This window comes from Oceanobacter sp. 5_MG-2023, assembly GCF_030548165.1.
GTDB lineage: Bacteria > Pseudomonadota > Gammaproteobacteria > Pseudomonadales > Oceanobacteraceae > Oceanobacter.
The window spans coordinates 1-115,343 of sequence record NZ_JAUORS010000005.1 but is presented as its reverse complement, the minus strand read 5'-3'; the positions used below and the strand labels follow the sequence as shown (position 1 = coordinate 115,343).

At 53.8% G+C, this 115,343-nt stretch carries 95 protein-coding genes (1 of these 95 running past the window's edge); 59 read left to right on the top strand and 36 right to left on the bottom strand.

Features of this window, described 5'->3' with window-relative positions:
• From eno to rpoS, 10 genes are all read left to right on the top strand, one after another.
• Nucleotides 1-1,139, top strand: the 3' portion of a protein-coding gene (gene eno, locus Q4551_RS05190; RefSeq protein ID WP_303432209.1) for a phosphopyruvate hydratase. It extends 154 nt beyond the left edge of the window; only the last 1,139 of its 1,293 coding nucleotides appear in the window; its start codon lies beyond the left edge, outside the window; the stop codon is at nucleotides 1,137-1,139.
• A gap of 69 nt (nucleotides 1,140-1,208) precedes the next feature.
• Complete coding sequence (locus Q4551_RS05185) at nucleotides 1,209-1,502, top strand: septum formation initiator family protein (protein ID WP_303432208.1); 294 nt, start codon at nucleotides 1,209-1,211, stop codon at nucleotides 1,500-1,502.
• Nucleotides 1,499-2,230, top strand: coding sequence for a 2-C-methyl-D-erythritol 4-phosphate cytidylyltransferase (gene ispD / locus Q4551_RS05180; RefSeq protein ID WP_303432207.1), 732 nt, complete (start codon nucleotides 1,499-1,501; stop codon nucleotides 2,228-2,230). The genes Q4551_RS05185 and ispD overlap by 4 nt, the downstream gene beginning before the upstream one ends.
• Nucleotides 2,227-2,706 carry a 2-C-methyl-D-erythritol 2,4-cyclodiphosphate synthase gene (gene ispF, locus Q4551_RS05175; RefSeq protein WP_303432206.1) on the top strand — a complete coding sequence of 160 codons (480 nt, stop codon included), beginning with the start codon at nucleotides 2,227-2,229 and terminating at the stop codon, nucleotides 2,704-2,706. Before ispD ends, ispF begins: the two co-directional genes overlap by 4 nt.
• A gap of 103 nt (nucleotides 2,707-2,809) precedes the next feature.
• Entirely contained in the window at nucleotides 2,810-3,910 is a 1,101-nt protein-coding gene (gene truD, locus Q4551_RS05170; protein WP_303432205.1) for a tRNA pseudouridine(13) synthase TruD, read from the top strand.
• Nucleotides 3,907-4,647, top strand: coding sequence for a 5'/3'-nucleotidase SurE (surE, locus tag Q4551_RS05165; RefSeq protein ID WP_303432203.1), 741 nt, complete (start codon nucleotides 3,907-3,909; stop codon nucleotides 4,645-4,647). Before truD ends, surE begins: the two co-directional genes overlap by 4 nt.
• 13 nt (nucleotides 4,648-4,660) lie before the next feature.
• A complete protein-coding gene (locus Q4551_RS05160; protein WP_303432202.1) occupies nucleotides 4,661-5,326 on the top strand; it encodes a protein-L-isoaspartate(D-aspartate) O-methyltransferase in 666 nt (221 codons plus the stop codon).
• A gap of 27 nt (nucleotides 5,327-5,353) precedes the next feature.
• Entirely contained in the window at nucleotides 5,354-6,259 is a 906-nt protein-coding gene (locus tag Q4551_RS05155) for a DUF368 domain-containing protein (RefSeq protein ID WP_303432200.1), read from the top strand.
• A 142-nt stretch (nucleotides 6,260-6,401) separates the two neighbouring features.
• Nucleotides 6,402-7,316, top strand: coding sequence for a peptidoglycan DD-metalloendopeptidase family protein (locus tag Q4551_RS05150; protein WP_303432199.1), 915 nt, complete (start codon nucleotides 6,402-6,404; stop codon nucleotides 7,314-7,316).
• Between the two features lie 89 nt (nucleotides 7,317-7,405).
• Entirely contained in the window at nucleotides 7,406-8,329 is a 924-nt protein-coding gene (gene rpoS / locus Q4551_RS05145; protein ID WP_303432197.1) for an RNA polymerase sigma factor RpoS, read from the top strand.
• A gap of 144 nt (nucleotides 8,330-8,473) precedes the next feature.
• On the opposite strand, the gene fdxA is transcribed toward rpoS, so the two are convergent.
• The 4 genes from fdxA to Q4551_RS05125 all read right to left on the bottom strand — a co-directional run bounded on the left by fdxA (nucleotide 8,474) and on the right by Q4551_RS05125 (nucleotide 13,100).
• Entirely contained in the window at nucleotides 8,474-8,797 is a 324-nt protein-coding gene (fdxA, locus tag Q4551_RS05140) for a ferredoxin FdxA (RefSeq protein WP_303432195.1), read from the bottom strand.
• Between the two features lie 204 nt (nucleotides 8,798-9,001).
• Complete coding sequence (mutS, locus tag Q4551_RS05135; RefSeq protein WP_303432194.1) at nucleotides 9,002-11,596, bottom strand: DNA mismatch repair protein MutS; 2,595 nt, start codon at nucleotides 11,594-11,596, stop codon at nucleotides 9,002-9,004.
• A gap of 279 nt (nucleotides 11,597-11,875) precedes the next feature.
• Nucleotides 11,876-12,316: an alternative ribosome rescue aminoacyl-tRNA hydrolase ArfB gene (gene arfB, locus Q4551_RS05130; RefSeq protein ID WP_303432192.1), complete on the bottom strand. Its 441-nt coding sequence runs from the start codon at nucleotides 12,314-12,316 to the stop codon at nucleotides 11,876-11,878.
• A 76-nt stretch (nucleotides 12,317-12,392) separates the two neighbouring features.
• The gene (locus Q4551_RS05125) at nucleotides 12,393-13,100 is read right to left on the bottom strand and encodes a hemolysin III family protein (protein WP_303432190.1); all 708 of its coding nucleotides are present in this window, start codon (nucleotides 13,098-13,100) and stop codon (nucleotides 12,393-12,395) included.
• A 67-nt stretch (nucleotides 13,101-13,167) separates the two neighbouring features.
• On the opposite strand from Q4551_RS05125, the gene Q4551_RS05120 reads away from it, so the two are divergent.
• The 4 genes from Q4551_RS05120 to gspD all read left to right on the top strand — a co-directional run bounded on the left by Q4551_RS05120 (nucleotide 13,168) and on the right by gspD (nucleotide 17,188).
• The gene (locus Q4551_RS05120; RefSeq protein ID WP_303432189.1) at nucleotides 13,168-13,506 is read left to right on the top strand and encodes a GIY-YIG nuclease family protein; all 339 of its coding nucleotides are present in this window, start codon (nucleotides 13,168-13,170) and stop codon (nucleotides 13,504-13,506) included.
• A 141-nt stretch (nucleotides 13,507-13,647) separates the two neighbouring features.
• Nucleotides 13,648-14,409, top strand: coding sequence for a type II secretion system protein N (gspN, locus tag Q4551_RS05115; protein ID WP_303432186.1), 762 nt, complete (start codon nucleotides 13,648-13,650; stop codon nucleotides 14,407-14,409).
• Between the two features lie 27 nt (nucleotides 14,410-14,436).
• Entirely contained in the window at nucleotides 14,437-15,300 is an 864-nt protein-coding gene (locus Q4551_RS05110; protein WP_303432185.1) for a type II secretion system protein N, read from the top strand.
• A gap of 4 nt (nucleotides 15,301-15,304) precedes the next feature.
• A complete protein-coding gene (gene gspD, locus Q4551_RS05105) occupies nucleotides 15,305-17,188 on the top strand; it encodes a type II secretion system secretin GspD (protein ID WP_303432184.1) in 1,884 nt (627 codons plus the stop codon).
• Between the two features lie 117 nt (nucleotides 17,189-17,305).
• On the opposite strand, the gene Q4551_RS05100 is transcribed toward gspD, so the two are convergent.
• Together Q4551_RS05100 and sodB are read right to left on the bottom strand one after the other, a co-directional pair.
• Complete coding sequence (locus Q4551_RS05100) at nucleotides 17,306-17,914, bottom strand: nucleoside triphosphate pyrophosphatase (RefSeq protein WP_303432182.1); 609 nt, start codon at nucleotides 17,912-17,914, stop codon at nucleotides 17,306-17,308.
• 138 nt (nucleotides 17,915-18,052) lie between these two features.
• A complete protein-coding gene (gene sodB / locus Q4551_RS05095) occupies nucleotides 18,053-18,637 on the bottom strand; it encodes a superoxide dismutase [Fe] (protein WP_303432180.1) in 585 nt (194 codons plus the stop codon).
• Between the two features lie 404 nt (nucleotides 18,638-19,041).
• Between sodB and Q4551_RS05090 the strand changes: the two genes are divergently transcribed.
• The 4 genes from Q4551_RS05090 to Q4551_RS05075 all read left to right on the top strand — a co-directional run bounded on the left by Q4551_RS05090 (nucleotide 19,042) and on the right by Q4551_RS05075 (nucleotide 25,460).
• A complete protein-coding gene (locus tag Q4551_RS05090; RefSeq protein ID WP_303432178.1) occupies nucleotides 19,042-19,797 on the top strand; it encodes a hypothetical protein in 756 nt (251 codons plus the stop codon).
• Between the two features lie 163 nt (nucleotides 19,798-19,960).
• Nucleotides 19,961-21,472 carry a fumarate hydratase gene (locus tag Q4551_RS05085; protein WP_303432177.1) on the top strand — a complete coding sequence of 504 codons (1,512 nt, stop codon included), beginning with the start codon at nucleotides 19,961-19,963 and terminating at the stop codon, nucleotides 21,470-21,472.
• Nucleotides 21,473-21,837: 365 nt separating this feature from the next.
• Nucleotides 21,838-23,700: an alkaline phosphatase PhoX gene (locus Q4551_RS05080; protein WP_303432175.1), complete on the top strand. Its 1,863-nt coding sequence runs from the start codon at nucleotides 21,838-21,840 to the stop codon at nucleotides 23,698-23,700.
• 170 nt (nucleotides 23,701-23,870) lie between these two features.
• Nucleotides 23,871-25,460 (top strand): hypothetical protein, encoded by a 1,590-nt coding sequence (locus tag Q4551_RS05075; RefSeq protein ID WP_303432173.1) that lies wholly within the window; start codon nucleotides 23,871-23,873, stop codon nucleotides 25,458-25,460.
• A 22-nt stretch (nucleotides 25,461-25,482) separates the two neighbouring features.
• Here the strand turns inward: Q4551_RS05075 and ppnN are convergent, their stop codons facing one another.
• Nucleotides 25,483-26,865 (bottom strand): nucleotide 5'-monophosphate nucleosidase PpnN, encoded by a 1,383-nt coding sequence (ppnN, locus tag Q4551_RS05070; RefSeq protein ID WP_303432172.1) that lies wholly within the window; start codon nucleotides 26,863-26,865, stop codon nucleotides 25,483-25,485.
• Between the two features lie 436 nt (nucleotides 26,866-27,301).
• On the opposite strand from ppnN, the gene Q4551_RS05065 reads away from it, so the two are divergent.
• Genes Q4551_RS05065 through Q4551_RS05055 form a run of 3 tightly spaced genes read left to right on the top strand, consistent with a single transcriptional unit; the run spans nucleotide 27,302 to nucleotide 33,346 of the window.
• Nucleotides 27,302-30,025: a hypothetical protein gene (locus Q4551_RS05065; protein ID WP_303432171.1), complete on the top strand. Its 2,724-nt coding sequence runs from the start codon at nucleotides 27,302-27,304 to the stop codon at nucleotides 30,023-30,025.
• 51 nt (nucleotides 30,026-30,076) lie between these two features.
• Nucleotides 30,077-31,951: a DUF1302 domain-containing protein gene (locus Q4551_RS05060; protein WP_303432168.1), complete on the top strand. Its 1,875-nt coding sequence runs from the start codon at nucleotides 30,077-30,079 to the stop codon at nucleotides 31,949-31,951.
• Between the two features lie 33 nt (nucleotides 31,952-31,984).
• A complete protein-coding gene (locus Q4551_RS05055; protein ID WP_303432165.1) occupies nucleotides 31,985-33,346 on the top strand; it encodes a DUF1329 domain-containing protein in 1,362 nt (453 codons plus the stop codon).
• Between the two features lie 134 nt (nucleotides 33,347-33,480).
• Here Q4551_RS05055 and Q4551_RS05050 read toward each other — a convergent pair whose 3' ends face one another.
• From Q4551_RS05050 to Q4551_RS05040, 3 genes are all read right to left on the bottom strand, one after another.
• Nucleotides 33,481-33,978 (bottom strand): outer membrane beta-barrel protein, encoded by a 498-nt coding sequence (locus Q4551_RS05050; RefSeq protein ID WP_303432164.1) that lies wholly within the window; start codon nucleotides 33,976-33,978, stop codon nucleotides 33,481-33,483.
• Between the two features lie 116 nt (nucleotides 33,979-34,094).
• Nucleotides 34,095-35,078, bottom strand: coding sequence for a serine/threonine protein kinase (locus tag Q4551_RS05045; RefSeq protein ID WP_303432161.1), 984 nt, complete (start codon nucleotides 35,076-35,078; stop codon nucleotides 34,095-34,097).
• Between the two features lie 30 nt (nucleotides 35,079-35,108).
• Nucleotides 35,109-35,927 carry a ComF family protein gene (locus tag Q4551_RS05040; RefSeq protein ID WP_303432160.1) on the bottom strand — a complete coding sequence of 273 codons (819 nt, stop codon included), beginning with the start codon at nucleotides 35,925-35,927 and terminating at the stop codon, nucleotides 35,109-35,111.
• Nucleotides 35,928-36,379: 452 nt separating this feature from the next.
• Here Q4551_RS05040 and Q4551_RS05035 point away from each other — a divergent pair, with 452 nt between their 5' ends.
• Nucleotides 36,380-38,188, top strand: coding sequence for an acyl-CoA dehydrogenase C-terminal domain-containing protein (locus tag Q4551_RS05035; RefSeq protein ID WP_303432158.1), 1,809 nt, complete (start codon nucleotides 36,380-36,382; stop codon nucleotides 38,186-38,188).
• A gap of 247 nt (nucleotides 38,189-38,435) precedes the next feature.
• Here Q4551_RS05035 and Q4551_RS05030 read toward each other — a convergent pair whose 3' ends face one another.
• The gene (locus Q4551_RS05030) at nucleotides 38,436-38,798 is read right to left on the bottom strand and encodes an HPF/RaiA family ribosome-associated protein (protein WP_303432156.1); all 363 of its coding nucleotides are present in this window, start codon (nucleotides 38,796-38,798) and stop codon (nucleotides 38,436-38,438) included.
• Between the two features lie 457 nt (nucleotides 38,799-39,255).
• Between Q4551_RS05030 and Q4551_RS05025 the strand changes: the two genes are divergently transcribed.
• From Q4551_RS05025 to trpC, 5 genes are all read left to right on the top strand, one after another.
• Nucleotides 39,256-39,933 (top strand): HAD family phosphatase, encoded by a 678-nt coding sequence (locus Q4551_RS05025; RefSeq protein ID WP_303432155.1) that lies wholly within the window; start codon nucleotides 39,256-39,258, stop codon nucleotides 39,931-39,933.
• 214 nt (nucleotides 39,934-40,147) lie between these two features.
• A complete protein-coding gene (gene trpE / locus Q4551_RS05020; protein ID WP_303432153.1) occupies nucleotides 40,148-41,632 on the top strand; it encodes an anthranilate synthase component I in 1,485 nt (494 codons plus the stop codon).
• 72 nt (nucleotides 41,633-41,704) lie between these two features.
• Nucleotides 41,705-42,292 carry an aminodeoxychorismate/anthranilate synthase component II gene (locus Q4551_RS05015; RefSeq protein WP_303432152.1) on the top strand — a complete coding sequence of 196 codons (588 nt, stop codon included), beginning with the start codon at nucleotides 41,705-41,707 and terminating at the stop codon, nucleotides 42,290-42,292.
• 13 nt (nucleotides 42,293-42,305) lie between these two features.
• Nucleotides 42,306-43,352 carry an anthranilate phosphoribosyltransferase gene (gene trpD, locus Q4551_RS05010; protein WP_303432150.1) on the top strand — a complete coding sequence of 349 codons (1,047 nt, stop codon included), beginning with the start codon at nucleotides 42,306-42,308 and terminating at the stop codon, nucleotides 43,350-43,352.
• Nucleotides 43,353-43,381: 29 nt separating this feature from the next.
• Nucleotides 43,382-44,188, top strand: a complete 807-nt coding sequence (gene trpC, locus Q4551_RS05005; protein WP_303432149.1) for an indole-3-glycerol phosphate synthase TrpC — start codon at nucleotides 43,382-43,384, stop codon at nucleotides 44,186-44,188.
• A 119-nt stretch (nucleotides 44,189-44,307) separates the two neighbouring features.
• On the opposite strand, the gene crp is transcribed toward trpC, so the two are convergent.
• Complete coding sequence (gene crp, locus Q4551_RS05000) at nucleotides 44,308-44,946, bottom strand: cAMP-activated global transcriptional regulator CRP (protein ID WP_303432147.1); 639 nt, start codon at nucleotides 44,944-44,946, stop codon at nucleotides 44,308-44,310.
• Nucleotides 44,947-45,335: 389 nt separating this feature from the next.
• Between crp and Q4551_RS04995 the strand changes: the two genes are divergently transcribed.
• Nucleotides 45,336-45,755, top strand: coding sequence for an OsmC family protein (locus tag Q4551_RS04995; RefSeq protein ID WP_303432145.1), 420 nt, complete (start codon nucleotides 45,336-45,338; stop codon nucleotides 45,753-45,755).
• A gap of 78 nt (nucleotides 45,756-45,833) precedes the next feature.
• Entirely contained in the window at nucleotides 45,834-46,628 is a 795-nt protein-coding gene (speD, locus tag Q4551_RS04990; RefSeq protein WP_303432143.1) for an adenosylmethionine decarboxylase, read from the top strand.
• 113 nt (nucleotides 46,629-46,741) lie between these two features.
• On the opposite strand, the gene Q4551_RS04985 is transcribed toward speD, so the two are convergent.
• From Q4551_RS04985 to Q4551_RS04975, 3 genes are read right to left on the bottom strand one after another with little or no spacing between them, the layout of a single operon-like run.
• Nucleotides 46,742-48,748, bottom strand: a complete 2,007-nt coding sequence (locus tag Q4551_RS04985) for a TonB-dependent siderophore receptor (RefSeq protein WP_303432141.1) — start codon at nucleotides 48,746-48,748, stop codon at nucleotides 46,742-46,744.
• 35 nt (nucleotides 48,749-48,783) lie between these two features.
• Complete coding sequence (locus tag Q4551_RS04980) at nucleotides 48,784-49,800, bottom strand: class I SAM-dependent methyltransferase (RefSeq protein ID WP_303432140.1); 1,017 nt, start codon at nucleotides 49,798-49,800, stop codon at nucleotides 48,784-48,786.
• Entirely contained in the window at nucleotides 49,797-50,720 is a 924-nt protein-coding gene (locus tag Q4551_RS04975) for a MerR family transcriptional regulator (RefSeq protein ID WP_303432138.1), read from the bottom strand. The genes Q4551_RS04980 and Q4551_RS04975 overlap by 4 nt, the downstream gene beginning before the upstream one ends.
• Nucleotides 50,721-50,943: 223 nt before the next feature.
• Here Q4551_RS04975 and Q4551_RS04970 point away from each other — a divergent pair, with 223 nt between their 5' ends.
• Nucleotides 50,944-51,408, top strand: a complete 465-nt coding sequence (locus Q4551_RS04970) for a PAS domain-containing protein (protein WP_303432137.1) — start codon at nucleotides 50,944-50,946, stop codon at nucleotides 51,406-51,408.
• Between the two features lie 86 nt (nucleotides 51,409-51,494).
• Here the strand turns inward: Q4551_RS04970 and ppa are convergent, their stop codons facing one another.
• Nucleotides 51,495-52,028 carry an inorganic diphosphatase gene (gene ppa / locus Q4551_RS04965; protein ID WP_303432135.1) on the bottom strand — a complete coding sequence of 178 codons (534 nt, stop codon included), beginning with the start codon at nucleotides 52,026-52,028 and terminating at the stop codon, nucleotides 51,495-51,497.
• A 155-nt stretch (nucleotides 52,029-52,183) separates the two neighbouring features.
• Here ppa and Q4551_RS04960 point away from each other — a divergent pair, with 155 nt between their 5' ends.
• The 3 genes from Q4551_RS04960 to Q4551_RS04950 are packed head-to-tail and all read left to right on the top strand — an operon-like array spanning nucleotide 52,184 to nucleotide 57,249.
• Complete coding sequence (locus Q4551_RS04960; RefSeq protein ID WP_303432134.1) at nucleotides 52,184-54,424, top strand: TonB-dependent siderophore receptor; 2,241 nt, start codon at nucleotides 52,184-52,186, stop codon at nucleotides 54,422-54,424.
• Between the two features lie 18 nt (nucleotides 54,425-54,442).
• Nucleotides 54,443-55,345 (top strand): hypothetical protein, encoded by a 903-nt coding sequence (locus Q4551_RS04955; RefSeq protein WP_303432132.1) that lies wholly within the window; start codon nucleotides 54,443-54,445, stop codon nucleotides 55,343-55,345.
• A complete protein-coding gene (locus Q4551_RS04950) occupies nucleotides 55,342-57,249 on the top strand; it encodes a response regulator (protein WP_303432131.1) in 1,908 nt (635 codons plus the stop codon). The genes Q4551_RS04955 and Q4551_RS04950 overlap by 4 nt, the downstream gene beginning before the upstream one ends.
• 29 nt (nucleotides 57,250-57,278) lie before the next feature.
• Here Q4551_RS04950 and Q4551_RS04945 read toward each other — a convergent pair whose 3' ends face one another.
• A complete protein-coding gene (locus Q4551_RS04945; protein ID WP_303432129.1) occupies nucleotides 57,279-58,247 on the bottom strand; it encodes a class 1 fructose-bisphosphatase in 969 nt (322 codons plus the stop codon).
• 201 nt (nucleotides 58,248-58,448) lie between these two features.
• On the opposite strand from Q4551_RS04945, the gene mpl reads away from it, so the two are divergent.
• The 3 genes from mpl to Q4551_RS04930 are packed head-to-tail and all read left to right on the top strand — an operon-like array spanning nucleotide 58,449 to nucleotide 60,824.
• Complete coding sequence (mpl, locus tag Q4551_RS04940; RefSeq protein ID WP_303432127.1) at nucleotides 58,449-59,819, top strand: UDP-N-acetylmuramate:L-alanyl-gamma-D-glutamyl-meso-diaminopimelate ligase; 1,371 nt, start codon at nucleotides 58,449-58,451, stop codon at nucleotides 59,817-59,819.
• Nucleotides 59,816-60,451: a flavin prenyltransferase UbiX gene (locus Q4551_RS04935; protein ID WP_303432126.1), complete on the top strand. Its 636-nt coding sequence runs from the start codon at nucleotides 59,816-59,818 to the stop codon at nucleotides 60,449-60,451. The genes mpl and Q4551_RS04935 overlap by 4 nt, the downstream gene beginning before the upstream one ends.
• Nucleotides 60,444-60,824, top strand: a complete 381-nt coding sequence (locus Q4551_RS04930; protein ID WP_303432125.1) for a hypothetical protein — start codon at nucleotides 60,444-60,446, stop codon at nucleotides 60,822-60,824. Before Q4551_RS04935 ends, Q4551_RS04930 begins: the two co-directional genes overlap by 8 nt.
• 197 nt (nucleotides 60,825-61,021) lie before the next feature.
• On the opposite strand, the gene Q4551_RS04925 is transcribed toward Q4551_RS04930, so the two are convergent.
• Entirely contained in the window at nucleotides 61,022-61,762 is a 741-nt protein-coding gene (locus tag Q4551_RS04925) for a glutathione peroxidase (protein ID WP_303432123.1), read from the bottom strand.
• Nucleotides 61,763-61,971: 209 nt separating this feature from the next.
• Here Q4551_RS04925 and Q4551_RS04920 point away from each other — a divergent pair, with 209 nt between their 5' ends.
• Both Q4551_RS04920 and Q4551_RS04915 read left to right on the top strand, forming a co-directional pair.
• Nucleotides 61,972-62,349: a hypothetical protein gene (locus Q4551_RS04920; protein ID WP_303432121.1), complete on the top strand. Its 378-nt coding sequence runs from the start codon at nucleotides 61,972-61,974 to the stop codon at nucleotides 62,347-62,349.
• 27 nt (nucleotides 62,350-62,376) lie between these two features.
• Nucleotides 62,377-63,201 (top strand): sugar nucleotide-binding protein, encoded by an 825-nt coding sequence (locus tag Q4551_RS04915; protein ID WP_303432120.1) that lies wholly within the window; start codon nucleotides 62,377-62,379, stop codon nucleotides 63,199-63,201.
• 89 nt (nucleotides 63,202-63,290) lie between these two features.
• Here the strand turns inward: Q4551_RS04915 and Q4551_RS04910 are convergent, their stop codons facing one another.
• The 4 genes from Q4551_RS04910 to leuS all read right to left on the bottom strand — a co-directional run bounded on the left by Q4551_RS04910 (nucleotide 63,291) and on the right by leuS (nucleotide 68,240).
• The gene (locus Q4551_RS04910) at nucleotides 63,291-63,884 is read right to left on the bottom strand and encodes a hypothetical protein (RefSeq protein ID WP_303432118.1); all 594 of its coding nucleotides are present in this window, start codon (nucleotides 63,882-63,884) and stop codon (nucleotides 63,291-63,293) included.
• 242 nt (nucleotides 63,885-64,126) lie between these two features.
• Complete coding sequence (holA, locus tag Q4551_RS04905; protein ID WP_303432116.1) at nucleotides 64,127-65,149, bottom strand: DNA polymerase III subunit delta; 1,023 nt, start codon at nucleotides 65,147-65,149, stop codon at nucleotides 64,127-64,129.
• Entirely contained in the window at nucleotides 65,146-65,646 is a 501-nt protein-coding gene (gene lptE / locus Q4551_RS04900; RefSeq protein ID WP_303432114.1) for an LPS assembly lipoprotein LptE, read from the bottom strand. The genes holA and lptE overlap by 4 nt, the downstream gene beginning before the upstream one ends.
• Nucleotides 65,647-65,660: 14 nt before the next feature.
• Nucleotides 65,661-68,240 (bottom strand): leucine--tRNA ligase, encoded by a 2,580-nt coding sequence (leuS, locus tag Q4551_RS04895; RefSeq protein ID WP_303432294.1) that lies wholly within the window; start codon nucleotides 68,238-68,240, stop codon nucleotides 65,661-65,663.
• Nucleotides 68,241-68,523: 283 nt separating this feature from the next.
• Here leuS and Q4551_RS04890 point away from each other — a divergent pair, with 283 nt between their 5' ends.
• The 4 genes from Q4551_RS04890 (at nucleotide 68,524) to Q4551_RS04875 (ending at nucleotide 76,220) form a co-directional block, all read left to right on the top strand.
• Nucleotides 68,524-69,165: a c-type cytochrome gene (locus Q4551_RS04890; protein ID WP_303432113.1), complete on the top strand. Its 642-nt coding sequence runs from the start codon at nucleotides 68,524-68,526 to the stop codon at nucleotides 69,163-69,165.
• A 42-nt stretch (nucleotides 69,166-69,207) separates the two neighbouring features.
• Nucleotides 69,208-72,993: a hydantoinase B/oxoprolinase family protein gene (locus tag Q4551_RS04885; RefSeq protein WP_303432110.1), complete on the top strand. Its 3,786-nt coding sequence runs from the start codon at nucleotides 69,208-69,210 to the stop codon at nucleotides 72,991-72,993.
• A 90-nt stretch (nucleotides 72,994-73,083) separates the two neighbouring features.
• Complete coding sequence (gene grxD / locus Q4551_RS04880; protein ID WP_303432107.1) at nucleotides 73,084-73,404, top strand: Grx4 family monothiol glutaredoxin; 321 nt, start codon at nucleotides 73,084-73,086, stop codon at nucleotides 73,402-73,404.
• 221 nt (nucleotides 73,405-73,625) lie between these two features.
• Nucleotides 73,626-76,220 (top strand): LuxR C-terminal-related transcriptional regulator, encoded by a 2,595-nt coding sequence (locus Q4551_RS04875; protein ID WP_303432105.1) that lies wholly within the window; start codon nucleotides 73,626-73,628, stop codon nucleotides 76,218-76,220.
• An 86-nt stretch (nucleotides 76,221-76,306) separates the two neighbouring features.
• Here the strand turns inward: Q4551_RS04875 and Q4551_RS04870 are convergent, their stop codons facing one another.
• The 6 genes from Q4551_RS04870 to Q4551_RS04845 all read right to left on the bottom strand — a co-directional run bounded on the left by Q4551_RS04870 (nucleotide 76,307) and on the right by Q4551_RS04845 (nucleotide 83,676).
• The gene (locus tag Q4551_RS04870; RefSeq protein ID WP_303432103.1) at nucleotides 76,307-77,275 is read right to left on the bottom strand and encodes a LysR family transcriptional regulator; all 969 of its coding nucleotides are present in this window, start codon (nucleotides 77,273-77,275) and stop codon (nucleotides 76,307-76,309) included.
• A gap of 172 nt (nucleotides 77,276-77,447) precedes the next feature.
• The gene (locus Q4551_RS04865) at nucleotides 77,448-79,523 is read right to left on the bottom strand and encodes a TonB-dependent siderophore receptor (RefSeq protein WP_303432100.1); all 2,076 of its coding nucleotides are present in this window, start codon (nucleotides 79,521-79,523) and stop codon (nucleotides 77,448-77,450) included.
• 146 nt (nucleotides 79,524-79,669) lie between these two features.
• Nucleotides 79,670-81,133 (bottom strand): deoxyribodipyrimidine photo-lyase, encoded by a 1,464-nt coding sequence (gene phrB, locus Q4551_RS04860; protein ID WP_303432098.1) that lies wholly within the window; start codon nucleotides 81,131-81,133, stop codon nucleotides 79,670-79,672.
• The gene (locus tag Q4551_RS04855; protein ID WP_303432096.1) at nucleotides 81,126-82,022 is read right to left on the bottom strand and encodes a MerR family transcriptional regulator; all 897 of its coding nucleotides are present in this window, start codon (nucleotides 82,020-82,022) and stop codon (nucleotides 81,126-81,128) included. The genes phrB and Q4551_RS04855 overlap by 8 nt, the downstream gene beginning before the upstream one ends.
• Nucleotides 82,019-82,996, bottom strand: coding sequence for a DUF523 and DUF1722 domain-containing protein (locus Q4551_RS04850; RefSeq protein WP_303432094.1), 978 nt, complete (start codon nucleotides 82,994-82,996; stop codon nucleotides 82,019-82,021). Before Q4551_RS04850 ends, Q4551_RS04855 begins: the two co-directional genes overlap by 4 nt.
• Nucleotides 82,997-83,286: 290 nt before the next feature.
• Complete coding sequence (locus Q4551_RS04845) at nucleotides 83,287-83,676, bottom strand: sirohydrochlorin chelatase (protein WP_303432092.1); 390 nt, start codon at nucleotides 83,674-83,676, stop codon at nucleotides 83,287-83,289.
• Nucleotides 83,677-84,271: 595 nt separating this feature from the next.
• On the opposite strand from Q4551_RS04845, the gene Q4551_RS04840 reads away from it, so the two are divergent.
• The 16 genes from Q4551_RS04840 to Q4551_RS04765 all read left to right on the top strand — a co-directional run bounded on the left by Q4551_RS04840 (nucleotide 84,272) and on the right by Q4551_RS04765 (nucleotide 106,981).
• The gene (locus Q4551_RS04840) at nucleotides 84,272-85,201 is read left to right on the top strand and encodes a TIGR01777 family oxidoreductase (RefSeq protein ID WP_303432090.1); all 930 of its coding nucleotides are present in this window, start codon (nucleotides 84,272-84,274) and stop codon (nucleotides 85,199-85,201) included.
• A 141-nt stretch (nucleotides 85,202-85,342) separates the two neighbouring features.
• Nucleotides 85,343-85,672, top strand: a complete 330-nt coding sequence (locus tag Q4551_RS04835) for a hypothetical protein (RefSeq protein WP_303432088.1) — start codon at nucleotides 85,343-85,345, stop codon at nucleotides 85,670-85,672.
• Nucleotides 85,673-85,837: 165 nt separating this feature from the next.
• Nucleotides 85,838-87,316, top strand: a complete 1,479-nt coding sequence (locus Q4551_RS04830) for an FMN-binding glutamate synthase family protein (protein WP_303432292.1) — start codon at nucleotides 85,838-85,840, stop codon at nucleotides 87,314-87,316.
• Nucleotides 87,317-87,848: 532 nt separating this feature from the next.
• On the top strand, nucleotides 87,849-89,216 hold the full coding sequence (locus Q4551_RS04825) for a V-type ATP synthase subunit B (protein ID WP_303432086.1): 1,368 nt from the start codon (nucleotides 87,849-87,851) through the stop codon (nucleotides 89,214-89,216).
• Nucleotide 89,217: 1 nt separating this feature from the next.
• The gene (locus Q4551_RS04820; RefSeq protein WP_303432084.1) at nucleotides 89,218-89,823 is read left to right on the top strand and encodes a V-type ATP synthase subunit D; all 606 of its coding nucleotides are present in this window, start codon (nucleotides 89,218-89,220) and stop codon (nucleotides 89,821-89,823) included.
• The gene (locus Q4551_RS04815) at nucleotides 89,820-91,676 is read left to right on the top strand and encodes a V-type ATP synthase subunit I (RefSeq protein ID WP_303432082.1); all 1,857 of its coding nucleotides are present in this window, start codon (nucleotides 89,820-89,822) and stop codon (nucleotides 91,674-91,676) included. Before Q4551_RS04820 ends, Q4551_RS04815 begins: the two co-directional genes overlap by 4 nt.
• Nucleotides 91,669-92,127, top strand: coding sequence for an ATP synthase subunit C (locus Q4551_RS04810; protein WP_303432081.1), 459 nt, complete (start codon nucleotides 91,669-91,671; stop codon nucleotides 92,125-92,127). The genes Q4551_RS04815 and Q4551_RS04810 overlap by 8 nt, the downstream gene beginning before the upstream one ends.
• Nucleotides 92,128-92,184: 57 nt before the next feature.
• Nucleotides 92,185-92,874: an HrpE/YscL family type III secretion apparatus protein gene (locus Q4551_RS04805; protein WP_303432080.1), complete on the top strand. Its 690-nt coding sequence runs from the start codon at nucleotides 92,185-92,187 to the stop codon at nucleotides 92,872-92,874.
• Between the two features lie 28 nt (nucleotides 92,875-92,902).
• A complete protein-coding gene (locus Q4551_RS04800) occupies nucleotides 92,903-93,685 on the top strand; it encodes a hypothetical protein (protein ID WP_303432079.1) in 783 nt (260 codons plus the stop codon).
• Nucleotides 93,682-95,577 (top strand): V-type ATP synthase subunit A, encoded by a 1,896-nt coding sequence (locus Q4551_RS04795; protein ID WP_303432078.1) that lies wholly within the window; start codon nucleotides 93,682-93,684, stop codon nucleotides 95,575-95,577. The genes Q4551_RS04800 and Q4551_RS04795 overlap by 4 nt, the downstream gene beginning before the upstream one ends.
• A 944-nt stretch (nucleotides 95,578-96,521) precedes the next feature.
• Entirely contained in the window at nucleotides 96,522-97,982 is a 1,461-nt protein-coding gene (locus Q4551_RS04790) for a circularly permuted type 2 ATP-grasp protein (protein ID WP_303432076.1), read from the top strand.
• A complete protein-coding gene (locus Q4551_RS04785) occupies nucleotides 97,982-98,917 on the top strand; it encodes an alpha-E domain-containing protein (RefSeq protein ID WP_303432075.1) in 936 nt (311 codons plus the stop codon). The genes Q4551_RS04790 and Q4551_RS04785 overlap by 1 nt, the downstream gene beginning before the upstream one ends.
• A gap of 102 nt (nucleotides 98,918-99,019) precedes the next feature.
• Nucleotides 99,020-102,397 (top strand): DUF2126 domain-containing protein, encoded by a 3,378-nt coding sequence (locus Q4551_RS04780; protein ID WP_303432074.1) that lies wholly within the window; start codon nucleotides 99,020-99,022, stop codon nucleotides 102,395-102,397.
• Nucleotides 102,398-102,542: 145 nt separating this feature from the next.
• Nucleotides 102,543-105,080 (top strand): circularly permuted type 2 ATP-grasp protein, encoded by a 2,538-nt coding sequence (locus tag Q4551_RS04775; protein ID WP_303432073.1) that lies wholly within the window; start codon nucleotides 102,543-102,545, stop codon nucleotides 105,078-105,080.
• Nucleotides 105,080-105,961, top strand: coding sequence for a transglutaminase family protein (locus Q4551_RS04770; RefSeq protein WP_303432072.1), 882 nt, complete (start codon nucleotides 105,080-105,082; stop codon nucleotides 105,959-105,961). Before Q4551_RS04775 ends, Q4551_RS04770 begins: the two co-directional genes overlap by 1 nt.
• A gap of 42 nt (nucleotides 105,962-106,003) precedes the next feature.
• Nucleotides 106,004-106,981, top strand: a complete 978-nt coding sequence (locus Q4551_RS04765; RefSeq protein WP_303432071.1) for a magnesium transporter CorA family protein — start codon at nucleotides 106,004-106,006, stop codon at nucleotides 106,979-106,981.
• A 125-nt stretch (nucleotides 106,982-107,106) separates the two neighbouring features.
• On the opposite strand, the gene metG is transcribed toward Q4551_RS04765, so the two are convergent.
• Together metG and menA are read right to left on the bottom strand one after the other, a co-directional pair.
• The gene (gene metG, locus Q4551_RS04760; protein WP_303432070.1) at nucleotides 107,107-109,224 is read right to left on the bottom strand and encodes a methionine--tRNA ligase; all 2,118 of its coding nucleotides are present in this window, start codon (nucleotides 109,222-109,224) and stop codon (nucleotides 107,107-107,109) included.
• Between the two features lie 109 nt (nucleotides 109,225-109,333).
• Nucleotides 109,334-110,209, bottom strand: a complete 876-nt coding sequence (gene menA / locus Q4551_RS04755) for a 1,4-dihydroxy-2-naphthoate octaprenyltransferase (RefSeq protein WP_303432069.1) — start codon at nucleotides 110,207-110,209, stop codon at nucleotides 109,334-109,336.
• A 174-nt stretch (nucleotides 110,210-110,383) separates the two neighbouring features.
• Between menA and Q4551_RS04750 the strand changes: the two genes are divergently transcribed.
• A complete protein-coding gene (locus tag Q4551_RS04750; protein WP_303432068.1) occupies nucleotides 110,384-111,265 on the top strand; it encodes a bile acid:sodium symporter family protein in 882 nt (293 codons plus the stop codon).
• Nucleotides 111,266-111,322: 57 nt separating this feature from the next.
• On the opposite strand, the gene Q4551_RS04745 is transcribed toward Q4551_RS04750, so the two are convergent.
• The 6 genes from Q4551_RS04745 to Q4551_RS04720 form a co-directional block, all read right to left on the bottom strand.
• Nucleotides 111,323-112,615 carry an HlyC/CorC family transporter gene (locus tag Q4551_RS04745; RefSeq protein ID WP_303432067.1) on the bottom strand — a complete coding sequence of 431 codons (1,293 nt, stop codon included), beginning with the start codon at nucleotides 112,613-112,615 and terminating at the stop codon, nucleotides 111,323-111,325.
• A 147-nt stretch (nucleotides 112,616-112,762) separates the two neighbouring features.
• Nucleotides 112,763-113,143, bottom strand: a complete 381-nt coding sequence (locus Q4551_RS04740) for a hypothetical protein (RefSeq protein ID WP_303432065.1) — start codon at nucleotides 113,141-113,143, stop codon at nucleotides 112,763-112,765.
• Nucleotides 113,144-113,196: 53 nt separating this feature from the next.
• Nucleotides 113,197-113,793, bottom strand: a complete 597-nt coding sequence (locus Q4551_RS04735; RefSeq protein ID WP_303432063.1) for a glutathione S-transferase family protein — start codon at nucleotides 113,791-113,793, stop codon at nucleotides 113,197-113,199.
• A 53-nt stretch (nucleotides 113,794-113,846) separates the two neighbouring features.
• Nucleotides 113,847-114,308, bottom strand: coding sequence for an EVE domain-containing protein (locus tag Q4551_RS04730; protein WP_303432062.1), 462 nt, complete (start codon nucleotides 114,306-114,308; stop codon nucleotides 113,847-113,849).
• Between the two features lie 225 nt (nucleotides 114,309-114,533).
• Complete coding sequence (locus tag Q4551_RS04725; protein WP_303432061.1) at nucleotides 114,534-114,968, bottom strand: CZB domain-containing protein; 435 nt, start codon at nucleotides 114,966-114,968, stop codon at nucleotides 114,534-114,536.
• A gap of 81 nt (nucleotides 114,969-115,049) precedes the next feature.
• Nucleotides 115,050-115,265 (bottom strand): hypothetical protein, encoded by a 216-nt coding sequence (locus tag Q4551_RS04720; protein ID WP_303432060.1) that lies wholly within the window; start codon nucleotides 115,263-115,265, stop codon nucleotides 115,050-115,052.
• Nucleotides 115,266-115,343: the final 78 nt, after the last annotated feature.

Below are 115,343 nucleotides of genomic sequence, written 5' to 3'. Positions count from 1 at the left end.
GTGATGGTGATAAAAGCCGTTACCTGGGCAAAGGCGTACTGACGGCCGTTGCTAACGTCAATGACATTATCAAGCCCGCTCTGATTGGCATGGACGCAACCGGGCAACGTGCCCTGGATGAAAAAATGCTCGAGCTGGACGGTACCGACAACAAAGCCAAATTGGGTGCTAACGCCATTCTGGCCGTGTCTCTGGCAGCTGCCAAAGCGGCGGCTGTGTCCAAGGGTGTTGAACTGTACGAACACATTGCTGATCTGAACGGTACCGCTGGCCAGTACTCCATGCCAGTACCCATGATGAACATCATCAATGGTGGTGAGCACGCCGACAACAACGTCGATATTCAGGAATTCATGGTTCAGCCTGTTGGCGCTGCAAGCTTTGCTGAAGCGTTACGTGCCGGTGCTGAAATCTTCCACAGCCTGAAAAAAGTGCTGGGCAACAAAGGCCTGAGCACTTCTGTTGGTGACGAAGGTGGTTTTGCTCCGGATCTGGCCTCCAACGCCGATGCCTTGGCCGCCATTCAGGAAGCGGTTGCCGGAGCCGGTTACGAACTGGGTAAAGACATCACTCTGGCACTCGACTGTGCTTCTTCTGAGTTCTACAAAGATGGCAAGTACGATCTGAAAGGCGAAGGTAAAGTCTTCACTGCAGAGGCGTTCTCGGATTACCTGTACGACCTGTGCGAACAGTATCCGATTGTCTCTATTGAAGACGGCCAGGATGAGTCCGACTGGGATGGCTGGAAATACCAGACTGAAAAACTTGGTGCCAAGGTGCAACTGGTTGGCGACGACCTGTTTGTTACCAATACCAAGATTCTGCAAGAAGGTATTGACAAGCACATTGCCAACTCCATCCTGATCAAGTTCAACCAGATCGGTTCTCTGACCGAAACACTGGAAGCCATTAAAATGGCCAAGGACGCCGGTTACACTGCAGTGATCTCGCATCGCTCTGGTGAAACGGAAGATACCACCATTGCCGATCTGGCCGTGGGTACCTGTGCTGGCCAGATCAAGACCGGTTCGCTGTGTCGCTCTGACCGTGTATCCAAGTACAACCGCCTGTTGCGAATCGAAGAGCAGCTGGGTGCCAAGGCCCCTTATAATGGCCTGAAAGAGATCAAGGGTCAGTAATCGACACCTGATCAAATAACAAAGCCGGGCGATTGCCCGGTTTTTGTTCGCCTGACTTCCGGAAATACCATGAGCACTACGACCCAGCGAGTCATGTTATTCACCGGTACCCTGTTGGTACTGGTGCTCCAGTACCGCATTTGGTGGGATGACAGTGGTATATTGGCCAGCCGGACGCTGGCTCATCTGATTGACCGTATCGCCGAAGATATCGATGTACTGGAAGGCCGTAACGATCAGTTAACACTGGAAGTCGACGATTTACGCCATGGCAGTGCCATTCTCGAAGAAAAGGCCCGTGAAGATCTTGGTCTGGTACAAGATGGCGAAACCCTGATCCTGTTTGTTGAGCCACAACCATGACGATCTGGCCATTAGTTGTTGCCGCAGGGGTTGGCCGCCGTATGCAGGCCGATCGCCCGAAACAATATTTACGTCTGAATCAGCGCCTGCTGATGGACTATACCCTTGATACCTTGCTGACCTATCCGGGCATAACACGCCTGGTGCTGGTGCTGTCTGAATACGATCCTTACTGGTCTGATAGTGAATTTGCTGATGATGCGCGGATTCTGCGTGCCTGTGGTGGAGCGGAGCGGTGTGACTCGGTATTAAACGGCTTGCGCGCCTTGCAGACACTGGCAGCAGAAGATGACTGGGTGATGGTGCATGACGTGGCCCGTCCATGCCTGCAGCACAGTGATCTGGACGCCTTGCTGGAAGCGTTATGTTTTCCCGGTGCCATTCTGGCCAGCCCGACCCGCGATACCATGAAGCGTGGCCGGATCAACGCCCAGGGGCAGGCCGATATTGTCGCCACGGTGGAGCGGGAACAGCTCTGGCATGCGCTGACACCACAGGTGTTTCCGCTGGGGTTATTGATCCAGGCACTGGAGTACTGCCGGGCTGAAGGTCTGGCGGTGACCGATGAAGCCTCTGCCGTTGAACACTTGGGGTATGCGCCCAGGCTGGTCGAAGGCCGGGCAGATAACATCAAGGTCACTCGTCCTGCCGATCTGGCATTGGTGGCTTTTTATTTACAGCAGACCTCAGAGTCTGACCAGGCAATCAATAAACGAGGTGCGTTGTGAGAATTGGCCACGGTTTTGATGTTCATGCGTTTGAGGACGGTGACTGTATTACCCTGGGAGGCGTTACGATTCCTTATCATCAGGGCCTCAAGGCGCACTCGGATGGGGATGTAGCCTTACATGCGTTAGCCGATGCACTGCTGGGCGCTGCTGCCCTGGGGGATATTGGCCAGCATTTTCCGGATACCGATGCACAGTGGGCCGGTGCCGACAGCCGTTTGCTGTTGCAACACGTGGTGAGTCTGTTGGCTGACCGAGGTTATGGGATTGGCAATGTGGATATTACGATTATTGCCCAGGCCCCGAAAATGGCGCCTCATATTGCCCGGATGCGTCAATTGATTGCCGCAGACCTGAATGTGCGGCTGGATGATGTCAACGTCAAAGCCACAACCACCGAGAAGCTGGGGTATGTGGGCCGCAAGGAAGGCATTGCGGTGCATGCTGTGGCACTGATTCTTGCGCTGCCCGGATAATCTCCGGCTATGGCTGTTGGCAAGTATATAATCGACCGTCTTTTTTAACTTCTTTGGTTTGGCCCCGGTGGCTACCAGAACTGATAACTGAGTAACTGATTCTTTGACTGATTCCATCGATAGCACTGCTGCTCCTGCTTCTGCTTCATCAGCAGAACCTGACGTCACCACGGCGAACCATCACTGGCCCATTGGTTGGCCTGCATCCTTACCGGACACCGCTGCCCACGGCATACTCAAGCAGGTGCCGGAGGACTTTATCGTTGATGAGCTGCCGCTGGCCTTGCCTCAGGGAGAAGGTGAACATATCTGGCTGTGGGTCGAAAAGCGTGGAGCCAATACCGCATGGGTGGCGTCGGAGCTGGCGCGTTACGCAGGTGTACGCGATATGGATGTCGGTTTTGCCGGCCTCAAGGACCGTTATGCGATCACCCGCCAGTGGTTCAGTGTGTATTTTCCCAAGGGAGAGACGCCGGACTTTCTGGCCCTGCAGCACGATGAATTCCGTGTGATGCAGCAGCAGCGCCACTCGAAAAAAATACGCCGGGGTGATTTGCTGGGCAACCGTTTTGAATTATTGCTCCGTGAGGTCGAAGGCTCCCAGGCAGCGATTGACGCCAACCTGACCGCTATTCGTGACCGGGGCTACCCCAACTATTTTGGTGCCCAGCGTTTTGGTCATGGCGGTGCGAATGTGCCTCAGGGGGTGGCCATGTTGCGCCGTGAAATCCGGGTACGGAATGCCAATAAAAAAGGCCTTTATCTATCGGCTGTTCGATCCTGGATGTTTAATCAGGTGGTGGCAGCACGAATCGTTGCCGGTGACTGGACAACGCCCATGTTGGGCGAACCCCTGACTCCAGCCGGTGAGACGACCGCACCTATGTGGGGGCGGGGCCGTTCGCTGGCCACGGAGGAGGCGCTGGCGTTTGAAGCAAAAGTCCTGGCCCCCTATAGCGACGTACTGGATGCTCTGGAACACAGCGGCTTGAGCCAGGAGCGGCGAGCGCTGGTGGTGAAACCGGAGCGCATGAGTTGGCAATGGCAGCAATGTGATGACGAGACATTGCAATTGCGAGTCTGTTTTTCGCTGGGAGCCGGGTATTATGCGACGTCACTATTACAAGAAGTACTGACAGTCCGTGAGCCGGACCGCATGGCGGCGGCTGTTATCGACACCACAGCAGCAGGAGAAATCCCATGAGCCGGTTGATGCTTTCCAACGACGATGGTGCCCATGCACCGGGGTTGCGGACTCTGGCGGAATATCTGCAACAGGCCGGCCATGAGTTATCGGTGATTGCCCCGGATCGTGATCGCAGCGGTGCCAGTAATTCCCTGACACTGGATGGCCCGTTACACCCGGTATTACTTGAAAACGGCTTTTATTGCGTTAACGGTACACCGACGGATTGTGTGCATCTGGGCACCAACGCCCTGTTTCGCGATCAGTGTGAACGGGTGGTTTCAGGCATCAATGCCGGGGCCAACCTGGGTGATGACGTATTGTATTCCGGCACCGTGGCAGCGGCGATGGAAGGTCGTTTTCTGGATAAGACACCGATTGCGATTTCCCTGGTGGGCAAACAGCATTTTGATACTGCTGCCCGTGTTCTGGTGGCATTGTTCCCCCAACTGGAACAGCTGCAGCTGCCTCCGCACTCGGTGATCAATATCAATGTGCCGGATCGACCATACGCTGAACTGAAAGGTCATCGGATAACCCGGTTGGGTCATCGCTACCGTTCGGATAATCCGGTGTTGGCGACCAATCCGCGGGGTAAAGAGTGTTACTGGATTTCTGCTGCTGGTGCTGTCGCGGATGCCGGGCCGGAAACCGATTTTTTTGCAATAGAAGCGGGGTATGTTTCGATTACCCCGATTCAAATGGACATGACTCGGCATGCGGTGCTGGAGCATATGCAATCAGTGCTTGGTTAATGGAGATAGGTGGTTGGATACGCAACAACTGAGTGGAATAGGAATGACATCCCAGCGCACCCGGAATCGGCTGGTGCAGCGCTTACGGGAAGCGGGTGTAAGTAATGAGCAGGTGCTCAGCGTGATAGCGTCAACGCCACGGCATGTATTTATCGATGAAGCCCTGGCACATCGGGCCTATGAAGACACTGCCTTGCCTATTGGTTATGGTCAGACCATCAGTCAGCCCTATACCGTGGCCCGGATGACGGAAATCCTGCTGGGTAATCAGCAACGTCTTGGGCGGGTACTGGAAGTTGGAACCGGCTGTGGTTATCAGGCGGCGGTCTTGTCACCGCTGGTGGATCGTCTCTTCAGTGTTGAGCGCATAGAACCACTGTTTTCTCGTGCCAGAAACCGTCTTTCTGAACTGGAATACCGTAATATCCATTGCTCATTATCGGATGGAAGTTGGGGACTGCCAGAAAAAGGCCCGTTTGACGGTATTATCGTTGCCGCGGCCCCGGAACAGGTGCCCAGTGCGCTACAGGAACAACTGGTCGATGGCGGCCGGATGGTGATTCCAGTAGGGGGTGAGCAGCAAAAACTGACTCTGATTACCCGTGATGGTGACACCTTTGTCACTGAGATTCTGGAAGATGTGCTGTTTGTCCCTTTTCTGTCCGGGATTCAGCGTTAGTTTTCCCTTTGTTAACAAGGATTTTACATGCACCACTTCTGGCTGTTTCTGAAAGGTATCGCGATGGGATCGGCCGATGTGGTTCCTGGCGTCTCTGGCGGTACGATCGCATTTGTCACCGGTATTTATGATCAGTTGCTGGGTTCTATCCGCAAGGTCGATGCCGAGGCGGTGAGGTTGTTGTTCAAGCAAGGCCCGAAAGCCGCCTGGCTGCATATCAATGGCACCTTTCTGGTTATTCTGGGAGCCGGGGTGCTGACTGCACTTCTGAGCCTGGCCAAAGGCATTCATTATTTGCTGGTGCATTACCCGGTCTGGCTGTGGGCTTTCTTTTTTGGTTTGATTATCGCGTCGGTGGTGCATGTTGGCCGTGAGATTCGTCAATGGAATGCGCCCACTCTGTTATTACTGGCGGCAGGAGCCGTGGTGGCAGGCTGGATCAGCATGGCCGCTCCAACCTCGATTGAAGCCACACCGCTGGTGGTTTTTCTGGCGGGGAGTATCGCTATCTGTGCCATGATTTTGCCGGGTATATCCGGCAGCTTTATTTTATTGTTGATGGGGTTGTACGAACCGATTCTGGGGGCATTAAAAAGTTTTGATCTGGGCATTATGGCTCTGTTTGGTGCTGGAGCCGTGATCGGACTGTTGAGTTTTTCCCGCTTTCTCAGCTGGTTGCTGGCCGGTTGGCGAGAGGCAACCTTTGCGATTTTGACGGGATTTATGATCGGCTCGTTGGTCAAGGTCTGGCCTTGGAAAGAAACGCTGACCACCCGCCTGAACAGCAAAGGAGAGACAGTGCCGGTGTATCAGCAGAATATTCTGCCAGATATCGGTACCGATTTACTGCTGGCGCTGTTGTTGATGGTGGCCGGGCTGGCGACGGTGCTGTTGCTTGAATGGGTCGCCAAACGTCAAGGTGATGCCGACTGACTCATCTTTGCTGATGGCCGGAACCGGCCGTCAGGGGTTAAGGGTCTATTATTACATTGTGTCGTTAGACTGGTTCAACGTGCGCCTGCTAATGAAAATCTGTCACTCCAAGGTGTCAAGAACCAACCAATCAGGAAACACCATGAAACGCCTGACTGTGATTATTGTCGCCGTGATTATTGGCACACTGGCTGGCTGCTCTTCAGGCAGCGGCTTTATTTCCACCGAAGAAAAATTCGGCGGCTCTGAAGGCTCGATCTATCAGCCGACCGGGAGCGTCAATAATTCGTCAGGCTATCATGTCGTTAGAAAAGGCGACACGCTCTACTCCATTGCCTGGCGTTACGGTCTGGATTATCAAGGTCTGGCCAGAGCCAATGGTATTTCCAGTCCCTATACGATATTTCCGGGTCAGAAAATTGACGTTCGAGCGAAGTCATCGACCGTTGCCGTGAGTAATCCACCGTCTGCTTCTACCAGCGTCAGTAAACCGGCACCTGCAGCACCAGCCCCCGTTATTTCTGCACCGACGGCTCCGCCAGCGGCTGTTTCAACCACTGTTACGTCGACACCTGTTGTTTCAACACCCTCAACACCGGTGGTCTCCGGCCCTGTTGCTACCACTCCTGTTGCCACTGCTCCGGTACCGATTGTCGTCACACCGGTAACCACCGAACCGGTTAGCAGTGCTGCGTGGCGCTGGCCTGTGCCTGGCAAGATACTGGCTCAATTTTCGACCTCAAAACCCGTCAATAAGGGGATTGATCTGGCAGGAGTGCAGGGAGAATCGGTGTCTGCCGCCGCTGGAGGCACCGTGGTGTATGCCGGTCAGGGACTGCGGGGGTACGGCAACCTGGTGATTATCAAGCACGATGAAACCTATCTCAGCGCCTATGCCCACGCCAGCCGCATACTGGTTAAGGAAAAAGATCAGGTCAAGGCCGGGGAGGTGATTGCTGAGGTTGGCTCTACCGGCACAGACAGCGTGAAACTGCATTTTGAAGTCCGTAAAAACGGTAAGCCGGTGGATCCCTTGCTGTACTTGCCAGCGCGCTAACCGCATCAATTATTCTATGAACAGTCGTTCTGGCATGGATCATGTTTAACTCTTTGTACAATAAAAGAATTAAACAGGCGGGAAGGATTATGGCGGTACAACAGCAGCGTGACGAACGAGAAGGTTCGGACAGTCACCAGGACGGAAAACGAATTACCGACGACAGCACTTACAAGTCAATGGATGCAACCCAGTTGTATCTGAATGAAATTGGCTTCTCTCCGCTGTTATCTGCAGAAGAAGAAGTGCATTACGCTCGCCTGGCGATCAAGGGTGACGAGATGGGACGCCGTCGCATGATTGAAAGCAATTTGCGTCTGGTGGTAAAAATCTCTCGCCGTTATCTCAACCGGGGACTGGCTTTGCTGGATCTGATTGAAGAAGGCAATCTGGGGCTGATCCGGGCGGTCGAAAAGTTCGATCCTGAGCGTGGTTTCCGTTTTTCAACCTACGCTACCTGGTGGATTCGTCAGACCATTGAGCGTGCCATCATGAACCAGACGCGGACGATTCGCTTGCCAATTCATGTGGTGAAAGAGCTGAATGTGTATTTGCGCGCCGCCCGTGAACTGACCCAAAAGCTGGATCATGAGCCAAGCGCTGAAGAGATCGCCTTGCTGATGGACAAGCCGGTAGCCGATGTAAAACGGATGCTGAAGCTGAATGAGCGGGTTACTTCGGTGGATACGCCATTGGCTGGTTCACCCGACAAGTCCTTGCTGGATACCATTGCCGATGAGCGCAGTGCTGATCCTGGTGAAGAGCTGCAGAAAAACGATATCCAGAACAATCTGGAACACTGGATTGATGAGCTGCCAGAAAAACAACGGGAAGTGTTATCCCGTCGTTTCGGGCTGCGAGGTCATGATATCAGCACGCTGGAAAAGGTTGGTCATGAGATCGATCTGACCCGTGAACGAGTACGCCAGATTCAGGTTGAAGGGTTAAAACGCCTGCGCGATATCATGGAAGGTCAGGGATTGAATGCCGAGACCCTGTTCGGCGAAGCCTGACACGCCGCCCCTGACACTCGTTCGTCGTACCGCCTGCGGTGAGCGAATGACAGGGGCAGTTCAAGCCATTCAGCCTGGCAATGGCCAGACTGAATGCAGTGGCCGCTGGACATACGGCCGAATAATCCGCTGGATTCTTGCGCCCTAGCGCTCCAGCATGGCAATTTTGTTTTCTTTACCATCCCACTCTTCGGCATCTTTCAGCGGCTCTTTGCGCTCGGCGATGTTCGGCCATATTTCTGCCAGCTCGGCATTCAATTCAATAAACTGTTCCTGACCTGTCGGGATTTCGTCTTCGGAATAAATTGCTTCTGCGGGGCATTCTGGTTCGCATAATGCGCAATCAATACATTCATCCGGGTGAATCACCAGAAAGTTAGGGCCTTCGTAAAAGCAATCGACCGGGCAGACTTCAACACAGTCGGTGTATTTGCATTTGATGCAGTTGTCGGTGACAACAAAAGGCATGGAATATCTCCTCATGGTGCGCCAGAGACAGTGAGTTGGCGCAGGCTAATCGGTTGGATACCTGAGTTCTTTGCTCAGGCTTGGAATAAGCGTTCATTCTAGGTATCCGTCTGTCAGGTCGCAAGCCAAACAAGGGGTTGGTGTGGTTGTTGGCTTGCGTGGTGGTGGCAACACTCTGTTTTTCGACCTGTCTGTCAGCTCTGCTCAGACCAGCCGCTTGAGTTCATACAGTAACTCCAGGGCGGCACGGGGCGTCAGGTTGTCTGGGTCCAGTTCTGCCAGGCGGGTTTCGGCTGCGGAAGGGACACTGGCGAACATATCCGATTGGAGAGGTGGCTCGGCAATACCGGGTGTCACCGATGCCGGGCTGCTGGTTGGGGGCAAGCTGCCTTGTTCCAGTTTCTGCAATTGCTGCCGTGCATTGTTGATCACTACAGCGGGCACGCCGGCCAGTTGTGCGACCTGCAAGCCGTAACTTTGACTGGCCGGGCCGTCTTCTACCGAGTGGAGGAAGATAATCCGGTCTTCGTGTTCTGTTGCCTTGAGGTGTACGTTCGCCACCTGGGGGTGAGACTCCGGCAGTGCCGTCATTTCAAAATAATGGGTAGCAAACAGAGTATAGGCGGCGGTTTTTTCGGCCAGATAGGCAGCACTGGCCCAGGCCAGCGAGAGGCCATCAAAGGTGCTGGTGCCGCGTCCGACTTCATCCATCAATACCAGGCTGTTGGCGGTGGCGTTGTGGAGAATATTGGCGGTTTCGGTCATCTCTACCATGAAGGTCGAGCGACCACCGGCAACATCATCGGCCGAACCCATGCGGGTAAAAATACGGTCAACCGTGGTCAGGGTACAGTGTTCGGCGGGGACATAGCTGCCGATATGGGCGAGCAAGACAATCAAGGCCACCTGACGCATATAGGTCGATTTACCGCCCATATTGGGGCCAGTGATAATCTGCATCTTGCGGCGGTTATCCAGGTGGGTGTTGTTGGCCACAAACGGATCGTCGAGAAGGGCTTCGACCACCGGATGGCGACCCTGGCGAATATCAATCACCGCGTCACTGGTCAAGGTCGGGCAGGTCAGCTGCAGGGTGTCGGCCCGTTCACTGAGGTTGACCAGCACATCCAGCTGCGACAGTGCCGCGGCACAGGTTTGTAACCCCGGCAGTGCCAGACCCAGGTCGATGACCAGCTGATCATAGAGGTGTTTTTCCCGACTCAGGGAACGACTTTTGGCGCTTAATGCCTTGTCTTCAAAGGTTTTTAATTCCGGGGTAATAAAGCGCTCGGCGTTTTTGAGTGTCTGGCGGCGAATATATTCAGTTGGTGCATCGGCGGATTGGGCTTTGCTGATCTCGATGTAATAGCCGTGCACCCGGTTGTAACCGACTTTCAAGGTGCTGATGCCGGTGCGTTCCCGTTCGCGGGTTTCCAGTTGCAGCAGAAAATCACCGGCGTTTTCACTCAGGCCGCGTAACTCATCCAGCTCGTCATCATAACCCGGAGCAATCACCCCGCCGTCTCGAATAACGACCGGCGGGTTGTCGATAATGGCGGCTTGCAGGCGTTCAACCCACTGTGGGAACTCCTGAATCTCGCTCCACAGTTGTTGGGCCAGCAGGCTGTCGACGGGCTCAAGCAAACTGCGAACGGCTGGCAAGACGGTCAGGGCATCACGCAGGCGAGCGAGATCGCGAGGGCGGGCCGACCCCAGAGCAACGCGGGACAGAATCCGTTCAATATCACCAATCTGGCGTAACAAGGGTTGCTGGTCTTGCCAGCTGCCGGTCTCTAACAACTGTTTGATGAGTGTCTGGCGCTGCTCCAGTAGCGTGAGGTTGCGGATTGGCCGGTTGAGCCAGCGTTTCAGCAAGCGACTGCCCATGGCGGTGGCGGTTTTATCCATTACCCAGGCCAGGGTATGGCTGTTGCCGCCTTGCTGGTTGATGTCGATTTCAAGGTTTCGGCGACTGGCCGGATCAATCACAATGGCATCGTCACACAGTTCAACCTGCAATGAGCGGACGTGGGGCAGGTCATTACGCTGGGTTTCCCGGGCGTAATTCAGCAGCGCACCGGCGGCACGTACCGCCAGGGTCATGTCTTCACAGCCAAAGCCCCGTAAATCCCTGGTTTTTAATTGCTGGGTTAACAAGCGAAAGGCGCTGTCGGCATCAAAATGCCAGGGCGACTGGCTCCGTGCGCCAGCGCGTGCTGGCAGTTCTGCGGGTAGCTGCTGGTCTTCGGCATAGAGCAGTTCGGCCGGGCGCAGGCGTTCGATTTCGGCCAGTAGCTCAGCCTCGGTGGTGACTTCCAGTACCGAAAAACGTCCGCTGGAGATTTCCAGTACCGAGAGACCATAGGTTGTGTGCTGGGCACAGACGGCGACGATCAGGTTGTCACTGCGCTCATCGAGATAGGCTTCGTCGGTGAGGGTGCCAGGAGTGATTACCCGCACAACTTTGCGTTCTACCGGGCCCTTGCTGGCGGCCGGATCGCCAATCTGTTCAGCAATGGCAATCGAGACACCTTGTTTGACCAGTCGGGCGATGTAGTTATCGGCGGCATGGTAAGGCACCCCGGCCATCGGTATCGGCTTGCCGCCGCTCTGGCCACGGGCGGTGAGGGTGATATCCAGCAGTTGCGCTGCTTTTTTTGCGTCATCAAAAAACAGTTCGTAGAAGTCTCCCATGCGATAAAACAGCATGGTGTCCGGGAACTCGGATTTGATTCGCAAATATTGCGTCATCATCGGGGTTTGAGCGGGTTTTGAGTCTTTTTTTGCTGTGGCTTGCATACGCACCGAGGACAATAAGGGGTTTAGAGGCTGTGCCAGCGATAGCTGGAAATCGAGCCGCTAAGATTACCAAACCAGCCCCCACTAGAACACCTGCCAGTGTTCAGGCCATACCACCAGGGTGGCCGTCTGTTGTTGAATGAAGACCGGCGGCTTGCTGGATCGTGCCAGCGGCATCCGGGGGCATGAGCAGCTAGCAATGGGGCCGAGAGGGAATTCGGGTTGTTTGACGCGGTGGATTCTGGCAAGGATGCAACGTTTTTATCGTTGGCTCATTGGTTAGCCATCGTATTTGTTCACCTTGCCTCTCATGTTCTTGATCTGGCCGCGGCGGGTTTTCTGGTCGACCCGTTTACGCTGTGATGAACGCGTCGGGCGAGTAGCAACCCGGGGTGGCAAGACCACCGTGGCTTTGCGGATCAGCTCTGCCAGACGATCCAGTGCATCCTGGCGGTTTTTTTCCTGGGTGCGGTGTTGCTGGGCCTTGATCACTATGATGCCGTCCTTGCTGATCCGGCTGTCCGAGATGTTGGCAAGGCGTTCCTTGATATAACCAGGCAGGGACGATGCACCGATATCAAAGCGCAAATGGATGGCACTGGATACCTTGTTGACGTTCTGGCCACCGGCACCCTGGGCACGGATGGCTTGCAGGTCAATCTGATACAGTGGAATGGAGAGGCGGCTGGAAATTTCCAGTTCGGTTTCGGAATCAGTCATGGCGTTCTGTTGGTTGAGAATGGGTCAGCCCGTGGTGATGGCAGAGTTGCTGTTCGCATTGGTCATGGTCGCTTTCTCATGCAGGCGACGATGGAGGAACGGGTAAATCCGCGAGGCCAAAGGCAATCGCCCAAAAATGACAGAATACGCCGGCCAGTACAAATAAATGCCAGATTTCATGGAACCCCAGATGATCTGGCCACGGGTTGGGCCACTTGAAAGCGTAAATCATTGCACCAACGGTGTAGAAGCCGCCGCCAGCGGCCAGCCATAACAGGGCGTCAACCGGGATACGTTCCATGGCGGGCTGCGCTGCGACAACCACCAGCCAGCCCATGGCAACATACACCAGAGTTGATAGCCAGCGTGGTGCGGTAATCCAGACCAGTTTCAGTACCACGCCAAATCCCGCCAGCGTCCATACGATTGCAAACAACCACCAGCCCATCGGGCCATGGAGTGGAATCAGGCAAAACGGGGTGTAGGTTCCGGCGATCAGTAAAAAAATCGCGATATGATCCAGCCGCTTGAGCCGGGTGATTGTTTGCCCGGAGCCTTGTACCAGGTGGTACAGGGCACTGCTGGCAAACATCAGCAGCATGGTGATGCCAAAAAGACTGAAAGATACAATGTGCCAGAGGTTGCCATACTGCGCTGCCCGGCTATACAGAATATAAAGTGCTACCAGCGAAAGAAGAGCGCCGGCAAGATGGCTAAAGCCGCTGACTGGCTCACGAAAAAGGGCTTGGGGGCTGGCAGATGAGTGCGCGAGTATCCGGGTCATGGAGCATTCCTTGACGTGCAGGGCTGATAGCACCGGCATCGTCATGATCAAAGCAGAGAGTATATCGATGGCAGAGTTACAGTATGACGCCAATGTTGCGGCCGGTGCCAGTGCTGCCGACACGCGCTGGTTTCTGTATTTTATCCGTACTCGCCACGATACCTTGTATTGTGGCGTCAGTACGCATGTGATCCGGCGTTTCCGTGAGCACAGTGCCGGAGGCGTGCGGGCGGCGCGGGCGTTACGGGGCAAGGCACCCTTGCAGCTGGATTTCAGTTGGGAACTGCCAAACAAGTCTGTCGCCTTGAAAGTTGAGTATCGGGCCAAGCAATTGAGCCGTACGCAAAAGGAGCGGTTGATTGCTGGCGATGCGGCGATGCGGCGGCGTTTGTTGGCAGGTTTATAGAAACGAGACGAACGGGAGCAGAATGTTTGTTACCGTCACATTGTGTAATTGTTACATGGATGTCATAACTTCGCTTTAGACTCCGGCGTCCTGTCAGTAGAATGGCATGCAATTTGTAGCGATACGGACACAATAATCATCATGTTTTCAGCTATTTGGGCAGCTCGCTGGTATCTGCTGCTTGGTTTGTTTGCCTTCTTGATCTTTCTGGTCGTCAATGCGCCATTACATTTTGTCTGGCGCATGTTGGAACCCGAGCTAAAGAATTTGCCGGTTGATGTCAGGTCTGTGTCTGGAACGATCTGGCACGGGCAAGTACAGGCTGAGCAACGGGATTTGGGTTTGTTGGATGCCGAGTGGCGTTTATCGCCTGCTTCGCTTCTGGTGGCGGCACCCGAAGTGGATTTGACACTAACATCACCTTTCGTGCGATTGCAGGGTCTGGCTCGTCTGGGGGCTGATCAAGCGCTGCATATCCGTGGCCTGGATGGTTTTCTGGATACCGAGCTGTTACGGCCGCTGCTGAGACCGTCACGGGTGGAATTGTCTGGCAATATCGAAGCCAGCGACCTGTCGGCGGTGATCCATCTGGATACCCGGGTAATCAGTGCTCTGGATGGTCGCCTGGTGTTTGGTGGCGGTAGCGCAGTATTTCCGGTACAACGCAAGCGTATCTCTGCCGACGTGCCGATGCTGGTCGGACAACTGGGCATGACACAGGAACAGGCGGTGCTGGATGTGACAACCGTTGAAGGCCAGCCGCTGGTACAAGGGTTTGTACAGCCCGATGGCTGGGCAGGGGTGGCAGTACGACGCCGGATGATTGATGTATTGGGGCAAACCTGGCCGGACAAAGCCGAAGTAGACACCGTGATTTTTGAAGTGTCGCGAAAGATTCTATAACCTTGGCGCCGATTCGGAGCAGTCGATTTGGAAAAGAATGTGGTAGAGCCGCTGTTATGGCAAAAGTGGACATTACTGACAGGCAAGCTGGTGCTGACGGTTTTATTGAGCTGGCAGAGTGCACAGTTGGCCTGGATGGTTATCGCCCCGACGCCGTTAGTGTTGAAAGCGCCGGCTCAGGCAAGTACTGACAGTGACGATGGGCAGGTGCGCGGAACGGCGGCCTACCATCTGTTTGGCGAGGCAACGGCAGTTGCCCCCCGGGTCGTACAAAAAGCGGTGGAAGCACCGGATACCCGCTTGAAGTTAACCTTGATGGGGATCAATCAGTCCTCTCGGGAAGAGTTATCCAGTGCGATTATCTCGGCTGCCGGTCGTTCCGGCGAATTTTATCGTATGGGTGATACGGTACAGGGCCGCACCCGCCTGGCCGGGGTGTACCCCGACAAGGTCATTCTGGACACCGCTGGCAAGCTCGAAACGCTCAAGTTTGAAGAGCACACCAGTCGGGGGTCCGATGTGCGGGCGGTGCCGGAGGCCAAATCAAGGTCCGGCGCCAGCTCGTTGAAAGAACGCTTCAGCAAGGTCCGTAATGCCACCGAACTGGTCGACCTGGCAACGTCCGAGCTGGAGGATGATCCGCTGGAAGCACTGGGTCGTATGGGGCTGGCAGCACAAGGGAGCGGTCAGGGGTATCGGGTACAACCCGGCTCTCCCCTGATGCAGTTCAAACTCCGACCCGGAGATTTGCTGTTGTCCATTAATGGCCAGTCACTGGGCGATCCGGCCAGTGACCAGAGTCTGTTGGCTGACTTGCAGAATACTGAAAGTGTGCGTATCGAAGTACAACGCGGCAATGATCGTTTTACCGTTAACCACAGGCTGAATTAAAGATATGGGTGTGTTTAAACATTGGGTAGTGGCTGTCCTGGTCTCGCTGAGCTTTACGGTCAGTGCCCAGGAAAGCTGGCAGATCAATCTGAAAGAAGCCGATATAGGTGCTTTTATCAGCCAGGTGGCGGACATTTCCGGCAAAAGCTTTGTGGTTGACCCGCGTGTCAAAGGCAAGGTCAACGTCCTGACCAGTGAAGCACTGGATTCTACCGGGGTGTATGAACTGTTTCTTTCCGTGCTGCAGGTACACGGTTATGCCGCGGTTCCGGCAGGAGACGTGGTGCTGATTGTGCAGCAAAACGAGGTCAAGCAGGTTGGCCGTGACCTGAATACGCAATCAACCAACGACAGCCAGGAAATGCTCACCAAGGTGATCATGATCAAGAATACCCCGGCTCTGGATCTGGTGCCTATCTTGCGTCCGCTGGTGGCCAAATACGGCCATCTCGCCGGGGTAAAGTCTGCCAATGCGCTGATTATTTCCGACCATGCCATGAATATTCGTCGTATCGAGCAGATCATCGACCGGCTTGATAAATCCGGCAACGATGAGCTGGAAGTGGTGCAGCTGAAAGAAGCCTGGGTGGGGAATGTTGTTACCATGTTGCAAAGCCTGGACCCATCCAAGGTGGTGCAAGGTAACGGAGAAAGCGATAACACCGCAGGCACCATCCGTGTTGTGGCCGATGAGCGCAGCAACCGGTTGATTATCAAAGGTGAAAAAACCGCCCGTGACCGTATTCGGGTATTAATTGAACAGCTCGACCAGCCGTCGTATTTCAGTGGTACGGCCCAGGTGATTCGTCTGCAATATGCAGATGCCACCAAGTTGGCTGATTTGTTGAAAAACCTGATGAGCGAAGCCACCAGTAGCGATAAAGACGCCGAACAGGTGAAAGGTACGGTGGGTATCCATGCGGATGAAGAGCTGAACGCGCTGGTCGTACGTGCAGAGCCATCATTGATGAAAGAAATCCAGGAGCTGGTGGCATCGCTGGATGTGCGCCGTGCCCAGGTGCTGATTGAGTCTGCAATCGTGGAAGTCACTGGTGACGTCAGTGATGCAATGGGGGTGCAATGGATATCCGGCGATTTGGATAACCCGGTCGCGATGACCAACTTCAGCAATGCCGGGCCGTCGCTCAGTACCATTGCCACCAGCATTGCGTCGGAGACCTACACCAGCGCCGTCAGCAGTGGTCTGACCCTGGGGGCTTACAGCGAGGACAATGGCTTGCTGGACTTTGGCCTGATTCTGCAGGCGCTGCAAAGCGACAGCAATACCAATCTGCTGTCGACGCCGAGCATCATGACCATGGACAATCAGGAAGCGGAAATCATTGTTGGCCAGAACGTGCCCTTTATTACCGGCTCGACATCATCCAGCAGTAATTCCAACCCTTTTACCACCATCACCCGCGAAGATATTGGTGTGACGCTGAAGGTAAAACCACATATTCATGATGGCACTGCCATTCGTCTGGAAGTGGAAGCCACCGCAGAGTCGGTATCAACCACGACCGTTTCGGGCAGCGCTGATTTGATTACCAACAAACGTTCGATCAAAACCATGATTCTGACCGGTAACGAAGAAACAATTGTACTGGGGGGACTGATTCGTGATGATATCGTCGAAAGCACCAGCAAGGTGCCGCTGCTCGGGGATATTCCGGTACTGGGCTGGCTGTTCCGTTCATCCAGCAGTGAGCATGTCAAAAGTAACTTGATGGTGTTCCTGCGTCCGACCATTGTGAACAGTGCCGAGACATCCCGTGACGTGACCCGTGAGAAGTACAATGGTATCTGGGAGTTTGAGCTATCCGATCAACTGGGTAGTGATGATATTGATGCCTCGCTTGAACGTTTGTTTGATGGACGTCCTTAACAACCGTTAGCCAAACAACCATTAGTCGATAATTGTTGATAGAGCGTTCCCCGTGCCGGGGAACGGCTTGCCGTTATTCTTGTTGCCGCTGATGCTGTTTGTTGATGTCGCTTGCTGTTATGCCAAACGAGTCGTCTTGCGGTAATGGGCAGCCAGACCCAGAGGATTCAGCCCGGCCGCACGCATCAGGTCACACAAGCGAATCAACGGCAGTCCGATCAGGCTGTTGATATCGCGCCCGTGCAAGGCATCAAACAAATGGATACCCAAGCCTTCAACCTTGAAACTGCCAGCACAATCGTACGGCTGTTCAAGCATCAGATAATCCTCAATCTCTTCCGCAGACAATGGCCGGAACTGCACCTCAACATGCTCGACTGCGCTGGTGATTTCACCGGCACGCCACAAGGCCACACCGGTCGAAAAACAAATACGCTGGCCTGAACTGGCCAACAGTTGTTGCCGGGCTTGCTCATGATTCCCCGGTTTGCTGACCACTTCGCCATTGAGAGAACAGGCCTGGTCGCTGCCGATGATCCAGTGTTGCGGGTATTGTGCTGCCAGTGCCCGTGCTTTTTGTTCGGAGAGCCGCTGCACACAGGCATCAACGCTTTCATCAGGGTATGGGGTTTCGTCAATATCTGGACTGGCCCAGTCAAACGGCAGGCCCAGCTGGGCCAGCTGTTGGCGTCGGTAGGGGGATGAAGAGGCAAGTAACAGTTGCATGGAAACTCCGGCAGCGTGATAGAAAACAAACAACGACAGGACGTCAGCGTAGTGGCTGGTCGCTGATGGTATGCCTGCGTCAGTAACGTGTTGACATAAAAAAAGGAGCCGAAGCTCCTTTTTTTATTGGCGTGGTGATCAGGCAGCGAAGTTAGCGTTCGCAAATTCCCAGTTCACCAGTGCCCAGAAACCTTTCAGGTAATCCGGGCGTACGTTGCGATAGTCGATGTAGTAGGCGTGTTCCCACAGATCAACCGTCAGCAGAGGCGTCAGGCCTTCTTCTGTGATTGGTGTAGCGGCGTTGGAAGTGTTGACGATGTCCAGAGTGCCGTCTGCTTTTTTCACCAGCCAGGTCCAGCTGGAGCCGAAGTTGTTGACAGCCATGTCGTTGAACTTGGCTTGAAACTCTTCGAAAGAACCAAAGGCAGCGTTGATTGCATCTGCAATTGCACCTGTTGGAGCACCACCGGCATTAGGTGCCAGGCTGTTCCAGTAGAAGGTGTGGTTCCAGATTTGAGCGGCGTTGTTGAATACGCCACCGGAGGAAGACTTGATGATCTCTTCCAGGGTTTTACCTTCAAATTCGGTACCACCAATCAGGCCGTTCAGTTTGGTGACGTAGGTGTTGTGGTGTTTACCGTGGTGGAACTCGAGGGTTTCTGCGGAAATGTGAGGTTCCAGAGCAGTTTTTTCGTATGGCAGAGCAGGCAGTTCGAAAGCCATGAGCGTTCTCCATTATCAGGCTGGGTGGTTGCATTCAGGGGTAGATGGGGCTTTATAAAAATAATTCAACGGCTCCATCCCGCCTTCCGAAGTCGCAGCATGATAACACCGGCGCGGGCAGAGGGGCTATGTGTTACTGATAGTGAATATCTATCGAGCATGGTTGCCATGAATGATGGTGAGTTTATGTTGTCGTACCGCCTGTCGCCGTCCTTCGTGCTGTTGCTTGGGGTCTGTTGCTTGGGGTCTGTTGCTCCGGCTGTGGTCGTGGCTGCTGGCGTGGTGGTGAGCTGGCCGTCTGGGCGGCAACGCGGAGGAAAAATTCCAGTCCCATCAGTATTTCAGCGCTAATGTTTGTATACTGCGGGCCATTTATTTTTTGATCTCCAATTGCGGAAATCCTTATGGACAACGTTAAAGAACCGCTTATTCCTGATATCAAACCATCGCAAGACGATATCGAAATGCGTCAGCGGCAAACCAAACCGCGCCGTACATCACCGGCCAAAGCTGACAGTAAACCCAGTGGCTCCTCCGGCTTGGCGATGGTCGCTGTGTTGCTGGCGCTGGCTGCCCTTGGGGGTGGTGCCTACCTTTTTAAAATGCTGCAGGCACAGCAATATGAACTGCTGGAAGCCCGACAGATTATCGAGGAGCAGTCGAGCAATCTGAAGCTGCTGAACGAGCGATTATCTGCTACTGGTGAAAACGCCAGTTTGTCGCTGGATGCGCTGAAGGTGTTGTTAAAAGAACACGATTCCGAAATTCGCAAATTGTGGGATGTGGCCAACAAGCGCAACAAGGGCCTGATTGCCAGTAATGAAAAGGCCATTGCTGCAAACATTGCGTCGCTGAAGGCGCTCCAGTCAAGGATAGAGACCAGCCTGACAGAACAACAAACGCTGCTGGAACAGCAGCAACTGGCGAGCAGTGCCTTGTCTGAGCGAGTCTCGGCCAACGAAGCGGGGCTGCTATCCTTGCCGGAATCCGAGCTGCGTATCGCCCAGAACAGCGAGGCCGTACAAATGGCGAGCCGGAATGTCGCCGGTCTGAAAACATCGCTGGCCAGTCGTCAGCAGGAAATCGACAGCCTGCGTAAGCAATTACGTCAGGTCGAGTTACGTATCACCACGTTACACGCGCCCGCCGCCACGAAGTGATATGTGACTAAAGGCGTTGTCTAGCGCATTTGAGCCGCTTGTTCCTTCGGGTACAATCGGCCACCGTTCGCGCCAGCATCGGTCTGGCGCATTGCACTGCTGAGCGTTTTGTCGCAAGACGGAGCCAGGGCACCCGTGAGAGAGCACAGAGAGAGAACCCACCATGACAGTGATCAAGCAAGAAGACCTGATCCAAAGCGTCGCTGATGCGTTGCAGTACATTTCCTACTACCACCCAAAAGACTTTATCGATGCGGTTCACGCCGCGTACGAGCGTGAAGAGTCCAAGGCCGCCAAAGACGCCATGGCCCAGATTCTGATCAACTCTCGTATGTGTGCCATGGGCAAGCGCCCGATCTGTCAGGACACTGGTATCGTCACCGTTTTCCTGACCATTGGTATGGACGTCAGATTTGAAAGCGACATGTCGGTAGAAGACATGTGTAACGAAGGTGTACGCCGTGCTTACCTGAACCCGGACAACGTCCTGCGCGCTTCCGTGCTGGCGGACCCGGACGGCAAGCGGACCAACACCAAAGACAATACGCCTGCCGTGATTCACATGAAGTTGGTACCCGGTAATACCGTTGACGTGCACGTGGCAGCCAAAGGCGGTGGTTCTGAGGCCAAGTCCAAGTTTGCCATGCTGAACCCGTCTGACGATGTGGTGGAGTGGGTACTGAAGCAAATCCCGACCATGGGCGCTGGCTGGTGTCCGCCAGGCATGTTGGGAATTGGTATTGGTGGCACAGCAGAAAAAGCCATGGAAATCGCCAAGGAATCGCTGCTGGAGCCGGTCAATATCCAGGAGCTGCAAGCGCGTGGTGCCAGCAATCGTGCCGAAGAACTACGTCTGGAATTGTACGAAAAGGTCAACAAACTGGGGATTGGTGCCCAGGGGCTGGGTGGTCTGACCACGGTTCTGGATGTGAAAGTGGCAGATTATCCGACACACGCAGCCAACAAGCCGGTTGCCATTATTCCTAACTGCGCAGCAACGCGTCACACGCATTTTGAGCTGGATGGCTCTGGCCCGGCAGTACTGCCGGTACCGAAGCTGGAAGACTGGCCAGAAATCAGCTGGGAAGTGGGTGACAGCGTACGTCGTGTGGATCTGAACACAGTGACACCAGAAGACGTAAAAGACTGGAAAACCGGCGAAACCGTACTCTTGTCCGGCAAGATGCTGACTGGCCGTGACGCGGCCCACAAACGTATGGTGGAAATGCTGGCCCGTGGTGAAGAGCTGCCAGTGGATCTGAAAGGCCGCTTTATTTATTACGTGGGTCCGGTCGACCCGGTACGTGAAGAAGTGGTTGGCCCGGCTGGCCCGACTACAGCAACCCGTATGGACAAGTTTACCCGCACCATTCTTGAAGAAACCGGACTGCTGGGCATGATTGGTAAATCCGAGCGTGGCCCTCTGGCGATTGAGGCCATCAAGGACAACGAAGCGGTGTACCTCATGGCCGTAGGTGGTGCTGCTTATCTGGTATCCCAGGCGATTCGTGCGGCCAAGGTACTGGCATTTGATGACCTGGGTATGGAAGCTATCTATGAGTTCGACGTGGTGGATATGCCGGTGACAGTTGCCGTGGATACCAAAGGTGAATCTGTTCACATGACTGGCCCGATTGAGTGGGCAGCCCGTATTGCGGCGAAAGAAGTGGATTGATCACGCTTATGTGACCGAATAACCGGCTTTGCGTGTTCGCAACGCCGGTTTTTGTGTGTTTGATATATATTGACAAAACTGACACCTGTTGTTTATTTCTTTACTCTTCTCTGGCTTCTACAGTATCGTTGATCCGATCAAGTCCTCTCGCCACTGTGTTGCTCTGAGAGGTAAATCAGATCCAGGGGCATTTGCCTGTTCCGCGTCCACTGCCACATGAGTCCATCCACTTTCGTCAGCAGGTACCTGTTAACGACCGTCACAATAATGTCTTTTTTTTGACATGAAATCTCACTTAATTTGTCATTTTTCGAAGCTAGCCTGTGCCGCACTAAACATCCATATAAAAGATGAGAGAGAGCGTTATGGAACTAAAGAAAAATGCACTGCTACAAGCATTGCTGATGGCCGTTTTGGCTACTGGCTTGTCTGCTTGCGGTTCAGATGGTGATGACGGCACTGATGGTGTTGACGGTACCAATGGTGTTGACGGTACCGACGGTGTTGACGGTGTTGACGGTACCGATGGTGTTGATGGCACCGATCTGACCGTAGCCGATCATACTACCGCAACCTATGGCACTGAGCTGACGTTTGAAGGTGTTGATGCACCTGCAACCGATGCTGACAAGCGCGCTATTTTCGCTGCTACAGCCACTGTTGGAGAAGGCACCTTTGGTGGCTCTTTTAACACTCTGGCACGCTCCGGTACCGATTATAATGGTGTGACTTTTGGACAGCTGATTAATGAATCCGGCACTGTGCTGCAAAGCACTGACGGTAGCATCAACGTCACCAACAGCAACGAACACACGTCACTGTTGCCTATCGGTGACAAGTTGTTCTCTGTTTCTCAAATGGAATCTACTCCTGGAGCCATGTTCCTGATGGAACTGAATCAGGATGACGATACTGGCGCTCTGTCTGTTAAAAGTATGAAGCAGATTGATCAGTCTGGTGTGAACGGTGGTTGGGTACATTGTGCAGCTTCTGTTACTCCATGGACCACTCACCTGGCCTCTGAAGAATATGAACCGAATGCCCGTAACCCGGATAGCGGCCAACGTAGCATGCTGTCCTACTACGAGGACGAAGCTTCCTGGAACCCGTACTTTTACGGCTGGAATATCGAAATCGAAGTCTCTGAAGATGCATCTACCGATCTGACCAAGCATTACGCCATGGGTCGTCTGGCATTTGAGCTGGCTTATGTAATGCCAGATTCCAAAACAACTTATATGACAGATGACGGCACCAACGTTGGCTTCTATATGTTTGTTGCGGATACCGCTGGTGATCTGACCGCTGGTACTTTGTACGCCGCCAAGTGGACACAGACTTCTGCTGATAATGGCGGAACGGCAGACATCAGCTGGATCGACTTGGGCCACGCATCTGATGATGATGTGAAACCTTATGTTGTTGGTACTGATACACAAGAACAGCTGACCTTCACTGACCTGTTTGACAGCGAAGATGTCACGGATGGTGCTTGCGCAACTGACGGCTTCACTTACGTGGATACTGCTAGCGGTGGTGCTGAGTGTTTGAAAGTGATCGAAGGTATGGAAACTCAGGCCTCTCGTATGGAAACCCGTCGTTATGCTGCGATAAAAGGTGCTTCCATCGAATTCAAGAAAGAAGAAGGCGTTACGTTCGATCCAACTCGTAGCAAGTTGTACGTTGGCATGTCCAGTGTTGGTAGTGGCATGAGCGATAGCAGCGGTGACATTCAGCTGGCTGAAAGCAATGATTGTGGCATCGTCTATCAGCTGGATGTAGCAGCAGATACAGACATCGGCTCTGACTACGTTGCCAACTCTATGTACTCACTGGTAGAAGGTGTTCCTGTTTCTGAGTCAGAGCAAGTGACTGGTTTCGCAGATAACAACTCTTGTCATATTGATGGCATCGCCAACCCGGACAACGTGACGTACATGTCTGGCTACGACAAGCTGATTATCGGTGAAGACACGGGTTCTGGTCACCAGAATGATGTGATCTGGTCTTATGAGTTTGATGATGAATCACTGACTCGTATCCAGACTACGCCTTACGGTGCAGAAACCACGTCTCCTTACTGGTACCCGAACATCAATGGCTGGGCTTATCTGATGTCGGTTATTCAGCATCCATATGGTGAGTCTGATCGCGATATGGACACAGGTGCTGGTGAAGACATGGCTTATACCGGTTATGTTGGTCCTTTCCCTGGTATCGCTGAGTAATAATATCAGTATGAGTTTATAAGGGCGGGGAGACCCGCCCTTTTTCCGTTTGTGAGGTTGTTGTGAGAATTTTCCATTTGTTGTTAACATCCGGTTCTATGGTTGCTGGATTACTAGCGTTTGATGTCGTTGCTGAAACCTCGTCAAATAGCAGTCTTGTAAAAAAGCAGGTGAGTGATTACCTGACCGCGGATCGCCTTGATAACAAGACTCCTTATTTACTACCTCAGTGTTATACCGACCCGGTAGATGACAGTGGATCTTATAACCCTTGTTATGCCTGTCATACCGAGAGCAAAGAACCTAATTATTTTAGTGATATTGATGTTCAGGTGGCCTATAACATGCCCGAACCCGGGGTTAATAACCCTTGGATGAATGTCTTTAAAGATCGTACCCAAGCTATTCAAAATATCAGTGATGAAGATATCCTGAGCTATGTACGAGAGGATAACTACGCCAGTCGTCATGGTGAGATTTATCTGGCAGAGAAATTGAAGAATGTCCCTGCAGAATGGGATCGCAACAAAAACGGTCAATGGGATGGCTATATCCCGGATGTCTGGTTCGATTTCGATAATCAGGGATTTGATCATGACCCTTCTGGCAACCCGACAGGCTGGCGTGTATTTGCTTACTATCCGTTTCTGGGTACCTTTATGCCAACCAACGGTTCAACGGACGACGTGTTGATTCGCTTGCCTGAAGCGTTTCGTGAACTCAAGCCGGGGGAATATGATCAGGAAACCTACATAATCAACCTGGCCATTGTGGAAAGCCTGATGAAGCAGCAGGATGTGGTTATCCCTGAAGTGGATGAAAATCGCTATGGCGTTGATCTGAATAAAGATGGAAAGCTTGGTAAAAGCCATCTAATTCGTTATGAATGGGCCCCACTTGACAAAATCTATATGAGCTATGTGGGTCAGGCCAAAAAACAGCTGGAAAATAAACAGGTGCATTTGGCGGCACGTTTATATCCAGAAGGAACAGAGTTTGTACATACCGTGCGTTATATCGATGTGGATGATCAGGGTAAAACCAGTATTGCTCCACGGATGAAAGAGCTTCGATATGGCCGTAAAGCCAGCTGGCGCACTTATTTTAATTTGCAGCGCTATGTGGAAAAAGAAGAGAAAGAACGCTACGACTTCCCGGAACGTACCAAAACGGTTATTGGTAATATGGAAGAAGGCCTGATTGTTCCTCTGGGCTGGGTGTATCAAGGATTTATTGAAGACAAGGCCGGTGACCTAAGACCACAAAGTTACGAAGAAAACTACTTCTGTGTTGGCTGCCACTCCGGTATTGGGGCGACCAATGACTCAACTTTCGCCTTTACGCGCAAACTGGATTCCGGGCATTCATTCCAGAATGGCTGGTACCATTGGATGGAAAAAGGCTTTGAAGGCGTTAAGGATCATGTCCGTGAAGACGGTCAGGGAGAGTACGCTTTTTATCTGGAGCACAATCCAACGGGGAATGAATTCCGCACCAACGACGAGGTGCTCAACAAGTTCTTCCATTCGGATGGCAGCAAAAAACCAGAAGCGTTCGAGCGTTTGAAAACCGATGTCAGCTATCTGCTGATGCCAAGTCGTGACAGGGCCCTGACGTTGAACAAGGCGTATAAGGCCATTGTCGACGAGCAAAGCTACAAGCTGGGACGGGATACGGTAATCACTCCTATGAATGTGGTGCATAAAGAAGTGGAGCTGTACGGCCCTACTGGTATCACTGAAGTATTGAACCTCTATTGACTGAGCGTGTGTGCAGGATGGCCTAACGGTCGTTCTGCACAGCATCGTCAGCGGTTGTAATTTCATAACACGGGGTATATTCCCCGGTCATCTTCATACGTCCACTCGCGACCATATGAGCCAGCAAGGCGTTCATTTCTTCCATGATTTTCGGGTCACCCTGTAACTGATACGGGCCATGCTCCTGTACCCGTTGAATGCCAGCGGCCTTAACATTGCCGGCGACAATACCAGAAAAGGCACGGCGTAAATCCGCAGCCAATTGGTGCCCCGGTGCATCGAAGGACAGATTCAGGGCAGACATGGCCTTATGAGTGGGGTCGAACGGGTGTTGGAATTCGGCCGGGATGTGCAAGGACCAGTTAAAAAAGTAGGCATCCTTTTGTTGCTGGCGCCAGAGCTGGACACTGTGAATCCCTGTCTTCATGGCCTGGGCAACCGCCTGGGCGTCATTAATGATCAACTGGTAACGGGCCTGGGCCGGTGCCCCCAGAGTGGTACCGATAAAACGGTCAATGGCACGCAGGTAGTCACCGCTTTCTTCTGGCCCGGTGATGATAACGGGGAAAGGCAGTGTGATGTTCTTCGGGTGCGTCAGAATGCCCAGCAAATACAGTAATTCTTCTGCTGTGCCTGGCCCGCCAGGGAAAATAACAATGCCGTGCGCCATGCGCACAAAAGCTTCCAGACGTTTTTCAATATCCGGTAAAATGACCAGTTCATTAACAATGGGGTTGGGCGCTTCGGTGGCGATAATACCAGGCTCGGTAATGCCGATATAACGACCGTCGCGATTGTGCTGCTTGGCATGGCCGATGGTGGCACCCTTCATCGGGCCTTTCATGGCGCCCGGGCCACAGCCGGTACCGATGTCGAGGCCTCGCAGGCCGAGGTGATAACCAACTTCCTTGCAGTATTTGTATTCATTGCGGGGAATGGAATGTCCCCCCCAGCACACCACCAGGTTGGGCAGCCGGTCGGCGCAGAGTACATCGGCATTTCGCAGCAAGTGAAAAATCGCATTGGTGATGCCATCGCTGTCGTTCAGATCAAAGCGCTGGGGCTTGATAATGGAATCCTGCGCATAGAGGACATCGCGCAAGACCGAAAACAGTTGCTCCCGCACACCGCGGATAATGTCGTTGTCGACAAAGGCACTGGGAGGCGGGTTGACCAGTCGTAATACCAGCCCACGATCTTCCTGTTCAAAATGAATATCGAACGGCTGATAGGCCGCTTCCATATCAATATAGCTGTCACTCTGGCTGCCAGCATTCAGGACGGCGTAGCAACAACGGCGTACCAGATCGTGCTCCTGGCTGCTGACATCGCGTAGCTGCTGAATTTCGTAGCGCGATAAAACACGCAGGTGAGTTTTCGGGTGAATCAGTTCGTAGCTGCTCATAATGCTATTATTTCCTGCCGTCGGTCGTATTATTACTATACGACACCTGTGAGGAATCGGCCGTATTTGTGTTCCGTGCATGGTGTTGCCGGCGGTGTTGCAGGGCGGTGTTGCAGGGGTGTGTGGTTACGGAGCGCGGTTTTAGCGTCGGATGACGGCCGAAATCCAGCAGATTTTTTCCCGAATCAAGGTTCTTTGTCTACGCTTGTAGATACTGCTGATGATCCTTGATGATCATTTGTGTCGTCAGATCGCATTACTTTTGTTACATATAATTACAAAAGGAATGGGCATTCTCAGCGGAATCATACTTTGGAGGGATGAGTGTGGTTGCTTGGGCAGATTATATTCCTCTTACAGTTGTGACATCGCTGTGACAGAGGATGTTTCCTTGCTGGGTCACAGCACTAATAACAATAAAACGACAGGTAGTAATATGGTTAACAAGACGATTCTCAGTCTGGCCATGGCGGCAGCAACCGCAGGCTTGGTTGGCTGCAACATCAGCAGTGTGGATGGTAACAGTGACGTTGATCAAACACCGGTGCAGGCCGGTAGCGGTGACAGTCTGGATGCCTTTGTTTCTCCGGTGTTTAATCCGGCGACGTCAGAACTGCCGCTGAATATCGATTTTCTGTTCCAGACCTACCCAACCAATGATGATGGTTCGGCTGTTGATGCCACCGATGCCGATGGCACGCTGTATTATGAAGCGGGTAAAGACATTGAGCCGCTGACGGCGACAGGCAGCATCAATCCAGACTACAACCCGGTCTATGATGCCATTAACGATCTGGATGGATTCTCGGCAACGGCTCCGTTTGATATCGCTTTTGATGGTGAATTATCGACCGAGGTACCGAGCGGTTCGGTTTATCTGGTGCCACTGAACTACGACGGTGGCCCCAAACTGGGTAGCCTGGTCAGTAGTTCGCCGTATTTGTATCAGGATATCCCGGCCATTCGTGCCGAGGTGGTGAGTTATACCGATGGCAGCCTGAATAACAACGTGCTGCGTATCAGCCCCGAAGAACCGTTGCTCGAAAGTACCCGTTATCTGGTGGTTGTGCTCGACAGCCTGTTGGGTGCCAACGACAACCAGATTGATGCCTCGACGCAATACAAATATTTGTCTGACCCGGATCTGGATGCCTACGTTGATGAGCTGGCCTCCGCCAAAGTCGCGATTGAAGGCTGGCAGCAGCTGGCAGAGGGTTTTGTCGGTAGCGTATTGCAACGTAACGACGTGAATGTCGCTCTGGCCTATACCTTCACTACCGGTGGTTCAACGTCGGTGATGAACGCGATGGCCGCACCGGGCAATGCCAACAGCGCCTTGAGTAACAAGGATATTCCGGCGTTGGTGCAGCATTACCTGAATACCACCGACGATGATGCCACAACACAAATGGCCACCGTCACCATGATGACCAGTGGCGACACCGAAGCAGCGACGGCCCTGATTCAGGGGAATGCGCTGTTATCGACCTTACCGGCCCCGGCCCCCCGCAAAACCGATTTCAGCAGCAGCGCTTCAGTACCTTCTGCGTTGCTGGCCGACGGCTTGCAGGCGACTTTCCGTAGTGGTCGTATCGAATTACCTTATTATCACAGCGCGCCGGACGGTGCTTACAGTGGCGAAGACCCAACCAGTGGTTATGCCTGTACGCCGACAAGCGATACAGATGATAGCTGTTTGTCGCAACAGCTGAGCGCCGCCAATGTGATCACCTCCCAATGGCAGTCGGATGCGGAAGTGATCAGTAATATCCAGCTGGCGCTGGGCGCTGATGCCGCTACCGCTGCGGCTTATACCGCACCGTCAGAAAACGTCACCGACCTGTTTCCGTTTGCTGCTGCCCAAGGCACGGTATCGGCCCCGGTACTGGTGGTTGAACCTGTCGCCAGTTGTGAAAAACCGGCCACTGGCTGGCCGGTGGTGATTTACCAGCACGGCCTGAACTCCCAGCGACTGGATACTCTGCCGCTGGCCGACCAGTTCGCCCAGAACTGCTATGCCACTGTCGCGATTGATCTGCCCTTACACGGTGTGATGCCGACCGACACCGTCGATTTGTCTGCGCTGTTGGGGGCTGAATTTGCCGCCGTACCGGCTCTGGCGATTGTCGAAGGCAGTGAGAACAGTGACAACAGCGCTTCCAGCCTGTATGCGCTGGCACAAACCGACGGCACGACGGCATTGCTGGAAAAAGTCACCGAGATAGTAACAGCGCAAACCTACAGTCAGCGCCACTTTGGCTTGACCGCAGATGGCGTGGCACCGACAGCCGTCAGCGCCACCGATGCTTCGGCCAACAGCTCCGGCTCCTTGTATATCAACTTTGTCCGCTTCCAGACCACCCGGGATAACACCCGTCAGGCAGTGATGGACTTGCTTAACTTGAATGCCTCGATTCCCTTTATGGATATTGATGGCGACGGCAATGGGGTGTTAAACAGTGCCCCGGATTTTGATGCCAGCCATATCTATTTTGCCGGTATCTCACTGGGTGCCATTGTGGGGACGGAATACGTGGCGATTAATAACGCCAACACCCTGACGGCTAACGCAGCTGGCAACAGCGCGCTGAATCCGATTCAAGCGGCAGTGTTCGGGGTGCCCGGAGGCGGATTGGCGAAGATGCTGGAAAGCTCAGACGCTTATGGCCCGACGATTGTGGCAGGACTAACCGACCCGGACAGCTTTAATCTCACCCAGGGCGGGTCAGATTATGAATCCTTGTTGTACGTGTACCAGGCTACCGTCGATGCGTCTGATCCGGTTAACTATGCCGCGCAACTGACTGCGACCGGAACGCCTTATACGCTGATCGAAGCCGTCGGTGATCACGTGATTCCCAATGCGGTGGATGCTGCGCCGTTGGCGGGTACCGACCCACTGATCGATGTACTGGGTGCCACATTGGTGGATACCTCCTCGGATTTGTCGGCCAGCAGTCCGGTACAGATTGCCTTCCGTCTTGCCGATGAGTTGAGCAGTCATAGCTCCATGGCAGTACCGGATAGCAATGATGCATCGACAGAAACGGCGGCGACCTTTGGTGTTATCGCCAACCATATTGTGAGCCTGTTTGACGATCCTGCTGCTCCGACTCTGGTCGATGACGGCGCGGGTATTGTTGAAGCAGTGACAGAATAAGGCTGAGAAACCGAGGCGACTATGAATAATAAGAATACAGGCGGGCACGCTATGAAAAAGCTTCCATTGGCTCTGGCCATTTCGGCTCTTGCAGCCACTTCAGCCCAGGCTACCGAGTTTTCGGTGGGCGCGGTCGACATGCGACTGGACAACACCATTAGCGCCGGGATTGCCTGGCGACTGGAAGAGCCGGGGGCAGAGCAAATCATGCCGGGTAACGGCGCGGCTACGGGCAACAGTGCATCTGGCTCATCGTATAACTATGACGACGGTACGCTGAATTATGGCAAAGGTGATGTCTACACCCGGGTGATCAAGTGGACATCCGACCTCGAAATGAGCTACGAAAACTATGGTGGCTTCTTTCGGCTGCGGGCGTTTTACGATGACGCCATCATGAATGACTCAACCGATTTCAAAGACCTCAGTGATGAAACCAAAGACGCTGCCGGTAGCGGTTACGACCTGCTGGATGCCTACGTCTGGGGGGATTTTGATTTCGGTGAAACGCCGGTATCGGTGCGCCTGGGGCGTCAGGTATTAAGTTGGGGTGAGAGCACCTTTATCCAGGGTGGTATCAACAGCATTAACCCGGTGGATGCCTCGGCCTTCCGCAAACCGGGCGCTGAGCTGAAAGAAGGCTTGCTGCCCGTCAATATGCTGTATACCTCCGTCGGTTTGACGCCAGACCTGTCGGTAGAGGCTTTTTATCAGCTGCAGTGGGAAAAAACCCGTACTGACCCTTGCGGTACGCTCTTCTCAAGCTCGGACTTTGTCGCTGATGGCTGTGGCCCGGTGATCTTGTCGGGCACGTCCAGCGAGCTGGATATTCTGGCGGCACGGGATCAGGAAGTGGCCGACAACCAGCCGTTGTCTGAGCGTGTGGCGCCGGTGGCCGAACGCTTGCCAGATGGTGAACCCAAAGACTCTGGCCAGTACGGTCTGGCCTTTCGCTGGTATTCCGAAGCGCTGGGTGACACGGAATTTGGTGCTTACTACATGAATATTCACAGCCGCTTGCCGTTTATTAATGGTGTGGTGGTGAATAAATCCGACAGCAGTTATTACAACGCTGATGCCACCTACGAGAGTAACTATCCGCTCTACCAGATCGCCTACCCGGAAGACATTCAGGTCATGGGGTTAAGCTTTGCAAGGGCCACGGAAGGCGGCGCTTCCATATCCGGTGAGGTCAGCTATCGTCCGGATATGCCTCTGCAGTGGAATGCCTTCGAGCTGTTGTTGGCGGGTAACGCCGCACCTTATAGCCGTTTGTATCAACAACGACTGGCGGAAGCCGGTGGTGATCCAACGGATCTGTCGGGTGAGTTTGCCATTGGTTACGACGAGTTTGATATGTGGCAGGCCCAGGCAACCTATATCACCTTCCTGGACCGGATACTGGGGGCTGATCGGGCGGCGCTGGTGGCCGAAGTGGGGGTGAGCTTTATTCCTGATCTGCCCGATACCGATGATGCACGTTATGGCCGTTCCGGTGCCTATGGCATCGGTAACAACGATGGCGTTTACAGCGCCGCCGGAGATACCAACTTCTGTACGGCCGATACCGTTCCAGGGACGGACGAAGCCAACAGCGGCCAGAATGCCAACACCGACAACTGTACTGACGATGGTTATGTGACCCAGTTGTCCGGAGGCGTGCGCTTCCGTATGTCGTTCGACTACAACAATGCCTTGGCCGGGGTGAATATCACTCCGATTATCTCGTTGGCGTATGACAAGGGGTATGGCCCGGAGCCGGGTGCCCAGTTTATTGATAACCGCCTGACCACAGGTTTGGGGCTACGCTTTGTATACCTGAACACCACGTCGGTTGACGTGAGCTACAGCAACTACTCTGGTGGCGATTACAACACCATGAAAGACCGCGACAATATCAGCCTGTCTGCAGCCTACTCATTTTAATTGGCAGCCAGCGGAACAAGCGAGGAATACAGCATGATCAAATCAACGATTCGCGTACTGGGCAGTGCCTTGATTCTGTCACTGCCGGTGTTGGCAGTTGAAGCAGCCGTCCCGGCAGCAGAAGCGGCCAAACTGGGTAAAGAACTGACACCGGTGGGAGCCAACAAGGCCGCATCCGGCGATATTCCAGCCTGGACAGGAGGGCTGTTACAGCCTCCTGCGGGGTACACCAAAGGCGGCAAACTGGTCGATCCTTTTACCGATGAAAAGCCGCTGTTTGTGATCGACAGCAGTAACTACAAACAGTACGCCGATCACATATCGGATGGCCAGCAAGCCATGTTCGAGAAATATCCGGATAGTTATCGCATGCCGGTGTACCCGACTCACCGGACTGCGGCCTACAGCGACAGCATTTATCAGGAAACCGCCCGTAACGCCACAGCCACCAAGCTGGTGGATGGCGGTAACGGCCTGGAAAATTACGTTCAGGGGACACCATTCCCGATACCGTCCAATGGTCTGGAAGTTATCTGGAACCATATCGTCCGTTATCGTGGTGGCAGTGTTGAACGTACCATTGGTCAGGTGACACCACAGGAAAACGGTGCCTATACACTGGTACGCTTTCAGGAAGAGTTTACCTTCAGGGACAAGCTGACCGACTATAATCCCGACGAGGATGACAACGTCCTGTTCTACTTCAAGCAGGATGTACTGTCACCGGCGCGTTTGGCGGGCAATGTGCTGCTGGTGCATGAGACTCTGGATCAGGTTAAAGAACCCCGTAAAGCGTGGATCTATAACGCCGGATCGCGCAAGGTGCGCCGTGCTCCTGCCATCGCCTATGACAGCCCCGGAACCGCGTCTGACGGCATGCGTACCTCGGACAACTTCGATTTGTACAACGGTGCGCCTGACCGTTATGAGTGGAAGCTGGTGGGTAAACAGGAAATGTACATTCCCTATAACAGCTACAAGCTGAAGTCTGGCCAGCTGAAATATGACGATATCGTTCAGCCCGGTCATATCAACCAGGATGTCACCCGTTACGAATTACACCGGGTTTGGAAGGTGGAAGCGACGCTGAAAGACGGTATGCGCCATGTCTATGCCAAGCGGGTGTTCTATATCGATGAGGATTCCTGGCAAGCGGCAGTGATTGATCATTATGACGGTCGTGGCCTGTTATGGCGGGTAGCAGAAGGACATGGCGTGATGTACTACAACGCCACTGTGCCATGGTACGGACTGGAAGTGTTGTACGACCTGACTTCTGGCCGTTATCTGGCACTGGGACTGGATAATGAGGAAGAGGGTTCGTTTGTATTTGGTGGCGAGCGCTCATCCCGGGACTATTCAACATCGGCCTTGCGTCGTTCTGGTCGCCGTTGATTGTATAGGCCAAAGGTAACCACCGCTTGCAGATGACCCCGTGGTCATTGCTGGCAATACGATCCATAACATTTGCTTAACAGCGCCGTGTGAGTACTCACACGGCGCTGTTTTTTTTGGCGGAAACCTGAGCGTCAGAGATGAATCACCAAGCTGGCCAGGTATTGATTGGAAGCATCCTTGTTTACAAACTCTCCGCGTACTTGCAGTTGGCTGTTCAGCCGATAACCCACTCCGACGCCGGTCAGAATGCCGTCGTCATCGCCGACATCAATACCAACCCGACCAATCAGGGATAACTCCGGATTGATTTCCGGCAGGTCTTTTTCCACAACCGCCGCAATCCACAGGCCGCTGATGCTCTCATCGGTGTTGTCAAAGTCATCGGTCTGGCTGATACCCAGCTCCATGCTGGTGTGAATGCCTCCATCGATTGACCCCATGTCATACCCGACCAATCCCTGCAGGCCTCCAGCATCGGCACTGCTACCGCCGAACGGAGAATCAATGGTGTTATAGGAGAGACTGCCACCGAGATACAGTTTGCTGGTGTCCATGCCATCGGCTTGAACGGCCGTTGCCGCGCAGAACAGCGTGGGCAGCAGGAGAGTGGGTAGCATTAAACGAGTCATAATAATTCCTTAACACATGTTAGATAACAATAAGTGAGCGTATCACTGCCATAACAGACCCATAACAGGCCCATAACAGGCCCATAACAGGCCCGGCGCTGGTTCAGGCAAACGGTTCAGGCAAACAGTACCAACGGCTCCTGTTGCAGCGCGGCCTGCTGTTCGCGCAAGGTCAGGATGTGCTCTGACCAGAAGCGGTGGCTGTCAAACCAGGGAAAGGCGATAGGGAAGGCCGGGTCATCCCAACGCTGGCACAACCAGGCAGCGTGTTTCATTACGCGTATGGTTCGAAGGCACTCCACCAGTGAAAGTTCCGTATAAGGGAAGGGGCGGAACATCTCGTAGCCGTTACGAATCACATTGAGCTGGGACACCTGTTCATCACGGGCGCCGCTCAACAACATCCAGATATCCTGCATGGCCGGGCCTTGTAAACAATCATCGAAATCGACCATCCACAGCTGTTCATTACGTAATAACAGATTGCCGGGGTGTAAATCGCCATGTAACCGGATGGTACGGAACGACCTGGAAGACATCTGTTGCTCCAGGCTTGCTACCAGTTGCGGCCAGATGCTTTGGTAAACAGCGTGGTAGTCCAGAGGCATATGACCTGAGGCCAGTACCGTGTCGGCGGCCTGGGCCAGATCCTCAGCTCCCAAAATCAGTGGGCGATGATCAAAGTTCTTCCAGCTGCCTACCTGGTGCAAGCGCGCCAGCCAGCGACCGAGCAACTCCAGGTCGGCATTGGAGGACAGTTCCGGGGCATGACCACCACGACGTGGAAACAGCGCAAACAGAAACGGCTCGCTGTAGAACAGGCTTTCGCCGTCGATTTGAATCGGGGCAACCACCGGAATTTCTTCTTCGACCAGATCAAACATGAAAGCGTGTTCTTCCAGAATCGCCGCACGGCTCCAGCGATCGGGGCGATAGAACTTGGCGATCAGTGGTTCGCTGTCTTCGATGCCGACCTGGTATACCCGGTTTTCATAGCTATTCAGCGGGAATACCCGGGCGTCACAGAGATAGCCTACGGACTCAATGGCATCCATCACCCGCTCCGGGGTCAGGTTGGCGTAAGGATGTGTGGTAGACATAATCGGCCCTCGTCTGGATTCAACGGGCGATTATGCCTGACTCTCTGGCAAGCCACATCCATGCAATGCTAACGGCATGGTCATTCCAGGGGGTGGTGTTCGCGCCAGAGCCCAGACTCCAACAATGGCTGCCCCTTGCTGCTTCAGCAAGGTCGCTACCGCATCGGCCGTGGCACCGGTGGTGAGTACATCGTCAATCAGCAGCAGGTGCATGCCGTGCAGGGATTGCTGGCCGCTGTCGAACTGTTGCCGGGCTTGCTGCAAGCGGGAAGCGCGGTGCTGGCCTCGTTGTGGGGTACTGCCTCGACGGCGTAGCGCCTGGTGTAATATCGGTTTGTGATGACGGGAAGCCAGTTGTTCACAAATAATCCGGGCAGGGTTAAAGCCGCGCCAGAGACGCTTGCGCCAATCGGATGGCACGTACACCAGCGCATCGACCTGGGTAATCGCCGCGGGTGGATGATGGGCCATCCAGTGACCCAGGCGTAACAGCCACTCATAACGACGGCGGTCTTTGGCCTGGCGTAACCAGTGACTAACCGGTGTTTGGTAAGGTAAAAAAATGTGAGTGTAATCAAAAGCCGGTGGCGTTTGTTGGCAATGCTGGCAGCGGCGTTCGTTGTTATTGAGTAACTCACCACACTGGCTGCACGCCGGATAGGGGGTGCGCAGCACTTCTTCACAGTGGTGACACAAAAAACCACTGATGCTCTTGCTGACCGAGCTCTGGCACCATTCACAACGAAAGTCCGACAGCGGCCCGGCGGCTGATGGACGGGACAGAGACCGCTGTCTGGGTAGCTGGTTTTGCTGCTGTTTTTGTTGCTGCTGCTGTGGGTTGCCTGCCATCGTCTTCCCTGACTCTGATTGGGTATTGATTGAATACTGATTGTTGATAAAACGTAGCCACTATCCTGCTTGGAGGGTGATATCGGGTCAATGGTTGCTAATCCGTATTGTGCCTTCTCGGTGGTGGAATTTGTGTCCTATGCTGGGTTGATAGCCGTTGTTGTGTTGGCGCGGGATTGTGCCTGCTGCCAGTGTCGGGATGACAAGTCATTGTTGTGTGTTTTTGCTTGACAGAGCTATAAAGCAAACGTATGTTTCAAACAGTTGTTTTAAAACATCAAGTGATACGCCACGGCAACACACGCGCATGACGCGGTCACCGGGCGATCAAGCAACAACGGAACAACGAAATAGCAACAGCGTACTGGTTCATTGATTGATGGCCGGTACGACTACTAATAAACAGAGCGCCATCAGGCGACCCAAACCAGTCAGGCGACGAGGTATCCCTAATGCCAGAATACAAAGCCCCCCTGCGTGAAATTAAATTCGTTATGGACGAGCTGCTGGATATGCCGTCCCATTACGCCAATATTCCTGCTTACGCCGACGTGGCGACTCCGGACATGGTGGATGCCATCCTTGCTGAAGGCGCTCGTTTTTGTGAACAAGAGCTGGCACCGCTGAACCGTGTCGGTGATATCGAAGGCTGTCAGCGTCACGAAGATGGCACCGTCACCACACCGACCGGCTTTAAAGAAGCCTACGCCAAGTTTGTTGAAGGCGGTTGGCCGTCTCTGGCCCATGACGAAGAATTTGGCGGTCAGGGTTTGCCTGAATCACTGGGGATTGTGATTTCCGAGCTGGTTGGTTCATCCAACTGGTCTTGGGGGATGTACCCCGGCTTGTCTCACGGTGCCATGAACACCATTGAACAACACGGCACCGATACCCAGAAAGCCACCTATCTGACCCGTCTGGTCTCTGGTGAGTGGACCGGCACCATGTGCCTGACTGAGCCGCATTGTGGTTCTGACCTGGGGATTCTGAAAGCCAAGGCAGAGCCAAACCCGGATGGCAGCTATGCCATTACCGGCACCAAGATCTTTATTTCTGCCGGTGATCACGATATGGCAGACAATATTATCCATATCGTGCTGGCCCGTTTGCCTGGTGCTCCGGCTGGTACCAAGGGTATCTCGCTGTTTATTGTGCCCAAGGTACTGCCGAATGAAGACGGCACGCTGGGAGATAAAAACGCTGTTGAATGTGGCTCGCTGGAACACAAAATGGGCATTCACGGCAACTCTACCTGTGTCATGAACTTTGATGGTGCCCAAGGTTGGTTGATTGGGCCGGAGAACAAAGGCCTGAACTGCATGTTCACCTTTATGAACACCGCCCGTATCGGTACTGCCTTGCAAGGTTCTTCTGCGATGGAAGCGTCTTATCAAGGTGCTCTGGCGTATGCCAAAGAACGTTTGGCGATGCGTTCACTGACCGGGGCAAAAGCGCCGGAAAAAGCCGCCGATCCGATTATTGTGCACCCGGATGTCCGTCGTATGTTGTTGACGCAGAAAGCCCTCAACGAAGCGAGCCGGGCACTGGTGTATTTTGCCTCGCAGCAAAACGACATTGTCAAAAAAGCCGAGACCGAAGCCGAACGTAAAAGTGCTGAAGAGCTGCTCAGTTTCCTGACGCCGATTGCCAAGGCCTTCCTGACCGAAGCTGGTTGTGAAGCAACCAACCTGGGTATGCAGGTGTATGGTGGCCATGGGTATATTGCGGAATGGGGAATGGAGCAGCTGGTGCGGGATACCCGGATTGCGACCATCTATGAAGGAACCACGGGTATTCAGGCGCTGGATTTGCTCGGCCGTAAAGTATTGATGACGCAAGGGGCGAGCCTGCGCACCTTCACCAAGATCGTGCACAAGTTCTGCAAGGCGGAGTCGGGTAATAAAGCCTTGTCCAAACTGATCAAGCCCTTGATGGAAGTGAACAAGGAGTGGGGCGACCTGACCATGAAAGTGGGGATGGGGGCGATGAAAAATCGCGATGAAGTAGGCGCCGCTGCTGTCGACTATCTGATGTACTCCGGTTATATCGTGCTGGGTTACTTCTGGGCGCGTATGGCCAAGGTAGCTCAGGACAAGCTGGCTGCAGGTACCAGTGAAGAGGCCTTCTACAAGGCCAAACTGACCACGGCAAACTTTTACTTCCGCCGCATCCTGCCCCGTACCCGGATGCATGCTGCCACCATGACAGCAGGAGCCGCCAGTCTGATGGATATGGCCGAAGAGGATTTCTCTTTCCTGTAAGCCGGTCGCGATTGCGCTGATGGATACCAGCCACTCTTCGGAGTGGCTTTTTTATGCCTGGATTATGTGTCTGGGTTGTACGGCTGGATTGTACGGCTGTGTTGTACGGCTGGATTGTACCGTGTGGATATGAAACCGGCTTGCATGGCGCTTGGCCAGTGCTGGATGTTGGGCGTTGGGTAGCCACAAAAAAGCCGCTGGTATCAGCGGCTTTCAGAGCTATTTAACAGGGTTTTAACGACAAGGTTCAGGTTGCCTGAGCAACAATCGAGGCCGTGCGACGATTACGATTAACCCGTTTTTCATGAATCTTGCGGATTTTACGCTGGGCCTTTTCAAACGCATCCCTGACAGCAACATACATATCTTCGTGGTCAGAGTTGTCGTGATTGTCATGGGTGATCGCGACAGTTTCTCCAGGCAAGCCAACCTCCAGCGACACATGAGCCAACTTGCCTTTATAGCTGTGGTTATGTGGCATGGCGACAACCGCACGAATCCCGGTGATGTCGTCAAAGGTGGAGATAAGTTTGGTGGCTTTCTCTCGGATAGATGCTTCTATACCGTCTGAATGTTCGATGTCACGAAAACTGATTGCCAGACCTTTCATAAACGCTCCTTGGTTAAAATAAGCATGAGGCTACGCCGGGAAATCCGGCGGACAACATCGCGTTGGCGCTGTTGTCTTTACGCACGTGCCAAAGGGCAGATCCGTATTGGTATACAGACCGGTTTCTGGATCTTGCCGAGTGCGCCTGGATCGGTATATTTACCTCCCTTCAACGTAACGGTAGTCTTTAAAACCTTTATAAAACAATAAGTTGCCATTAACACTGGCGAACTGGAAAACATCTTTTGCCAGTTCTTGTTGTCGTGTCTCTGTCATTTCCTTATGTCTTCAGACTACATTAACTTGTCACAAGGTCAATCATCTGGATGTAACATTTTTATGTTTTTTTTGCGGAACTTTTTGCCTTGGATGCAACAGTGAATGGGCGCGACGAATTCGCATTGGGCAGGGTTTGAATGCGTGTTAGTCTGAGCGACAGTATCGTGGGCGGAGTGTCATGCAGGTATACAAGGTAAAGGTCGTTTTTTTTGATCTGGACGATTCACTGATTAACAAAGACGCAAACAGTCTCTGGATCAAATGGCGAGTACGCCGTGAGCGCTGGGCTTTGGTCGAGGCGACGCTGGCGCTGGCTTCCTTGTATCGTGCCTATAAAAAGGGTCGGGTAACACACTGGCGCTTGTCCAACTATTACAAGACCCGTGCTCGCGGGATGGCTTTGTCTGTATATCAGCAGCGGGTGGCGCAATTTTTTGCCGAGCGTGGGCACCTGCATATTTATCCGCAAGCGGCTTCGCTGTTATTTGCCTACCAGCGCCAGGGGGTTGAACTGGTGATGATTACTGGCGCTGATGATTATGTTGCCCGTGCTTACGCCGACGCGCTGGGTATCACTCATGTGATCAGTAATCGCCTCAAGGTGGTGAATGATCGTATCGTCGGCTTGCAGCGCCCCTTGTGTTACGGCAGTGGCAAGGTTGGCCTGGCCCGGGCATTTTTGCGTGAGCGTGGCCTGAAGTTCAGTGATGCCGCCTTTTATACCGACAGTCATGCAGATTTACCCTTGCTGGAAAAAGTCGCCCAGCCAGTGGTGTTGAATCCGAACGCTCGTTTACGTGATGCAGCGGCCTTGCGCAGTTGGCCTTGTCTGGACTGGCGACCACTCAAAAACTGAAATCAACCATTGTAAGGCTTGCCGGAGGTGGGCCTTCTGGTATGATCTATGCTCGATTAAATCACGACTAGGGAGCCCGTGGTGTTCTACCCTCTGGATCGTCCTCAGCAACAGGGCCAGCTACTCGCCCGTCGATGGTGATAAACGCCTGATTTCCTGCATCACACAAAAGGATGCATCCGTTATTGCGTTTACTCACACTCAGGTTCCTATTATGACTCCGCAAGAATTTGAAACTCTGGTTGCCCAGGGCTACAACCGTATCCCTGTGTCGCGCCAGGTGTTGGCCGACATTGATACCCCTCTCAGTACCTACCTCAAATTGGCCGACCGGCCTTATTCCTACCTGTTCGAATCGGTACAGGGTGGGGAGAAATGGGGGCGTTATTCAATGATCGGATTACCCGCCCGCCATGTTATCAAGGTAACGGGCCATCGGATTATCCGGCAAGAAAACGGTGACACGGTCAGCGAGCTGGAAGTGCGTGACCCGCTGCAATATATCAGCGAGTTACAGCAAAGCTACAAAGTCCCGGACTTGCCCGGCTTGCCGCGTTTTCAGGGCGGGCTGGTCGGCTACTTTGGTTACGATACCGTGCGCTATATCGAACCCCGGCTGGAAAAAGGTTGCCCCGCTGATGAGCTGAATACCCCGGATATCCTGCTGATGGTGTCCGAAGAAGTGGTGGTGTTCGACAACCTCAGTGGCACCTTGCATCTGATCGTGCTGGCCGATCCGCAACAGCCCAACGCGCTGGCGGTGGCTGAACAGCGTATCGAGCAACTGCGCGAACAGTTGCGTCAGCCCTATCAGGGGGAAATAGGCCAGCCGTTGGCGCAGCCGCGCGAGGTCGAGGAAAAAGATTTTCGTTCAATGTTTGGTGCCGATGAATTCCGTGCGGCAGTCGCTTCGATCAAGGATTACATCTTCGCTGGCGATATCATGCAGTGCGTGATATCCCAGCGGATGCAGATTCCGTTTGCCGGTGATCCGGTCAATATCTACCGCGCCCTGCGAACGCTGAACCCGTCACCCTATATGTATTGCATGCATCTGGGTGACTTTCATGTGGTCGGTTCTTCACCAGAGATTCTGGCCCGGCTGGAAGATGGTGAAGTCACGGTGCGGCCGATTGCCGGTACACGCAAGCGTGGTCACAACGCCGCTGAAGATCTGGCGCTGGAGCAGGAATTACTGGCCGATCCGAAAGAAATCGCCGAACACCTGATGTTGATCGATCTGGGGCGTAATGACGTTGGCCGGGTTGCCCAGACGGGCAAGGTAGAGCTGACCGACCGGATGGTGGTGGAGCACTACAGTCATGTGATGCATATCGTTTCCAATGTCACCGGGCAAGTGAAAGAAGGCACCACGGCCATGGATGTACTGAGAGCCGTACATCCGGCCGGTACTTTAAGTGGTGCGCCCAAAATCCGGGCAATGGAAATCATTGATGAGATGGAAAGCACCAAGCGTGGTGTGTATGGCGGTGCGGTCGGTTATCTGAGCTGGAATGGCAATATGGATACGGCGATTGCCATTCGTACCGCGGTCATCAAGGACGGCATGCTGAATATTCAGGCGGGAGCCGGGATCGTGGCCGACTCGGTGCCGGAAATGGAATGGCAGGAAACCCTGAACAAGGGTCGCGCCATGTTCCGTGCCGTTGCTCTGGCTGAAGCCGGGCTGGATCAATAACGACCTGCAGACAGGTCGCTACCTACCGAATGAATGACAGGGGCCTGATGCCGGGCGCCGTTGGAGTACAGCATGCTGGTAATGATAGATAACTACGATTCTTTTACGTACAACATTGTGCAATATTTCGCCGAGTTGGGCGCAGAAGTACGGGTGTTTCGTAACGACGAGGTGACGCTGGAGCAAATAGAGGCTCTGGCTCCTGATCACCTGGTTATTTCCCCGGGGCCTTGCACGCCGAATGAAGCCGGAATGTCGATGGCCGCTATCCGGCACTTTGCCGGCAAGGTGCCAATTTTGGGAATTTGTTTGGGCCATCAATCGATTGGGCAGGTATTTGGCGGCACCATCGTACGAGCCGGACAGGTCATGCATGGTAAATTATCGGCCATTCATCATGGTGATGTCGGTGTATTCAAGGGCCTGACCAATCCCTATCAGGCGACCCGTTATCATTCTTTGGTGATTGATAAAAACACCTTGCCGGATTGCCTTGAAGTGACGGCCTGGACCCAGAATGACGATGGCAGCCAGGAAGAAATCATGGGGATTCGACATCGCGAGCTGGCGATTGAAGGGGTTCAGTTCCATCCTGAATCCATTCTGACTGAGCACGGCCATGACTTGCTCAACAATTTTTTGCACATGCGGCTGAACTGACCAGGAGACTGATATGGAAATGCGTGCTGCCCTCGCTCGGGTTGTCGAACGTAATGACCTGACGACGGACGAGATGACCGACGTTATGGGACAGATAATGGCCGGACAGTGTGACGATGCCCAGGTCGGTGCGTTTCTGGTTGCCTTGAGAATGAAAGGCGAAAGCATCGATGAAATCGTCGGAGCCGTCCGGGTTATGCGAGAGCTGGCCCATGGCGTCACCATTCATCCGTTACACGCGGTGGATATTGTGGGGACCGGTGGTGATGGATCGAACCTGTTTAATGTCTCGACGGCTTCATCCTTTGTGGTAGCGGCGGCCGGCGGCAAAGTGGCCAAGCACGGTAATCGCGGAGTGTCATCAAAATCCGGCAGCGCCGATTTACTGGAAGCTGCAGGGGTCAAGCTGACGCTGGATGCCACTCAGGTGGCCCGTTGCATAGAGGAGCTGGGCGTGGGCTTTATGTTTGCGCCTCAGCATCACAGTGCCATGAAGCATGCGATTGGTGTGCGCAAATCGCTGGGCATGAGGACAATTTTTAATATTCTCGGGCCAATGACCAATCCGGCCAGTGTCCCGAACCAGTTGATCGGTGTGTACAGCAAAGAGCTGGTACGGCCGCTGGCAGAAGTGATGCAGCGGTTGGGCGCGGGCCATGTCATGGTGGTACATTCAGACGATGGGTTGGATGAGATCAGTCTGGCGGCTCCAACCTTTGCGTGTGAGCTGTATATGGGTGAGTTGCGGGAACGTATCATTCGTCCGGAAGAGCTTGAGATTGAACCTCGCAGCCTGAGTGGTCTGACGGTCAATGGCGCCGAGGAAAGCCTGGCACTGATTCAGGATGCACTGGGCAAGCGTAAAACCGAAGCCGGTCAAAAAGCCGCCGATATGCTGGCGCTGAATGCCGGTGCTGCGATTTATGTTGCCGGTCTGGCGTTGAACCTGAAAGATGGTGTCAGCATGGCGCAAGACGCGATTTATTCGGGTCTGGCACTGGAAAAAATGAAAGAGCTGGTCAGCTTTTCAGTCTGTCTGGCCGAAGATGGTGCGGCCTGACGGCGGCGAAACCAAAGGCGAATAACGCAGTGAATAACGAAACACCAACCGTACTCCGAAAAATTCTCGCTACCAAGGTGGTGGAAGTCAGACAACGGCAGCGTGAGCTGCCGGTCGTCGAGCTGAAAGCGCAGGCACAGGACCAGGACCCGGAACAGTTGCGAGGCTTCTGTCAGGCCATGCGTACCCGTATTGATGCGGGTGATCCCGCGGTGATTGCTGAAATCAAAAAGGCATCACCCTCCAAGGGCGTGATACGAGAAGATTTTGTGCCGGGTGCGATTGCCGAATCTTACGAGCAAGGCGGTGCAGCGTGTTTGTCGGTGCTGACAGATCATGAGTATTTCCAGGGCCATGAAGATTTTTTGCAGCAGGCGCGTCAAGCCTGCTCGCTGCCGGTGATCCGCAAGGATTTCCTGGTCGACCCCTATCAGATTTATGAAGCCCGCATGCTGAATGCCGATTGTGTTCTGCTGATCGTCTCGGCGCTGTCGAGAATGCAGCTACAGGATCTGGAAGGCCTGGCTCATGAACTGGGAATGGATGTACTGGTGGAAGTGCATGACCACGATGAGCTGGAATCAGCCTTGACGTTGACCACGCCGTTGCTGGGAATCAATAACCGCAACCTGCATACGTTTGAAGTAACGCTGGAAACCACTTATGGATTATTGGCGTCGATACCCGATAACCGCTTGCTGGTGACGGAAAGCGGGATTCTGCAGCGTGCCGATGTGGATGCCATGCGTCAGCGTAACGTGCACGGTTTTCTGGTTGGCGAAGCCTTTATGCGGGCACAAGATCCGGGTGAGGCATTGAGTCAGCTGTTTTTCTGACCATCACTGGTTATCCTGATACGCGTTACAAACAAAAAAGCATTGCCACAGGCAATGCTTTTTTTGGTCGCAGCTTTGGCTGGCGTAGCGCACAGCCTGCTCAATGATTGTATGTACAGCTAGCGGGTGCCGTAGACCACCATGGTTTTGCCTTTGACTGATACCAGGCCACCATCTTCAAGGTCTTTTAATACACGACCAACCATCTCACGGGAACAGCCAACGATGCGGCCAATTTCCTGACGGGTAATCTTGATTTGCATACCATCGGGGTGCGTCATGGCATCTGGCTCCTTGCTGAGTTCCAACAGGGTGCGGGCCACTCGACCGGTTACATCCATAAACACCAGATCACCTGCTTTGCGGGTGGTATGGCCAAGGCGATGTGCCATTTGACGGAACAGGCGGAACAGTAATGACGGGTTCAGTTTGACCAGTTCTTCAAATTTGCTGTAGCTGATTTCGGCCACTTCGCATTCGGTTTTGGATTTTACCCAGGCGGTGCGGGTTTTGTGTTCTTCATCAAACAGGCCCATTTCACCAAAAAAGTCACCCGGATTCAGGTAGGCCATGATCATATCGCGGCCATCTTCGTCTTCAATGATGACGCTGACGGAACCTTTAACCAGATAGTACAAGGTATGACTTTCTTCTCCAGCATAAATCAGAGTGCTGCGCGCCGGATAACGGCGTCGGTGACATTGAGACAAAAAGTCTTCCAGGTAGGGATCCTTTTGGGGCAGTCTTACCAGGCTCATAGTTGGGCTTCCAATCCGGTACTGATGCAATTATTGCTCATGAACAGAATAAGTTAAACAGTATGTCAGTTTGTGACGCAGTGCGTTAGTGCTTTTATCATTACAGAGCGTATGGTTTTCAGTTCCGTGAACCAGATCATTAATATTGGTCATATAGGGTAAATATCGCGTAAGCCGTTGATTTATATGTTAGATCGATTTTTTCAAAAGGCAGAGGATACTACTTTTTGCCGGACTGCTGACGTCTGCAGGAGCAGTTAAATTGTATCTTATTGTTAAAATGACAAAATACGGCAGTAGGGTGACACGTCTGACTGAGACAATTTAACCGGGCGTGCTGGTTATGATACGCTCCGCGCCTTCCTCCAATAACTGTGCTGGTTGATAAGATGAAAGCAGAAATCAAGTGGGTAGATGGGGCCATGTTCCTGGGTGAATCTGGCAGTGGTCACACAGTTGTCATGGATGGACCAGAAGATCACGGCGGCAGAAACATGGGCGTCCGGCCAATGGAAATGCTGCTGCTGGGGCTGGGCGGTTGTACCAGTTTTGATGTCATGAGTATCTTGACCAAGCAGCGCCAGCAAGTGACCGATTGTGTGGCCGCCATTGAAGCGCAGCGGGCCGATACGGTGCCGTCGGTTTTTACGCGCATACACGTACACTTCAAGGTATCTGGCAAGAACCTGAAGGCGGGCAGTGTCGAGCGGGCTGTGGCTTTGTCGGCAGAAAAATATTGTTCAGCATCGATTATGCTCGAACAGGCTGGGGTTGAAATTACTCACAGTCATGAAGTGATTGAAGCCTGATATCAGGTATTCAGACCGAAGGTTAACCTACTTAACATCCACACCACCGCATCAGGCGGGGTTGATGAGGATACGCTATTGAACGACAAGTTGCGCCTGCACGGCTTCAACAACCTGACCAAGTCCTTGAGTTTTAATATCTACGATATTTGTTATACCCAGACCGAGAAAGAGCGCCAGGAGTATATTGAATACATTGATGAGCTTTATAACGCCGATCGTCTGACCCAGATTCTGGGCGATGTGGTGGATATTATTGGTGCCAATATTCTGAACGTGGCTCGTCAGGATTATGAACCCCAGGGTGCAAGTGTAACCATTCTGATTGCTGAGCATGAAGTGCCGCCCAGCGATGACCTGATGGAAGAGAAGCCGGGGCCGCTGAGAGATTCTGTGGTGGCACACCTCGATAAAAGCCATGTGACCGTGCATACCTACCCGGAAAGCCATCCGGATGGCGGGATCAGTACTTTCCGGGCGGATATTGATGTATCGACCTGTGGGCTGATTTCACCCCTGAAGGCTTTGAACTATCTGATTCATGCGCTGGACTCCGATATTGTGACGGTGGATTATCGGGTGCGCGGTTTTACCCGCGATGTTGATGGCAACAAGCATTATATTGATCATGATATCAACTCGATCCAGAACTACCTGACCGAAGATACCCGTAACGCCTATCAGACCATCGATGTGAATGTGTATCAGGAAAATACCTTCCATACCAAGATGCTGCTGAAGGATTTTGAACTGGATAACTATCTGTTTGGTGAAGCTGCGCTCAGCCTGAGTGACGCTGAACGGGATGTGATCGAGAACAAGGTGCGCAAGGAAATGCTGGAGATTTTCTACTCCCGTAATATGCCAGATTAAAGCAGTTCTGCAGTACTCCGGGGGCGGCTGTGATCAGCGCGCTGCCCGGTATCAGCCAGCGGCTGTTTCGGCTGCCCCGTTCTGGTGTCAGTCTCTTGATCTTTTGGGGTGATTCAGCTTTCTTTGCGTAGCTGTAATTGCCAGCGCCATTCGTTGTCGCTTTCCATGTGGAAGGCAGGGGAGTCACTGTCATAGTCGCCGGCCTGGCGCTGATGGATGGAAACACCAATCCGCCAGCCTCCTTTCCATGAATAATCCAGATAGCCGCCAGCATTGTGGGTCGATGTATTGTGGACGGTGATATCACTGCTGTCGCCAATCGCCAGATGCGTCGACGGGCCCTGATAACACCAGTAGGCACCGATACGGGCATGGCGCAGGTACCAGTACTCGACACTGGCTTTGACCACTGAATCCGGGGTCTGGTCCAGTCGTCGCCGTTGTTCAATCACCTCGCTACCGCGAATGTCGGAGTCATACAGATTGACTCCCAGCTCGATGATCAGCGGATTGTCTCCCCGTTGTAACGGCTTGCGCATGGTCAGGCTGACGCCACGTAATACCGCCGGGACGGCGCTGTTGACCGGAGTGACCTGAAATTGCCCTGAGGTGGTGGCACTGTAAAGATAATGAATCGGCTGATAGATGCTGCGCTGAAACAATGACAGCACCACACCTTCTTCTTCGGCCCGGACGCCGGTCTGGAACTGGCGTTGGTAGCGGATCACATAAGACGTCATTTGTTCGTCGACCAGGTCGGCATTGCCGATCCATACCAGCTCTTCGTCGTCCAGGTTATGGGGTACGCGGTCGCTGGCACGGGCCGGGCGGATACTTTGACCAAGGCTGATTTGCAGCTGTTGGTGATAGTCGAGGCGGCGGCTTAGAATTGCACTGGGTAACCAGTAACTGGCGGTGGCGATTTCAGATTGCTGGTCCAGATTCTGGCTCCCGGCGTTATCCTGGCTGAGTTCATAAGACTCGAGGCGTAGCCCCAGGGTCAGCCGAGTGCCGGGAGTGACCTGCCAGGCATCCTGCACAAATGCAGAAGCCCGATTCTCCTTGAACTTGAGCCGTTGCTGGCCGGTGCCAGAATAAAAAGTGTTTTGTTTGCGTTGCTGATAGCCAAGGCCCAGGGACCAGCGATGTTCGTCGCGAGTTTCTGCCAGTGTCCAGTGGAGTCGATAACGGCTGGCATTCTCGTCGTTATTGGTGGTGTCGCGCTGCTGCTGTTGCTTGAACTGTTCGCCCGCCAATGACACTTGGCTGATGAGGCTATCACGGCGATGGCTGGCATTCAGGCGCAGGTGCTGGTTTGTCCGGTTATGCTGGTAAGACGTATCACTCAGACCCGGGTGAGTGGCATCGTAACGCAGGGTGAACGGCAGTGGCTCGTGTTGGCGGTCATAGTCGCTGTTCATCAGAATCAGTTCACTGCTCAGGCGAGTGGCGGTGGACCAGGTCATTTGGTGGGACAGCCGGAAGGTGTCATCCTGTTGCTGACGCCGTTGTGACCAATCCTGATTCAGGTCAGCAGTGGTGAACGAGCCCTGGCTGTGGCTGACCTGACGGATGCGGGAGAGCCCGACGCGCAGGTTCGGGGATGGTGAGGCATCTGCCAGTAGCTGATAACCCTGGTAAGGGCCGCTGATACCAGCCAGATAAGTATCGGGGCTGAACTGGTCTTTGAGAATAAGATTGATGGCCCCGGCGGCACCGCCTCCCCAGTCCTGATCTGCCTGGCTGTTTTCACTGATGTCGATACGCTTGATCATGGCTGCGGGAATACGTTCCAGCGCCACTCGTTGAGCATTACTGTCGCCCAGTAATGGCTGGCCATTGATCAACAGGCTTTGATAGCTGCCGCTCATGCCGTAGAGAAGTACGTCATCTTCCAGATTAAGGTTCTTGCCCAAACCGGCTGTCGGGAGTTGACCGAGCAGGTCGAGGGCGGTCAGAGGCAGGAAGCGATTATAATTTTCCGGGTCGTAGGACAGTGTGGCGTCATTGGCCTGGGCTGTCGTTGCTGCTCCGAATAGCAGCATCAACAGCTGAATAACTCCAGACCCAGTGAGACACTGATGCTGCTTGATCTTGGCCACTGGTGCGGTGCGGAACATGAAACATCTCCCTGGCATCTGGCTCTGGTCTGAGATTAATGGCTGATGCGCAGTATCTTGAAGCCATTGGCGGTAGCGACTTCCTCGACCTGGCTGAAGCAGCGCGCGGCCCACTCTTCGTAAGGTAAATGACGATTGGCCACAATCCATAGTTTGCCTCCTGCCCGTAATTGCTTGCGCGCATTGGCAAACAGCTGTTCGGCAAACTGATAATCGGTTTCCTTGCCGGCGTGGAACGGTGGGTTGCTGATGATGGTATCGAAGTAGCCATTGACCTGGCCCAGTCCGTCACTGGCCACAATATCTGCTTTTACGCCCATACGGGCTGCGTTCAGGGCACTGCTGCGCAAGGCGAAGGCATCGGTGTCTGCCAGCGTAAGATTGATGTCGGTGCTGCGTAATGCCTGACTGATTCCGAGCAGGCCAGAGCCGCACCCCAGATCCAATACGTTGCCATGCAGTGGCTTGAGCTGGGCCAGCAGTAATTCGCTGCCCTTGTCGAGGGAACCCTGGCTGAACACTCCGGGCAAGGAGAGGTAATCCCGGCCGTCATAATGGGTAGCCTTGGCGAGAGCGAGCCAGTTGAAAGACGCTTGTTGGGGCCGTAACAACGCTGACCACAAGCTGCAGCGGCGGGCGCTATCGTGTTTCATGGTATCGGCCAGATGCTTGATTGCATTGTTGATGCTTTTGCCGCCGCTGTCGTTGGAGCCAACCAGCCAGACTTCTGGCAGATGTCGGTGAGCCGGAATCCGGGTCAGCATCTGTACCAGGGCGATGGCCAGCTGTTTGGCTTTGGGCCAGACGATAATGACGCGTTCGGTATTGTCTGGCAGTTCAACTTCGGGGATGGCGAAGGTGACCTTGTCTTCTCCGAGGGCGGCCAGCATGACCTGATAGCAGCGCCAGTCCCAGGTTTGCACACGGCATCCGGCGCCGCGTACCATGGCTAGCCAGGCCGGGTCGGTCTCACTTTCACTGGTCAGAATCAGTGTGTTGGCAGTCAGTAAATCCGGGTGGCGGGTCAATAACTGATAGGGGGCCTGGTTCATGCCGTCATTCCTTGCACTATGTCTCGTACGTTTAATGCTGCTATTTGGTAATCGTCACCAAGCGGGACCAGCCCTTGTTGGCGTAGCGGACCATCAAATTCACTGGCCTGCCCGGTAACAAACAGCGGGCAGCCGGTTTCTGCGGCAATGGTGTGTAATTGCTGGATACGTTCTGTCGAAGGAATTACTTCTATTTGTAGAACTGCGACGGGCCAGTGTCGGCACTCGTTCAGTAACAGAATAATCTGATCCAGCGCCATCAGGCCGGACAGACGGGTGGCTCCAAGGCCCAGCTGGCGGATCAATAACCCCAGCAACAGCAAGTTGATTTCGCTGTCTCTGGTGCAGTTGGCCAGCAGGATTCGAGGTTGTGTGGTGACGGCCGTGGTGTCGCTCTCTGACAGTCGCCAGGCCAGTCGAGCCTGTAGAAAAGAACTGAAAAAACACAGTCTGGCGTCGCCCAAAGGCTGGGATTTGCTCTCTTTAAGTTGACGATAAAAGGGTACAAACAGAAATCTCAGGGCCAGTTCAACCGGAAAAAACTGGCTGACTTCATCAAAGGTGGAGGCCAGCAAGCGGTCGTCAAAATGTTGGGTTGCTTGTTGCAGCAGCTCCCGGTAATGCTGCCATTGAGAGGGTTTGGTCGCCGTCAGGGGACTATCGTTATTGGAGTCGCCATTGGCCAGCATGGCCTGTGCCTGGGAGATGGGGATACCGCGATTCAATAAGGTGGTTACTTGCTTGATCAGTTGTATGTCTTGCTCGGTGTAGAGGCGATGGCCCTTGGCGGTTCGTTTCGGTTCAATCAGCCCGTAACGCCGTTCCCAGGCGCGCAAGGTGATGGCATTCACGCCTGTTTCCGCAGACACTATCCGGATTGGATAATACGCAGCATGGGAGTCAGAACCATTGCCTGTCATGTTAGGAGCTCTTGCGTTATCTGGTAACAATCAGGCTGTCACCTCGGGTGGACGGTTACCGGGCCAGTGGAGAAAATCCGCACACTTGCCAATGGTATACAAAGGTGTACAGATTCTATTCTTACATTGCTACAAAGTAAAAGTCGCCTTCCAAGTCTGTCAATTACTTGACCAGGACAGAGGGGCTGCTTAACTTGCCGGAATGATAACTTGGAGAGTGGGTATGTTTGCTGATGCGTCAGATCCTCAAGGGCCGATCAGCCTTGAGCTGTTGAAAAAAGCGATTGATGTCTCCAACGATGGCATTGTGATTGCCGAGCAGGAAGGTGACGATAATATTCTGGTGTACGTCAACAGGGCGTTTGAGCGTATGACGGGCTATCAGGCAGATGAAATCCTTTATCAGGACTGCCGTTTTTTGCAGTTGGGCGACAAAGACCAGCCTGCTCTGGAGGAAATTCGCCAGGCGATGGCGGCAGGGCGTTCTGCCCGTGTGGTGCTAAGGAATTATCGCAAGGATGGTTCGCTGTTCTGGAATGAACTGAGTTTGTCGCCGGTATTCAGTGACGAAGAACAACTGATGTATTACATCGGTGTGCAGAAGGACGTAACCTCGACGATAGACGCTTTGCAGCGAGCCGAAAAAGCGGAAGCGGAGCTGGCCGAATTACGCCAGAAGCCGGCTTGAATCATCACCCGGCGACATAAAAAAAGCAGAGACGCGATAGCGCTCTGCTTTTTGGGGAACATTAAAGCGCTGCCTTTGGACGCCGATTATTTGGCGTTGTTGTAGGCTTCGGCAGATTCCATGATCAGGCGACGTGCTTCATCGGCATTACCCCAGTCACGCACCTTGACCCATTTGCCAGCTTCCAGATCCTTGTAATTTTCAAAGAAATGGGCGATTTGGTTGCGCAGCAGTTCAGGAACGTCATTTACGTCCTGTACGTCATCATAAATTTTGCTGAGTTTTGTGTGAGGCACGGCCAGCAACTTGACGTCTTCGCCACCTTCGTCTTCCATGTTAAGTACAGCAACCGGACGCGCGCGAATAACGGAACCAGGTTGTACCGGATACGGTGTGATGACCAGCACGTCCAGAGGATCGCCGTCACCCGCCAGTGTATTTGAAATGTAACCATAGTTGGCTGGGTAGAACATCGGTGTGGCCATGAAACGATCGACCATCAGACAATCCATGTCCTTGTCGATTTCGTATTTGATCGGGGCGTGGTTGGCTGGAATTTCAATAACGACATAAACATCGTTTGGCAGGTCTTTACCTGCGGAAATGGCGTTGTAGCTCATTTTATTTTCCTGGGATTGTTGAGTTATTTGAGCGGATTATAGCCAAGCAGCTCTTGTTCTGTCAGGTCTACATCAGTATAAAACGGCAGGCATCGACCAAAGATGCAGGCACGATGGTTTGATAGCTTGAACAACGAGAAAAAGAAATACAACTTATGGCGGTATTAGTCTGGACCCTGATGGTTATCTCCTTGTTCTGTATCGCAGACAAGGCGATGGCCAATAATCTTGAAGAAGAGCTGATTCCGGGCTTGGCGGAATCATATCGTCTGGATGATGAGGATCTTCCGGTTGTTCTGACTGCGACCCGATTGCGCCAACCCCGTGCCGAAGTGCCTGCCAGTGTAACGGTGATCGATGCTGAGCAGATTGAGGCCTGGAACGTCACCACCTTGCCGGAATTGATGCGTTTTGTTCCCGGCATGTTTATTGGTCATGGGGATGACGAAAATAATGCCTCCCTTGCCTATCATTCTTCCAGCCCCAGTGTGATGCGGCGCTTGCAGGTGCTGGTGGACGGCCGTTCGGTCTTCCGGGCGGGTATTGCATCGGTGGTTTGGGATGATATTCCCATTGCGCTGGAAGATATCCAGCGTATCGAAGTCACCCGAGGTCCGAGTTCGGCGACCTATGGATCGAACTCATTTCAGGGAGTGATCAATATTATCAGCAAACATCCTGGGGATACGCTGGGTGTGCGCCTGCGTTACCGGAATGGTAATCAGGGTGAAGACGACAGTTTTGCCAGTTATTCCTGGCAGCAGGGGCGCAGTGCCAACCGTCTGACCGTACAGATCAATGCATCCGATGGCTTTGACGGGGCGGGCGCTGAAAACGGTGCAGATGAGTTACGAGACAGCAAGCGCCACGGCTTTATCAATTTTGATCAGCAGCGGAACTTCGATGGCGCTTGGCAGTTGCATACCCAGGCTGCTTACAAGAGTGGTCATACAGATATTCGCAAAAGTGATTACGATCAGGTCGCCCCGGATCAGGACACACGTCAGGGCATGCTGATGGCAAAATTGTCGCGGGATTTTAATGCCAACCACTCCGCCTCATTACGAGCCTACTGGCAGCATGACCGGCGCACGCAAGAAACCTTTGTGCGGGTGCCGACTGCCTTGCTGGACCCGGCTCTCTATGATCTTTATCGTGATAATCCGCAACTGGCCTCGCAGGGGGTGAGTGTTCCGGTGGTCAGTGCGGTTGCATCCGGGGCGTCGGCAGAGCAGCTGGAAGCGTTGGCGGCATCTGCGGGTTATGCGCTGGATGTCAGTGAGTCTGACCTGGCCTATTTACAGGAGATAGTGGCTAACACGGGTGGCGACCTCTCCAATCTGTCACAGCAGGTAAACGGTTATACCGACTCCAATATAACCGACGAGCGGTTTGATATTGAATTTCAGGATACCCGCCGCTGGAACCGGTCACTGCGTACCGTCCTGGGTGTCAGTATGCGCCGCGACCAAGTAACTTCCGAGACCTACTTCGGCGGCAAGGTAAATAACGATACCTACCGGTTTTTCGGTAATCTGGAGTGGCGTCAATCCGATCGCCTGATTGTGAATATGGGGGGGACCTACGAGCGTGAAGACGCCAACAAGGACGCCTTTTCTCCTCGAGTGGGCCTGAACCTGTTGTTGGCGCCACAACAAGGAATTCGCCTGATTCATTCCGAGGCGGTGCGCTCACCCGATTTGCTGGAGCAAAATCCCAACTATAATGTAACCATCAGTGGCCTGGATGATAATTATCTGGGCATTTCGGAAGGGACGTTTTTTATACATCAATGGCCGGAGTCCCGGGATCTCGATCATGAACGAATTATCAGTACGGAACTTGGCTACTATGGCCGTTTTTCAGGCCCTGATATTGAAGTCGATCTGAAGTTGTTCCAGGAGCATATGACACATTTGATTGCGGACTCCATCCAGCTGCGGAGCCTGGCTATCGGCTCGGATAGCCAGATTGATATCGACGGTGCTGAACTGCAGGTTAACTGGCGCATCCGGCCAACCGACTGGATCTGGTTGTCGTCGGCCTATATTAATGTTGAACTCAAGGGCGAAGAAGGCGAGCGGCGTCAGCAGCGTGTGGATACCAGACTCAGCGCCCAGGACAGTGTGGTGGCCAGCTGGCATCATAAAGCGCAGAACTGGAGTCTGACGGCTTCTCATTTCTGGTACGACGCCTACAACAGCAAGTACAGCCGTCACGGAAACCGTTATCGGCGTTACGAGATCAGTATGAAGGTATTTGACCGGGTTGGTCGCTTTAACCCCTGGCTGGGTTTTCACTTGCAGCATTTGGTGGATGACGGCAGTCTGGTGTACGTGAATCAGCAGTACTCGACCACTAATCTGTACAATGTACAGGTTGGTCTTAATTTCTGACAAGGAGTGGATGCTTGCATGGATGCATGGTCTTTCAGGCAATGGCTTAGATTATTGGCTCTCCCCTTGTTGATCGGGCTGAGTGGTACTGCCAATGCATTGGAATTACTGTTTATTACTCACAAGATTGTTGGGTTGGTCAGTGAGTTGGCAGAAAAAACGGCGACCGGTTCGGACGCCCGTTCGACAGTGTTGTTGTTAACGGACCCGGCTATCAATACTGCGGTTGCCAGCGCTGATGTGGTCGTGCTGGTTGGCCCTGTGGCGATACAGCAGGTGGCATCGCTGCCGTTGCCAGACGATATGCCGGTGGTGGCGGCACTGATCACACGTGAAGACAGCATCAATGCCGATTATCTCTCCAGTGCGCTGTATCTGGAACCACCGCTGATGCGTCAGGTAGCGCTCGCACACGAGATTATGGGCCGCAAAGTACCGCTTGGATTACTGGCAAGCAGTCCTGAACGGTTACAGACCTTGTGCTGTTCTCCTCAAGCTCTCCGCGAGCACGGTGTCAGTGCGTATTTTATCAATGACTATCCCAGCATGAATCGCGCCCTGGTCGACCTGTTACAAGATAATCAGGCGCTGGTGGGTATCTATGACCCGGAATTGTTCAGTGCGGCCAATATCAAGAATATCCTTATTACCGCCTACCGCCAGAACCGGCCACTGATTGGGCCATCCAGTGCTTATATTCGTGCCGGAGCATTGGCGACCACTTATAGTGATATTGATGACATCGTGCGCCGTCTGGTGGAGATTATTCAGCAAGGGTTGCGCTCCGGCCACTGGCCTGAGCCGGGTTATAACCCGTATTTCAATGTACGCTACAACGGGCAAGTCGCTCGCTCGCTGAACCTGGTGCTGCCGGATGAACAAGAGATGGTCAGCCGTCTCCGAGACCGGGAACAACCATGATTTCGGTTCGACGCTGGTCGATCCGTCTAAGAATCCTGCTGGTGGCAACCATTCCTGTGGTGCTGGCAGCAATGCTGATTACCAGCTATCACATGGTGCAACGCTGGAAAGAAGTGCAGCGTGAAACCGATAGCCTGTCGAGTATTGCGCTGGATCATTTGGCCGTTGGTGCCGAGTATCCGATTTTTTCGGGTAACTATCAGTTACTGGACCCTGTGGTCGCCGCGGTACTCAAACAGCCATTTATCGTCGTGGTCGAGATACTGGATGTGAATGGCCAGACGCTCTATTTTCAGCAGTCCGAGCGTTATGGCGACATTCCGGCGGATGATATCCGTATTCTGGTTCGGGATATTGTGCCTGAGATGCCCGCTCTGGATGGCTTCGCTGAACTGGATGCCCGGAGAGCAGTGAATCCTGCGCGGATTGGTCAGGTGCGTATGCAGGTGGCCAATACGATCATGAGCCAGCGCCAGCGGGCCATTATGTACCAGTCGCTGTTTACCGGACTGGGCTTTATCCTGATTTCGATACTGGTGGCGGGGGGGATCTCGACAACGATTATCCCGCCGTTGGAGCGGTTGGTTTCTTTTATTGGTCATTTGGCCCGAGGGGAGGTCAAACAACGTCTGGTGGTCGATAGTGGCGCCGAGATCGGTAATCTGCAAAAGAGTGTCAACCAGTTGGCGGCGTCACTGCAACAGGCTCAACAGGCGCATCGTCGCTATACCGCACAGCTGCGCCAGGAACAACACAAAAGCCAGCAAGCCAGTCAGGCCAAAAATGAATTTCTGGCGATGATGAGCCATGAATTACGCACGCCACTGAATGGTGCTGTGGGAATGTTGCAGCTGATTGACCGGAACAACAGCCCGGATGAGTTTGCCGAGTACAAGTCGACGGCCGAGCAGTCACTGACCAATCTGACGCAGCTGTTGGAAGATGTTCTGGTGGTGGTGGATACAGATAAAAACAATTTGCCAGTGGCATTTGCCGAGCATTCCCTGCCTGCAACACTGGATGCCCTGACGCACGAGTTCAGCCTGCAGGCGCTGGAAAAGCGTTTGTCGTTTGTCGTCGAATATGACGACGAGCTGTTACAAAACAAGATTCAGATAGACCCTTCGTTAGTACGGCAAATCGTGCGACATCTTGTTGATAATGCCATCAAGTTTACCGAGCAAGGGTATGTGGTGGCGCTCCTCTCGATACATCATCAAGCGCTGAAACACTGGTTATGTATTCAGGTGCATGACACTGGTATTGGTATTCCGCCTGACCAGCGTCAGCAGGTGATGGAAGCCTTTTCCCAGATTAACTCATCGTTCAGTCGCCAGCACAGTGGTGCTGGCCTGGGGCTGACGATTTCCCAACATATCTGTCAGATACTGGGTGGCAGTATCCAGATTCAGGATAACGATGGAGGCGGCACCAGGGTGATGGTCAATCTGCCCGTCAAGCCGGTGGCTTCTGCTGAGCCTGAGGATGCTGGCCCGATCAGTACTGCACTCAGCGTTCTGATTGTTGAAGATAATGACATCAACTATCGGGTGGCTAAAAAGATGATTATCAAGGCTTTCCCGGAGACGGAAGTCGTGGTGGCAGAAGACGGGGAAAAATGTCTGCAGCGCGTGGAAGAACAGGATTTTGACCTGATTCTGATGGATTGCCAGATGCCGGTTCTGGATGGTTTTGAGACCACTCGTTGTTTACGGGCCAGGGGAGTGACAACACCGATTGTTGCCTGTACGGCAAATGGCTCGGAAGTGGTATTCCGCCGCTGTATTCGTGTTGGAATGAACGACTATCTGAGCAAGCCGGTTTCATTGGCTGCGATGAAAGCTATCCTGATGAAATGGGGACAACAGCAAACCGATGCAGAGGCCAACACAATCGATGGTTGACCTCTGGTATGACGCAGATCCGGGCAGTGTTACTGGTGATACTGCTCGACGATCGTGACTTCAGCGGCAGAACCCATAACCACCGGGACGCGTTGATGAATACCCTCGGGTTGAATCGACATAATGGCGTCACTGGCAGTGCTGCAGCGGCCACCAGCCTGTTCCATCAGCATGCTCATGGGGTTGGCTTCGTACATCAGACGGAGCTTGCCAGGCTTGCCAGGATCGCGGTTATCAAACGGGTACATGAAAATACCACCGCGGGTCAGGATACGGTGAATCTCCGCCACCATGGCCGCCACCCAACGCATGTTGTAACGCTTGCCCAGTGGGCCGGTTTCACCTTTCAGCAGGTCATCAACATATTGCTGCATGGCCGGATCCCAAAAACGCTGGTTCGACATATTGATGGCGAATTCGGCGGTTTCTTCCGGTACCTGGATGTTTTCTTTCATCAGCAGGAACTCTCCCATACGGGTGTCCAGTGTGAATGAATACACGCCATGACCAATCGTCAGCATCATGATGGTGGATGGCCCATACAGTACGTAGCCAGCCGCTACTTGCTGATTGCCGGGTTGCAGATAGGCTGCCTCATCTCCGCCGAGCGTGCCTTCCGGCGCTTTCAGGATAGAGAAGATGGTTCCAACGGTGACATTGATGTCGATGTTGGAGGAGCCATCCAGTGGATCAAACAGCACCAGATAGGAACCGTCGTCGTTGCAGGCAACGGGGTCTGGTTCTTCTTCGCTGGCGATACCTCGAACAGCGGGCACCTCGGCCAGTGAGTCCTTCAGCAGATCGTTGGCAATCACATCCAGTTTTTTCTGGCATTCACCTTGTACGTTTTCTTGCTCGGCGCTGCCAAGGATACCGGCCAGTTCACCGAGGGTGAGCTGGTGGGCGATATCTTTGCAGGTCACCGCTAACTGGTCGATGACATCGATCAGTTCTGCCTGATCGCAGTGCTGCTGTAAAAAAGTCCTCAATCTAAGCATGGGTCGCTAGGCCTCGTTGGTCACATTCTTTCCGTTGCGGCGATACTACCGGAATCAGGTGCCAATTGCAGTGTTGGCGGCTGGTGACGACCTGATTTCGCTTTCTTGTAGCGACAGACAGGTCGATTTATCTGTGCTTGGGTCAGCGAGAGGCAACGGCTACACTAGCGGCCTTTTGTTAGTTTGCAGGGGTAGTTGGCCATGCGTGTTCATATTTTGGGAATTTGTGGCACCTTTATGGGGTCGCTGGCGCAGTTGGCCAAAGCGCTCGGGCATCAGGTGTCGGGCAGCGATCATGGAGTGTATCCGCCGATGAGTGAACAACTGGCGGCAGCGGGTATCGAGCTGATTGAAGGCTTTGATCCTGCGGCGATTCCTGTGGATACCGATCTGGTGATTATTGGTAACGCCATGTCGCGAGGCAATCCATCGGTCGAATATGTGCTGGAACGGGGGCTTCCCTATTGCTCCGGTCCGCAATGGATGAACCAGCACTTGTTGCAAGGGCGCTGGGTCGCCGCAGTTGCGGGCACACATGGCAAAACCTCAACGGCCAGTATGCTGGCCTGGATTCTTGAATGTGCCGGCATGGCTCCGGGATTTCTGATCGGTGGCGTACCCGGGAATTTTCCGGTATCTGCGCGCTTGGGTGACAGTCCGTTTTTTGTGATTGAAGCGGATGAATACGATACCGCCTTTTTTGACAAGCGCTCCAAATTTGTTCACTACCTGCCACGCACTGTGATCATGAACAATCTGGAATTTGACCATGCGGATATCTTTGACAACCTGGCCGCCATCGAACGCCAGTTTCATCATCTGGTACGACTGGTTCCGGCCTCTGGACGGATTATATTACCGCGCTTCGAACCCGCACTGGAGCGGGTGTTGGCGCAAGGCTGCTGGAGTGACGTTGAACGCTTTGGTGAGCCGACTGGCTGGCATGTCCGCAAACAGCGGGAGGATGGCGGTGAGTTCTCGCTGTGGCAGGGTGAGCAGTGTCTGGGTCAGGTTCAATGGACCTTGAACGGTGATCACAATGTGAATAACGCCTGTGCGGCGGTGTTGGCAGCCCGGCATATGGGGGTGCGTTCAGAGCAGGCATTAGAGGCGCTGGCGTCGTTCCGCTTGCCGCGACGACGGATGGAATGCCTGGCTGATACCGGTCAGGTGAGTGTGTATGACGATTTTGCTCACCATCCGACAGCCATCAAGACCACACTGGCTGGAGCCAGAGCCGCCATGCCTGCTGCTGGTCGTTTGATTGCGGTGCTTGAACCGCGCTCCAATACCATGAAAATGGGGTTGCACAAGGATACCCTGCTGCCTGCGGTGGCTGACGCTGATCTCTCTTTCTGGCTGGAAGCGGAAGGACAGGGATGGAGTTTGGCTGAGCGTTTGCCTGAGTCACAAGGGCAGTGCTTCCATGGTACCGAGGCGTTGTTGGCGCATTTGCAGCAGCACGTGCAGTCGGGTGACCGCGTGGTATTTATGTCCAACGGGGGCTTTTCCGGCTTGCCTGCCCGCTTTGCCCGTTGGCTAACACAACAAGCCGAGAGTACTCCCTCGTGACAGAACGTCGTATCTGTATCGCGGTGACCGGTGCTTCCGGTTCGCCCTACACCTTGCGGTTGATCGAAGTGCTGCTGGCCGCTGATCAGCCGGTAGATCTGATCTTTTCGAAGGCGGCCTTGCTGGTGATGGCAACCGAGACCGAATTACAATTACCGGGCCGGCCTCAAGGACAGGCCCGGGTGTTACAGCAATATTTTCAGGTGGACGAGCAACGTTTGCGCGTCTTTGGCCGTGATGACTGGATGTCCCCCTGGGCCTCTGGCTCTGGCCAGCCGGGCACGCTGGTGATTTGTCCGTGCAGTACCGGTACATTGTCTGCGATTGCGGTGGGTGCCAGTGATAACCTGATTGAGCGGGCGGCTGATGTGGCATTAAAAGAGGGCCGCCAACTGATTCTGGTGCCACGGGAAAGCCCGTACTCAGAGATTCATCTTAATAATATGCTGACCCTGAAACGTATGGGGGCGACGATTTTGCCGGCCAGTCCGGGGTTTTACCATCAGCCACAATCGGTGCAGGATCTGATTGATTTTGTGGTCGCCCGTATTCTTAATCAACTTAATATACCCCAGTCGCTGATGCCGCTGTGGGGAGCAACTTACCAGCCAGGAGAAGTACCCGGTGACTGAAGCCAATAACGAATCAAATCAACAGGCGGTCGAGCCGCCGGACATGACCCGCTGGGCATTAATCGGCTTTGTTGCCGGTGTCATCCTGGCTGTACTGGCGATGGAGTATTACGGTTTTGTCAAACATCCCTCAACGACTGACAGGGCCCGTATCGATGAGTTTGTGCTGATGTCTCTGGAGCCGGGTTATGACGTCAAGGTATCGCACAAGGCATCCGGAAAAGAAGCCTTCTGTGTGGATGGCTATTTATTGCTGCGACCCACCAATGGTCATGAAGTGGCCGGTATCCTGGTTGATAGTAAAAACCGACCGGTTGCGTGTCGGGAGACGCTGGGACACGGGCAGCCAGAGGCTGATAAAGCTGGGGAATAAGCGGAAAAGAGTGTGATAGGCCGATTGTTATCGGCCTTTTGACTGGTCGCAACCATCAAACAGAACCATCAAGCTACAACTAACAACTAACAACTAACAACTAACAACTAACAACTAACAACTAATCAAGACAATCAACAAGATACACAACCCACAAGACTGGCTGGTGGCAGCCTTGCAGGTTGTTGATCGCCGGCCTATTTGCCAGACAGGTATTTGATCAGCTCATCCGAACCACCGATGTGCTCACCACCAATGTACACCTGTGGCACGGTTTCGTTGCCAGTAATCGCCCGCAACGACACAATGCTGGCATCGGTGCCCATAACGATTTCTTCGTAATCCATACCGGCCGCTTCCAGTGCACCCTTGGCACGGGCACAGAAAGAACATCCCGGTTTGGTGAAGAGTGCTACCGATTTGGGTTTTGCCGCATCGGCATTGATATAGTCAAGCATGGTATCCGCATCGGACACTTCAAACGGGTCGCCTGGCTTTTGTGGTTCAATAAACATTTTTTCGATGATGCCGTTTTTCACCAGCATGCTGTAACGCCAGCTGCGTTTGCCAAAGCCGATGTCATTCTTGTCGACCAGCATCCCCATACCTGAGGTGAACTCACCGTTACCGTCGGCAATCATGCGAATGTTGCCTGCTTCCTGATTGGCAGCCCAGGCATTCATAACAAAGGTATCGTTGACACTGATACAGATGATTTCATCAACACCGTTGGCCTGAAACACGCTGGCCAGTTCATTATAGCGAGGCAAGTGTGTGCTGGAGCAGGTTGGCGTGAAAGCACCGGGTAGTGAAAAAACAACAACGGTACGATCTTTGAAAATATCATCACTGGAGATTTGTACCCAGTCATCGCCGACACGGGCGGGCCAGCTGACGGATGGTACTGGCTGGCCTTCTTTGTTGATCAATGTAGTCATGGTTGCTCCTTGAGCTGGATGTTCACAAGCGGATAATGTCTGTCTGGATCATGTTTAGCACTGTCTGGTCAGTATGGTATGTTCTTTTTGGTTATAAAAGTTCATTGGTTTGTTTTTTCATGATCCAGATGCGCTATCTGCTTTCATCGCTTTTCGCGTATCACTTTGACGTATGATAGCGGCTTGGCCGTCATGTTATGGTGAACCGTATGTTGATAGAAACCAGTTCGGATCTGATTGTCTCGAGTCATGTTACTCAGCTGGCGAATGGTACCTGTGTGGATGCCGCGACCCTGTTAAATGGTTGTGTTCTGACCATCAGTTGTGATGGGTTGGCTTTGTATCGCCATCTGGATGCCCTGCAAGATCCTTTGGGGAATGGCCTGATCCGTAGCGTGGCCCTGACAGCAGAGGCGTGTTTGCCTGATTGCTCGCCCCTGATTCTGGAATACCGGGCGGGTTATGTCGGTCTGGAGGGCGGGTTTGTGCTGCTGATCGGGTTGAATGATGTGCGCCTGTTTGCTTGCAAACAGGATGCTTTGAGTAATACAAATGAATTGCAGCGACTGTCGTTGCAATACCAGTAATAACGCAATGGGCGGGGAGTCACAGGTTTGTCGGTAAATCCTTTTTACAGCTATGTGATTGGTGCAGACCGCTCGATTGGTCAGTGTCTGACCAGGGCGCTGGCAGCAGAAAACTATGTTTACAAGGGCCTGGCGATTGAACGGCAGGAGCGCCTGTCGGTGCAGTCGACTGGCCAGCCGTTTTTTGTGCTGGTGCCGTCGCTGTATCATCCCGGTGATCTGAGTGAGGTGCTGGCCTGGGTCGATCTGGCAGACAAGCATGATGCGCCGGTGGTGCTGGTATCGTCACTGGCATTGTTTGCCGCCGACGATTCGCATCGGTTTTCAGAGTCAGACGAGCAGTACAGTTCGTCTGAGTTGGGTATGCTCCTGCAAGAAGTGGAGCAACGAATCCGCCAATGTCGCCGACACCTGATCTTACGGGTGGGCCAGACGTTTTCGGTACAGGCCGGGGACTTTGCTCATGCCTTGCTGACCCGTATCCGCGACAGTGGTCAGATTGAAGTTGATGATCAGCGTACCTTCAGTCCGACACCGGATGATGATATTGCCAGTGTATTACTGGCGATGCTGAAGCAAGCGGACTGTAGCGATGAGTTGTGGGGGACGTACCATTTTTGTGGTGTCGAGCCGGTGACATCCTACGCCTTTGCCGAAGCCCTGCTGGCTGAAGCCGGGCAGTTTGAAGACTTGTCTTGTGCCCGCTTGATAGAACACAGCGATGGAATATCGCCCGCTATCTGGACTCCAAACGGCGATGTTGCACGACTGTTCCACACCTTCGGGATCAAGCGCAAGCCATGGCGAACCGGGTTGGGGCGTCTGGTACGGCGTTATTATCGGGCAGCATGATATATCGCAGGAATGCGGTGGCTGTCAGACATAAAAAAACAGGCCAGCGGGCCTGTTTTTTTATGTCTCCTGACTCAATCACATCAGACTTATGACAGATTCAGGGCACTGGATTCCTGATACAGCGTCATCAGCTTGTCGGTGATAACCGTGCGGATACTTTCGCGATCGAGAGATGACAGGGATTGTAATTCATTCAGCCGCAGGCGGTGCAGATGGAGACAAGGCAGCTGATCGTTAAACTCGCGCAGATCGCCTTTCATCAGTACTGGCAAGAACGGATCTTCGCTATTGGAGCGCCGCAGAATCTGTCGAATGCCTTCCTGGAAAGGAATAGGGACTGAGCGTACGTTTTTATCCCGGTGAGAAATAATCAGATACAAACCACTTTTGCCAATCAGGTTGCCGGGAATCACGTGCAAGCCGGTGGATTGTACCGCGGTTGGATTCAGGTGGTTAAACGTATCGTGGAATGCATAAGGGTCCGGCAGGATCACCAGCTGGCGATGTGCTTCTTCAGGGAAGAAGACATTGTAGTTGGTATAAAGCTGACGCACGGAAGAAGAGAACACACAGAAGTGGTTCTCGAACTGTTTGACAAAATTGACGGCCCGCTTGTGCTGGTGGATTTTTTGAAGATCCCACACCAGGTCCGCGTTACGTTGTTGTTTCACAGAATTCATCCTGTATACCTTACGAGTAATATGCAGTTTAACGTATGGGCCCAACGTTACTAGATTTTTCGGTAACGGGGCAGACTAATATGCCGCATTTTGTATTTTGTGGACAAAAATTGTCAGTGATCAAGCCAGAGTGAGCATTTGTCGACGGCCTTTATTTCTGACAACGTCTTGTCAACTCCCAACGAACATCAGTATGGCAGCTTGAATAGCGGGAAACTGTGCGTTGGTCGGAGGGTGTGCTGTTAACTCTGTCCCAAACGGGGAGGACAAAACAGTTGGGTCGAAGTGACCAAAAGTGTCAGTTCACTCATCAGCAACCAGGCATTGCCCCCCTGGCCTTTGGCAGCAGCGTCCACTTTGGCGGCGATGATCAGTGCTTGCTGTAGCTCTTGCCGCGTCAGTCGGGAGAGTGCTGTCTTGTAGCTGCCTTGTTGCCGTGGCCAGACCCGTGCTTGCTTGAACGCTTCTGCCAGGGCTTGGCCGGTCTTGCCAGAGAGGGTGAGCAGCTGGCGAATTTTATGGGTCAAGGCTCCGAGAATGGAGAGCACTTCAACCCCCTCTGCGCGCAAATGCGACAGAATCCGGCTGGCATCCTGGACACTGCCATCGAGGCAGGCATCAGCAAAGCCAAACGCCGTGAAGCGGGCATTGTCTCCCAGTGCGTCCAGCAACAAGTCTTCTGTAATACGGCTCGCACCACTCATGCGCAGCTTTTCTATCTCTTGTACCGCAGCCAGCAGGTTGCCTTCGGTCTGGTGGGCCAGCAACGCGATCGCGGTCGGGTCGGCCTGCAAGCCGGCTTGCTGCAGGCGATGGCGTAGCCAGCCAGCGTACTGGTTGCGTTCAATCGGCCAGATTTGCACCAGCGCGCCGTGCTTGTCGACGGCTTTGTGCCAGGCGGTATTTTGTGACTTGCTGTCGAGACGTGGGCAGATAATCAGCAGCAGGTTGTCGGGATTGGGTCGTTGTAACAAGGCTTTGAGGGTATCGCCCTTATCGCTGGGTTTGCCATTGGGAATCCGGATTTCCAATATTCGGCGACTGGCAAACAATGACATGGCATCGGCTTCATCCCGGAGCTGGCTCCAGTCGAACCCGGCTTCTGCATGAAAAAGCTGGCGCTCCTCAAAACCTTGCTGCCGGGCGGCGGCCCGAATCTGGTCGCAGGCTTCCATCACCAGCAAGGGTTCATCACCAGATACCAGATACACCGGTAGCAAGGGCTTGCCCAGATGTGCGAGTAGCTGGTTGCTATGCAGCTTCAAGAGTCGCTCCGAATGTGCTGAAGACGGATCAGCAATAGTTCCACCATACGCTCGGTGAGGCGCTCACGAGTGGCGTCTTCTTCCAGATCGGTGGCAATCACCCGGGTGACGTCATTGTCAAACCAGGATTGGGTTGACAGCGTGATGGGGTCGGCAGCATCGGTCGAAGTGACCAGCCGTCCCTGAAGTTCGGCTTCCAGTTGGTATTCCGCCACCTGGCCTTCACTGTTAATCGTCAGGGTGCGGCGACTGATCGTGAAGGATTGGATGTCCAGCACGGCCTGGGCGCTGTCACCATGACTGACCAATAGCCAGCCCTGATTTTCCAATGCCTGTTGCAGGCGCTGGTTAAACAGGTTGCTGGCCTGGCTCTGCAACATCAGGACGGTGGTGTCTGCGGGAGGCTGGTAAGCCCCGCGCAGTTGCCAGCCGCAACCACTGACCAGCAAGGTCAGTAGCAACGGCAGGAGGCTGTATGGCCGACGAAAATAGCTCAAGATAGTGTGCCTGTTCAGTTCGCGACGATATTGACCAGCTTGCCGGGTACAACAATCACCTTACGTACCGTTTTGCCTTCCAGCTGCTTCTGGACTGCTTCGTCAGCCATGGCCTGAGCCTGCAATTCATCCTTGCCGATCGTGGCACTGACATCCAGTTTGGCGCGTAACTTACCGTTTACCTGCACAACGACCTGAATGGTATCGGCAACCAGTGCGGATTCATCAACCACTGGCCAGCTGGCATCAATCACCAGCCCTTCGTTGCCGAAGGCAACCCAGAGTGCCTGGGTAATATGCGGCGCCATCGGGCTGAGCATACGAATCACCGCGTCCATGGCTTCGGCAGCCACAGCACGGCTGGACTCAACCGCAAGGTCGAGTTTGGTCAGGGTCTTCATCAACTCCATGATGGCCGCAATGCCAGTATTGAAGTTGTAACGGCGACCAATGTCATCGGACACCTTGGCAATGGTTTCGTGCAGCTTGCGACGGGCGTCCTTGTCGGACTTGCTCAAGGTAACGGCTGCCACTTCGACCGGGTCGAGTTGCTGCAGCTCGAAGGCCAGACGCCATACCCGCTGAAGGAATTTCTGGGAACCCTGGACGCCGGAGTCTGACCATTCCAGTGTTTGCTCCGGGGGCGCTGCAAACATGGTGTAGAGGCGGACGGTATCGGCACCGTATTGGTTGATGGCTTCTTGTGGGTCGACGCCGTTGTTTTTGGACTTGGACATCTTGCTCATGCCGGAATGTTGTAATTCCAGCCCGTCGGCGGTGCGTTTGGCGGCGATCATGCGGCCTTTTTCATCACGCTCAACGGTGACTTCCAGCGGATTGACCCATTCCTTGCCGCCATTGGGGTTGGTGTAGTAATAGGCGTCCGCCAGAACCATGCCCTGGCAGAGCAGGCTTTTGAAAGGCTCATCGCTATCAACCAGGCCGGCATCACGCAGCAGCTTGTGGAAGAAGCGGGCGTACAACAAATGCAAAATGGCGTGTTCGATACCACCGACGTATTGGTCTACCGGTAACCAGTAGTTGGCTTCGGTCGGGTCAAGCATCTGGTCGGCCTTGGGCGAGCAGTAGCGGGCGTAGTACCAGGACGACTCCATAAAGGTGTCGAAGGTATCGGTTTCACGGAAAGCAGGAGCACCGTTGAACTCGATGTTTTCGAATGCCGGATTATTCTTGATGGGAGAGTTCACACCATCCATCACCACATCGGTAGGCAGGATCACGGGCAACATGGAAGCCGGTGCTGGCACTGATTCGCCGTTTTCGGTACGGATGATCGGAATGGGCGAACCCCAATAACGCTGGCGGCTGACACCCCAGTCACGCAGGCGATAATTGGTGGTGACTGTGCCTTTGCCAAGCTCGGCCAGTTTGGCGGCGATGGCATCGAACGCCTGTTCGAAGTTGAGGCCATCAAATTCACCGGAATTGATCAGGGTGCCTTTTTCGGTATAGGCAGCCTGACTGAGGTCGATTGCATCGCCCTCGTTGGCGGCAATCACCTGTTTGATATCAATGCCGTATTGGGTGGCAAATTCAAAGTCGCGCTGATCATGGGCAGGAACGGCCATAACCGCGCCGGTGCCAAATTCCATCAGGACAAAGTTGGCGACCCAGATGTCGACCGTTTGGCCGGTCAGGGGATGGATGGCACTGAAACCGGTTTTCAGACCCTGTTTGTCCTTGGTGGCGACGTCGGCTTCGGCGGTACCGGCTTTATTGCAGGCTTCAATAAAGGCTGCCAGCTCCGGATTGTGGGCCGCGGCTTCACGTGCCAACGGGTGGCCTGCAGCTACGGCAAGATAACTGACACCCATCAGGGTGTCCGGACGGGTGGTATATACTTCCAGCTCATCGTCCCGGCCTTGCAGACCAAACGTCAGCTGTATGCCACGGGATTTGCCAATCCAGTTGCGTTGCATGGCTTTGACCTGATCTGGCCAGCCATCCAGCTGGTCGAGATCGGCCAACAGTTCTTCTGCGTAGGCGGTGATGCGGATAAACCACTGTGGAATTTCCTTGCGCTCAACCGGGGTGTCACAACGCCAGCAGCAACCGCTGATCACCTGTTCGTTTGCCAGTACGGTCTGGTCGTGAGGGCACCAGTTGACCGCGGATACTTTTTTGTACGCCAGGTCTTTTTCAATTAACTGGGTGAAAAACCATTGTTCCCAGTGGTAGTAATCCGGGTCACAAGTGGCAATTTCACGTTCCCAGTCGTAACCAAAACCCAGCGATTTCAGCTGGGTTTTCATGTAGGCGATATTTTCTTTGGTCCACTTGCCTGGCGCGACCTGGTGTTTGATGGCGGCATTTTCTGCAGGCAGACCAAAGGCGTCCCAACCCATTGGTTGCATCACATTCTTGCCTAGCATGCGCTGGTAGCGGGAGATGACGTCACCGATGGTGTAGTTACGGACATGACCCATGTGCAGTCGGCCGCTGGGGTAGGGGAACATTGACAGGCAGTAGAATTTTTCTTTGCTGGCATCGGCCACTGCGCGGAATACCTGATTTTCTTGCCACTGTTGCTGGACAGCGGGTTCAATGTCGTGGGGAGCGTAAGTCTCTTGCATCATGTTGGTTTTGACGTCGGGTACGTGATTGGGAAAGTAGGAAAGGGAGTTTAACCGAATGCGCCCGGCGCGAACACCGACTGAACCGCGGAGTCTGTTGATTGGGCCAGAGGACAATGCGTGACAATGTCGCGTTCGACGTATTCTGAACGACCGTGCTCCAATAGACCTGTTGACTCAGGTCAGTAGCTGTCCGACAAACTGGCAAAACAGCCCATTCAGGGGTTGGAGCAACGCAGCCGGATCGGTATTTTATCGGATCATCACTGGGACTGTTATGGCAATGAAAAATATCATCCAACCTGTACTGTGTTTGCTCCTGTCGTTGGGGCTGTTGTCCGTCTCTGTGCAGGCGGAGACTGTTGACGAATTGTTGGCCGATATGGCTCGTATCCAACAAGACCCGGTAGCACTGAAAGCTGCTATTCAGCAGGGAGAATATCGCGGTACCTTGTGCTTTTCCTGTCACGGCAAGGATGGCAATAGTACCCGGACATATATTCCCAATCTGGCCAGCCAGAATCCGTCCTATCTGTTTACCCAGTTTGAGCACTTCGCCAGCGGCGAGCGCAAGGACTATGTGATGAGCAAGCTGGCCGGGCAGATCAGCGATTCGGATCGGGTCGCGATCGCGCTGTACTTTGCCAATCGCCCGGTTATGGAAAGAGAGGCACCGGTTGCGTCTTCCCCTGAGGGCAAGGCGCTGTTTGAGGCGGTGTGCTATGTCTGTCATGGAAAATCGGGTCATGGTTCCCGCGACTATCCCCGGATTGCAGGCCAGCCTTATGAGTTTCTGGAAACAACCCTGCTGAACTTCAAGAACAAGAATGTGGATCGGAAAACATCGCCAATGATTGGTGTGGTCCAGAATCTGACCGAGCAGCAATTAAAAGACCTGGCAGCGTATGTGACCCATATGCCCTGATTATTAACAGCAGTCCGACTTCGCATAACCGGATACCGGGTTATGCGAAGATTTTCTCGCCCGCTGGCTGCTCTGCTAGACTGGTCTGCCCGACAGACCAGTGACCTCGCCATGACACATTCTCCCATTGATTCTTCTGCCTTATGTTCCTCTGCCCGTCGTTGGCAATTCTGGGTTGATCGTGGTGGCACCTTTACCGATCTGGTGGCGTTACGCCCGGACGGTCAACTGGTGACGCACAAATTGCTGTCTGAAAATCCGGATCATTATGACGATGCCGCGATTGAAGGCATTCGTCAGTTATTGGCGCTTTATCCAGACCAGGGGCGTCTTATTGGTCAAGTAAAAATGGGTACTACGGTCGCCACCAATGCACTGCTGGAGCGCAAGGGGGCGGCGGTGGCGCTGTTCATCAGTCGTGGCCTGCGCGACCAGTTGCAGATTGGCTATCAAACCCGCCCAGATCTGTTTGCCGTTGCCATCGAACAACCCGAGCCGTTGTATCAGGCGGTGTACGAAGTGCCAGAGCGGATATTGGCCAGTGGTCAGGTTGACTGGCCGCTGGACCTGGACGCTGCCCGTGTGCAACTGCAGGAAGCCAGGGACAACGGTATTCGTGCGGTCGCCGTGGTGCTGATGCACGCTTACAAATACCCGCAGCATGAACTGGCACTGGCGGAACTGGCGCTGGCGCTGGGCTTTGAACAAATCTCCCTGTCCCATCAGGTCAGCCCACTGATCAAACTGGTCGCCCGAGGCGAAACCACTCTGGCAGATGCCTATCTGACGCCGGTATTACAGCGTTATCTGATACATGTTGAACAGCAGCTGCAGGCGATTTGCCCGGATGCGACGTTGTCATTGATGCAGTCGAATGGTGGCCTGGCAGCGGCGGCCTTGTTATCCGGCAAGGATGCCGTTTTGTCTGGTCCGGCCGGTGGTGTGGTGGGCATGGTACGTACCGCCAGTGCCGATGGATTTGAGCGCCTGCTCGGTTTTGATATGGGTGGCACCTCAACGGATGTCAGCCATTTTGCCGGTGAGCTGGAGCGCGAGACCAGCACCCGTATTGCCGGTGTCGGTTTGCGGGTGCCGATGATGAATATTCATACTGTGGCGGCTGGTGGTGGTTCCATCGTCAAGTTTGCTGACGGTCGGTTACAGGTCGGACCGGAGTCTGCCGGTGCCAATCCGGGGCCGGCTTGTTATCGTAATGGTGGGCCGTTAACCGTCACCGATTGCAATGTTTTGCTGGGGCGTATCCAGCCACAGTATTTTCCCAGTTTGTTTGGGCCGAATCAGGATTTACCCCTGGATGTGGACAGCGTCCGGCAACAGTTTCAACAGTTGGCACTTGAAGTGAGTCAGCAGACCGGGCAAGTGCAGACCGCAGAATCACTGGCGCAGGGTTTTCTGGCCATCGCCGTTGATAATATGGCCAGTGCCGCCAAAAAAATCTCGGTACAGCGCGGCTATGATGTACGGGACTACGCCTTGGTTGCCTTTGGTGGTGCCGGCGCCCAACACGCCTGTCAGGTGGCAGAGGCAATGGGCGTGACACAGGTCTACCTGCACCCGATGGCTGGGGTATTGTCCGCTTATGGTATTGGTGTTGCGGATCAGCGTTGGCTGGGAGAACAGCCGGTCGAAGTGGTACTGGCCGAGATGGACACCGTTCGTGAACGGGTTTGTCAGCAATTAAGCGATCAAGCCCGACAAGCGTTACCGGATTCTGCCGGGGTGACGGATCAGTGGCGTGCTTATCTGCGTTACCAGGGTGCCGATACGCCCTTGTTGGTAACGCTGGCTACGCCAGACAAGATGACCGCCGAATTTACTGCCCGACACCGGCAACTGTTCGGGTTTGCGGCTGCGGATCAGGCCTTGATCTGTGACGCCATTCAGCTGGAACGTATTCAGCCCGGTGAACCATTACCCCGGTTGCTGCCGACAGCCAGGGCCACTCCCGAGCCATTGGCCACCATCGACATGGTCTTTGCTGATGGTCGGCAGCCGGTCACTGTCTATCCTCGCGCCCGTTTGCCCGGTGGCTTTTGTGCTGCCGGGCCACTGCTCTTGACCGACAGTAACAGCACGTTGATCGTTGAGCCGGGTTGGGTGTGCAAGGTGATTGCCAGCGGCGCACTGGTACTGGAAAAGATGCCAGATACCGTGCAGAAACAGGCGCTCCTATCCGTGCCGCTATCGGATATGGCACTGCCTGACCCGGAACCATCCAAGGCGGATCCGGTACAACTGGAAGTCTTTAATAACCTGTTTATGGCCGCCGCAGAGCAGATGGGGCTGGTGCTGGAAAAAACCGCCAGCAGCGTCAATATCAAGGAACGGCTGGATTTCTCCTGCGCCATCTTTGACCGTCATGCTGAACTGATTGCCAATGCGCCTCATATTCCGGTGCACCTTGGCTCCATGAGTGACAGCGTGCTGGCCGTCGTCCGTCGCCACCCGGAAATGGAAGCGGGGGATGCCTTCGTGCTGAATTCGCCCTATGAAGGAGGCACACATCTACCAGATATCACCGTCGTCAAACCGGTTTTTATTGACGGTAACTGTTCCGGAATGGCGGATTTTTTTGTGGCGGCTCGTGGTCATCATGCTGATATCGGTGGCATAACCCCAGGATCGATGCCCGCCAATAGCCAGCATATTGAGGAAGAAGGTGTACTGATCGATAACCTGTTGCTGATGCGACACGGGGTATTGCAGACGGATTCAATGCTGGATGTGCTGACGAACGGCCGTTACCCGGCGCGTAACCCAGCGCAGAATATGGCCGACCTGAAGGCCCAGCTGGCGGCTTGTGAAACCGGTGCCCGAGAGCTGGCGCGTCTTTGTCAGCGTTATGGTCGGGAACGGGTACATCAATACATGGGCCATGTGCTCGACAATGCCGAAGATACTCTGAGAGCGTGTTTGGCCCAGTTGCCATCGGGGCAGTTCGAGCAGCGGATGGATGATGGCACCCGCTTTGCGGTAACGATCAAGGTTGATCAGCAGGCGCGCAGTGCCCTGATTGACTTTACCGGCACCGGTTATCGGCCGGACCAGGCCATGCATCCGGGCAACTTTAACGCGCCCACATCCGTGGTCCGAGCTGCCGTGTTGTATGTATTCCGGGTGCTGGTGGCTCGGCCGATTCCGCTGAATGCTGGCCTGTTCCGGGCGTTAACCATTCGGGTACCGGAGGCATCGATTATTGCCCCTTGCTATCCGGCGGCAGTGGTCTCCGGCAATGTCGAAACCGCCCAGTATCTGGTTGATACCTTGATGGGCGCACTGCAGCTGATGGCGGCCTGTCAGGGCACCAATAACAATCTGACCTTTGGTAACAAACGTTACCAGTATTACGAAACCTTGTGTGGTGGCGCCGGTGGCAGTGCTTCGGGAGCCGGTGCCAGCGCAGTGCACAGTCATATGACCAACTCACGGCTGACCGACCCGGAAGTGCTGGAGCAACGTTACCCGGTGGTGCTGGATCACTTTCATTTACGCCGTGGCTCGGGTGGCGCTGGCCAATACCCGGGCGGCATGGGCGTTGAGCGGCATATCCGTTTTCTCGAACCGATGACCGCCAATATTATCAGTGGCCGCCGCCAGGTAGCCCCTTTCGGGATTCAGGGGGGGGATGCCGGTCGTTGCGGAGTCAATCTGGTGATGCGCGGTCGTACCGCCGCCGGAGAACCGCTATCGGTATTGCCTGTTGCCGGTTGTGCCCGACTGGAGTTGCAAGAGAACGATACCTTGGCGATTCATACACCGGGTGGTGGTGGTTACGGTACCGCCACTGTGCCAGTGGCTGGACTCTAAAACCCAAGTGCGGCTGTCGGGATTAGTCAGGATTGTGGTAATCTGGCCGCTGTTTATTCACCTTATTCACCTGATGAGAGATTTGTCACCATGGATATTATGGAAGTAATCAAAGACCAGATCGCAAGCAACGATATTCTGCTGTACATGAAGGGTTCACCCAATCAGCCCATGTGTGGCTTCTCGGCCCGCACAGTGCAGGCCGTGATGGAGTGTGGCCAGAAGTTCGCGTATGTCGATATTCTGTCCAACCCGGAAATTCGCACCAATTTGCCCAAGTATGCCAATTGGCCAACCTTTCCCCAGTTGTGGGTTAAGGGTGAGTTGGTCGGTGGTTGCGATATCATCACCGAGATGTTTGAAAAGGGCGAATTAAAAGCTCTGCTTGACGAAGCAGCGGCAGAGTCCTGATCGTTACGAGTGCGAAGCCGCTCGGCTTCGCACCGGTTGTGCTTGCCGCCATTCGCCATGACGTGCTTGCGTTGTTGCTCGTCTGCATGGCTGCTGCTGTCGCTGGAGAGCGTTGGCCCACGTTATCAAACGTGGCGCGATGGTTTGCATTGCAGTTGACGGCGGTTGCTGTACGTCGACAAAACTCGCCATAATGCTGCAAATGGTCACAGCAGTCCGTTATGTCAGCTTCTGAACACTATTCCGATAACACATCACTTGCACCGTTAGTGGATATTCTTGCGTCTCCGCTGTTACTGGCCCGGCGACGTCCTCCCTTGTCCTTGTCTCCATCTATCAAACGTCTCGATTATGCGCTGGATATGGCGGCACCAGGATTGGTGTGGATTCATGCCCCGGCGGGTTTTGGCAAGACGCAATATCTGCTGGAGTGGTATCAGCGCTGGCAGGGGCAAGGGCTGAATGTCCTCTGGTTCAATTGTGAAGTGACGGATGATGCCGCCTTGTTGCTGCAGGCATTATTGGCCGGTGATGGGTCGGCAGAAGCGATGGCGCTGGCGCGGCGTTGCTGGCCTCTGGAGGAACCTCCGACCTTTGCTGTCGAGCAGTTGGAATCCATTCTGCTCAACTGGTTGGCGCTGATCGACCGGCCGCTGTGTTTGTGTATCGATAACCTGCAGAACCTTGATGCCACTGGCTGGCAACTGGTTCAGCTTCTGATCCGGCGGGCTTCTGAGTCTTGTTTCCTTGCTTTGGCGACCCGTCGCGCTCCCCGAGGTGCCTGCGCCGTGTTCCAGCACCCATCCATGTTGGCCGTTGGTATGCATCAGCTCAGCTTTACCAGGCAACAGCAACAGCGCTGGCTGGAACAGCATGGGCTGCAGCTGGCTCCGGAGGAACGGGCACTGCTGGATCGCCGCCTGGCCGGTTGGCCGGCAGCGATGAGTATCTGGCTGGCCTGTGTCCGGGCCTATGCCACGCTGGATGTAATGGCCCCAGGCCTGGGGGTTTTTGAGTTGCAGGACTATTGGCTCAGTGACGTGGTCGCCGACCAGTCGGCAGAGTGCCGTTTGCTGTTACAGCAGCTGTCGGTGCTGGAACAGGGCTGTGAGGATTTGTTGCGGCGATTGAATCATCAGGATGCCAGTGCCGGGATTAAAGAGCTGGTACGGAATGGTTTTTTGCAGCCTCTGGAGCAAAGTGGCTGGGTATCGATTGCGGCACCGTTCCAGCGGCTGGTGGCTGCCACGGTCACGGAAGTGCAGCGTGAACAATGGCATCGACAGGCCTTTTATTGGTACGGCGAGCATCAGCAGCCGGTACGGGCGCTGGAACACGCGCAGAAAACGGCGATGGTGGCAGAGTTGGCGCCGTGGATGGAATCCCAGGCCGAGGCATTGATGGCCAGTCTGGATATTGCCGGTCTGATTGATTGGTGTGAGCTGGCAGGGGAGCAGGTGCTGAATCGGTCGCCACGGCTGATGCAGTTGGCCTGTTGGGCCTGGCTGGTCAGTCACCGCCAGCGCCGGGCCGACGCGATGCTGCGCCAGCTGATCCACCGGCAGTTGCTGAATGAGGCCGACCTGGCGGCGTTGCAAGGGTATCAGGCGCGACTGAAAGGACAGCACAAAAGTGCGATGAACTTGTGTAAAAAAGCGCTGGCCGGGTTGCCGGGCGATCGTTACAGCAGCCGTTTTCTGATGTGCAGTACGTTGACGTATTTGAGTCTGGGTGAGACCGACCTCGACAATGCCCGTGCCTGGAACCGGCAGGCGATGCAACTGGCGCGACAGCATGGCGTCTGGGCACTGGAAGCCCTGGCCATGTTTGATCAGGCGCGTATCGAGCTGCACCGGGGACATCTGGAGTTCAGCCTCGATATCGTCGATGCCAGCATTCAGCTGCTACGGGACAAGCCCGGACGTATCCCGGTTGTGCCGATGGGGCGACTGATGGTCTACCGGGCTTTTTTATTGTGGGTGACTCGTCGCGAAACCGAGACCCTGCCCGAGTTGTTGCAGCAGGGCAGTCGTTATTGTCGCGAAGGTGCGGATGTCATTGTGTGTTATGGCTATGGTTTGCAGGCGATGATGGCCGCCGCTGACGGTGAGTATCACCGGGCTCTGGGTATGCTGGATGAGGTTGAACGGTTGATGCATGGCTGGGGGGTTGAGTCTGATACTTATCTTTGGCTGATTCTGGTAAAGGCGAATGTCTGGATCTCCCAGGGCAAGCACCATCGGGCCCAGGGCTGTCTGGTTGAACTGCTGGATGGGCAGCCGGTAGCGCATCTGTCACGACCGGATGTGTTTCCGTTATTACCGGATTTTGCTGCCGCGACCCAGGCCAGGTTGTATCTGGTCTGTGGCCGTTTTAATGAGTGTCTGGCGGAAGTGGATGAATGGCTGCGTTGTAACTCCAGCCCAATGATCATGATGTTGATTCAGCTGATTCGTGCCGCGGCGTTACGTGGCCGTAATCAGATTGCTGAAAGTCAGCATATTTTTAATCAGGTCGGGCACCAGTTGCGGCAAGAAGGTATCAGTATGAGCTTCAAGGCCTGGCTGCCAGAGTTGTATGCTCCGGCCAGAGAAACAGAAGCGTCGATTACCGAGCCGGTACGGGTCCAGCTCAGTGATCGGGAGCACGATGTGTTACGCAAGATTGCGGAGGGATTATCGAATCAGGACATTGCTTCGCAGCTGTTTATTTCCTTGCATACCGTCAAGACCCACGCCCGCAAGATCAATATCAAACTGGGGGTGAAAAACCGCACTCAGGCGTTGAATAAGGCGAAGGAACTGCTGCTGCTATAACAGGCAGATGGAGATTCACCCACCGGGCATGATTGCTCTGGTGGGTGATGATTTGTTGAGCGGTGCGGAATAGTTCAGAGCGGAATCTAGTGTTCGGTCACTTTGGGCACTTCACATTCCCTGGAGGCGTGTGGCATGTCCACTTCCCAGGGCGGGTTCGGACGAATGTGATCAATCACGAAGTCAACAAAGCTGCGTACCTTGGCAGACAGATGGCGGTTACTCGGGTACAGGGTATGGATCGGGTTGGCTTCAAACGGATAGTTACAGCAAATGGGTACCAGGTCGCCAGACTGAATGGCCGGTGCTGCAATCAGCACAGGTAGCGGCGTAATACCGCTACCGGACAAGGTCAGGGCATACAGTGAGGCAAAATCGTTGGCCTGTAACTTGGGTTTGACCTGTACCGTCAGCTCTTTGCCTTCCGGGCTGGTCATATTCCATTGCAGCCAGCGTGATGCTGAAATCAGTCGGTGATTGGCGAGGTCATCCGGATGTTTCGGTGTACCGAAGCGTTGCAGATAGTCCGGGCTGGCGCATAACAGCATGCGCACATCGCCGAGATAACGGCCAATCAGGGAAGAGTCTTCCAGCTGCCCGATGCGGAAAGCCACGTCGATGCCTTCCTGTACCAGATCCAGCAGTTGATCAGACAGCACCAAGTCGATGGTGAGCTGGGGATGTTGATCCATAAACTCGGCCACCAGACTGGATAATACCGTTGAGCCAAACAGCACCGGTGCCGTAATACGCAGGGTACCGGTTGGTGTGGTCTGCATCTGGGTAACTGCGATATTGGCCTCTTCGATTTCACTGAGGATACGGGAGCAATGGCCATAATAGGCATTGCCGGTATCCGTCAGGCGCAAGCTGCGGGTGGTACGCTGGATCAGTCGCACACCAAGACGCTCTTCGAGTTGGGTTATTTTGCGGCTGACAGTGGACTTGGGCAGTCCGAGATTTTTAGCGGCACCGGTGAAGCTGCCAGCGTCCACAACATGGACAAAAATCGCCATTTCATTGAGGTCAAATTCTTCGCGCTTGCCAATCTGCATTAGGCTCTCCTGGTATTGGCGGTTGGTCTTCGAACACATAACGTTTGAAGTAGCATTTCGGGCCTTACCGTGCCACAAAGCCTGGAACAATGGTAGATTAAAAATATCGATTGTTCTTTATTTTGGTGTATATATCCATGCGTTATTGGTTATGTTAAGACATTGTTCTTATCTATAGGCGTATTTTGACGCCCAGAGAAACAATGGTTGGCAAGTCAGTCACGTCTTCCCGCTCGCTGTAATCAGCATTTTTGTAGCGATAGCCAGTGACATTATTACGGCCATACAGGTTGAGAATTTCACCGTACAGGGTCATTTCCCAGTGGCTATAAAAGAAGTTGCGATCGGCCCGGACATCCAGGGCGTGATAAGCCGGTAAGCGTTCGGAGTTCAGGGCGCCATAAATCGGATTGTATAGCTCCGGGTCATTGGCGTCTTGTTCTGCCCCAATAATCGGTGTCACCAGTTGACCGGATTGGTAGCGCCATTTGAAGCCCAGGGACAATACATCGCTGTAATCATAGCTGGCGACCAGATTGACGATTAAGGGCTGATCATAGCTGTAGCGGAAATCTTCATTGGTCAGCTCATTGGTGCGGCGGGTGCGGGACCAGGCAACGGAAGCCCAGCCGTACCACTGTTCACTCAGGTCCTTGTTGATAAACAGTTCCATGCCCCAGGCCTCGCCACTGGCATCGTTGGTGTAACGGGGCAGGTCGAGATATTCCTCATCCGACAGATCAGGGTAAACCGTTTGCTGGTCGGCCCGGGCAATTACCAGCCGCTGCATGGTTTTGTAGTAGCCTTCGAGGCGGATCAGCAGATCATCCCGTAGCTCATGTTCAATGCCGGTTTCGTAGTGGGTTGCCGTTTCCAGCTTGAGATCGGGATTACCAAAGTTTTTGGCGTATTGGCCGAAGTTGTCGGGGAAGTTGTGGTAGCGGCCATAGGCGGCTGTCAGATTCCAGCCGGGAGCAACCTGCCATTCAGTGCTCAGTTTGGGTTCAATAAACAGCTCGTCAGTATAGTCTTCCTGAGCCACCAGCACGCCGGGGGTTATGGTCCAGTTGTCTGTGGCTTGCCAGCTGTCGGCAACGTTGAGGTTGACGCTGGTGATAACGATATTTTCATGGAGGGTGACCGTTTCTTCGCCATCAACAAGGCGGCAGTCCGGGTTGTACTCGTCGCAGGGTGGGCCGGAATAGCTGCCTTTGATAGAGGCGTGGGATTCGGACAGCTCAGCTCCCCAGTGTAAATAGTGATTTATGCCTAGCGGTTGGGAAAACTGGCTGCGCAGTATGTAGTCATTGGTTTTGACGTCAACAAAATTTCCCTGGCCGATAGTGAGCTGGAATTTCTCCTCCAGTTGGGAAAGGCCGCTCTGGTGTTGCAGGCCATTGCCATAAAACTTGTCCCAGACAATCGCCTGGCTGTTGAAGTAGCGTTCAGAGCTGATACCACCCTCCAGACCCGGGTCTTGCGCCAGCTCGTCAGAATCTTCGTCGAATTTGAGACCGGCCTTGTCCCGTGAGCCAATGACCTGAACCACCAGGCTTTCTGTAAGACTGGGCTGATATTCATACTTGCCCTGATAGTCGTAATATTCGGGCAAGGTCGTAAACTGGAAATCTTCATCGTCCAGCAAGGCGTCGATATAGTACTGGAACAGGCTCTGCCGGCCCGATAAATAAAAGCCCTGTTCACTGTTGATAGGCTGTTCGATAAAAAGCCCGGCCTTGAGCAGGCTGACATCGATGACCGCCTGGGGAGTGGCAAAATCCGGAGAACGTGAGCTGGCATCAATCACCGCGGCGGTCGAACCATTGTATTCTGGCCCGAAGGCGGCGGCTTCGAGAATAAAACCATCAATGACGTTGTCGTTGAGAATGCTCGACGAGTCGCTATGAAAGATATAACCAACCGGGAAAAAATCGATGTAATAAGCGTTGTCATCCGGTGACGAGCCACGCACTGCGGGGGCGGATTCCCGGCCACCGCTGAAGACAACACCGGGCAGGCTTTCGATGGCTTGCAGTGGATCATTACCCGCACCCGGGACGCGCAACAATTTGCGCGGACTGACCGATGTTATCGGTTCGGTGACCCCCAGTACCTCGACCACCTCAATATCAGGATCATCAGCCAGGGAAGGCTCTGAGAATTCGTCTTGTGTTGCCGCGACCACAAGAGGAGAGGCAAACATTGTCGCGACGAATGGCAGAAGTCGGGATGAAGAAAGCGCTTTCATGACGGCGTCCTGTGTCCATGGAAGGTGCATTGATAGGGAGGTCAATGACATTGATGGTGGAGCTAATAATAGCGTTAATCAATATCAACTTACTGCCAGTGAGTGAAGTATCTGTGACATGAGTGGTTCTCTTTTGACCACTTCCGTCATTCCATTTCCGTCTGCATGATCTTGAGTGACTTGAAAGCTTGCAGGGCACGCTGACGGGCAAAGGCGTGGTCGACGATCGCTGCCGGGTAGCCACACTGCTGGCGTTCGAGGGTATTGGGCTGATGGCGGCGGGCGGCGGGTAGTGCGGCCAGCTCCGGTAAATAACGCACCAAGAACTGGCCGCTGGCATCAAACCGTTGCGATTGGGTGGTGGGGTTAAAAATACGAAAATAAGGCACCCCGTCAGCACCGGTGGAAGCACTCCACTGCCAGCCACCGTTGTTGGAGGCAAAATCCGCATCCACCAGATGACGATTAAAAAAAGCCTCGCCGCGACGCCAGTCGATCAGCAGGTGTTTGGTCAGAAACATGGCGCTGACCATACGCAAGCGGTTATGCATCCAGCCGCTGGCGAGTAATTGTTTTTGGGCAGCATCCACCAATGGATAGCCAGTACGGCCCTCGCACCAGGCCTGGAAGTCGGCTTCCGCATCGCGCCATGGCAGCTGTTCTGTGTCTGCCTTGAACGCCTTGTGTTGACACAGCCGGGGGAAGGCGACCAGCAAATGGCGGTAAAACTCACGCCAGGTCAGTTCGTTGATCCAGCTGTCCAGACCGGCCTGTCCTCCTGCCAGCAAGCCATTGTTCATCTGACTGGCAGCAAACAGGCATTGACGGGGCGACAGCAAACCGAGTGCAAGGGCAACGGATAATTGGCTGGTGGCATCCAGTGCTGGCAGGTCTCGTTGCTGGTGGTAAAGCCGGCCTTGCTGCTGCAGGAAGTCCTCCAGTGCATCATGTGCACTGGCTTCGTCGTCAAACCAGAGAGCGTCCGGGGAGCAATCAGTGTCAACCAGCCCATGGCGCAGTGAGAGACTTGGGCGGGTATGTGTTGGCAAGGCATCTGGGCAGGGCAGCGGGGTAAGCTGCGCGCCTTCGGCCCGGGCTAGCCAGGCTTTGCGGAACGGGCTGTAGACCTTGAAAGGTGAGCCGCTTTGGGTGGCCAGGTCGCCGGGAGGAATCAGGCACTGGTCATGAAAACGATGAACCGAAATCTGGTGTTGCCTGGCCCAGCGCTCCCAGTGGCGATCACGGTTGCTTTCGTTAACTTCGTATTCGTTGTTGAAGCTGACGTGACGAATATCCAGCTCAGTTACCAGCTGTTGCAGTTGCTGCAGGCTATGACTGAAGGTATCCGCCTGTAATACCAGCAGTTCGACACCCAGCCTGGCCAGTGATTGTTTGAGGTTATGTACCGCGTTCTGTATCAGGCGGATTTTACGTTGCCCGAGGCCGTGTTGTTGCCATTGCCGTGGTGTGACGAAGTACAGCGCCAGTACGGATGCTGATTCATCGGCGTTACTGGCCGCTCGCATGGCATGGTGCAGCGCCGGGTTGTCATGTACGCGCAGATCGGTTCGAAACCAGACCAGATGGCGGATTGGGTGGTCGTTATGCATTGGTTGCCCTGCCGGTGTTCAGTACATAGTGCTGTATCTGTCGTGGTAATGGCGTTCGTAAACGCTGCATATTGGGTCGGCCACCCTCATGGTTGGGTGGTGTGCCGGTAATAATGTTGCTGCGTTCGGTGTGAGAGAGGTAGCGCTGCCAGCGTGTCTGTTGGTCGGTCGTGGTCGCGATAAAATGAATCCAGATCTGTCTGGCTTCCAGAACGGAGGCGGCCAGGCACAGATCATTGGGGGTGAGGTTCGGACCAAGGTATTCGACCCGGAGGCCGACAGCCCCAATGGCGCAGGCTCGTACCAATACGTCCAGTTCACCGCTGGGGTGATTGGTCGCCATTAACAGAGTGGGGCTGCTGGCCCGGCGCTGTTGCTGATAAAACAGGCAGTTCAGCTTGCGCTGTAGCAGATGTTCCATGGTATGTAGCAGCATGGGATCGTCCAGCTTGCTACCGGCACGTAACTGCTGCCGCAGGGGTGCCAGGCAATGCTGGTAATACAGTGCAATCGGATAGGTCGAGAATGCCTTGCACCAGAGCGCATCGAGACGTTTGAGGTCAAGTGCCATCAGGCTGTCGATCACGCCTTGTTGCTGTTGCTGCCAGTGATCCGGGTTGCCAGCTGAGCCATGTCCTTCGATATGTTCATGATGGCCAAGCAGCAACAAGCTGATCTGGCGTATCGGGTAGCCCTGCTCCAGCCAATAGAGGATACGCCGGACATGACGGACGTGTTCTTCACTGAAAAAGCGATGGCCTTGTTCGCTACGAAAGGGATGAATCAGGCCATAACGTCGCTCCCAGGCCCGCAAGGTTGCCGGGTTAACCCCTGTGCAACGGGCAAACTCCCGGATCGGGTAGCTGCCCTGAGGAATCGATGAGCTCACAGGGTGTTCCTCAATCCCATTTCATACGGATGTGGATTGAGGTAGACCTGCTGGCGAGCGTAAGCGTTGACTGTTTTGTCGTGATTAAGGTGATGCTTCAGCAACATCAAGGGCACCACCAGAGGGACAATGCCCTGGCGATATTGTTGAATAACTTCCGTCAGCTCCGCCTTGTCTGCTGGTGTGATCAGACGTTTCAGGTAGCCCTGCAAATGCATCAGGGTATTGGTGTGCATTTTACGGCTGGCGGGGGTGGCCAGAGCCGTCATTAACTGGGTGAAATACTCGTTGGCAATATCGTCCAATGATGCATGGTGCAGGTCGGCCAGCAGCTTTCCCATGGACTTGTAATGCACCAGGCTGTGGGCCATCACCAGATATTTGTAGCGACTGTGAAAATCGATCAGTTTGGTGGCCGTCATACCGGCTGCACGGCAGGTTTGCCATTCCTGATAGGCAAATACCCGCACCATAAAATTTTCTCGCAAGGCATCATCGTTCAGTCTTCCAGCTTCTTCCATGGGCAGTAGCGGGTGAAGGCGCCGGAATTCCCGTGCAAATACGCCGGTGGTGGTACCTTCAGGATGGCCGTTGGCGAGATAGCGCTTGACGCCAAACAGGCCACAACTTGGACTTTTTTGCATCAGAATAAAGCCACTCAGATCGTTCATCTCCAGAGCTTGTTGCTGCGCATACTGTTTAAGTGGTTCAGTGACATCCTGTTCTGCGTCGGCACTGGCCAAGGCACGTACGGTTGTATCATGGCTGTTGTCACTGACCAGGCGAATAGGCTTTCTCGGGGTACCCAGACCAATTGCGACCTCCGGGCAGACCGGCACAAACTCTGCGTATTGGCTTAATACATCGGTGCAGAAACGTGACTGTTTGTGGCCGCCGTTAAACCGTACTGGCTGACCAAGAAGACAAGCGCTGATGCCAATTTTGAGAGTGGCGGTTTGCTGGGTACTATTCATTTGTATAACCTTTGTTAAGGTTTTTTGTATAGATTTGATTTTGAGGGGATTGCCGCACTGTTGTCAATAGAAGTTATGCAATTATGGTTATTTGCATAGGTTTTTGTATAAGTATTGGTATGCAAGAGACAAAATGACATAACGCACAGCCTGACTGTCAGGCGGATTCTGGCGGGGCGGCAGCAAAGGCAAAAGGCAGGGAGTCGTAAGGAGTTCAGGGGCAAACTCAGGGGCTGGTATCGAAATACCATGGCCCTGAATGGAAGGTGTTCTACATCAAGCCGGGCTATTTATTCTCCCATTAGTTTTCGCACCACTACATTGCTGATGGCGGTGGCGACTTCTGGCTCGAGGCCGACTGGGGGATGAAGGGTCAGCTTGACCAGATGTTGTCGTTGCAAGGCTTCTATTTGCTCTGGCACATCCTGACGCAAGTGGCGGCCAGCAGCAAAAAACAACGGCAATATATCAATGTGAGTGACGCCGTCATTGGACAGGGTAGCAATCATATTCTCGAGGGAAGGTTCAGCCAGCTCCATATAGGCCAGCTGTATCTGATTGGATTTGGCCATGCCTGCGCAAATATTCCCTGTCAGCTGTTCAAAAGGCTTGAGCCAGTTTGGATCGCTACTTCCGTGCGCCAATAAAATAGTGGCGTGGTTATTAGATCGGGTTTGCATAATGCAACCTCCTGATTGATAGCGAAATTCAATACAGACCATGTCCATAGAGCAAGGCCTTGTCGACGGCTCTGTCGCTTGGCCAAGCATCTTCTATATCCGCAGAATGTAACCAGTTTCTGCAGATTGCCAGAATTAGTTGCCGGTGAATGTGAAAATACTGTTTCAGTTTCTTTTCAGGAATGGCATATCACTGGTAGTGAACGATTAACTCATTGTGAACAAGCACCGCCGTACATTGTACCGACTGGTCCGGGCTAAGGTGGCGGTGCTGGTTTATCTTATGCCATATCGGTCATGGGGAACGGCGATGTCATTTGTGAGGCGGTCGTCAAATACGCATGGCTGTCTGTGAGCAATTCCCCAGAGAGGGCGAATCTTTCAGCAATGTTGTGTGGTTGCTGTCATTCTGGATGGAGTCCGCCCATGTCAGCATCATCTCTGTTTATGCCAGCAACAATAATCATGCTGGGATTGGTGTTGTTTGGCTGTTTTTTGCATCCGCTTTTGATTTTGGCCTTGGATATACTATTGTATAAGTATTGTATATATAAATGTACTTGCTGATCACAAGGCAATTTCTCCGGAGTGAAGTATGAGCAAACGTATACTGATAACGGGTGGTAGCGGATTTATAGGCTCTCGCCTGGTGAACGGATGGCTCGCGGAAGGCTATGAGATTGCCGTATTGACCCGACGCCCTGACTGGGTGGTTAAACGATGGGCTGGTCGCGTGATGGCGGTGAATGATTTGTATCAGTTGGTTGGGCCCTTTGACTGGCTTGTCAATCTGGCGGGAGAGGGGATTGCCGACCAGCGCTGGAGCCACTCACGCAAGCAGGCGTTGCGCGAGAGTCGCATCGGTGTGACCAATCGTCTGGCCGAGTGGGCAATACAAACCGGTCGGCGCTTTGATGTTGTGGCCAGTGGCTCAGCGATCGGGGTCTATGGTGCCCTGAGCGGAACTGCCGCCCAGCAGACCGTGGCTGAAACCAGCCCGGCAGGCGAAGATTTTGCCGCTCAGCTGTGTGCCGATTGGGAACAGGCTGCGCACCCTTTGTTTGCTTTGTCGCGGCGGTCGCTGATCTTGCGGACCGGTGTGGTGCTGGGAGAGCAGGGGGGCATGCTAAAGCGTTTGTGGACGCCATTTTCTCTGGGGCTGGGAGGACGTATTGGTTCTGGCAAACAGTATTTGTCCTGGATTCATATTGAGGATTATCTGGCAGCGCTGAATCATCTGCTGGCCTCTGAGGCAGAGGGGATTGTTAATATGACGGCGCCAGAGGCGGTGACAAACCGTGATTTTACCCGTGTGCTGGCGACTTGCCTGAAGCGTCCGGCACTGTTGCCCATGCCCGCAGCCGTGGCGCGTATCGTGTTTGGTGAGATGGCGGACCTGCTGCTCAAGGGGCAGCGAGTATTGCCTCTTCAGCTGCAGGAGCAGGCGTTTTCGTATCGGTACACTACACTATCTGAAGCATTGGCCAGTATTGGCCGTAATTGGACCCACTATCGTCAAGTCTAGAGGTTGACCGTGTTTGTGCCATGCCCGGATGCCCGGAATGACGTCAGTGAGTGTGATCCATTGGTATCCGCTTCGTTGTTTTGGCCAGGTTGGCACCGACACGTTTATTGGCCGCTGGTCAGCATTGACGCAGGATATATCATGAGTACAAGCCGCCAAACCATGGAACCTTACCTGTATGAATTTGGTCAGGAATACCGTATCAGCTACATCAATTTCTTGCGTGCCGGTGAGTTGACCGATGCGCGGCTGTTATTGGCGCTGGAGCGCGGTTGTGAGCGCCACTCCTTTGTTTTCTCGTTGCCCTTGTTTAATGACATAGAGAAGAGCCTGGTGGCCTGTCGCAGCCTGTATATTGCCGCCATCAAACATTCTCCCTTGTCCCCGTCTCAAGTAGAAGTGGGAGATGCTGAAGGTAAATTCGTTTATTTCACGGCCCATGCCGTTAGAGACATCACGCCCACCGCCTGACCTGAATTGCCCTGCCTGTTTTATCTCCAGAACAGTCTGGTGGAACGATCATGGCTTTTTTCAGCCGTGCCATCAGGTTAGTCTAGCCTCCTTTAGAACCATGTACCGAGGCTGGATGTGACCGAGACCCTGTTTGAGCTTGCTGCATATAGTGTATTAACCCTGATGGGCCTGTTGGCGTTATTAGCGTTGCTGCTGGGCGCCTGGGTGATCTACGCCTGGGTGGTGGATGTGCGACAGACGCAGCACACAGTCCGGCGTAATTTCCCCGTGATTGGACGTTTCCGCTACTTGTTTGAACACCTGGGTGAGTTCTTTCGGCAATACTTTTTTGCCATGGATCGCGAGGAGATGCCGTTTAACCGGGCGGATCGTACCTGGGTATATCGCGCCGCCAAACAGGAAAGTACCACCATCGCCTTTGGTTCTACCCGTCGTCTGGATGTGCCGGGCACCGTTATCTTTGTCAACAGCCCGTTTCCGGCATTGAAGCAGGATTTTGCCAGCTCAGGCCCCTTGACCATTGGTGAGCATTGCCGCAGCCCCTATACCACCAGCTCACTGGTGAATATCTCGGGCATGAGTTTTGGTGCGCTGTCGAGTGTGGCAGTTACCGCCTTGTCCCGTGGCGCTGCCATGGCAGGTAGCTGGATGAATACCGGTGAAGGCGGTTTGTCTCCGTATCATCTGGAAGGCGGCTGTGATCTGGTGTTCCAGATCGGCACGGCCAAGTACGGTGTGCGGGATGAACGTGGCATGCTGGACGATACCAAGTTGAAGGCCATCGCCGAGCACTCACAGGTACGCATGTTTGAAATCAAGCTCAGTCAGGGGGCCAAGCCAGGCAAGGGGGGTATCTTGCCGGCTACCAAGGTGAATGAAGAGATTGCCCGTATTCGTCATATTCCCCTGCACGAAGCCTCAATCAGCCCCAATGGCCACCCGGAAATCCGCTCGGTTGATGACTTGCTCGATATGATCGGTCATGTGCGGGCGGTGACTGGCAAGCCGGTGGGCTTCAAGGTCGTACTGGGAGATATTGGCTGGATCCGGGACTTGTGTCGTGCCATCCAGTTGCGCGGCAAACAATCTGCGCCGGATTTTATCACTCTGGATGGTGCCGAAGGTGGCACGGGAGCGGCACCCCAGTCGCTGATGGATTATATGGGGCTGCCTTTGAATCAGTCCTTGCCCATGCTGGTGGACACGCTGGATGAATTTCACTTGCGACCACGTATCCGGGTGATTGCTTCGGGCAAACTGATTACCCCGGACCGGGTCGCCTGGGCGTTATGTGTGGGCGCTGATTTTGTGGTGTCGGCCCGAGGCTTTATGTTTGCTCTGGGCTGTATCCAGGCGTTGCAATGCAATAAAAACACTTGTCCCACTGGCATCACTACTCACAACAAGCATTTGCAGAGTGGTTTGGTACCTTCGGACAAGGCCGTCCGGGTACAGCACTTTGTCGAGAGTCTGGTACAGGAAGTCGGGGTTATCGCCCATTCCTGTGGTGTTGATGAACCGCGTGGCCTGAGTCGTCGACACGCCCGTATTGTGCAACCGGATGGTGAGGCTCGCTGTATGACGGATATTTATCAGCCCGTCTCTTTTCATCCGGGTAATGACCTGATGCCGGAAGACTGAGTCCCCGATCTGTCTGCTCGCTGTTACTTGCCGGTTCGATAACCAGCTCCCTATGGTCTGGTTATCGAAGGGCGAGTTGAGTGAAGTGCTCTTTACCGGTGCTCTTTACCGGTGCTCTTTACCGGTGCTCTTTACCGGTGCTCTTTGCCGGTGTTGGGATAGGGGAAATGCCATTGGCAGGGAAAGTGACATTTTGTTGATTTATATCACCTTGAGATTGTAATGATCGTCAAAAATCACAGTCATATGGCGCAATATGTTGAACCTCGTCGCGGTGGTACCGCGACGAAGTGATGGCTGCCTTGTGATATAGCCAGCCAGGGTCGGGCGGCTCTCTGGTGCGGGTGACGTACCGTATTACCGCATGAAATACCGTGACACTTCCGTGAAAGCAGTTTAATCCTGAGCGGGGTCAAGGTGATGTGTTTCAGGCCCGTCATGATGATGTCCCCAGAGATATTGTCCTGGTGACAACTATATCTGTTGGTAATACATACCCGCCCCTTGGTGGGCAGGGTTCAGGAGGTTGGAAATGGGTTCAGACAGTACGTCCTATCGTTCGATTGTTGCGATTGTGGGGGATCTGGTGCGGTTGCGCGTTGCAACCCCTGAATCAGGTAAATCAACCCGGGTGCGGCTGGATGACCTGGCCGTACTGGTCAGTGGGGATGGCACCACCCGCCGTCTGGCGCAAGTGATCGACATCCGCGATGAGCAAGTCTCGATGCAGGTGTTTGATGGCACCAAAGGGCTGGCGACCGATGTCAGTGTGCAATTCCTGGGTCATCCGATGCAGGTGACTTACTCCGCCAATATTCTCGGGCGTATCTTTGATGGTCGCGGCAAGCCGATGGATCATGGCCCGGCGCTCGATTTTGACAGCCAGGTCGAGATCGGCGGACCAACCGTCAACCCGATGCGACGGGTGCTGGCATCCCGTATGATCCGTACGGGTGTTCCCATGATCGACCTGTTTAATTGCCTGGTCGAGAGTCAAAAAATTCCTGTTTTTTCCGTTTCTGGAGAACCATACAACGCCTTTCTTGGCCGTATTGGTACGCAGGCCGACGCCGACATTATCGTGTTTGGTGGTATGGGGTTGGGGTTTGACGACTTTTATTCATTCCGCCAGACCTTTGAAGATCAGGGTTCTTTTGCCCGTACCGTTATGTTTGTTAACCAGGCCTCGGATTCGATCGTCGAACGCTTGTTGGTGCCGGATATGGCGCTGGCCGTAGCGGAACGTTTTGCGGTGGAAGAAGGCAAACGGGTATTGGTGCTGCTGACCGATATGACCGCCTACGCCGATGCCCTGAAAGAAATCGGTATCGCCAATGAGCGGGTCCCCTCGAACCGTGGCTATATGGGGGACCTGTACTCACAGCTGGCCCGTCGCTATGAAAAAGCCTGTGATTATGCCAAGGGTGGATCGGTCACGATTCTTGCGGTTACAACCATGCCTGGCAACGACGTCAGTCACCCGGTACCGGACAACACAGGTTATATCACCGAAGGACAATTCTATTTGCACGATGGCCAGCTGGATCCGTTTGGTTCCTTGTCGCGCCTGAAACAGCTGGTGATCGGCAAACAAACCAGGGAAGACCACAGCCAGGTGATGAATACCATGATCCGGCTTTACTCCGGCGCCGTCGAAGCCGAACAGAAACAGGCCATGGCCTTTGATCTCAGTGATTACGATCAGCAACTACTGCAATACGGGCAACTGTTCCGTCAGCATTTTATGTCTCTGGATGTGTCGATGCCGCTGGAACAGGCGCTGGACAAGGGGTGGCAGCTGATGGCGCAATGTTTCCGTGCCGAGCAATTGCTGATGAAGCCCGAACTGATCGACAAGTATTACCCGACCGAGATGGCGGGCAGCCTGGAGACGGTCTGATATGGCACGTTTGCTGTTGTCGAAGGCCACCTTGTCGGCCCAGCGGCAAAAGCTAGCGGCTTACCAGCGCTTTTTACCGGCACTGGATATGAAACGCCAGCAGCTGCAAGGAGCCATCAAACAGGTGGAAGTGCAGCAGCAGGAGCTGGTACAGCAACGGCAGCAACTGGCACAACGTATTGGTGAACAGATGCCGATGCTGGCGGTTACCTCAATCGATTTAAAGGGATTATGCACCGTGCGGAGTTTACAGCTGCGGCGACGTAACATCGTCGGTGTCTGGATCAACGAGCTGGAAGCGATTGACTTTGATCTGGCCACCATTCCCCTGATGGCAAAACCGCACTGGGTTGCACCTCTGCAACAATGGTTACAGGAAGGCATGACTCTGGACGTCAAACACCAGTTGTTGCAGCAGCAACACCGCGTGATGGCAGCGGCTCTGCGCAAGGTGACCCAGCGGGTAAATCTGTTCGACAAGGTACTGATACCCGAGACCCGATCCAATATCCGCCGTATTGGTATCTATCTGGACGACAAGGACAGGGAGTCGGTAGTGACATCGAAAATAGCTAAAAACAAACGTCAGGCTGCGGGTGGATCATGACAATCGTCGCGTTAAAAAAAGTGGCCATCGCCGGGCGTGAAAAAGACAAGGAAGCGGTCATTGCCCGTTTGCAGGCATTTGGTCAGCTGCATCTGATTGATGGCCATGAGAGCGGCGAGGAAGTGCCGGAAGGGGTTCGTCATTTGAATCAGGCGATCCGTTTTCTGGAGCAAGGGGAAAGTCGCCGGCGGCCGTTAAAAAAATTTACCGGTTTTCATTTGCAACCGGTCGTTAATGAAGCCATTGACGTACAGCACCAGCTGCGGCAACTGGAAGACCAGCGTGACGAAGTCCAGGCCCGGATACAGCGGATGCTGCCCTGGGGTGAGTTTCATTTCCCCGACGACGCGTGGGTTAACCATGTACGGCTGTGGTTTTATTGCTTGCCTGTGAACAAGCGCAGCTGGCTGGATCGGCTCTACAAGGCCGGAGCGGCAATCCGGCTTCCTGACCAGAGCCAGAATCCGGATGATATTCATTGGGGTATCCCCTGGCAGCTGGTCGGCCGTGACAGCCGCCATCTTTATGTTGTCCTGTTATCTGCAACGGAACCACCATCGGCCTGCATGCCTGTGCCCCGGGAACATTTGGGTTCACGTACCCTGGAGCAGCTGACCGAAGCGTTGGAAACCATTGAGCAATCGCTCGATTCTCTGCAATCGCGACGGGAAGAATTAACCCGTTATCTGTTGTTGCTCAAACGTCATCAGGCAAGGACGCACAATCACACACTCTGGCGTCAGGTGGTGGATCGATTGTCCTCGGATGGCCAGGTGTTTACGCTGCTGGCCTGGGTGCCGGTATCTTCCTTGCCGGCGTTATCAACCCTGGCTCGGGAAACCGGTTTTGCCTTTGTTGCCAGTGACCCTGCCGCTGATGAATCTCCCCCTACCTTGCTGAAGCCGCTGGCGGGTTTTGCTGCTGGCGGGTTGCTGACCCGTTTTTACCAGTTACCGGCCTACCGTTCCTGGGATCCTTCCGTGCACCTGTATCTGTCGTTTATGGTCTTTTTTGCCATGATTCTGTCGGATGCTGGTTATGCCCTGGCATTGGGCGGGTTATTGGCGTTGCGCTGGAAAGCGATGGGTAAGAGTGAAACCGGTCGCGGTCTCCGCCAGCTGTTTTTGTCTCTGGTCGGGGCCGCGCTGGTATGGGGTGTTATGGCGGGCGAGTACTTCGGGGTGGAGCTGGCGGACGATAACTGGCTGACCAGTCTGGTGGTCATGGATATCGAGGATTACAACACCATGATGAAGGTATCGATCCTGACCGGGGTTGTGCATCTGCTGCTGGCGAATGCCAGCCTGGCCTGGCATCGCCGCCATGAACACTGGTTTGTGGTTAGCCGGGCGGGCTGGGCCGGGGTCGTACTACTGGGCTGCTGGGCCGGTTTTATTGGTATTTCGGCCACAGTAGTGGTGTTGGCGGTTGTCGCGGTGCTGGCCATTATGGTGGGTTCTGGCTGGGCCAGGCCGATATCAGCCTCTGCCAGTCCGCTGCAACGAGGCGTACAGCGGCTATTGCGCGGGTTGATGGTGTTGCCGGGCCTGAGTCAGCTGTTTGGCGATGTGCTCAGTTATATGCGCCTGTTTGCGTTGGGGCTGGCGTCGGTATCACTGGCGCTGACATTTAATCAGCTGGCAGTACAGGTGATGGCTACCGAAGGTGGGCTGGCCTTGCTTGGTGGGGTGCTGATCTTGCTGTTGGGGCACGTAGTGAATATTGCTTTGGGAGTGATGAGTGGTGTTGTACACGGCCTGAGGCTGAATTTTATTGAATTTTACAACTGGGGCGAGCCGGGTGAAGGTTACGCTTTCCAGCCGTTTCAATTAAAGGAGTTGGAAGATGAATGAGCTGGTCATAAGCCTGGGCTGGATTGGAATGTTTTCTCCCATTGCACTGGGCTGTATGGGCAGTGTGATTGGCTGTGGTCTGGCTGGTCAGGCTGCCATTGGTGCCATGCTGGATACAGACAGTGGCCATGGGCGTTTTATCGGTTTGTCGGTGTTGCCGTCGTCGTTTGTGATTTATGGCATCGTCTTGCTGTTTACCTTGCAACGAGAGGTCGGTATTGAAAACGCTGCCGGGTTGTTTGGTATCGGACTATTATCCGGGCTGTCTTTGATGGTCGCCGGGATCTGGCAAGGACGAGCGTGTGCCGCTGCGATCAGTGCTTCAAAAGAGAAGCCGGAGATTTTTGGTATGTCGATTGCTCCGGCGGCCGTGGTTGAAGGTTTCGGTGTGTTTGTCTTTATTTTTGCGCTGGTGCTGTCGGGCGGTATTCCTGCTCTGGCGGCTCAGTAACAGGCTGATGGATGTTTATCTGTTGCTTGATAAACGGGTAAACGCAGGAGGAATTGGATGAAACAATCAGGCAGTGACGTCGTTTCCGCCGGGATTGACGAACTGGTTAGCCGTTTGCGTCAGGATGGCGTTGAGGCGGGGGAAACAGAAGCCGAGGCAATTCTGGCCGATGCCCGCCAACAGGCCGCGGCCTTGTTGGCTGATGCTCGCCAACAAGCCGACAAGCTGATTGCCGAGGCGAAAGAAGACGCCCGTCGTGAGCAGCAGGCTGCCAGTGAAGCCATGCAAATCGCCTTTCGGGATCTGGTTCTGGATATGAAATCCATGCTGGAGCAGCGTTTTTCAGCGGATGTTTCGCGCTTGGTGCGCCAGCAACTGGATCAGCCGCAACTGCTGGCCAAGCTGATACGGGCCGCCGCAGGACGGCTACTGGAGCAGGCCGAATTACCCGCCGAGAGTGAGCTGGATTTGCTGTTACCACCGCAGATACTGGCGCTGGATGATATTCGGCGATCACCGGAGTCCGCCATGCAAGGGCCGCTGGCCGATCTGGCTTTTGCGTTACAGATCGACATGCTGCGCGATGGTGTGACCCTGGCCGCCGGTTCGGCTGATCACCATGGTATTACGCTGGTACTGCGTGACGAGAAAATTGAAGTGGATCTCAGTGACCGGGCCATTGCCGGGTTGTTATTGGGTTATTTACAACCCAGATTTCGCGCCATTCTTGATGGCATTATTCGTTAGTTGTTGGTTGTTTGCACTAGGGGTCTGAATGGACTGGCGTGATCGCTACACCCTGTTGATGTCGAGTTTACCGGCCCATGAGCGCTGGGGAAGCCGTCATCAGACACCGCTTTCCCGCTTGAAACTGGAGCGCCGATTGCGACTGTTAAGTCAGCCGGATGCTGACCTGCTGGCACGTATTGAATCCTTGCTGCAATGGCGTGAACTTCCCATTACCAGCGATAACCAGCAACTGGTATTGCGGCAACGAAAACTGCTTGAGACGTTGCGGCATGACGATACCCGCCCGAGGGCCGAAGCAACGGCTCTGCTGGCGTTGATTCAGCAGCGGCTGGATGTCCGGACGCTGGTTGCCGCACTGTGGCGACGGGAGTATCAGCAGGACAACGATCCACCGCCATCCGGCCTTTGGAGTGTGAGTCGTTATCGTCAGACCATAGAGCAGTACTGGCATGAGCCAACGTTCCGGCTGGAGGTCGCCCAGCCTTGGTTGCCACAAGCGCTGACCTGTATCCGCTCTCATCAACCCTGGGAGCTGGAGCAGATGTTATTGCAGCATAACTGGATCCTGACCGGGCGCTACCTGTTGCCTGGAGACAACAGCCTGGTGGCTGTCGTGGCGTATGTCCTCAAATGGGACATGCTGGATCGTCGTATCGGTTATGACGCTACCCAGGCCCAGGCCCGTTTCAGTGACTGGGTGGCGGTGGACATTGCTGCGGTAACAGCCGTTGAGCCAGGCCCTCTTGACCCCAAAGCCAGTAGCAACTTTACCCAATCATCGACCATGGCCAGTGGAGCACCGTTATGACGATGGAGACAGCCGCAGAAAAGGCGGACTCAGGTCAGCAAGCAACAGCACGTATTGTCGCAGTACAGGATGATCTGGTGACAATAGAAAGCATCGAAACCGTCGCCGGGTCTGGAGACTACCGGCCATTGTCCAAAAATGAAGTGGTGTTTGTTTTGCCCGGCCGCCTGACCGCAGATGGCAGACAGGAATGGCTGAAAGCCGAAGTCCTGAGGATTCATGGCCGCCGGGCCGACGCGCAAGTTTACGAAAGCACCCGGGGGGTTGGTATCGGTGATCCGGTACTACAAACCGGAGAGCTGTTGTCGGCTGAACTGGGTCCAGGTCTGCTGGGAATGGTCTACGACGGTTTGCAAAACCCGCTGGAGCAACTGGCGGCCAACTACGGCACTTTTTTGCCGCGGGGTGTGGATATTCGCGGTCTGGATCAGGCTCGACGCTGGTCCTTCAAGCCGCTGATCAAGGAAGGCGAGAAAGTCCGGGCGAGTGATATTGCCGGCGTGGTGGCAGAAGGACGGTTTGAGCACAAGATCATGGTGCCGTTTGACTGGCCAGGAGAATGGCAGCTGGATTGGATTCTGGAGGGCAGCTTCAGTGTTGCCGATCCGGTTGCCCGCCTGACGCCACTGTCGGCTGAAGGAGTGGCTGACCCGCATCGCAGTCGTAACCTGACCCTGAGTCAGCGCTGGCCGATTCGACTGCCGATTTCTCGTCGATTGATGGCGCTGGGAGAGGCTGAACGTCTCTATCCGAGCCAGCCGTTGTCGACCACCATTCGTCTGGTGGATACCTTTTTCCCCCTGGCCAAAGGTGGTACTGGTTGTATTCCGGGGCCATTTGGCGCCGGGAAGACCGTACTGCAAGGGCTGATTTCCCGCTACTCCGATGTGGATATTGTGATCGTGGTGGCTTGTGGTGAGCGGGCCGGTGAGGTGGTTGAAACCATTCAGGAGTTTCCCGGTATGACGGACCCCAAAACCGGCGGCAGCCTGATGGATAGAACCATTATTCTCTGCAATACCTCATCGATGCCGGTGGCTGCCCGGGAAGCCTCTATTTATATGGGCATCACTCTGGCGGAGTATTACCAGAGTATGGGTTATGACGTCTTGCTGATCGCCGATTCGACGTCGCGCTGGGCCCAGGCAATGCGGGAAACTTCCGGCCGGCTGGAAGAAATTCCAGGGGAGGAAGCCTTTCCGGCTTATCTGGACTCTTCGATTCGCAATATTTATGAGCGCGCTGGGGTGATTCGTCGTACCGATGGCGTTGAGGGTACCTTTACCATGGTAGGGACCGTCTCACCGGCTGGTGGTAACTTTGAAGAGCCAGTGACCCAATCCACGCTGGGGACGGTCAAAACCTTTCTGGGGCTGTCTGCGGATCGGGCTTATCGGCGCTTTTATCCCGCGGTTGACCCGTTGATTTCCTGGTCGCGTTACCTTAAACAGTTACAGCCCTGGTTTGATACCCATTTATCCCCGGGTTGGACGCGGCGGGTCGAAGTGTTGTCGGAACTGCTGGTACGAGGTGATGAAGTCAGCCGCATGATGCAGGTGACTGGTGAAGAGGGGGTAACGCTGGACGACTTTATCGTGCAACAGAAAGCGCTGCTGCTGGATATGGTGTATTTGCAGCAGGATGCCTTCGATGATGTGGATGTGTCGGTGCCGATGGATCGTCAGCAACGGTTGTTTGAATTGATGGAAGCCGTAGCGGCTCATCAGCCGCAGATGGATGCGGATTCCGACTCACAAAGGAAAGCTGCGGTACGCACTTTCTACACACGCCTGACCGGCCTGTTCAAGAACCTCAACTACGCCGTGGACGGCTCTGGCGAATACAATCGTTTGCTGGAGACGATAACTGACCTGTTGGGGGCACCTGTTTAATCCTTACTCCGGGCTATTGGATGGTTTCGAATCACGAAGCCGACTTGCAGGCCTGACAGATCAAGTCAAAAGTCGGGACGCCGAGTCGAGATCATTCGGTAGCCCCGGCACCCTCTGTTTGAAATACGCCCCAGAGCGGAGAATAACCGGTCTGTTTTGCTGGGCTAATGCGCATAAAGATGTATAGCGCTCTGGTTGTTATTATGTTGTTGCTATTGGCGGCTTGTTATTTTAATGGCCTGCCATGATCTGTTCAGAATTAAACAGAATGAGATTGCGGAAAGATTATCAGGAAAAGTTATTGATATGGATTGGCCATTTCTTGCCATTGTTTATTGGTACTGTGTTTTTATCAGATCGTGCTGTTATTGATTATTCGTGCTGATAATTCACTAATCTCTCTTGTAGGAGAAGACTGCCCATATCAAGGATATTGAGACTGATCAAATAATAAACGTCTGTCAAAAAATAAGTCTGTGACGATAGTCTGAGCTGACAAAGGCCAGGCCTGCTGTATGAAATGATGGTGTGAAGACTGCTCTGCCCTGAGCCATAGGGCCAACAGCTCGCTGTGTTTCTGGGCGGTGTTGACGGATGCTCACGGGTTCAAAAGATTACCTTCAGATCTGGCTGGTTAATAAATCTGGCCCTATCTTGCAGCATGGGTGTTTCTCTATGAGGCGGGTTTTGGCGGATTAATTGATATGCTGCACATTAATGGTGCGCGAGGGCGCTAAAAGTCTGGAATTGGTGCCTTTGTAGCAAGGGTTAATTGCGGTTGCCTGATATGGCGTATGATGCGCCAGAATGGCCTCTGTGGCGGCTTGCAGTCATGCATGGGTAATGGTTTACTTTGAGCACTTTGTAGTCTTTTCAGAGTGACCCAGTGCTTGCCAGCCTGGCGTCAATTCCTCATTAACCTGATGGCAAATTTCAGGAGCTGTATGTCTATCGAGTGGAAGGATTACGCACCGGGCGAGTTCTACGATGAACTTTTCAGCGCACCCGGATGCGCGCGTGAACCTGCTGAAGCACTTATTTCCTATCTGGAATCATTCTCGGATGAAGATGTGAATTCGCGCAAAATTGCGGCCGAATCGACCATTAAGGAAATGGGTGTTTCATTTACGGTATACACAGAAGGTGGGAATATCGACCGGGCCTGGCCCTTTGATATTCTTCCCCGGGTAATTTCAAAGAATCAATGGGATAAGACGGCTGCCGGTCTGAAACAGCGTTTGCGGGCATTAAACCTCTTTATTGATGATTTGTACCACGATCAGAAGATTCTCAAAGATGGTGTGGTACCGGAATTTATACTTAAACAGTCGGTCAATTATCGCAAGGAATGCGAAGGCATCAGCCCTCGTTTTGGTGTGTGGGCCCATATTTGTGGCACCGATCTGGTGCGTGACGGGGATGGCCAGTTTTATGTGCTGGAAGATAACCTGCGCGTACCATCGGGCGTATCCTATATGCTGGAAAACCGCTCCATCATGAAGCGGGTTATCCCGGAAGTATTTGAAAAAGTCAGCATTGCTCCTGTGGGCGATTATCCTGAGCACTTGTTTGAGACCCTGGCCGCCCTGTCACCACGTGAAGTCGAAAAACCGGTCGTCGTGGTTCTGACGCCAGGGATTTACAACTCCGCGTATTTTGAACACGCCTTTCTGGCACAGCGCATGGGTGCCGAGCTGGTTGAAGGCAGTGACCTGATGGTGACTGAAGACGACTGCGTCTACATGAAAACCATCGCCGGTCTGGAACGGGTCGACGTGATCTATCGCCGTATCGATGATTTGTTCCTCGATCCGGAAGTGTTCCACCCCGATTCAACGCTGGGTGTTCCTGGTCTGATGCGTGCCTGGCGTGCCGGTAATGTCGCCCTGGCGAATGCACCGGGCGCAGGTGTGGCGGATGACAAGGTGGTGTATGCCTTTGTTCCGGCTATCATCAAGTATTATCTGGGTGAAGAGCCATTGATTCCCAATGTGGAAACCTTTTTGTGTTATGACGATGTCCAGCGTCAGCACGTGTTGGAGAACCTCGACAAACTGGTGGTTAAACCCGCCAATGAGTCCGGTGGTTATGGCATGTTGATTGGGCCACATTCCACCAAGAAAGAGCGCGAAACCTTTGCCGATCTGATCAAGGCCAACCCGCGTAACTACATTGCCCAGCCAACGCTGGCCTTGTCGACCTCACCAACACTGGTGGGCAAAAACAAGGTTGAACCCCGTCACCTGGATCTGCGGCCGTTTGTACTGCAGTCCCGCGACAGCTATGTCACTACCGGTGGCTTGACCCGGGTTGCCATGAAAAAAGGTTCTCTGGTGGTTAATTCTTCTCAGGGTGGCGGCAGCAAGGACACCTGGATTGTCGATACAGGAACAGGAATCGAATAATGCTATCGAAAGTTGCAGAACGTATTTACTGGTCCGCTCGCTATCTGGAGCGGGTTGAAAGCACAGCGCGACTGCTGAGCATTTATGACAAGCTGTTGTTTGACATGCCTCGGCGGGTCAATCTGGGCTGGTACAATCTTATTGTGATCAACAGCCTGGAAGACGACTACAATAGTCGGTATTCCGTTCGTGATGAGCGTAATGTGGTGAAGTTCCTGCTGGGAGATGACACCAACCCTTGTTCGATAGTGAATTCTTTGCGAGCGATTCGTGAGAATATCCGTACGACACGGGATGTGATTCCAGCGGAAGCCTGGGAACTGGTCAACGAGCTGAGCATGTTTGTGCAAGAGAATCTGTCTCTTGGCATTAACCGCAGTATGCGTCACGAGTTCCTGGAGAGCATCATCAAGTCCTGCCAGCAAATTGTTGGCTTGCTGTACGTCAATATGACCCGGGACGAAGGCTGGGACATGTTGTTGATGGGGCAAAACCTGGAACGGGCAGACATGACCTCCCGTAATCTGGATGCTGCTATTGCTGCGATCCATCAGGTGGCTGATGATGAATACGCCGTTAACAGTCGTCAGATTATCTGGGGTAATGTGCTGCGCTCATTAAATGCCGACCAGCCGTTCCGCCGTACCATGCGCTCAGCCATCAAGGGAACGCCGGTGGTCACGTTTCTGTTGGGCGATGAGCAGTTTCCCCGGTCCATTGCATTTTGTTTGAAAAAAATCGTGGCAAGCTCGGATTGTTTGCCTAAAGGTGAGGGTGTGATTGCTCGCACCCGACTGATTTGTGACGAAGTGGCGGCGGACCTGGAAGCTGAAGAATTTAATGTCGCTTTCCGTGAAGATCTGAATGAACTGCAATTGTCACTGGCAGATGTTCATGACCTGATACAAAAAACCTGGTTCCTGTCGGATCAATAGCGAAGTCCCAACGGGCATCAGGGATGAAAATGAAATGCTGGTCTGGCGATGCCGGCCAGCATTTATAATGATATTCAGAGATTTCCTATTTCGGGAGCAGTTATGACTATCCGTGTTGCGATTCAGCACAACACATACTACGACTTCGACCGGCCTGTTTCACTGTCACCCCATGTGGTTCGACTGCGTCCAGCGCCTCATTGTCGTACACCTATTGAAGCGTATAGCCTCAAGGTTCAGCCAGAAGAGCATTTTATCAACTGGCAACAGGATGCTTATGGCAACTACCTGGCTCGATTGGTATTTCCCGAGAAGACCCGCAAGTTCTCGGTAGAGGTTGAAGTCATTGCCGATATGACGGTTGTGAATCCGTTTGACTTTTTCCTGGAAGAAGACGCGGAAGAGTTTCCATTCGAATACGACAAGCAAACCAAAAAAGAACTGCAGCCTTATCTGGAGCTGGAGCCACAAGGGCCGGCTTTCGAAAAGTTTCTGGCTGGTATCTCGACAGAAAAACGCCGCACCATCGACTTTCTGGTCGACGTCAATTCCCAGCTGGAACAGCTGATTGACTACACCATTCGTATGGAGCCAGGCGTTCAGACACCGGAAGAGACGCTGGAAAAACACCTCGGCTCCTGTCGTGACAGTGCCTGGCTGATGGTGCAAGCCGTGCGTCATCTGGGTATGGCGGCGCGGTTTGCTTCCGGTTATCTGGTGCAGTTGACCTCAGACGAAAAGTCGCTCGACGGCCCTTCCGGCCCGGAAGAAGACTTTACCGACCTGCACGCCTGGTGCGAAGTTTATCTGCCAGGAGCAGGCTGGGTTGGTCTGGATCCTACTTCCGGGCTGTTTGCCGGTGAGGGCCATATTCCTCTGGCCTGTACACCACACCCGGTATCGGCAGCCCCGATCAATGGTTTCACCGACAAGTGCGAAGTGGAGTTTGACTTCAAGAACGACGTGACCCGCTTCCATGAAGACCCTCGTGTCACCAAGCCGTACACCGATGCCGAATGGGCCGATGTGCTGTCACTGGGCGACAAGGTCGACGCCTTGCTGGAAGAAAACGATGTCCGGCTGACCATGGGGGGTGAGCCAACTTTCGTATCGATTGATGATATGGAATCGGCCCAGTGGAACACCGAAGCCCTGGGTGCCCACAAGCTGAGTCTGGCCAAAACCCTGCTGTTGAAATTGCGTGACCGTTTTGCTCCGCAAGGCATGCTGCATTACGGCCAGGGCAAATGGTATCCCGGCGAAGAAGTTCCCCGTTGGGCACTGGGTGTATTCTGGCGGACCGATAACGAACCGATGTGGACACGCCCCGAGCTGTTGGCCCGGGTCGATAAAGACTACGGCCACACCGAAAAAGACGCAGGCCGGTTTGCTACCCTGTTGTCGGAAAAACTGGGTCTGTCTGACGAATATGTGCAAGCGGCGTATGAAGACGGCTTGCATTACCTGCTTGAAGAACAGAACCTGCCGGTCAACCTGGATTCTGAAATTGCAGAAGCCAAGGATGAGCTGGCCCGTCGCCGTCTGGCTCGTGTGCTGGATCAGGGGCTGAATACCCCCACCGGTTTTGTTGTGCCGGTTGAGTGGGACTTTTATGGCCAGAGCTGGCGCTCCAGCGTGTGGGAATTACGCCGTGGCCGCATTACGCTGATACCGGGTGATTCACCCATGGGTCTGCGTTTGCCATTGCAAGGGCTGCCATGGTCAGAAGAAGTACCTCTGCCACAGGAAGCCGACCCGTTCCGCACTACAGAAGCGCTGCAAAGTCGCGAAGACATTATCAGCAACTTTACGGCAACAGTTGCGGAGCCGATTGCGGAACAGGTTGTCTCGGACGAACAGTCACAGCAACAACGCACTGACGATGACGACCAGTCCGAAACCTACTGGCGTAATCTGGTACGGACGGCAATGTGTATCGAGGCCCGTGGTGGCAAGATTCATATTTTCCTGCCACCACTGCCGTATCTGGAAAGCTACGTTGCCTTGCTCACCATGATCGAGGAAACCGCTGCTGAGCTGGAGATGCCGATCATTATCGAAGGCTATGAGCCTCCACGTGACTGGCGGATGCAGAAGTTGCTGGTTACACCGGACCCTGGTGTTATCGAGGTGAATATTCACCCGGCCGACAACTGGCGCGATATGATGCATACCATGAATGAACTGTATCAGGCGGCTCGTGAGTCGCGCCTGGGAACAGAGAAATTCATGTTGGATGGCCGTCACTCCGGTACCGGCGGTGGTAACCACATCACTTTGGGTGGTAAAACACCGGCAGACAGCCCGATGCTCCGTCGTCCCGATCTGCTCCGCAGCTTCGTGACCTATTGGCAGCATCACCCGAGTTTGTCCTACCTGTTTTCGGGTGCTTTTATCGGCCCGACCAGTCAGGCACCTCGTGTGGACGAAGGCCGTGATGAAGGCTTGTATGAGCTGGAAATCGCTTTCCAGCAAATGCCGGAAGGTGAGTCCGCCTTGCCATGGCTGGTCGATCGTATCATGCGTAACCTGCTGATCGATGTGACCGGTAATACCCACCGGGCTGAATTCTGTATCGATAAACTGTTTGCACCGGGTAGCCCGTCAGGCCGTTTGGGGATTCTGGAATTCCGTGGCTTTGAAATGCCACCGCACAGTCGCATGGGTCTGGTGCAGGCGTTGCTGATCCGGGCCTTGTTGATCCGTTTCTGGAAAGATCCATACAAGCATGATCTGGTGCGCTGGAATACCCAGTTACACGACAAGTTCATGTTGCCGCACTACGTCTGGGAAGACGTCAAGGAAGTCGCCCAGGACCTGCAGGAACATGGTCTCGATTTCCGCGCCGAATGGCTGTTGCCGTTTGAAGAGTTCCGCTTCCCGCACTACGGTCGGGTTGAACTCGGTGATATCAAGATCGAATTGCGCTGGGCCATCGAGCCATGGCATGTATTGGGTGAAGAAGTCTCCAGCTTCGGTACATCCCGTTATGTGGATTCTTCCGTGGAACGTTTGCAGGTCAAGGTCTACGGCATGACCAACAAGCGCTATGTACTGGCGTGTAATGGTCGTCGTGTACCACTGACCAGCACCGGTCGCCATGGCGAAATGGTTGCCGGGGTGCGTTACAAGGCATGGGCGCCACCGTCGGCGTTGCATCCAACCATTGGCGTGCAATCACCATTGGTGTTTGATCTGATTGATACCTGGAACGGTCGCTCCGTGGGTGGCTGTAGCTACCACGTATCGCATCCGGGTGGCCGCAGTTACGACACCTTCCCGGTGAACTCCTTTGAAGCGGAATCACGTCGGGTCAATCGTTTCTCGACACTGGATCATAGCCACGGTGAGTATTCACCCCGTCCGGATGTGGATGCTATTCGGGAGTTTTTCCCTCATAGCGAGCCACGTCCAATGGCTCCGCCACCGGAAGAGTCTCCGAACGACTATCCTTGTACGCTGGACTTGCGGCGGAAATAAATCAGGCTGGCTCCCCTCGCTGCTGAGGGGAGCAAACAAAGCTGAGACAATTTCCCCAATCTGACATAATGGTCGCTAATAAGCGGCCATTTTTTTGGTCTGAATTTTTAACGAGCATTTATTGAAATCCGCAGCGAGAACAAGCATGTCGCAGACTATGTCACAGGCCTCCGGGCCAGACAGCGATGATCTGATCTATCGTCATAATCCGGCGCTTCAGGATGAAGCTGTCGATGCCAATGGAGAGCTGCGCCCGCACTGGTCCTATCTTCTCGACAGCCTGAAAGAGCTGGGGCCAGCGTTATTTGATGAACGACAGTCAAAAGCGTTGCGTATTCTACGGGACGATGGGGCGACCTATAACATCTACAGCGACTCCAGCACGCCATCTCACACCTGGAATATGGATCTGGTTCCGTATGTGATTGGCAGTGAAGAGTGGGGCCGGATCGAGGCAGGCTTGCTGGAGCGGGCGGAGTTGTTCAATCTGCTGCTGCGCGACCTGTACGGTAATCGGGAGCTGATTCGTTCCGGTGTGATTCCGCCGGATGCCTTGTTTTGCCACCGTGGTTTTTTACGAGCCTGTAACGGTATCAAATTACCCGGTGAGCACGACCTGATTTTGCACTCGGTTGATCTGGTGCGTGGTGCCGATGGCCAGATGATGGCCATGGGTGATCGCGCCCAAAGCCCGAGTGGAGCCGGGTATTCGTTGGAAAACCGCAACGTGATGTCACGGGTTTTTCCTAGCCTGTTTCGCGATAGCCATGTACATCGGCTGGCGGCCTTTTTTCAGCGTTTACGTACCAAGCTGAATTCCTTGTCACCCAACAGCGCACCGCGTGTGGCTGTGATGACGCCAGGTGCCCATAACGAAACCTATTTTGAACATGCCTACCTGGCCAACTACCTGGGTTTTCATCTGGTTCAGAGTGATGACCTGGTCGTCCGTAATGGCTTTTTATGGATGAAATCTCTGGATGGCCTGAGCCGGGTCGATGTCTTGCTGCGCCGGGTAGACGACTGGTTTTGTGATCCGGTCGAATTACGGGGTGATTCCCGTCTCGGGGTGGCCAACCTGCTGGAAGTAGTGCGTGCCGGTAATGTGGTGGTGGCTAATCCACTGGGCTCCGGTATTCTCGAAAATCCGGTTTTTTTGCGTTATCTGCCCGGTATTGCCAAACATTTTCTTGGCCGTGAACTGCGTTTGCCATCGGTCGAAACCCACTGGTGTGGCCGTGAAGACGATCGGGCGTATGTGCTGGATCACTTGCATGAGCTGGTGGTCAAGCCGGTGTATCGTAATCTTGATAACCGCAGCTTGTACGGCCCGGAGCTGAGCGCAGAAGAAGCCCGCTCGTTGAAAGCCCGGATTGAGGCGGACCCGACCCAGTATGTGGCTCAGCCGGTCATGGAAGCCGCCCACGTCCCGTCGTTTGTTGACGGTGTGCTGAAACCACGTCCGGTGATTCTGCGCAGCTTTGCCGTCGCAACGGATACCTCGTATACCGTGATGCCCGGTGGCCTGACCCGTATCGGTCAGGACGAACGTTCATTCATGATTTCCAACCAGACCGGTGCCAAGAGCAAGGACACCTGGGTGATCGCTTCTGAGCCGGAGCGTATGGTGCATGATGAGCAGGTCGATGAGCCGGTCAGTCGCGAAGCCGACCTGATCAGCTTGCCCAGTCGGGTGGTGGAAAACCTGTTCTGGATGGGACGTTATGCCGAGCGTGCCGAAGCCGCGCTGCGAATCCTGCGTACCGCCTTTATGATGTTGAACGGCGAAGAGCGAATCAGTGATATAACCCAGCATCAGTTGCTGCATGCGGTATCGATGATTACTGCCACACCGTCACGCTCCACCGATGAACAAACCGCAGAAGAAGCCTTGCGCGGCATTATCGAAAACGGCTCAGTATTACGCAGTATTTCCGGCAACCTTAATGCCATGCTTTATTGCGCAGAAGAGACCAAAGAGCTGTTGTCGTCGGATACCTATCGTGTCATCAACGACATTCGTGATGCCCTGAATATGCTGGGGGTCAGTTTCTCGGGCAGCCTGGCATCGGCACCGGAAGAAGCCCTCGACCCCTTGGTAACCGCCTTGATGGCCTTGTCTGGCCTGACCCAGGAAAGCATGATCCGAGGCTTTGGCTGGCGCTTTATGGATATGGGACGGCGTCTCGAACGGGGTTATCAGATCGCCATTGCCATCGACAGTCTGATTGTTCCGGTGTTGTCGGAGTCGGATCAGAGCAAGCTCTGTGAGGCACTGCTGTTATCGCTGGAAGCCCTGATCAGCTATCGTCGCCGTTATCGTGCCCGTGTCGGTATTCAGACCAGTCTCGATCTGGTGATGATGGACCCGACCAATCCACGTTCGTTGATGTATCAGGTTGAGCAATTACGCCAACATATCGGGGCGTTGCCAAAAACACCGACCCAGATGCACGAGTTGTCTGCGGATGAACGTCGTATCCTTGAATGTGAAACCTTGCTCAAGCTGTCATCACTGGCAGAGCTCAGCAAGGCTGACGGCTTCCAACGCAGCCATCTGGGTGAGCAAATGACCAAAATAGCCGACCAGTTAAGCGGCCTGAGTGAAATGATTACAGACAAATACTTTGATCACCGGGAAGCGTCACAGCAACTGGTTAACAGTACCTGGGAAAGCATCTAGTGTTATATCGCATTCGTCATACCACAGAATATGTGTACCACAGTCGGGTTTCCCACTGTTACAACATGGCCCACGTGACGCCACGGGACACCCTGCGTCAGCAGTGTCTGTCGACCCGTGTTGACGTCTTGCCCGGTGCGGCTTTTACCTCGAACCGGTGTGATTATTTTGGCAATAATGCCTATCACTTTGAAATACAGAAACCGCACAAAAAACTGGTGATCACCTCGACCAGCGAAGTGCGTACCAGTCTGCAAAAAGCCGCACCAGAGCTGGAACTGGGTATCAGCTGTCGTGATGCGCGGGAGGCTATGAGTTCATCCCGGGCACCGGAAGTCTTGTTGGCGCGGGAGTTTTTGCTGGACTCGCCGATGCTCAAGGCATCACAGACCCTGAAAGAATATGCCGATAGTCTGTTTGACGACAATACGCCGTTACTGACTGCCGTTATGAACCTGACCAGCAAGATCTATCAGGAGTTTGAATACTCTCCGGCGTCCACCACCATCGCCACTCCCTTGCAGGAAGTTCTTGAAAGCCGTCGTGGCGTTTGCCAGGATTTTGCACATCTGCAAATTGCCATCTTGCGATCGTTGGGTTTTGCAGCCCGTTACGTTTCTGGCTATCTGGAAACCCTGCCGCCACCGGGACAGGAAAAAATGGTGGGTGCCGATGCTACCCACGCCTGGCTGGCGGTATACGCTCCCGGTGAAGGCTGGTTTGAATACGATCCAACCAATAACTGCATGGCCCATGAACAGCATATTGTCACAGCCTGGGGCCGCGACTTTTATGATGTGACGCCGCTGTGTGGCGTTATTTATGGTGGCGGCAGTAATCCGGTATTACGTGTTGCGGTTGATGTAACGCGCCTGACCTGAACGCCACTTTTTGTTGAATGTTTTCTCGTCGCAGGACAGAGCATGATTCGCACCCTGATGATCAACAGCAGCGGCCAGTCGTTCAGTGGCGGTGAAGAGCTGATACACGATTGGCGTGGCGACAATAACAGCCGACTCTGGCTGGACCTGACGTCGGAGGGGGCTGAAAAATATCATCAGGAACGGCAGTTGTTACTGGGTCTGGGGTGTCATGCCCTGGCTATCGAAGACGCCCAGCGCGATCGCCACCCGCCCAAATACGAAGCCTTTGAAGATCACGTCTTTATTCTGTATCGCGGTATTGCCCATTTCGACAGTGAGCTGCACTACCAGCCCCAATCCGTGGCATTTTTTATCAGTGAGCGCTTGCTGATCAGTTACCATCCGTTGCCGACCGAAAGTATTAATCTGCTGATGACAGGTCATGGCGGCATTCATTTACAACGCTGCCCGGCCCAACTGGCGTTACGCATCATGCATACCTCCGCCGGTATGTACCTGGAGCATGTGCTGGCTTTTGAAGACCAGCTCAGTGATCTGGAAGATGCCTTGTACGAGCAGGGCACTGACGCCTTGATGCGTCAGTTAATGGGGTATCGTTCCCGGTTGGTGAAATTGCGGCGGGTGTTTAATTATCACCAAAGCATCACCGATGAATTAAAAACCAGTGATCTGGCGTTGTTTACACAACCAGATCTGGAGCTGGACCACACTCTGAACGACTTGCATGACCGCTTTGAGCGGCTGGCCAGCCTGGTAGCGATGTTTTATGACATCTGTGGTGATCTGATTGATGGTTATCTTGCTGTTGCATCACACCAGCTTAACAACACCATGCGGGTGCTCACCGTGATTACTGCGATATTTATTCCGCTTGGGTTTCTGGCCGGTTTGTACGGCATGAACTTCGATTATATCCCCGAGCTGAAAGTCGCAAACGGCTATTTTATTTTGCTGGGAGTGATGGCGACTCTGGCCGTGGGGCTGTTGGTCTGGTTTCGCAAGTTACGCTGGTTATAACGCAGAGGTCAGGAGACAATACCTGGATACCTGTCCGGTACCCATGGGACTGCGCTGAACAGGCCACGACTCCTGCCCCAGCCTTGGGACGGGACATGAAGCGTGGCGCTGAACGATTGCCAGATTTACATCACTCGCATGCCTGGCTGTGAACCTTCATTGGGTTCCAACAGGTAGATCTCGGAGCCACCTGGCCCGGCGGCCAACACCATACCTTCAGACAGGCCAAACTTCATTTTCCGGGGTGCCAGGTTGGCAACCATGATGGTGAGTTTGCCTTCAAGGTCTTCTGGCTGGTAGGCCGCCTTGATACCAGAGAAAACGTTGCGGGTCTCGCCGTTACCAATATCCAGCGTCAGTTGCAGCAGTTTGTCGGCACCTTCAACGTGGTCAGCCTTGACGATGCGGGCAACGCGCAGGTCGACCTTGGCGAAGTCGGGGAATTCGATGGTGTCGGCAATCACTTCGTTGCCATCTTCCCTGAGTTCAGGCCCTTTGGATTTTTTCTTCTTCTCTTGTTTACTTGTTTTGGCCGGGGCCGTGCTGGTTTCCGGCGTTGGTTGTTCACCGTTTTCGATCGCCAGTTCGGCCTTGGTTTCTTCCAGAATCGCAGTGACCTTGTCCATCTCGGCCCGGGCCAGCATGGGTTTGAATTTGTTGATCTCGTGGCCCAGCAGGATATTGCTGCGGGCTTCCCAGTCGAGGGAGTCGAGGTTCATGAACTGGCAGGTTTTTTCTGCCAGCTCAGGTAATACCGGAGTCAGGTAGGTCATCAGCTGGCGGAACAGGTTGAGGGCAACGGAGCAGACGTCGATAACTTCTTGCTGACGGCCTTCTTCCTTGTTCATGGCCCAGGGGGCTTTTTCCTGAATGTATTCGTTGGCGCGATCGGCCAGTGCCATGATGTCTTTCATGGCTTTGCCGAAATCGCGTGCTTCGTAGTGGGCGGCAATCGGGGTTCCGGCGTCGATAAATTCCTGCACCATGGCTGGCTCAGCACAGCTGTCGCTGAGCTTGCCTCCGGCTTTGAAGACAAAGTTGGCGGTACGGCTGGCGATGTTGACCAGTTTGTTGACCAGGTCGGTGTTGGCGCGCTGGACGAAGTCTTCGAGATTGAGATCGAAGTCATCAACGCTGGAGCCCAGTTTGGCAGCAAAGTAGTAACGCAGGTAAGTCGGGTTCAGATGGTTGAGATAGGTGCGGGCCTTGATAAAGGTGCCTCGCGACTTCGACATTTTGGCACCGTTGACGGTGACAAAACCATGGGCGTTGACTGCCGTCGGGGTGCGGTAGTCTGCTGCACTGAGCATGGCTGGCCAGAACAGGGCATGGAAGTTGACGATATCCTTGCCGATAAAGTGGTACACCTCAGCGTCGGAACCAACTTTCCAGTAGTCGTCGAAGTTCAGGCCACGGGCCTGACCGGCGTCGGAGTTGCAAAGGTTTCTGAACGAGGCCATGTAGCCAATCGGTGCATCCAGCCAGACGTAGAAGTACTTGCCTGGAGCATTAGGAATTTCAAAGCCGAAGTAAGGAGCGTCACGGGAGATATCCCACTCTTGCAAACCGGAGTCCAGCCATTCAGCCAGCTTGTTGGCAATTTCCGGTTGCAGGGTACCGGAGCGTGTCCAGTCCTTCAGAAAGGCATCAAAATCTTGCAGCTTGAAGAAATAATGCTCGGACTCTTTTTCAATCGGTGTGGCGCCCGAGATGGTGGAGTACGGGTTTTTGAGCTCTGCGGGTGTATAGGTTGCGCCGCACGCTTCGCAGTTGTCACCGTATTGGTCTGGCGTTGAACACTTGGGACAGTCACCCTTGATGTAGCGGTCGGCAAGGAAGATTTCTTTTTCCGGGTCGAATGCCTGCTTGATCGAGCGTACGGCAATGTGACCCTTGTCGCGCAGACGGGTGTATATCTGACAGGACAACTCACGGTTTTCTTCACTGTGGGTGCTGTGAAAGTTGTCAAAACCGATCTGGAAAGCGGCAAAGTCGGCTTCGTGTTCTGCCTTGACGGCAGCAATCTGGTCTTCCGGTGAGCGGCCTTCCTTTTCGGCGCGTAGCATGATCGCGGTGCCATGGGCGTCGTCAGCACAAACATAGGTGCACTGGTGACCACGGGACTTCTGGAAGCGAACCCAGATGTCGGTCTGGATGTATTCCAGCAGATGGCCGAGGTGAATGGAGCCGTTGGCGTAGGGCAGGGCGCTGGTGACCAGAATTTTGCGAGTGCTGTTTGTCATGGAAAGGGCTACCGGTGGAAAAACGGGTGGAAATCAAAGGGCGACATTGTAGCGGGTACAGAGAGGAGGTTCACCCTCGATGGTGAGGGTAATCCACTGGCGGTGCGATTTATGGTGATGCCAGGAGTATCAGCAGGGTGGCACTGGCGCCACAATAAATCAGCCCCGCTTGGGCGGTCTGGGCCAGCAGGCTGTTTAATGCCCGACCGCGGAGGCTGTCGATACGGCGAATCAGATTCAGCACCGGTTTCAGACACAGTCCTGCTGGAAGCAGCATCAGCCAGGGGCAGGGCCAGGCGGCGACCAGGTGTACAAGCAAGGCCGCTATCATAACGCCAACAAACAGCCGCCGGGTGCGTGTTTCTCCCAGTCGGGCTGGCAGGGTGAGTTTGCCACTGGCCAGGTCGGTGGGAATATCACGCAGGTTGTTGACCAGTAATATGGCGACACTGAACAGTCCGGCGCTGGTGCCATACAACCAGGCGGTGACGGTCAACTCACCGGTTTGCAACCAGTAGCTGCCCATCACCGCAATCCAGCCAAAAAATACCAGAACCGTAACCTCCCCCAGGCCCATGGAGGCCAGTGGCGCTGGCCCGGCACTGTAGGCAAAGACGGCGAGTAAGCAGGCGATGCCGATAAACAGTAAATTCCAGCTGGTCAGGGCAGCCAGTGTCAGACCGAACAAGGTGGCCAGCAGGGTAAAAATGGCCAGTGCAACCGCCATGGCCGCCGGAGTAATAAAGCCGGATTGCACCATTCGGGCCGGGCCGAGGCGGGCTTCGGTATCGACACCGCTGAGGCCATCAAACAGATCGTTGGCGAGATTGACGGCAATTTGCAGGGCAACGGCACAGAGTATGGCCAGGCCAAACAGCAGACCGTTGAGCTGGGTCTCGGTCGATGCCAGTGCAGTGCCCAATAGAATCGGGCCAATGGAAGCAGGGATGGTTTTCGGGCGAATGGCTAGCCACCAGTACGACACGCGGGATTCCTCAGAATATGGGGCTGTTATCGGAGTATGGTTGCGCGGAGTTATCAGGCCGCAGAAATGCAGAGCTTATAACAAAACCTTGAGTCAGGTGGCTTCTGGATTAATTGAATGAAGGCTAGAGTGGCACTTATATCAATCTGATCGTGAATAACAAAGAGAATCAATATGCAGCAGCTGGTCGCCCCTGTCATCCTTCCCATCGTCCTTGCCTTGATTATGTTTACCATGGGGTTGGGGTTGACCCGTCAGCATTTTGTCGCGGTGTGGCGTCAGCCAACAGTGTGCCTGATAGGCTTGTTCTTGCAGATAGTCTTGTTACCTGTCATTGCCCTGATCATTATAGTGTTGTTCAAATTACCCTTGATGGCCGGTGCCGGCCTGTTTCTGGTGGCGCTTTGCCCTGGTGGTGCCACGTCCAACATGCTGACTTTCCTGGCGCGCGGTAATGTGGCGCTGAGTATTTCTTTGACGGCGATGACGAGCCTGCTGGTGCCGTTTACCTTGCCGGTGTTATTTGCTGTGTATATGCAATTCGCCGGTGCGGAGATCAACCAGTTTGGTTTGCCTGTTGGTCTAATGATTGCTCAGTTGATGGTTGTGACACTGGTACCGGTTGTTCTGGGGATGACCTTGCGCCATTTCTGGACGCGCCTGGCGATGCAGGCCGAGCGACAGGTCAAGTTGGTGGCGACCTTCCTGATGTTACTGGTGATTGGGTTGTTACTGGTGGACAACTGGGGCGTTGTTGAAAAAATGGTGTCATTGACGGGCGTCGCGGTCATGACGTTAAGTGTGTCTGCGTTACTGCTGGCCTGGGTGATTACCCGGCAGTTATCTCTGAATGCATCAGACAGTCGTGCGATTACGATGGAAGTCGGCGTGCAGAATGCAGGAACGGCGATGATGGTGGCGTTAACGATATTGCATCAACCCGAGTTGGCCATTGTACCGCTGATGTATGGTTTGCTGATGAATATTCCGGTGTTTGGATTTATTGGCTGGGTGATCCGGGACGATGGTTCCGAACTGCAGCAAAAGGTCAGTTGATAGCTGGTAGCTGTTGCTGCACCCGACCGGTGGCAGAGTGCCACCGGGGGACGTTTGTTATGACGTGACGGGTTCTTTACGCGGGCTGTCCAGAGTGACTCTGACGGCCTTGACCATATTGTCCTTGAGCTGCAGGATCTCAAAACGATAGCGGCCAATACGCAGGCAGACCGGAGATTCCGGGATGTTTTCCAGAATTTCGACGATCAGACCGTTAATGGTTTTTGGACCATTGATCGGCAAGTCCCAGTGCATGGTCTTGTTCACATCACGAATAAAGGCCGTGCCATTGACAATAAAACTCCCGTCTTCCTGGGGATGTACATCGGGGGAGCTGGTCGACAGCACATCGGTGGTGAATTCACCGACGATTTCTTCAAGAATGTCTTCCAGTGTGCAAATGCCTTGTACATCACCGTATTCATCAACGACCAAAGCAATACGGCGCTGGTGGCTCTGAAAGTTGAACAATTGGGTGTGAAGTGGGGTGCTTTCCGGAATAAAGTACGGCTCGCGCGCTGCTGTTTCGATGTCTTCGCGGGTGAATTCGCCCTGACTCATTACCCGTGCCAGGGAGCGGGCGTGAAGAATACCAATGATGTTATTGATATCGCCCCGGTAGATGGGCACCCGGGTATGCTGGGTGGTACGCAGTTGCTCGATAAGGATATCCATATCGTCATCGAGATCGATACCAAAAATTTCGTTGCGAGGCACCATGATGTCATTCACGGTCATCTTTTCGAGATCGAGAATGCTTAACAGCATGTGCTGGTGACGCTTGGGAATCATTGACCCGGCTTCCCGCACCACGGTGCGTAGCTCCTCGGTACTCAAATGATCGGAATGGGTATTGTGGACGTCGATACGAATCAGCTTCAGCAGACTGTTGGCAATGGCGTTGACAAACCAGACAAAGGGGTGCAGAAGCCACTGCAGTCCCAGCAGGATGGGAGACGCAGGAAAGGCAATTTTTTCCGGCGCAATCGCCGCAAGGGTTTTGGGTGTCAGTTCGGCAAAAATCAGTACCACCAGAGTAAACAGGATGGTGTTGACGAATACCGCAAGATCGGGGTTATCGGGCCATAGTCGTTGGCTGATAATAGTCGCCAGTGCCGCTGCGGCAAAGTTGACCAGGTTGTTGCCTGTGAGGATGGTGCCAATCAGACGATCGGGCTTTTCGAGTAGTCTGGCGGCCAATTTGGCGCCCTTGTGATTGTTTTTCACCATATGCCGCAACCGGTAGCGGTTAAGCGACATCATGCCGGTTTCTGAACTGGAGAAGAATCCTGAAAAAATGATCAGTACCGCGAGTATGCCAAACAGCACACTTAAGGGAACTTCGTTCAAGACTGCGTCCTTTGACTATTATGATTCCGTCATCATAGGGTGCCCAAGTGGGCTGTCAACTGCAGAACGATACCGGCTTGATACAGCGGCTGTGTTTGGCTGCTGTCTACGGTGTATCTGGCGCTTTGACAGACGGGGGTACTCCGGTCAGTCACGCCCTGAGTAGGACCGGTTTGAGGTCAGTTGGGATAACCCTTTGACAATCCTGAATACCGTCCAGATAAAAGTCCCCATAATAATCAGCCAGCCAATAATAATAAAAGAGGTCACAATTCCTATCACCATCATGCCCAGCCCCCACCAGAATACCTTGATGATATTGGCAAAGTGGTCTTCAAACAGAGAGCCTTGAAAATCACTGATTTTGGCCATGGCCCAGACGCCACCAATTACCCAGAACACGCCGGTAAAATAGCCGGCACCTAACAGGCAATAAGCAATCAGTGCCTGGGTTTTGGCATCATCGTCCAGTGGTGACAAAGGGGGACGAGGGGGCTTGGAAGACGAAGTATCTGGATAGCCTGACATGGAAATCTCCTGAATGGTCTGTCTGGGATATTGGCAGCGGTTATTGGTTCATATCATGCCATGGCAATCCAGTCGGGTGTTGCGGCCAGACGCTGCAACCAGGCCTGAATGGCGGGATAGCGGCCAAGCTCAAAGCCGCCTTCATGTGCCACATGAGTATAGGCATAGAGGCTGATATCGGCATTAGTGATTTGGTCGCCACAGAGCCAGGGGGTGACGGCCAGTTGCTGTTCCATGATATCCAGGGCCCGGTAACCTCCCGATTGTTTGGCGCTATATTCGTCCTGTCGTTCGGCGGGCATTCCCTGATATTTGGCAATAAAGCGGGCAACGGCAATATAGGGCTCATGGCTGTATTGCTCAAAACATTGCCACTGCTGCATCTTGGCCAGGGTAAAGGTATCCGTTGGTAACAGGCTGGAACCGGCTGCCAGGTAGTTGATGATCGCGTTGGATTCACTCAGGGTGCGACCATCATCCAGCTCCAGGACCGGAATCTTGCCATTGGGGTTTTTGCGTAAAAAGGCCTGGGAGTGAGTATCACCGGCCAGGATATCCATCCGGACCCATTGATGCGGGATATTCAGCAGCGCACATACCAGCTGGATTTTGTAGCAGTTACCGGACTGGCTATCGCCGTAGATTTTCATCAGTACTCCTGATTGTCTGTGTTGTTTGGATCTGTTCGGAGGGCTGGCTGTTGTCAGCTGGCTCGCTGTCGCAAAATATCAAACTCACGGGGGCTGACAGGCATAACGGACAAACGGTTGCCGGTTTTTATCAGCCCCAACTCGGTGATCTCCGGCATGGCCTTGATGTCTTGCAACGGCAACACCCGTGGAAAAACCTGCGCCAGCTGAATGTCGACCTGATACCAGCGCGGCTTTTCCTGCGTGGCTTTCGGGTCGTAGTATCTGGATTCGGGATCAAACTGGCTGGGATCGACATAGCCAGCCCGCACCACTTCCGCCAGCCCGGCGATGCCAATTTCCTTGCAGCTGGAATGGTAAATAAAGACTTGATCACCCGGCTGTATCTCATCACGTAGAAAGTTGCGGGCTTGATAATTACGTACCCCATCCCAGGGCTCTGTCTGTTTCGGTCGCGATGCCAGATCCTGGATGCTGAACGCTGTCGGTTCTGTTTTAAATAGCCAATAGTTCATAACGTGTCTGATGTGCAATGGTCGTCAGTCCTGATCATGACGGGGTTGTATGTCCAAGTACAGAACCAACCGTTGCTGGTTTGTGGGTCGTGATGACGGGAGTGTCAGCGGGTTACTGGCTGTTTTGGGCCGTGGTGTGAACAGGGGAAGGCCAAGCGGGAGGGGTAATAATCAGGCACTGCTGGCTGCTGTCGTCAGTGCCTGTGGGTCTGAGCCGGCAATGGGCTAGTCGATGTATTTCAGGTCTTGCAGACGTTGACGAATTTTCAGGGTCAGCTTGTGGATATCTCCGGCCAGTTCTTTCTCCGCATCAGAATGATTGTCGGCCTGTACCAGGCTGATGATGGATGATGCCTTGTAGTGAAACATTTTATGGGTTGCTTTCAGGTCATTAAACGCTGCGTATTGGCCGAGGTACTTTTCGCCATCGGAATAAATCCATTTGCCCAGTTCGCACTCGTCGTCACAAGCAGCATGGGTTGGATCCAGTGTTTCGTGACTGTGACCGGAGATATAGGTTTCCAGCCGGGTCAGCCAGTTTTCGTGCGCAGCAATGGATACATCAATATCCAGCGATACACTGGCTCTCTTGGCTGCTTCCTTGGCATGGATAGCATCTTGATGATCGTGGCCAAATCCAAAAAAGTTCATCAATCTCATCGTCGTCTTCCCTTCGTGTCAGTTCTATCAAATCGTAGGATCGTGCAAATATTAAAATTCTAGGAGCATCGATCAGACCAATCAAACAGCCAGATCAATCATTGATTTGAAAAAGCCTGTTAATCGGTATTCATTCAGGGTAACGGCGATAATCAGCAGCGCAGCGGTGCTATTTTGACGGTCATTTATTGTTTGGGTTGCCATGATTATTGGATTGGTGCCGTATTGGAGGCCGCCGTTTTTGATTAATAATATGTTTGATCTTTTTGAAATAACAACTAGTACTATAGGGGACATTCATTTAATCCGGTGCTCACTCTGGGCTACCGGATGGTTTCGAATCACGAAGCCGACTTGCAGGCCTGACGGGTCAAG

Coding starts and splice junctions, on each gene's coding strand:
- Q4551_RS04865 (WP_303432100.1), bottom strand. CDS start 79,523: ATGAAAGCGCTTTCTTCATCCCGACTTCTGCCATTCGTCGCGACAATG.
- Q4551_RS05185 (WP_303432208.1), top strand. CDS start 1,209: ATGAGCACTACGACCCAGCGAGTCATGTTATTCACCGGTACCCTGTTG.
- Q4551_RS04830 (WP_303432292.1), top strand. CDS start 85,838: ATGGGCCTGTTGGCGTTATTAGCGTTGCTGCTGGGCGCCTGGGTGATC.
- Q4551_RS04815 (WP_303432082.1), top strand. CDS start 89,820: ATGACAATCGTCGCGTTAAAAAAAGTGGCCATCGCCGGGCGTGAAAAA.
- Q4551_RS05015 (WP_303432152.1), top strand. CDS start 41,705: ATGCTGGTAATGATAGATAACTACGATTCTTTTACGTACAACATTGTG.
- Q4551_RS05035 (WP_303432158.1), top strand. CDS start 36,380: ATGCCAGAATACAAAGCCCCCCTGCGTGAAATTAAATTCGTTATGGAC.
- grxD (WP_303432107.1), top strand. CDS start 73,084: ATGGATATTATGGAAGTAATCAAAGACCAGATCGCAAGCAACGATATT.
- gspD (WP_303432184.1), top strand. CDS start 15,305: ATGGGTGTGTTTAAACATTGGGTAGTGGCTGTCCTGGTCTCGCTGAGC.
- leuS (WP_303432294.1), bottom strand. CDS start 68,240: ATGCAAGAGACTTACGCTCCCCACGACATTGAACCCGCTGTCCAGCAA.
- Q4551_RS04985 (WP_303432141.1), bottom strand. CDS start 48,748: ATGTTCCGCACCGCACCAGTGGCCAAGATCAAGCAGCATCAGTGTCTC.
- mpl (WP_303432127.1), top strand. CDS start 58,449: ATGCGTGTTCATATTTTGGGAATTTGTGGCACCTTTATGGGGTCGCTG.
- Q4551_RS04890 (WP_303432113.1), top strand. CDS start 68,524: ATGAAAAATATCATCCAACCTGTACTGTGTTTGCTCCTGTCGTTGGGG.
- Q4551_RS04850 (WP_303432094.1), bottom strand. CDS start 82,996: ATGAATAGTACCCAGCAAACCGCCACTCTCAAAATTGGCATCAGCGCT.
- ppa (WP_303432135.1), bottom strand. CDS start 52,028: ATGAGCTACAACGCCATTTCCGCAGGTAAAGACCTGCCAAACGATGTT.
- Q4551_RS05085 (WP_303432177.1), top strand. CDS start 19,961: ATGACAGTGATCAAGCAAGAAGACCTGATCCAAAGCGTCGCTGATGCG.
- crp (WP_303432147.1), bottom strand. CDS start 44,946: ATGAGCCTGGTAAGACTGCCCCAAAAGGATCCCTACCTGGAAGACTTT.
- Q4551_RS04725 (WP_303432061.1), bottom strand. CDS start 114,968: ATGAGATTGATGAACTTTTTTGGATTTGGCCACGATCATCAAGATGCT.
- Q4551_RS05090 (WP_303432178.1), top strand. CDS start 19,042: ATGGACAACGTTAAAGAACCGCTTATTCCTGATATCAAACCATCGCAA.
- Q4551_RS05065 (WP_303432171.1), top strand. CDS start 27,302: ATGGTTAACAAGACGATTCTCAGTCTGGCCATGGCGGCAGCAACCGCA.
- Q4551_RS05060 (WP_303432168.1), top strand. CDS start 30,077: ATGAAAAAGCTTCCATTGGCTCTGGCCATTTCGGCTCTTGCAGCCACT.
- trpD (WP_303432150.1), top strand. CDS start 42,306: ATGGAAATGCGTGCTGCCCTCGCTCGGGTTGTCGAACGTAATGACCTG.
- Q4551_RS04950 (WP_303432131.1), top strand. CDS start 55,342: ATGATTTCGGTTCGACGCTGGTCGATCCGTCTAAGAATCCTGCTGGTG.
- gspN (WP_303432186.1), top strand. CDS start 13,648: ATGTTTTCAGCTATTTGGGCAGCTCGCTGGTATCTGCTGCTTGGTTTG.
- Q4551_RS04980 (WP_303432140.1), bottom strand. CDS start 49,800: ATGAACCAGGCCCCCTATCAGTTATTGACCCGCCACCCGGATTTACTG.
- Q4551_RS05150 (WP_303432199.1), top strand. CDS start 6,402: ATGAAACGCCTGACTGTGATTATTGTCGCCGTGATTATTGGCACACTG.
- Q4551_RS04960 (WP_303432134.1), top strand. CDS start 52,184: ATGGCGGTATTAGTCTGGACCCTGATGGTTATCTCCTTGTTCTGTATC.
- Q4551_RS05080 (WP_303432175.1), top strand. CDS start 21,838: ATGGAACTAAAGAAAAATGCACTGCTACAAGCATTGCTGATGGCCGTT.
- Q4551_RS04870 (WP_303432103.1), bottom strand. CDS start 77,275: ATGCAGATTGGCAAGCGCGAAGAATTTGACCTCAATGAAATGGCGATT.
- Q4551_RS04810 (WP_303432081.1), top strand. CDS start 91,669: ATGAATGAGCTGGTCATAAGCCTGGGCTGGATTGGAATGTTTTCTCCC.
- Q4551_RS04795 (WP_303432078.1), top strand. CDS start 93,682: ATGACGATGGAGACAGCCGCAGAAAAGGCGGACTCAGGTCAGCAAGCA.
- Q4551_RS04995 (WP_303432145.1), top strand. CDS start 45,336: ATGAAAGCAGAAATCAAGTGGGTAGATGGGGCCATGTTCCTGGGTGAA.
- Q4551_RS05100 (WP_303432182.1), bottom strand. CDS start 17,914: ATGCAACTGTTACTTGCCTCTTCATCCCCCTACCGACGCCAACAGCTG.
- Q4551_RS05155 (WP_303432200.1), top strand. CDS start 5,354: ATGCACCACTTCTGGCTGTTTCTGAAAGGTATCGCGATGGGATCGGCC.
- Q4551_RS04720 (WP_303432060.1), bottom strand. CDS start 115,265: ATGTCCCCTATAGTACTAGTTGTTATTTCAAAAAGATCAAACATATTA.
- Q4551_RS05030 (WP_303432156.1), bottom strand. CDS start 38,798: ATGAAAGGTCTGGCAATCAGTTTTCGTGACATCGAACATTCAGACGGT.
- Q4551_RS04820 (WP_303432084.1), top strand. CDS start 89,218: ATGGCACGTTTGCTGTTGTCGAAGGCCACCTTGTCGGCCCAGCGGCAA.
- fdxA (WP_303432195.1), bottom strand. CDS start 8,797: ATGCCTTTTGTTGTCACCGACAACTGCATCAAATGCAAATACACCGAC.
- phrB (WP_303432098.1), bottom strand. CDS start 81,133: ATGCATAACGACCACCCAATCCGCCATCTGGTCTGGTTTCGAACCGAT.
- ppnN (WP_303432172.1), bottom strand. CDS start 26,865: ATGAGCAGCTACGAACTGATTCACCCGAAAACTCACCTGCGTGTTTTA.
- Q4551_RS04840 (WP_303432090.1), top strand. CDS start 84,272: ATGAGCAAACGTATACTGATAACGGGTGGTAGCGGATTTATAGGCTCT.
- trpE (WP_303432153.1), top strand. CDS start 40,148: ATGACTCCGCAAGAATTTGAAACTCTGGTTGCCCAGGGCTACAACCGT.
- Q4551_RS04925 (WP_303432123.1), bottom strand. CDS start 61,762: ATGACTACATTGATCAACAAAGAAGGCCAGCCAGTACCATCCGTCAGC.
- Q4551_RS05050 (WP_303432164.1), bottom strand. CDS start 33,978: ATGACTCGTTTAATGCTACCCACTCTCCTGCTGCCCACGCTGTTCTGC.
- Q4551_RS04765 (WP_303432071.1), top strand. CDS start 106,004: ATGATTCGCACCCTGATGATCAACAGCAGCGGCCAGTCGTTCAGTGGC.
- Q4551_RS04970 (WP_303432137.1), top strand. CDS start 50,944: ATGTTTGCTGATGCGTCAGATCCTCAAGGGCCGATCAGCCTTGAGCTG.
- Q4551_RS04945 (WP_303432129.1), bottom strand. CDS start 58,247: ATGCTTAGATTGAGGACTTTTTTACAGCAGCACTGCGATCAGGCAGAA.
- Q4551_RS05040 (WP_303432160.1), bottom strand. CDS start 35,927: ATGGCAGGCAACCCACAGCAGCAGCAACAAAAACAGCAGCAAAACCAG.
- surE (WP_303432203.1), top strand. CDS start 3,907: ATGAGCCGGTTGATGCTTTCCAACGACGATGGTGCCCATGCACCGGGG.
- Q4551_RS05055 (WP_303432165.1), top strand. CDS start 31,985: ATGATCAAATCAACGATTCGCGTACTGGGCAGTGCCTTGATTCTGTCA.
- Q4551_RS04975 (WP_303432138.1), bottom strand. CDS start 50,720: ATGACAGGCAATGGTTCTGACTCCCATGCTGCGTATTATCCAATCCGG.
- Q4551_RS04875 (WP_303432105.1), top strand. CDS start 73,626: ATGTCAGCTTCTGAACACTATTCCGATAACACATCACTTGCACCGTTA.
- Q4551_RS04805 (WP_303432080.1), top strand. CDS start 92,185: ATGAAACAATCAGGCAGTGACGTCGTTTCCGCCGGGATTGACGAACTG.
- Q4551_RS04780 (WP_303432074.1), top strand. CDS start 99,020: ATGACTATCCGTGTTGCGATTCAGCACAACACATACTACGACTTCGAC.
- Q4551_RS04775 (WP_303432073.1), top strand. CDS start 102,543: ATGTCGCAGACTATGTCACAGGCCTCCGGGCCAGACAGCGATGATCTG.
- Q4551_RS04910 (WP_303432118.1), bottom strand. CDS start 63,884: ATGAATTCTGTGAAACAACAACGTAACGCGGACCTGGTGTGGGATCTT.
- Q4551_RS04800 (WP_303432079.1), top strand. CDS start 92,903: ATGGACTGGCGTGATCGCTACACCCTGTTGATGTCGAGTTTACCGGCC.
- Q4551_RS04835 (WP_303432088.1), top strand. CDS start 85,343: ATGAGTACAAGCCGCCAAACCATGGAACCTTACCTGTATGAATTTGGT.
- Q4551_RS04735 (WP_303432063.1), bottom strand. CDS start 113,793: ATGAAAATCTACGGCGATAGCCAGTCCGGTAACTGCTACAAAATCCAG.
- Q4551_RS04730 (WP_303432062.1), bottom strand. CDS start 114,308: ATGAACTATTGGCTATTTAAAACAGAACCGACAGCGTTCAGCATCCAG.
- Q4551_RS04825 (WP_303432086.1), top strand. CDS start 87,849: ATGGGTTCAGACAGTACGTCCTATCGTTCGATTGTTGCGATTGTGGGG.
- Q4551_RS04920 (WP_303432121.1), top strand. CDS start 61,972: ATGTTGATAGAAACCAGTTCGGATCTGATTGTCTCGAGTCATGTTACT.
- Q4551_RS05045 (WP_303432161.1), bottom strand. CDS start 35,078: ATGTCTACCACACATCCTTACGCCAACCTGACCCCGGAGCGGGTGATG.
- Q4551_RS05120 (WP_303432189.1), top strand. CDS start 13,168: ATGGCAGAGTTACAGTATGACGCCAATGTTGCGGCCGGTGCCAGTGCT.
- mutS (WP_303432194.1), bottom strand. CDS start 11,596: ATGCAAGCCACAGCAAAAAAAGACTCAAAACCCGCTCAAACCCCGATG.
- Q4551_RS05025 (WP_303432155.1), top strand. CDS start 39,256: ATGCAGGTATACAAGGTAAAGGTCGTTTTTTTTGATCTGGACGATTCA.
- ispD (WP_303432207.1), top strand. CDS start 1,499: ATGACGATCTGGCCATTAGTTGTTGCCGCAGGGGTTGGCCGCCGTATG.
- Q4551_RS04790 (WP_303432076.1), top strand. CDS start 96,522: ATGTCTATCGAGTGGAAGGATTACGCACCGGGCGAGTTCTACGATGAA.
- Q4551_RS04885 (WP_303432110.1), top strand. CDS start 69,208: ATGCGAAGATTTTCTCGCCCGCTGGCTGCTCTGCTAGACTGGTCTGCC.
- arfB (WP_303432192.1), bottom strand. CDS start 12,316: ATGACTGATTCCGAAACCGAACTGGAAATTTCCAGCCGCCTCTCCATT.
- Q4551_RS04785 (WP_303432075.1), top strand. CDS start 97,982: ATGCTATCGAAAGTTGCAGAACGTATTTACTGGTCCGCTCGCTATCTG.
- sodB (WP_303432180.1), bottom strand. CDS start 18,637: ATGGCTTTCGAACTGCCTGCTCTGCCATACGAAAAAACTGCTCTGGAA.
- Q4551_RS04750 (WP_303432068.1), top strand. CDS start 110,384: ATGCAGCAGCTGGTCGCCCCTGTCATCCTTCCCATCGTCCTTGCCTTG.
- metG (WP_303432070.1), bottom strand. CDS start 109,224: ATGACAAACAGCACTCGCAAAATTCTGGTCACCAGCGCCCTGCCCTAC.
- Q4551_RS04955 (WP_303432132.1), top strand. CDS start 54,443: ATGGATGCATGGTCTTTCAGGCAATGGCTTAGATTATTGGCTCTCCCC.
- Q4551_RS04845 (WP_303432092.1), bottom strand. CDS start 83,676: ATGCAAACCCGATCTAATAACCACGCCACTATTTTATTGGCGCACGGA.
- Q4551_RS04740 (WP_303432065.1), bottom strand. CDS start 113,143: ATGTCAGGCTATCCAGATACTTCGTCTTCCAAGCCCCCTCGTCCCCCT.
- Q4551_RS05125 (WP_303432190.1), bottom strand. CDS start 13,100: ATGACCCGGATACTCGCGCACTCATCTGCCAGCCCCCAAGCCCTTTTT.
- rpoS (WP_303432197.1), top strand. CDS start 7,406: ATGGCGGTACAACAGCAGCGTGACGAACGAGAAGGTTCGGACAGTCAC.